At 73.5% G+C, this 88,798-nt stretch carries 84 protein-coding genes; 66 read left to right on the top strand and 18 right to left on the bottom strand.

The window, feature by feature from the left end:
- Positions 1-248: 248 nt before the first annotated feature.
- Positions 249-863 (top strand): hypothetical protein, encoded by a 615-nt coding sequence (locus VKV23_09120; GenBank protein ID HLI16195.1) that lies wholly within the window; start codon positions 249-251, stop codon positions 861-863.
- Positions 864-1,567: 704 nt separating this feature from the next.
- On the opposite strand, the gene VKV23_09115 is transcribed toward VKV23_09120, so the two are convergent.
- Complete coding sequence (locus VKV23_09115) at positions 1,568-2,623, bottom strand: YhfZ family protein (GenBank protein HLI16194.1); 1,056 nt, start codon at positions 2,621-2,623, stop codon at positions 1,568-1,570.
- A 659-nt stretch (positions 2,624-3,282) separates the two neighbouring features.
- On the opposite strand from VKV23_09115, the gene VKV23_09110 reads away from it, so the two are divergent.
- From VKV23_09110 to VKV23_09065, 10 genes are all read left to right on the top strand, one after another.
- On the top strand, positions 3,283-4,167 hold the full coding sequence (locus VKV23_09110) for an SMP-30/gluconolactonase/LRE family protein (GenBank protein ID HLI16193.1): 885 nt from the start codon (positions 3,283-3,285) through the stop codon (positions 4,165-4,167).
- Positions 4,168-4,399: 232 nt separating this feature from the next.
- Positions 4,400-5,512, top strand: a complete 1,113-nt coding sequence (locus VKV23_09105) for a substrate-binding domain-containing protein (GenBank protein HLI16192.1) — start codon at positions 4,400-4,402, stop codon at positions 5,510-5,512.
- A 143-nt stretch (positions 5,513-5,655) separates the two neighbouring features.
- Positions 5,656-7,287, top strand: coding sequence for a sugar ABC transporter ATP-binding protein (locus tag VKV23_09100; GenBank protein HLI16191.1), 1,632 nt, complete (start codon positions 5,656-5,658; stop codon positions 7,285-7,287).
- Positions 7,281-8,303 (top strand): ABC transporter permease, encoded by a 1,023-nt coding sequence (locus VKV23_09095; GenBank protein ID HLI16190.1) that lies wholly within the window; start codon positions 7,281-7,283, stop codon positions 8,301-8,303. Before VKV23_09100 ends, VKV23_09095 begins: the two co-directional genes overlap by 7 nt.
- A 12-nt stretch (positions 8,304-8,315) precedes the next feature.
- Positions 8,316-9,326 carry an ABC transporter permease gene (locus VKV23_09090; GenBank protein HLI16189.1) on the top strand — a complete coding sequence of 337 codons (1,011 nt, stop codon included), beginning with the start codon at positions 8,316-8,318 and terminating at the stop codon, positions 9,324-9,326.
- A gap of 30 nt (positions 9,327-9,356) precedes the next feature.
- The gene (locus tag VKV23_09085) at positions 9,357-10,574 is read left to right on the top strand and encodes a four-carbon acid sugar kinase family protein (protein ID HLI16188.1); all 1,218 of its coding nucleotides are present in this window, start codon (positions 9,357-9,359) and stop codon (positions 10,572-10,574) included.
- Positions 10,571-11,587 carry a 4-hydroxythreonine-4-phosphate dehydrogenase PdxA gene (gene pdxA, locus VKV23_09080; protein ID HLI16187.1) on the top strand — a complete coding sequence of 339 codons (1,017 nt, stop codon included), beginning with the start codon at positions 10,571-10,573 and terminating at the stop codon, positions 11,585-11,587. The genes VKV23_09085 and pdxA overlap by 4 nt, the downstream gene beginning before the upstream one ends.
- Positions 11,584-13,008, top strand: a complete 1,425-nt coding sequence (locus VKV23_09075) for an FAD-binding oxidoreductase (GenBank protein HLI16186.1) — start codon at positions 11,584-11,586, stop codon at positions 13,006-13,008. Before pdxA ends, VKV23_09075 begins: the two co-directional genes overlap by 4 nt.
- Before the next feature lie 14 nt (positions 13,009-13,022).
- Positions 13,023-13,478 (top strand): MaoC/PaaZ C-terminal domain-containing protein, encoded by a 456-nt coding sequence (locus tag VKV23_09070; GenBank protein HLI16185.1) that lies wholly within the window; start codon positions 13,023-13,025, stop codon positions 13,476-13,478.
- A gap of 50 nt (positions 13,479-13,528) precedes the next feature.
- On the top strand, positions 13,529-14,725 hold the full coding sequence (locus VKV23_09065) for a CaiB/BaiF CoA-transferase family protein (protein ID HLI16184.1): 1,197 nt from the start codon (positions 13,529-13,531) through the stop codon (positions 14,723-14,725).
- Between the two features lie 364 nt (positions 14,726-15,089).
- Here VKV23_09065 and VKV23_09060 read toward each other — a convergent pair whose 3' ends face one another.
- A complete protein-coding gene (locus tag VKV23_09060) occupies positions 15,090-15,278 on the bottom strand; it encodes a hypothetical protein (GenBank protein HLI16183.1) in 189 nt (62 codons plus the stop codon).
- 244 nt (positions 15,279-15,522) lie between these two features.
- Between VKV23_09060 and VKV23_09055 the strand changes: the two genes are divergently transcribed.
- The 9 genes from VKV23_09055 to VKV23_09015 all read left to right on the top strand — a co-directional run bounded on the left by VKV23_09055 (position 15,523) and on the right by VKV23_09015 (position 24,438).
- Positions 15,523-15,690: a hypothetical protein gene (locus tag VKV23_09055; GenBank protein ID HLI16182.1), complete on the top strand. Its 168-nt coding sequence runs from the start codon at positions 15,523-15,525 to the stop codon at positions 15,688-15,690.
- Positions 15,691-16,644 carry a hypothetical protein gene (locus VKV23_09050; GenBank protein HLI16181.1) on the top strand — a complete coding sequence of 318 codons (954 nt, stop codon included), beginning with the start codon at positions 15,691-15,693 and terminating at the stop codon, positions 16,642-16,644.
- Positions 16,645-16,972: 328 nt separating this feature from the next.
- Positions 16,973-17,824 (top strand): SMP-30/gluconolactonase/LRE family protein, encoded by an 852-nt coding sequence (locus tag VKV23_09045; protein HLI16180.1) that lies wholly within the window; start codon positions 16,973-16,975, stop codon positions 17,822-17,824.
- A gap of 127 nt (positions 17,825-17,951) precedes the next feature.
- On the top strand, positions 17,952-18,596 hold the full coding sequence (locus VKV23_09040; protein HLI16179.1) for an enoyl-CoA hydratase-related protein: 645 nt from the start codon (positions 17,952-17,954) through the stop codon (positions 18,594-18,596).
- A 2-nt stretch (positions 18,597-18,598) separates the two neighbouring features.
- Positions 18,599-19,360, top strand: coding sequence for an SDR family NAD(P)-dependent oxidoreductase (locus VKV23_09035; protein ID HLI16178.1), 762 nt, complete (start codon positions 18,599-18,601; stop codon positions 19,358-19,360).
- Positions 19,360-20,415 (top strand): alcohol dehydrogenase catalytic domain-containing protein, encoded by a 1,056-nt coding sequence (locus VKV23_09030; GenBank protein HLI16177.1) that lies wholly within the window; start codon positions 19,360-19,362, stop codon positions 20,413-20,415. Before VKV23_09035 ends, VKV23_09030 begins: the two co-directional genes overlap by 1 nt.
- A 141-nt stretch (positions 20,416-20,556) precedes the next feature.
- On the top strand, positions 20,557-21,648 hold the full coding sequence (locus VKV23_09025; protein HLI16176.1) for a CaiB/BaiF CoA-transferase family protein: 1,092 nt from the start codon (positions 20,557-20,559) through the stop codon (positions 21,646-21,648).
- An 11-nt stretch (positions 21,649-21,659) separates the two neighbouring features.
- Positions 21,660-22,865, top strand: coding sequence for an ABC transporter substrate-binding protein (locus VKV23_09020; GenBank protein HLI16175.1), 1,206 nt, complete (start codon positions 21,660-21,662; stop codon positions 22,863-22,865).
- Between the two features lie 13 nt (positions 22,866-22,878).
- Positions 22,879-24,438 carry an AMP-binding protein gene (locus VKV23_09015; protein ID HLI16174.1) on the top strand — a complete coding sequence of 520 codons (1,560 nt, stop codon included), beginning with the start codon at positions 22,879-22,881 and terminating at the stop codon, positions 24,436-24,438.
- Positions 24,439-24,451: 13 nt separating this feature from the next.
- Here VKV23_09015 and VKV23_09010 read toward each other — a convergent pair whose 3' ends face one another.
- Positions 24,452-25,177, bottom strand: coding sequence for a DUF169 domain-containing protein (locus VKV23_09010; protein HLI16173.1), 726 nt, complete (start codon positions 25,175-25,177; stop codon positions 24,452-24,454).
- A 62-nt stretch (positions 25,178-25,239) separates the two neighbouring features.
- On the opposite strand from VKV23_09010, the gene tyrS reads away from it, so the two are divergent.
- The 4 genes from tyrS to VKV23_08990 are packed head-to-tail and all read left to right on the top strand — an operon-like array spanning position 25,240 to position 28,754.
- Entirely contained in the window at positions 25,240-26,523 is a 1,284-nt protein-coding gene (gene tyrS / locus VKV23_09005) for a tyrosine--tRNA ligase (protein ID HLI16172.1), read from the top strand.
- Complete coding sequence (locus VKV23_09000) at positions 26,520-26,981, top strand: hypothetical protein (protein HLI16171.1); 462 nt, start codon at positions 26,520-26,522, stop codon at positions 26,979-26,981. The genes tyrS and VKV23_09000 overlap by 4 nt, the downstream gene beginning before the upstream one ends.
- Positions 26,982-26,991: 10 nt before the next feature.
- Positions 26,992-27,543 (top strand): flavin reductase family protein, encoded by a 552-nt coding sequence (locus VKV23_08995; GenBank protein HLI16170.1) that lies wholly within the window; start codon positions 26,992-26,994, stop codon positions 27,541-27,543.
- On the top strand, positions 27,540-28,754 hold the full coding sequence (locus VKV23_08990) for an HRDC domain-containing protein (GenBank protein HLI16169.1): 1,215 nt from the start codon (positions 27,540-27,542) through the stop codon (positions 28,752-28,754). The genes VKV23_08995 and VKV23_08990 overlap by 4 nt, the downstream gene beginning before the upstream one ends.
- A gap of 89 nt (positions 28,755-28,843) precedes the next feature.
- Here VKV23_08990 and VKV23_08985 read toward each other — a convergent pair whose 3' ends face one another.
- Entirely contained in the window at positions 28,844-29,083 is a 240-nt protein-coding gene (locus VKV23_08985; protein ID HLI16168.1) for a hypothetical protein, read from the bottom strand.
- Positions 29,084-29,248: 165 nt separating this feature from the next.
- Between VKV23_08985 and VKV23_08980 the strand changes: the two genes are divergently transcribed.
- Positions 29,249-29,440 carry a hypothetical protein gene (locus tag VKV23_08980; GenBank protein HLI16167.1) on the top strand — a complete coding sequence of 64 codons (192 nt, stop codon included), beginning with the start codon at positions 29,249-29,251 and terminating at the stop codon, positions 29,438-29,440.
- On the opposite strand, the gene VKV23_08975 is transcribed toward VKV23_08980, so the two are convergent.
- Entirely contained in the window at positions 29,437-30,189 is a 753-nt protein-coding gene (locus tag VKV23_08975) for a hypothetical protein (GenBank protein HLI16166.1), read from the bottom strand. The two genes, VKV23_08980 and VKV23_08975, sit on opposite strands and share 4 nt — an antisense overlap.
- Complete coding sequence (locus VKV23_08970; protein ID HLI16165.1) at positions 30,189-31,616, bottom strand: radical SAM protein; 1,428 nt, start codon at positions 31,614-31,616, stop codon at positions 30,189-30,191. Before VKV23_08970 ends, VKV23_08975 begins: the two co-directional genes overlap by 1 nt.
- Positions 31,617-31,673: 57 nt before the next feature.
- On the opposite strand from VKV23_08970, the gene VKV23_08965 reads away from it, so the two are divergent.
- A complete protein-coding gene (locus tag VKV23_08965; protein ID HLI16164.1) occupies positions 31,674-32,240 on the top strand; it encodes a shikimate kinase in 567 nt (188 codons plus the stop codon).
- Between the two features lie 20 nt (positions 32,241-32,260).
- Here the strand turns inward: VKV23_08965 and VKV23_08960 are convergent, their stop codons facing one another.
- Positions 32,261-33,556, bottom strand: a complete 1,296-nt coding sequence (locus tag VKV23_08960; GenBank protein HLI16163.1) for an ATP-grasp domain-containing protein — start codon at positions 33,554-33,556, stop codon at positions 32,261-32,263.
- Positions 33,557-33,620: 64 nt separating this feature from the next.
- On the opposite strand from VKV23_08960, the gene VKV23_08955 reads away from it, so the two are divergent.
- From VKV23_08955 to VKV23_08920, 8 genes are all read left to right on the top strand, one after another.
- Positions 33,621-34,268, top strand: coding sequence for a NifU family protein (locus VKV23_08955; GenBank protein HLI16162.1), 648 nt, complete (start codon positions 33,621-33,623; stop codon positions 34,266-34,268).
- Between the two features lie 107 nt (positions 34,269-34,375).
- Positions 34,376-35,566 carry a chorismate synthase gene (aroC, locus tag VKV23_08950; protein ID HLI16161.1) on the top strand — a complete coding sequence of 397 codons (1,191 nt, stop codon included), beginning with the start codon at positions 34,376-34,378 and terminating at the stop codon, positions 35,564-35,566.
- Positions 35,563-37,020 (top strand): 3-dehydroquinate synthase family protein, encoded by a 1,458-nt coding sequence (locus VKV23_08945; protein ID HLI16160.1) that lies wholly within the window; start codon positions 35,563-35,565, stop codon positions 37,018-37,020. Before aroC ends, VKV23_08945 begins: the two co-directional genes overlap by 4 nt.
- Positions 37,017-37,469: a type II 3-dehydroquinate dehydratase gene (locus VKV23_08940; GenBank protein ID HLI16159.1), complete on the top strand. Its 453-nt coding sequence runs from the start codon at positions 37,017-37,019 to the stop codon at positions 37,467-37,469. The genes VKV23_08945 and VKV23_08940 overlap by 4 nt, the downstream gene beginning before the upstream one ends.
- Positions 37,470-37,500: 31 nt before the next feature.
- Positions 37,501-38,607, top strand: a complete 1,107-nt coding sequence (locus tag VKV23_08935) for a Xaa-Pro peptidase family protein (GenBank protein HLI16158.1) — start codon at positions 37,501-37,503, stop codon at positions 38,605-38,607.
- A complete protein-coding gene (gene efp, locus VKV23_08930) occupies positions 38,607-39,167 on the top strand; it encodes an elongation factor P (GenBank protein HLI16157.1) in 561 nt (186 codons plus the stop codon). Before VKV23_08935 ends, efp begins: the two co-directional genes overlap by 1 nt.
- On the top strand, positions 39,145-39,594 hold the full coding sequence (gene nusB / locus VKV23_08925) for a transcription antitermination factor NusB (GenBank protein HLI16156.1): 450 nt from the start codon (positions 39,145-39,147) through the stop codon (positions 39,592-39,594). Before efp ends, nusB begins: the two co-directional genes overlap by 23 nt.
- The gene (locus tag VKV23_08920; protein ID HLI16155.1) at positions 39,591-40,703 is read left to right on the top strand and encodes an AIR synthase-related protein; all 1,113 of its coding nucleotides are present in this window, start codon (positions 39,591-39,593) and stop codon (positions 40,701-40,703) included. The genes nusB and VKV23_08920 overlap by 4 nt, the downstream gene beginning before the upstream one ends.
- A 30-nt stretch (positions 40,704-40,733) precedes the next feature.
- On the opposite strand, the gene VKV23_08915 is transcribed toward VKV23_08920, so the two are convergent.
- On the bottom strand, positions 40,734-41,138 hold the full coding sequence (locus VKV23_08915; protein HLI16154.1) for an SHOCT domain-containing protein: 405 nt from the start codon (positions 41,136-41,138) through the stop codon (positions 40,734-40,736).
- 146 nt (positions 41,139-41,284) lie between these two features.
- On the opposite strand from VKV23_08915, the gene pyrR reads away from it, so the two are divergent.
- The 7 genes from pyrR to pyrF are packed head-to-tail and all read left to right on the top strand — an operon-like array spanning position 41,285 to position 50,213.
- Positions 41,285-41,851: a bifunctional pyr operon transcriptional regulator/uracil phosphoribosyltransferase PyrR gene (gene pyrR, locus VKV23_08910; GenBank protein HLI16153.1), complete on the top strand. Its 567-nt coding sequence runs from the start codon at positions 41,285-41,287 to the stop codon at positions 41,849-41,851.
- Complete coding sequence (locus VKV23_08905) at positions 41,848-42,852, top strand: aspartate carbamoyltransferase catalytic subunit (protein ID HLI16152.1); 1,005 nt, start codon at positions 41,848-41,850, stop codon at positions 42,850-42,852. Before pyrR ends, VKV23_08905 begins: the two co-directional genes overlap by 4 nt.
- Positions 42,845-44,155, top strand: coding sequence for a dihydroorotase (locus tag VKV23_08900; GenBank protein ID HLI16151.1), 1,311 nt, complete (start codon positions 42,845-42,847; stop codon positions 44,153-44,155). Before VKV23_08905 ends, VKV23_08900 begins: the two co-directional genes overlap by 8 nt.
- Positions 44,152-45,276: a glutamine-hydrolyzing carbamoyl-phosphate synthase small subunit gene (gene carA / locus VKV23_08895; protein ID HLI16150.1), complete on the top strand. Its 1,125-nt coding sequence runs from the start codon at positions 44,152-44,154 to the stop codon at positions 45,274-45,276. Before VKV23_08900 ends, carA begins: the two co-directional genes overlap by 4 nt.
- A complete protein-coding gene (carB, locus tag VKV23_08890) occupies positions 45,276-48,608 on the top strand; it encodes a carbamoyl-phosphate synthase large subunit (GenBank protein HLI16149.1) in 3,333 nt (1,110 codons plus the stop codon). Before carA ends, carB begins: the two co-directional genes overlap by 1 nt.
- Positions 48,605-49,531, top strand: coding sequence for a dihydroorotate dehydrogenase (locus VKV23_08885; protein ID HLI16148.1), 927 nt, complete (start codon positions 48,605-48,607; stop codon positions 49,529-49,531). Before carB ends, VKV23_08885 begins: the two co-directional genes overlap by 4 nt.
- Positions 49,524-50,213 carry an orotidine-5'-phosphate decarboxylase gene (gene pyrF / locus VKV23_08880; GenBank protein ID HLI16147.1) on the top strand — a complete coding sequence of 230 codons (690 nt, stop codon included), beginning with the start codon at positions 49,524-49,526 and terminating at the stop codon, positions 50,211-50,213. The genes VKV23_08885 and pyrF overlap by 8 nt, the downstream gene beginning before the upstream one ends.
- Positions 50,214-50,231: 18 nt before the next feature.
- On the opposite strand, the gene VKV23_08875 is transcribed toward pyrF, so the two are convergent.
- Positions 50,232-51,230, bottom strand: coding sequence for a hypothetical protein (locus VKV23_08875; GenBank protein HLI16146.1), 999 nt, complete (start codon positions 51,228-51,230; stop codon positions 50,232-50,234).
- 103 nt (positions 51,231-51,333) lie between these two features.
- Here VKV23_08875 and mihF point away from each other — a divergent pair, with 103 nt between their 5' ends.
- The 16 genes from mihF (at position 51,334) to VKV23_08795 (ending at position 70,177) form a co-directional block, all read left to right on the top strand.
- Positions 51,334-51,654 carry an integration host factor, actinobacterial type gene (mihF, locus tag VKV23_08870; GenBank protein HLI16145.1) on the top strand — a complete coding sequence of 107 codons (321 nt, stop codon included), beginning with the start codon at positions 51,334-51,336 and terminating at the stop codon, positions 51,652-51,654.
- Positions 51,651-52,190, top strand: coding sequence for a guanylate kinase (gene gmk / locus VKV23_08865; GenBank protein HLI16144.1), 540 nt, complete (start codon positions 51,651-51,653; stop codon positions 52,188-52,190). Before mihF ends, gmk begins: the two co-directional genes overlap by 4 nt.
- Before the next feature lie 43 nt (positions 52,191-52,233).
- Positions 52,234-52,551, top strand: a complete 318-nt coding sequence (gene rpoZ, locus VKV23_08860) for a DNA-directed RNA polymerase subunit omega (protein ID HLI16143.1) — start codon at positions 52,234-52,236, stop codon at positions 52,549-52,551.
- Positions 52,552-52,577: 26 nt separating this feature from the next.
- Positions 52,578-53,864, top strand: coding sequence for a bifunctional phosphopantothenoylcysteine decarboxylase/phosphopantothenate--cysteine ligase CoaBC (gene coaBC, locus VKV23_08855; GenBank protein ID HLI16142.1), 1,287 nt, complete (start codon positions 52,578-52,580; stop codon positions 53,862-53,864).
- The gene (metK, locus tag VKV23_08850; protein HLI16141.1) at positions 53,861-55,054 is read left to right on the top strand and encodes a methionine adenosyltransferase; all 1,194 of its coding nucleotides are present in this window, start codon (positions 53,861-53,863) and stop codon (positions 55,052-55,054) included. Before coaBC ends, metK begins: the two co-directional genes overlap by 4 nt.
- Positions 55,003-56,874 (top strand): hypothetical protein, encoded by a 1,872-nt coding sequence (locus VKV23_08845; protein ID HLI16140.1) that lies wholly within the window; start codon positions 55,003-55,005, stop codon positions 56,872-56,874. Before metK ends, VKV23_08845 begins: the two co-directional genes overlap by 52 nt.
- A 132-nt stretch (positions 56,875-57,006) precedes the next feature.
- Positions 57,007-57,264, top strand: a complete 258-nt coding sequence (rpsO, locus tag VKV23_08840) for a 30S ribosomal protein S15 (GenBank protein ID HLI16139.1) — start codon at positions 57,007-57,009, stop codon at positions 57,262-57,264.
- 156 nt (positions 57,265-57,420) lie between these two features.
- Entirely contained in the window at positions 57,421-59,757 is a 2,337-nt protein-coding gene (locus tag VKV23_08835; GenBank protein ID HLI16138.1) for a polyribonucleotide nucleotidyltransferase, read from the top strand.
- A gap of 20 nt (positions 59,758-59,777) precedes the next feature.
- Complete coding sequence (locus tag VKV23_08830; GenBank protein ID HLI16137.1) at positions 59,778-61,034, top strand: pitrilysin family protein; 1,257 nt, start codon at positions 59,778-59,780, stop codon at positions 61,032-61,034.
- Positions 61,035-61,844 (top strand): 4-hydroxy-tetrahydrodipicolinate reductase, encoded by an 810-nt coding sequence (gene dapB / locus VKV23_08825; GenBank protein HLI16136.1) that lies wholly within the window; start codon positions 61,035-61,037, stop codon positions 61,842-61,844. It abuts the gene before it with no gap.
- Between the two features lie 313 nt (positions 61,845-62,157).
- Positions 62,158-62,391: a hypothetical protein gene (locus tag VKV23_08820; GenBank protein HLI16135.1), complete on the top strand. Its 234-nt coding sequence runs from the start codon at positions 62,158-62,160 to the stop codon at positions 62,389-62,391.
- A gap of 10 nt (positions 62,392-62,401) precedes the next feature.
- A complete protein-coding gene (dapA, locus tag VKV23_08815; GenBank protein ID HLI16134.1) occupies positions 62,402-63,319 on the top strand; it encodes a 4-hydroxy-tetrahydrodipicolinate synthase in 918 nt (305 codons plus the stop codon).
- Positions 63,312-64,973 (top strand): ribonuclease J, encoded by a 1,662-nt coding sequence (locus tag VKV23_08810; GenBank protein ID HLI16133.1) that lies wholly within the window; start codon positions 63,312-63,314, stop codon positions 64,971-64,973. Before dapA ends, VKV23_08810 begins: the two co-directional genes overlap by 8 nt.
- A gap of 636 nt (positions 64,974-65,609) precedes the next feature.
- On the top strand, positions 65,610-68,009 hold the full coding sequence (locus VKV23_08805; protein HLI16132.1) for a DNA translocase FtsK: 2,400 nt from the start codon (positions 65,610-65,612) through the stop codon (positions 68,007-68,009).
- A complete protein-coding gene (locus VKV23_08800) occupies positions 68,010-69,320 on the top strand; it encodes a hypothetical protein (protein ID HLI16131.1) in 1,311 nt (436 codons plus the stop codon).
- A gap of 2 nt (positions 69,321-69,322) precedes the next feature.
- On the top strand, positions 69,323-70,177 hold the full coding sequence (locus VKV23_08795; protein HLI16130.1) for a hypothetical protein: 855 nt from the start codon (positions 69,323-69,325) through the stop codon (positions 70,175-70,177).
- A gap of 60 nt (positions 70,178-70,237) precedes the next feature.
- Here the strand turns inward: VKV23_08795 and VKV23_08790 are convergent, their stop codons facing one another.
- Genes VKV23_08790 through VKV23_08775 form a run of 4 tightly spaced genes read right to left on the bottom strand, consistent with a single transcriptional unit; the run spans position 70,238 to position 73,482 of the window.
- Positions 70,238-70,744 (bottom strand): SUF system NifU family Fe-S cluster assembly protein, encoded by a 507-nt coding sequence (locus tag VKV23_08790; GenBank protein ID HLI16129.1) that lies wholly within the window; start codon positions 70,742-70,744, stop codon positions 70,238-70,240.
- A gap of 41 nt (positions 70,745-70,785) precedes the next feature.
- Positions 70,786-72,039 (bottom strand): SufS family cysteine desulfurase, encoded by a 1,254-nt coding sequence (locus VKV23_08785; protein HLI16128.1) that lies wholly within the window; start codon positions 72,037-72,039, stop codon positions 70,786-70,788.
- Entirely contained in the window at positions 72,039-72,821 is a 783-nt protein-coding gene (sufC, locus tag VKV23_08780; GenBank protein ID HLI16127.1) for a Fe-S cluster assembly ATPase SufC, read from the bottom strand. Before sufC ends, VKV23_08785 begins: the two co-directional genes overlap by 1 nt.
- Positions 72,822-72,873: 52 nt before the next feature.
- Entirely contained in the window at positions 72,874-73,482 is a 609-nt protein-coding gene (locus tag VKV23_08775; protein HLI16126.1) for an MBL fold metallo-hydrolase, read from the bottom strand.
- Positions 73,483-73,668: 186 nt separating this feature from the next.
- Between VKV23_08775 and VKV23_08770 the strand changes: the two genes are divergently transcribed.
- Positions 73,669-75,894: a fibronectin type III domain-containing protein gene (locus VKV23_08770; GenBank protein HLI16125.1), complete on the top strand. Its 2,226-nt coding sequence runs from the start codon at positions 73,669-73,671 to the stop codon at positions 75,892-75,894.
- 206 nt (positions 75,895-76,100) lie between these two features.
- Here the strand turns inward: VKV23_08770 and VKV23_08765 are convergent, their stop codons facing one another.
- The gene (locus VKV23_08765; GenBank protein HLI16124.1) at positions 76,101-76,514 is read right to left on the bottom strand and encodes a Fur family transcriptional regulator; all 414 of its coding nucleotides are present in this window, start codon (positions 76,512-76,514) and stop codon (positions 76,101-76,103) included.
- A 154-nt stretch (positions 76,515-76,668) separates the two neighbouring features.
- On the opposite strand from VKV23_08765, the gene VKV23_08760 reads away from it, so the two are divergent.
- Genes VKV23_08760 through VKV23_08745 form a run of 4 tightly spaced genes read left to right on the top strand, consistent with a single transcriptional unit; the run spans position 76,669 to position 80,227 of the window.
- On the top strand, positions 76,669-77,604 hold the full coding sequence (locus VKV23_08760) for a zinc ABC transporter substrate-binding protein (protein HLI16123.1): 936 nt from the start codon (positions 76,669-76,671) through the stop codon (positions 77,602-77,604).
- The gene (locus VKV23_08755) at positions 77,601-78,470 is read left to right on the top strand and encodes a metal ABC transporter ATP-binding protein (GenBank protein HLI16122.1); all 870 of its coding nucleotides are present in this window, start codon (positions 77,601-77,603) and stop codon (positions 78,468-78,470) included. Before VKV23_08760 ends, VKV23_08755 begins: the two co-directional genes overlap by 4 nt.
- On the top strand, positions 78,467-79,360 hold the full coding sequence (locus tag VKV23_08750) for an iron chelate uptake ABC transporter family permease subunit (protein HLI16121.1): 894 nt from the start codon (positions 78,467-78,469) through the stop codon (positions 79,358-79,360). Before VKV23_08755 ends, VKV23_08750 begins: the two co-directional genes overlap by 4 nt.
- A gap of 3 nt (positions 79,361-79,363) precedes the next feature.
- Positions 79,364-80,227 (top strand): metal ABC transporter permease, encoded by an 864-nt coding sequence (locus VKV23_08745; protein HLI16120.1) that lies wholly within the window; start codon positions 79,364-79,366, stop codon positions 80,225-80,227.
- On the opposite strand, the gene VKV23_08740 is transcribed toward VKV23_08745, so the two are convergent.
- The 4 genes from VKV23_08740 to aceE are packed head-to-tail and all read right to left on the bottom strand — an operon-like array spanning position 80,211 to position 84,906.
- Positions 80,211-80,918 carry a hypothetical protein gene (locus VKV23_08740; GenBank protein ID HLI16119.1) on the bottom strand — a complete coding sequence of 236 codons (708 nt, stop codon included), beginning with the start codon at positions 80,916-80,918 and terminating at the stop codon, positions 80,211-80,213. The two genes, VKV23_08745 and VKV23_08740, sit on opposite strands and share 17 nt — an antisense overlap.
- A complete protein-coding gene (gene thiE, locus VKV23_08735; GenBank protein ID HLI16118.1) occupies positions 80,915-81,571 on the bottom strand; it encodes a thiamine phosphate synthase in 657 nt (218 codons plus the stop codon). The genes VKV23_08740 and thiE overlap by 4 nt, the downstream gene beginning before the upstream one ends.
- Positions 81,568-82,158 carry an HhH-GPD-type base excision DNA repair protein gene (locus VKV23_08730; protein HLI16117.1) on the bottom strand — a complete coding sequence of 197 codons (591 nt, stop codon included), beginning with the start codon at positions 82,156-82,158 and terminating at the stop codon, positions 81,568-81,570. Before VKV23_08730 ends, thiE begins: the two co-directional genes overlap by 4 nt.
- A 24-nt stretch (positions 82,159-82,182) precedes the next feature.
- Positions 82,183-84,906, bottom strand: coding sequence for a pyruvate dehydrogenase (acetyl-transferring), homodimeric type (aceE, locus tag VKV23_08725; GenBank protein HLI16116.1), 2,724 nt, complete (start codon positions 84,904-84,906; stop codon positions 82,183-82,185).
- A 79-nt stretch (positions 84,907-84,985) separates the two neighbouring features.
- On the opposite strand from aceE, the gene VKV23_08720 reads away from it, so the two are divergent.
- Genes VKV23_08720 through cysC form a run of 4 tightly spaced genes read left to right on the top strand, consistent with a single transcriptional unit; the run spans position 84,986 to position 88,275 of the window.
- The gene (locus tag VKV23_08720) at positions 84,986-85,492 is read left to right on the top strand and encodes a ribonuclease H (protein HLI16115.1); all 507 of its coding nucleotides are present in this window, start codon (positions 84,986-84,988) and stop codon (positions 85,490-85,492) included.
- Positions 85,493-85,544: 52 nt separating this feature from the next.
- A complete protein-coding gene (cysD, locus tag VKV23_08715) occupies positions 85,545-86,459 on the top strand; it encodes a sulfate adenylyltransferase subunit CysD (protein ID HLI16114.1) in 915 nt (304 codons plus the stop codon).
- A complete protein-coding gene (locus VKV23_08710) occupies positions 86,459-87,712 on the top strand; it encodes a GTP-binding protein (GenBank protein HLI16113.1) in 1,254 nt (417 codons plus the stop codon). The genes cysD and VKV23_08710 overlap by 1 nt, the downstream gene beginning before the upstream one ends.
- Positions 87,712-88,275 (top strand): adenylyl-sulfate kinase, encoded by a 564-nt coding sequence (cysC, locus tag VKV23_08705; GenBank protein HLI16112.1) that lies wholly within the window; start codon positions 87,712-87,714, stop codon positions 88,273-88,275. Before VKV23_08710 ends, cysC begins: the two co-directional genes overlap by 1 nt.
- The last annotated feature ends 523 nt before the right edge of the window (positions 88,276-88,798 follow it).

Genomic DNA, 88,798 nt, shown 5'->3' with positions numbered 1-88,798 from the left:
CGTGAGGCGCACCGACAGGCGTGCGACCTGCTCGATCGCGGAGAGCAGGTCACCCTCACCGTCGAAGGCGGCGTGGATCTCGGCGCGGATGGTCTCGGTGGGCGATACTCGTGGTGCCACGGGCGTGGGTCCTCCTTCGTGTTTTCGAACGGCTCGAAGGAACCTACGCCCGTTGCGCATTTACACCAAGGACCTGACGCCACCGGTCCATCTTCACCGCGTCGCTTCGCCTGTGCGCCGAGGCGGGGATGACGACTGTCGGTCTGGTCGCGCTCGACGGAACCAAGATGGCCGCCAACGCCTCGAAGTCGGCCAACCGCGCGAAGGACACCATCGACGAAGAAGTCGACAAGACGTTCGCCGATGCCGAAGCGACCGACGCGGCCGAGGACGCGCAGTTCGGAGACGCCAGAGGTGACGAGCCGCCGGCCACCCTCAGAGGGCGAGCGGATCGTCGCCGTCGCTTCAAGGCCGCGAAGGAGCTCCTCGACAAGGAACGAACAGCCGAGCGCAAGGCGCATGAGAGGCACCGAAGGACAAGGCCGGGGCGCAGGAGAAGAAGGTCAACACGACCGATCCCGACTCCAAGGTGCTGTCGACCGCCAAGGGCTTCCTCCAAGGGCTACGCCGCCCAGGCGGTCGCGCACGAAGACCAGGTGATCGTCGCGGCCTCGGTGACCGACGAGCACAACGACATGGGCCAGCTCCACCCGATGATCGAGGCGACGAGGACCTCGCTCGCTGAGGCTGGTATCGACGACCAACCCGGCACGCTCCTGGCCGACGCCGGGTACTGCTCCGAGGAGAACCTCGCCGCCTTGGACGAGAGGGCCCCGACGCCTCCGTCGCCACGCGCAACATGAAGGAGCACGAGACCCCGCGCACCGGACGGCGCGGGCGGCTCCGGAAGGACGCCGCGCTCGTCGAGCAGATGGACCCCAAGGTGACCGACGAGGCCGGCCGCGCCCTCTACCGGAAGCGCCAGAGATCATCCAACCCGTCTTCGGACAGATCAAGGACGGACGCCACGTCCGCCGCTTCATGCGACGAGGCAAGGACGCTGCCGCCTCCGAGTGGAAGCTCGTCCGCGGGACCCACAACCTCGTGAAGCTCTACCGGCGCGCTTCGTGACGCAGAGGCAGCGCCCGACAGCCAGATGGCCACCGCAGCGAACTGCTGACCGGAGGGCCCGAACTCCCTGCCGGCCGCAGTTCACCCGTCGGCAGCCCCTGTCAGGCGGCGCCGGTCGAGAGCGCTGCCAGCGCCCGTCTCACCGCGGCGTCCGGTTGCCGTTCACGCAACAGGCTCTCCAGGGGACGCCAATACTTCAACACGCGCCCACGAAAGTGTCACAAGACTCGCGAGAGGAAGCGTGGGCCAGGGCTGAAGCCCATTTCGTGGAGGCTGGCGCCCTGCAGCGACCACCGGCGCCGAGGGTCGTTACGATAGCCCTTCGGGCGCTCGTGGACCCACTTCAGCGGCGCGAGAGCTGGAGGAACCCGAGTAGTCTCTCCTTTCGGCCCGTACGCGTATTCACATGCTGCAGAATTCCAATCCTGAAGTCCGGTCAGTAGCGCGGGATCCGGACACCGCGAATGACCTCGCTCTCTACTGCTTCAACACGGTCGGCGTCGACGAGCCGGCGAAAAACGGCATGAACAGCTAGATCATCGCTCCGGGCAATGAGGGCCAGTGAGGATACGTCCTTCCACGTGTCCTCAGCGATGACCGACTCCGGGCGGATCAACTCGACCTCTTCGAGCGACCCCTGGAGCCGACGATTGGTCTGGTGCCAGACCGCAATGTCGATTGCCCCGCGCATTACGAGGTCAGGAATAAGGTGGTAGGAGATGTCGCAGAGCTCAGTTCGTCGAGACGTCCGGTCCGTCGACAGCCAAGCCTGAGTGAGCAGCACATGGTCGTAGGAGCTACGGTCGATGCCCACTCGCAGCGCGCGGCGTGCGGGTAGCGGACGTTTGCTCAGCAGCCGGAGGGAGTCGGCCGCGTAGTAGGTCCCAGGCGATCCCCGGTAGACGATCTCAAACTTTGCATCATTGCTGGAGGCCGTTCTCGCTGCCGCGAGCGAGCACGCGGCGAAGTCGACACTCCCGCCGAGAAGTTCATCGAGCCGCCGCGCGGAGCCCGGTAGGAAGCTGAGGTGCAATCTGAGGCCGACGCTCTCGAAGCACTCGACGACGCCGGTGGCAAACCCTTCGAGTTCGGGCGAGTCTGGCAGGGGGCAGAGCCCTCGCACGTAACTCCTGCCAGTCGCTCGCCAGAGCTCCGCGATGTTGCTCTCGATGAGGAAGGCCCCGAGGTGCCCGCGCGGCTGCACCCGTATTGCGCCGATCTGTTCGAGTGTTCGGAGCGCCTTTTGCACCGTGCCCTGACCCGCCTTGGTTTCACGAGCGTAATCCGCGACGGTGTTGAGCCTGCCTCCCGGCTCGATCGCGATCAGCCGAGCGGCAAGCTGTTGCAGCACGAGCCCGTTCTTCAGCAGCAGAAGGTGCGACATGGCCTCCTGCGACGTCCCATCAGCCATGAGTTCCCCGTTTCCTCCGAACGCGTGATCGCCGATCCTCAGAAGGGCCTCGGCATAACACCCGGCACCTGGGATCGCCACCCCTGGCTGGAGTCAACTGCGATGCTGTTCCCTCTCCTCGTGGGCGCTCTTGACACAATACACAGCGGACTGTAGAATTGCTACCGGGCTGCTCGGGAAGGGGGGGTTCCGCGTTGGGCAAGGGCAATGCCACCTGCGTGAACGAGGCGAGCACCACCGGCAACGCAAGAGGTGCGGGCAGGGAGCGCGCTCGGCCGAGTGTCACGCCGGGTGGCTGCATCAGATCGGGGGGACGGCGGTTTCAGGGACTCACCAACGGGGCGCGATGAGCAAGCGCGCGGCGGCCGCCTGCGGGCCACGCCGGATCCTGCTGCCAACCACTGGCTGGCTGGCCGACCACCGCCCGTTGTTCCGCCCAGACAGTCGGTCACGGCATCGGCGACGTGGCAGCAGTTCCAGAGCGAGCTGATCACCCTCTGTCAGGCCGGTGTGACGCGGCTGTTGCGGCATGTCGGGTACTCGCCGAGCGCGCCGATCTAGTCGACAAGGATCTCGAACTTGGCTGAGTTGTGTGCAGACTGCCGTAGCCCTCTCCGCAATGGAACGCGTCGTCATTCGCGGCGCGCACGACGTGTCTGCGAGCCTGCCGCCTCACCTGCGAGGGAAGCACCAATCCGCACAGCCGCATTCCGGACGAGGTGGGGCGAACGGGGGTGAACATGGACATCGAAATACTGGTTGAAGGGATCGGGCACGCCGAGGGACCGGTCGTATTGCCCGATGGCAGGTGCACCTTCTGTGAGGGATATGAAGGTCGACTGGGCGTCTGGAGCCCATCAGGCGGTCGTGGCGTCTACGCCAAGCTTGGCGGTGCACCGAACGGTGCCGTGCTTGGCGCCGATGGCTGCGTGTACGTCGCCAACAATGGTGGCGCGATCGGGCCGTATCGATCGTCGGATTTTGGACCAGGCTCAATCCAGAAGGTGTGGCCCAACGGTACTGTCGAGACCGTTGTCTCATCGGTAGCCGGTCATCCATTGAACATGCCGAACGACCTGGTATTCGCAGCCGATGGGAGACTCTATTTCACGGATCCGGGTATCTGGGATGCGGAAGCGCGTCCTGACGATGGCTACGTCTATGCCGTATCTCCGGATGGCGCAGTCGAAGTGATTGCCAGCGTTGGAAAAGCATACCCGAACGGGATAGCGGCCGAACCGGACGGGAGCATGGTGTGGGTGGAGTCCTACACGCGTCGGGTGCGGCGCTGGCACCCGAACGGCGATATTGAGGAGGTGCACCAATTTGCCGACGAGCGCCATGTGCCCGACGGCTTGGCCATCGCCGAAAATGGTGACCTCTACATTGCGACACTGTCATCGGGTGGATTTCACATACTAAGCCCCGACGGCTCACGGGTCGAACTTGTCGATCTCGGCGGTACGACGTTGTCGAACTGCGTCTTCGAAGGTGGCGATCTGTTCCTCACGGACTTAGGGTCCCAGGCTGGAGTAACTCAGGAGGCAGTATTTTTCGGGCGGCTGCTGCGTTGTCGTCCGGGAGTCACCGGCATGGCTATGTTCCGGGGGGTGATCGGCGCTTGAACCGGCGAGGACGCCAGAACACGGAGACGCAAGGCCTCTCGGCATCCGACTCGGTGCCGGCGGGAAAACCATGAGGGGGAAGGAGCAAAGAATGAATTGCCTTCGCAGAAGGGCACAGTTGACGCTCTCCGGAGCGGCGTCAGCGACGTTACTGTTCGTGGGGCTCATTGCTGCGGGAGCTGCACCGCACGCCGCTGCCAGCGGCAGGCAGGGTCAGTTGCCGACTTCGCCGGTGAAAAACTATACGAAAGGCCTTCCGGCGCCCATCGCCCAGCTGTACCCGCATGCAGTCGACCTGCTTGGCCCGAGCGCGTATCGTGACTGGAAGCCAACGAAGCCGCCCTGGACGGTCTGTTTCCAGAACTCCTATCTCGGCAACTCGTGGCGCGCCAACACGCTCGCCGCGTGGAACCAGATGGTTGCTGAGTATAAGAAGGCGGGGCTTGTCGCCAGATCGTTCGTGACGAACTCCAATCTCGTGACAGCCACTGCCATATCGCAGTTTAACGACATGATCACCGCCGACCACTGCAGCGCGATCCTTACGATTCCGAACGGCACATCGGCACTTGACAGCGTGATTAAGCGTGCGTACGACGCGGGTATCCCAGTCGTTGTCGACCAGGGTCCGCAGACGACGCCCTACGGAGAGAACTACGACGAGAACTTCTACGAAATTGGGATGCAGTATTTGAACTTCTATGCACAGAAGCTGCACGGCCAGGTGAACCTGCTCGACGTCATCGGGATTCCCGGCGAAACGCTGTCGGTCGACTACCAGACGGCACTCGCTGCATTCTTGAAGACGCACAAGAACTTCCACGTTGTCGGAACCGTAACCGGTCAGGTGACCGACAGCATCGCGAAGCAGCAGGTTCTTCAGTTCCTCTCGACCCACCCGGGGAGGATTGATGCCGTCTACCAGGAGGGTGGCATGGCTTCGGGAATCCTGCAGGCGTTCCTGCAGGAGCACCGGCCGATCCCAGCCATGGGCGACGTCGGTGCGGGTGGCTTCCTCGCCGTGTGGCACGAACTCCTGCAGAAGGGCCAGCATCCCAACTTCATCGGCCTCGCCGAGCCGCCTCGGGCGTCAATGCGGGAGGCCTTCCGTGTGATGATCATGATCCTCGAGGGCAAGCACCCGAAGAACATCACGATCTACTTCACGCCTCCGCGGATCACGAGCGCCAACCTCAACAAGTGGTGGAACCGATCACTGACAGTGAGCTCCACGAATTACCCTGAGCCGCCGGGTATCCTCCCGATGAAGGACCTGTACCCGTACTTCACCAATCCCGGTCCGACGGTCCCGTACGACGGAAAGGGGAGGGGAATCTCCGGGTGACGCACCAGCCCCGACTCCGGTAAGTAGCTGGTGATGAGGTATTGAAGTCGGTCATGGCCGGGCACGTCGTGCCCGGCCATGACCGAGCTGTGACGTAACGCCGCGAAAGGATCACCTATGCGGCGAGGAAGATCACAAAGTAGATGACCGGACAGGCAGGAAAGACCGAGGATTATGAGCTCGAGTTCCGAGGCGTGTCAAAGCGCTTCGGGGCGAATGTAGCGCTTAACGGACTATCCTGCACTTTGCACGCGGGCCGTATCTACGCACTCGTTGGCGAGAACGGGTCTGGCAAGAGCACCCTCACGAAAACGCTCGGCGGCGTCGTGGTTCCGGACCGAGGCGAAATTGTACTCGGCGGCAGGAGCTTGCGTCCCTTCCGACCGCAGACTGCCCTCGACAGTGGCATTAGCGTTGTCTATCAGGAGCTCCTGCTGGCGCCGGACTTGAGCGTGCTCGATAACGTATACCTCTGGGAACGGCGCTGGCTTCGACCATCTCGATATTCTCGTCTCGAGCGGGATAGGGCCGAAGAAGCGATCGCAGCCCTCGCTTCCGACCCGCCCGATCTCGATCAGCCAGTTGGAACGCTCGACCTCGGCCTTCAGCAGGTCGTTGCAGTCGCGCGGGCGCTCCTTCGGCGAGAACGGGACCGTTGCTTCGTTTTCGACGAGTCGACTTCCGCACTCGATCGGGACGAGGCGGCCAGGTTGCTTTCCATCTGCCGGGAGCTCGCCGATCGTGGGCGGATCGTCATCTTCGTCTCGCACCGGATGAGCGAGGTGACTGGCGTAAGTGATGCGGCGATCGTGCTTCGCAACGGCGAGCTGGTGGGAGAGGTAGAGGGTGACGACCTCTCGACCGACGTGTTGCTCGAGCTGATGAGCAGCGGTCGTCGGGAGAGGGGGCCGGGGCGGGAAGACGCGGTTGGCGCGGCTGACCGGTCCTCTCAAGCGATGGTGGGCCGAATTGCTTCGGTCAGGAGGCGCCAGGCGGATGAATTTAGGCTCGTCGTGTCCGGAGTTGTGCTTGCTGCAGAGGCTGTCCCAGTGGAGCTTGAATTTGAAAGCGGCACGATTGTTGGTCTTGCTGGACTGGATGGCCACGGGCAGTCTCGCTTGCTGAAGGTGCTTGCCGGGATGGAGAACCATAGTGGCACCGTTCAGCTGGCGTTCGAGCCGTCCAGCACCTTGGTGAGAATCGCCGGTGTGAGCGAGGCGGTGCGCCATGGGGTTGTCTATGTTCCCCGGGATCGCAAGAGGGAAGGGATCCTTCCGGGCCAGTCTGTTCTGGACAACTTCGCTCTGCCAATGTGGAGCAAGAAGTTCTCGAAGTATGGCGTCATCCGACCCGGGAAGGCTCGGCGCGCCTTTGCGCGCTTCAGAGACGAACTGCAGATCCGAGCAAGCTCAAGTGGTGCCTCGATTGACTCGCTCAGCGGCGGGAACCAGCAAAAGGTCATTCTGGCGCGCTGGCTTGCGGCTGAGCCGAGGGTCGTTATCCTCGACGACCCGACCCGCGGCGTCGACCACGCCACGAAGCTCGACTTCTACCAATCCTTGCGGGACCTGGCGACTGCCGGTGTCCTGGTCTTGCTCGTGTCCACTGAGCTCGCCGAACTGGTCGCCTTGTGCGACCGCGTCGTCGTAATGCGCAATGGCGCTGTGGCGGCAGACCTGCCAGCAGGAGAACAGGCGATTAACGAGGCGAGCATCCTCGCTGCGATGTTCGGCGAGCTGCACATTGATAGGGGGACCGAGGTGACGACGTGGTAGCGCTCGGTTACCTGGGGAATCTGCTCCGCCGCACCAGTTACGCGGGGTTTGGCACGGTCGTGTTCGTCGGCATGCTCATCGCGAACGTGGCACTCGATCCCGCGCTCGTGAAGCCAGGCAATCTCGCCAGTACCGTCCAGGCCCTCGCTCCACTCGTGCTCGTGGCGATGGGAATGACGCCAGCCGTACTTTCGGGGCGCGGCGGGATCGACCTCTCGCTCGGCCCGCTCGCAGGCTTCGTCACCGTCCTGCTCGCCGGTTACCTAAACCACGGTTGGTTCGGCACGCTCTGGGTGATCGTGCCGACTGCGCTCGCTGCGGGCTTCGTCGTCGGCGTGGTCAACGGTTGGATTATCGCGGGCGTGCGGATCCAGCCGATTGTCGCCACGCTCGGTACCTATCTTGTGCTCACGGGGCTCGGACAGCAGTACGTGCCGAACAACGGGGGCACGCTGCCACCGGGACTGAACCTCGGCGGCAGCTGGGCTGGCATTCCGAGCTCCGCTGTGGTCCTTGTGCTCGCCTGGCTGGCCTGGTTCGGAGTCACGCGTCTCCGCTACCATCGCCTGCTTCTCGCCGTCGGACAAGACGACCGCGGCGCCTACTCCGCTGGTACCTCCGTCGCTCGGGTTCGCATTGTCGCCTACGGAATCGGCGGCGTGTTCGCCGGTCTGGCGGGCCTGGTACTGACGTCGCTGATCAGCGGAGGCGACGCCTCGATCGGACCCTCGTACACGTTGGTGGCGATCGCTGCCGTCGCGCTCGGGGGGACGAGTCTCGCAGGCGGGCGAGGTGGCATGTTCGGCAGTGTAATCGGCGCCCTGGACATTTACCTGATTCAGAATGTCCTGTCCCTCCTGAACCTGCAGGTGTTCTACGTGAACCTGGTCTACGGGTTGATCCTCATCGCTGTCGTGACGTTGAACCGCGTCGTTACGGTACGCATCGGTACAGCTCGACGACCCCTGGAGCGCAGTCAGGCCACCACCAGCACGCTTGCCTCCGCGCGGTCCTGACGGAGAACAATTATGTCAATCACGGCGCACCCTGCGAGTCGTGGGCTTCCAAAGACGAAGGTCGCACAAGAATTTCCCCGATGGGCGACGCGCTTTGGCCCGTGGATCGCGATCATCGCGCTCTATCTGATCGGGCTCGCTACGATATCCGGGTTCGCCTCGCCAAACAGTATTGGGTCTCAGCTTGCTCTGAGTGCGTTTCTCGGCGTGGCGGCCGCTGGACAAACGACGGTGATCCTGCTTGGCGGGATCGACCTATCGATGGCAAGCACCATCGGCCTCGGTGAGGTGGTCACCTCTATCCTCTACGCCAGCCACGACTCGATGGCGACGATCTTGCTGCTACTGCTTGGATTCGGTGTCGCGATCGGCCTCATCAACGGTGGGATTAGCGCCGTTGCCCGCGTGCACCCGCTCGTCGTCAGCTTAGGTACTGCGTTCGCAGTGCAAGGCGCCGTCCTGATCTGGACTCACGGCGGGATGGGGGCTGGGGCGTCACCTCCGTGGCTCGCCACCCTTACGAGCCCGCAAATGAATCTCGGTGTCGTCCAGCTGGCGCCGGTCGTGTTTGTCTGGCTGGGTTGGGTGGTCCTGGAGTGGGCCATCGAGCGGCGAGGGGTCATCGGACGCCACATCTTCGCCCTCGGCAGCTCCGAGGCGGCCGCGGTGCTCGGAATGGCGCGGCGACGTACGACGTGGATCGTGGCGTTCATCTTCAGTGCACTCTCCGGCGAGGCGGCGGGTGTGCTCCTGACCGGGTTCTCTGGCGGAGCGAACTTCGGCGTGGGCAGCCCCTATTTGTTCACGACGATCACTGCGGTTGTGATCGGGGGCACGTCGCTGCTCGGCGGGGCGGGAGGCGCGCTCCGCACGGTCGCTGGGACGTTGCTCGTGATCGAGATCTCGACGCTTCTCATCGGCATCGGCATCGGTCCGAACCTCCAGGAGTCACTCCTCGGTGCGTTCATCCTCGTCGTGGCAGCGCTGAGCGGTCGGGAGGGTCACGTGAGGACGCAGATCTAAGCGAGCAGCACCGGCCGGGGAACTCCCACGATGACGCCAACACTGGCATGGACGAGGTTCGTCGCCCTGAGCGACGACATGACCGGCGCGGCAGCCTGCGCCGGCGAGATTTCGCGCGCACTGCCGCAGACCCGTGTCGAGCTGCTCTCGTGGCGCGCCGTTGTTGAGGGGAGCCGCGGTGCGACGGCGGTGGTCGTCGACACCGCGTCTCGCATGGAGAGCGTCGACGAGGCTCGCAGGAGGATCTCCTCGGTCATCGCCGCCTTGGGTGCCGACAACGTCCACGGTGAGTGTTTCTGGTACAAGCGGATCGACAGCCGGCTCCGGGGCCACATTGCCGCTGAGATCGACGTGGTGCGCCGGGACCTGCAGCTGCCGGCCGTGATCGTGCCAGCCGCCCCGGCACTTGGGATCGAGACGGTCGCGGGTACGCAACTGCGGCGGATTGGCGAACGTCAGGATTCGTTCGGGTCGGCGGCCCGCAGCTGGTTGAACGACTGCGAGCTGCTCAGGCCTACTGACAGCGATGCCGCAGCGCTCTCGAAGCTGCTCGATGCCGGCAATTCCGTGTTGTTCGACGCGTCTTCCGTCGGCGATCTTCGCCGCATCGCACGGCTTCTCACCGCCGTGGCGATCACGCAGTCGTTCTTCGTTGTCGGATCGTACGGAATGGCAGCTGCGCTGTGCGAGGCGAGGATCATTCGTTTAAACGAATCGGAGGGACGCGAACCGAGGCCGGCGCCCACGCTCGTCGTCGTTGGAAGCACCGAGGCAGCTTCATGCGCTCAGGCCGACCTGCTCGAGAGCACTGGGATTTTCACGGTCAAGCCGTGGGAGCAATTCGTCACGGTCGACGGGCGTCGGCAGGTGATCGACAAACTCACCGCGGGACGCGATGCTCTCGTCCGCCTGGCCGATCAGCCAACGATGACGGAGCCCGAGCCGGCACGTGCCGCCGCCGAGGCACTTAAGGTCGTTCTCTGCGAAGCGAATCCGGGTGCTATTGTCCTTGTTGGTGGAGATCTCGCCTCCTCGGTCGCCGCGCGTCTGGGGAGCGTATCGGCGTCGGTCATCGCCGAGCCGTGGCCGACGATCCCTATTCTTTGTGTCTCCCGTCCCGGTCGCCAATCTCTGCTCGTAGTCGTCAAGTCCGGTGGAGTGGGGCGCCCGGAGTGGCTGCTGCACGCGCTGAGCATGCTTCGGGCGCTCGACGCGGCTCGCCAACGAGGAGGGAGTGTTGTGCCGTGATCAAGCGCCTCGTCCTGACCTTGGGCGACCCCGCCGGTATCGGTCCCGAGATCACGGCGAAGACACTCGCGAACTGGCCGCATGAGCTTGGGGTCCGACCCGTGGTTGTCGGTTCTTATGAGCGACTGCGGCGCGCTGCGTCCATCTGCAAGCTCGAACTCAATGTTTGGCGGGTCCAGGAGACCGAGTTGGTCGCCGTTGGGGTCGATTCGGATCGCCGGATCCCAGTTATCGACGATGATACGTGGCCTGATGTCAGTACGATTCCATTCGGCCGTCTCGACGCGAGCGCCGGTGAGGCTGCCTGGCAGTATCTGTTACGCGCTGTCGAGATCTGTCGTCGTCGCGAAGCGGAAGCGCTGGTCACCGCACCGATCAACAAGCAGGCGTTCTTTCTCGCAGGACACGGTGATGCTGGCCATACGGAGATGCTGCGAGACCTTCTCGGCGCTCCGTGGTCGACCACACTGTTCGCGACGCGCAATCTGCGTGCTCTCTTTCTAACCCGTCACACATCGCTTCGCGAGGTCATCGAGGCCTTGAATAAGGATGCGATCGTCACCGCCATCGAGCGGTTTGCGAGTGTGAGTGCGGCGATTGGACTGCCAGACCCGCGCATCGCCGTTGCTGCCCTCAACCCGCACGCCGGCGAGGGGGGACACTTCGGGACCGAGGAACGCGACGTGCTCGAGCCGGCTGTCGAGTCGGCTCGCCGGCTCGGACTCAACGTGACGGGGCCCGTTCCTGCAGACTCGGTCTTCTATTTGAACGCGCAAGGGCAATTCGATGTGGTGCTCTGCCTCTACCACGATCAAGCGTCTGCACCGCTCAAGGCGGTCGACTTCCACGGCACAGTGAGCGTCACGCTCGGGCTGCCGTTCCTCCGCTTCTCCGTCGACCATGGGACCGCGTTCGACATCGCCGGCCGGGGTGTGGCCGAGGCGGCGAATCTTCAGGCTGTCGTGCGATACGCGAGCGAAATCGTGGCACTGAAAGACGGGGGGCGCCGGTGAGCCTGCAGCTGCGCAAAGAACTCGAGCGTGCAGGCGTGAACCTTAGCCTCGAGGACGCTGAGCGCGAGGCCCGCTCCAGCGACATGTTCCCTGGCTTCGCGAAGTGGCCGCGTGAGCTGCGGCATCGGGCGCGTCCTGAGCTCGTTGTCTATCCGCGCAACGACCGTGAAGTAGCGACGGTCCTGGCGGCAGCAAGTCGGGCCGGGATTGCGGTCGTCACGTTTGGTCGCGGATCCGGTGTCACGGGGGGCGTCATCTCGACCGTGCCGCACCTCGCACTCGACACGTCGCTCCTCGCGGGCGAACCGGAGCTGAACGAACGCGACCTCACTGTTGTCGTCGGTGCTGGCGCGGCCGCCGGAGAAGTCGAGCGCTGGTTGAACGAGCGCGGCTACACGCTTGGCCACTACCCGCAGTCCCTCCACCTCGCATCGCTCGGGGGTCTCGTGGCCACGCGCTCGACAGGCACCTACAGCGGCTGGTACGGGGGAATCGAGTGCTTGGTGAGTGGGCTCGACATCGTGCTCAGCGACGGCACCCCGATCCAACTGAGGTCGTCGCCTCGCTCGGCGACAGGACCGAACCTCATCGAGCTGTTCATTGGCAGCGAAGGCACGCTCGGGATCATCACGCGCGTGCAGCTTCGCGTCAGCCGCACCCCCGAAGCGCAGCTACTCCGCAGCTTCGGCTTTCCCGACCTTGAGCGGGGCCTCGAATCGATCAGGGAGATCGTCGCTCGAGGGCTTCGCCCAGCCGTGGTTCGCCTCTACGACGAGGTGGAGACTCGGATGGTCGCCGAGGACTACGGACTGCCGATCGAACATCCAGTCCTAGCGATTATCGGCTTCATTGGGACGGAGATGGTTGTGTCGGCGATGGACGCCGAAGCGATATCGACGTCGCGATACATCGGGAGCGCGGTGGACCTCGGACTGGACATTGGTCAAGTTTGGCTCAAGAAGCGCTTCGACGCCTCATGGCTCTATGAGGGCAACCGTGACGAGCTGCACCTGGCTGACTCGATCGAAGTCGGCCTGCCGTGGTCGAAGGCGCACGCGACCTACCGGAGGATAATGTCCCGTCTCGATCGCGTCGCTGATCGCGCCTGGGCGCACTTCTCCCATGCGTATCCGGATGGCGTTGGCACGTACTTCGTCTTCAGCCTCGAGCGGCCGACGCGTGTGGAGGTGTCAACGGCGCACGAGGAGGTTTGGCGAATCGTGATGGATGAGACCGCGGCCGTGGGCGGCACGCTCTCGCACCATCACGGTGTCGGCCTGGCGCGAAGTAGCTACGTGTCGGACTACGCCTCGGATGCCACCAGGCTGCTGGTGCTGGTGAGCCAGGCGCTCGATCCCAAGCGAATCCTGAACCCCGGCAAGTTCGGTGGCGGCGCCAGTGCTTGGCTTCGGACGAAGTGAAACGAGGGGGTGCTATGCAGGGCTACTGGGACGATTTTGTCGTCGGTGATCAATTCCTATCGACCGGGCGAACGATAGTCGACGCGGATATTCGCCTTTTCATCGGAGCAACGGACGCCACCCATCCGGCCCACGTAGATGCCGTGTACGCCTCCAAGCACCCGTTCGGTCGGATCGCCGCGCCGGGGGCGCTCGTGGTTGGTGTGGTGGACGGCTTCGTCGTGAAGTCACTGGTCCCTGCCCACCTGAAGATTGCACACTATGGCTACGATCGAGTCCGCTTTCTCGCACCCGTGCTGGTCGGCGACACCATCAAGATCAAGGCGACCGTCATGGCAAAGAAGGAACGCAACGAGCAGTTCGGCCTCGTCTACTTCCACTACGACGTGTTCAACCAGGACGAGAAGACGGTCGCCGTCATCGAGGACATCCAGATGATCGAGCGTCGTCCCCCCGACCCCGCCGTGTGAGGCGGCGCATCGACCTACAGGAGAAGTTCGCTGCCGGGGGAGGAAGCGTAATGGAAGGAATACTCAACGGCTATCGAGTGCTGGACTTCACTATTGCAATGTCGGGCTCATTCGCTTCGATGCGCCTCGGCGATTTGGGTGCCGACGTCATTAAGGTGGAGCCGGTTGGAGGCGAGTGGCAGCGTCGCGCTTCAGCGGGTGGCGCTCGCGGCAAGCGCATCAATGCTTCGTTCCTGTCACTCAACCGGAACAAGCGCAGCCTCGCGGTTGACTTGAAGGACGTTCGCGGTCTTGAGATCGTGAAGCGCCTCGCCGCGAGCTCGGACGTCTTCATCCAGAACTACCGCCTCGGCGTCGCCGAGCGGCTTGGGCTCGGTGTCGATGCCGTCAGGACGATCAACCCGAGCATCGTTTACGTTTCGATCTCCGGTTATGGGGAATCAGGGCCTTACGCCCAGCGGCCTGGACAGGATCTTCTCCTGCAGGGACTCGCCGGGTTTATGTTCTCGGCTGGTCGGGCGGAGGACCCACCTCAGCCCGCGCCGCTGTACGTCGTTGACGCGATCACGGCCTACTCTGCCTTTGAGGGGGCGCTCGCCGCCTTGCTACACCGCGAACGGACCGGGACTGGTCAGGTTGTCAAGGTCAACATGCTTGATGCCATCATCGCGATGCAGGCCCAGGAGCTCACGGTGTTTACGGTGGGCGGGATTGCCCAGCAGCGGTCCGCGACGCCGCATGCACACTGCTATATCCGAGCCCCCTACGGCATCTTTCGTGCGAAGGACGGCGACGTGATCATCGCCTTCTCACCGCTAGCTCTGCTTGGACAAGTGCTCGGCATCCCCCAGTTCGAGGACTTCGACGATGAGCTCGACGGTCATCGACGACGTGACGAGATCAATGAGCTCGTCGCCGAGGCGGTGAAGAACCGGACGGTCAAGGAGCTGTTGGAGCTTTTCACCGTCAATGATATTTGGGGCGGCCCGGTGAATTCGTACGCGGATCTTATTGTTGATCCGCAGGTGCGCGCGAACGGTAGCTTCGTGACCTACGAGCACGAGACCGAAGGGACAGTGACGACTCCGGGATTTCCGATAGCCTTCGAAACGACGCCGACTTCCGTGCGGCGTGGTGCTCCATTGCCTGGTCAGCATTCGCGTGAGGTGCTTCGCGAGATCGGCCTAGCCGAAGACGAGATCGAAGATCTGATCGCTGCGGGCGTTATCGGTGAAGAGCTCCCGTGAAGTCTAAGATTACTTCAGGCTCTTTACGCCCCCATTGGGCGGTTGCCTGATTCGGTCAAGGCGAAGGCGTCAGCGACAAAACTAGCGATTTCGCTAGGTCGGAGGTAGCAACGCCGACGATTGCACGAGTTGTCGGGATCGAATGTGGCCGACTGTTTGCGGCGGCATGCGCGTCGTCACGCTGGTACCGACTGGCGGGATGCTGGGTACGCTCAAATGATGAGTGCAATACGTCGGTAGTCGTCGAGCAGCACCGCGGTCGTGGGCCAGCGTTCGACGATAGGCACCATGCGCTGTCGTGCCCGATGCCTGAGACGCCCGGGGCGTGGAAGATGCCCCAGGGGAGGGCGGCGAGCAGGGCCTCTCACCAGTGTCCGGCGAGACGGAGCATCTGGAGCCACCGCACGAGGTCGGTGGCGATTCTCATGGTCATGAGCCAGGTTGCGTTGCCCTTGAAGCGCGAGAAGGGGAACCGTGTGCGCCCCGAGACCTCCAGGCGAGCGATGTCCTGTGCGACATGGGCGTGGGCCGCCATGGTGACGTCGACGTCCACGGGGTCACCCTGTTGGCGGGTGTAGCAGTCCCAGTTGCGGTACTGGAGTGAGGGGAAGAGGCCGCGCTGGGGTCCGGCCACAACGGCTCGCGCCGGACGATGTGGCGAGTCCCGTTGGGTCGCTTGGTGGTGTCGATCAGGCTGGTGAGGTCGGCCACGACCTCCCGTCCTTCTCCTGCCCGTCCTGGCCGAGGGCGGCCAGCCATGCCTTGTCGAGCCCGACGGAGTTGAGGATGTGGCCGCGTTGACCTGGGCGTTGGAGCGGGCCGAGACGAAGAAGCGGACGTGGCGGTCCCGGCAGGCCGAAAGGAAGTCCTCGGGGCACCTGGCCGAGTCAGCTCGCCCGAACATCCGGGACAGCGGGGTCCGGGTTCTCGCCTGGGCGGTGTCCTCGGGCGATCTGTTCTGGTAGTTGGGCGATGGCCTGGTCCAGCACGAGCAGGTGATCGGCAACGGTATTCGCGCCGGCGTTACCCCGGCGAAGCGGCGCCGAGAGCGCGACAGCAGTTCGATCGGCGAAGCAGAACATCGGGTGGAACCGGTAACCACCCTGAAGGTGGGCGTAGCCCCCTCCTGGCGCCCGGAATGGATCTCGACGAGCGAGACGTCGATGTCCAAGAGTACCGAAGCCGATCCCGTCGTGCCCGGCGTCCGACTCCAGACCCGGGCGCGCACTTCGGCCAGCGCCTGCAAGACCCCGGCTCTGGTGGAGGCGGTCATGTCGTGGAATGTCCGGGCGGGCATCGTGTCGAAGAGCACCGGAGCCGACCCGGTCGTGACCGATCCGCACGTGCTCGATCCGCACGTGCTCGATGTCGAGCAGCTCTCGCCGCCACCGGCCCGTGAGGCTCGGGGTCAGCCGTCTCGCCAGATGATCCGCCCCTTGAAGGCCCCGGTCCTGAGCCACCAAGTCACCTCGATTTCGAACGGTTGGACTAATCACCGAGAAGCATCGCGGGTTCGCTCACGGCTTTCGGCCGTTCACCGCGTGGGTGCGGGTGTGTTCGTAGAAGGCCTCGAGCCTGGCCGTGGCCTGCGGGGCCGACCGCTCCGCAAGTTTCGCGCAGCAGCTCCTGGCCGAGGATCGTGGCGCCGACCTCGCCGCCGCGGTCGCGGGGGCGAAGAGCTTGTCGCGCGCTCGAAGGCCCTCGTCATGAGCGGGCGGGCCGGGCGGCATCGAGCGGGTCGTCACGATGGCCGCGGCGGCCGAAGATCTTCTCTGGACGCGCCCGCGCACGTCGTTCATGGCCTCGCTGGCGAGCTTCACGGCCTGGCAGCGATCGATTCCGACGGTGACGCCGGCCAGCTTCGCGAGCAGGCCCTTGGTGCAGTGAGCTCTTCGCGTTCCGGCGTGGAGCGGGGCTGACTGCCGGATGCGCGATGCATCCGCTACCTGACGTCCATGACCTTGGGATCCTGCAGGTGGCAAAGCCAGCGAGATTGGCGGTCACTCCGTTTGAGTGAAAAGCGCCACATTGCCAACACTTGACAGAGCGTCGAGCAAGCGCGAGGGTGGCGGAGAAACGATTACCCAAATCGAGACCTCTGTCCTCCAGGAGCTACGCGGAGGGCTGTACCGAGGGGGGAGTGTGGCTGGTCGCGGACACGCTCATCGCCTGCTCTTACCGGAGCTGGAATGTGTGCCGGCGCCCTCGCCGTCGGGACCAGGAGGAGCGCTGAGCACCACGATACTCGTGACCGACTTGGCCTGGCCCGAGGGTCCCACCGTCCTCGACGACGGCCGGGTCGTTTTCGTCGAGACCTACCGCAGCCACCTCTCCGTCTACACCCCCGGGGTGGGGGTCGAACGGTTCGCCTTTACCGGTGGCGGGCCGAACGCCACGGCGCTCGGCGCGGCTGGCGAGCTGTACGTGGCCCAGAACGGCGGTGTGGTCGGCCCGTGGCGTGCGGAGGAGACGCGCCCGCCCTCGATTCAGCGAGTCGACGACTCCGGTAAGGTCGAGATCCTCATCACCGAGGTCGAAGGCCTTGCCCTCCAGGCCCCGAACGACCTCGCGTTCGGGCCTGACGGTCGTCTGTACTTCACCGATCCAGGGCGCTACGACCCGGTCGCGAGACCTGATCCGGGCCGGGTCTTCGCCGTCGGACCCGACGGCCGTGGCGAGGTGCTCGAGGACGGTCCTCCGACCTACCCGAACGGCATCGTCGTCGAGGCCGACGGAAGCGTCGTATGGGTGGAGAGTTACACCGGGGCCGTGAAGCGCTGGCGCAGCGGGAAGGTGGAGACGCTCGCCTCGGTGAACGAGCGCAACACCGTGCTCTACGGCCTCGCGGTTGACAGCGACGGGAACCTCTACGTCGCGGGGGCTGCCTCTGGCGGCCTGCACATCCTCGACCCAGCAGGATCGCTCGTTGGCTTCCTCGAGGTCGGCGCGAACCCGACGAACTGCGCCTTTGCTGGCGATCGCCTATACGTCACTGACGGCGGACACAGCGGCGAGTCAGCAACTCCGCATTTAATTGGCGCTCTCTGGCAGGTCGAGGTCGGGTCTCCCGGGGTGCCGCCGTTCCGAGGATCGCTGTGATGCATGCCAACAGGGTGGGCCCTGCCTGGCGGACCGAGAGGTGGGGACACGCGGAGAGGAAGTGGGGTATACGACGGGTTACCGAGGAAATGAGCAAACATGATCACCAGCGCTCAGCCGGTCAGGTATTGCGGATTGGGAGGTTCGTGTCCTCGTACTCACCCGGGCGGGGGAGCGCTCGTTCTGCCTCGGGTCGAACATCGTCGGGCTCGACGCCTACCCCGATCCGTGGGCGTTCTGTGTTCGGCCCGACCACGGCGACTCGGTGCGATCGATCCGCACGCCGGTGATGGCTGCGATCAATGGCTACGCCTACGGCGGAGGGCTGGAGCTTGCCATGTCCTGCGATGTGCGCATCGCGTCGCGCAACGCCACCTTCGCGGCACCCGAGATCAAGCTCGGCTGGGTTGGCGGGGGCGGCCAGGCCGCCTTCCTCGCGCACAGCGCGGGTCCCTCGAACGCGAGCTTGATGCTGCTGACCGGCGACCCCATCGACGCTCAGCGCGCGCTCGCCTGGGGCATCGTGAGCGAGGTCGTCGACCTGGAGGCGCTGCGCGCCCGGGCGCGCGAGCTCGCGACGACGATCGCGGCACGTCCGCCGATCGCCGCGGAGACGGCCAAGCTCAACGTACGGAACGCCTACTCGCTCCCCCTCGAGCACTGCATCCTCTACGAGCGCGACCTCCAGACCATCTGCTTTACCAGCGAGGACGCCGCCGAGGGTCGAGCTGCGTTCAAGGAGAAGCGGGTGCCCAAGTTCAGGGGGCGCTGACGGTGCCGCTCGAGGTCGACTTGAAGGGGAAGGTGGCGCTCGTGACCGGTGGTGGCCGCGGGATCGGTGCCGGGATCGCGGCCGCGCTCGCCGAGGCGGGCGCACTGACCGTGTGCTCGAGCCGCACCGAATCCGAGCTCTCCGCGGTCGCCCACCGGATCCGTTCTGCGGGAGGGAGCGCCGACGTCATCGTCTTCTCCCTCACCGGCGAGAGCGCGCCGACGCTCGTGCGCGAGGTAGTCGCTCGGCACGGGGCGATCGACGTGCTCGTCCATGCGGCTGGCAACCAGGTGCGCAAGCCGACGCTCGATTTCAGCCTCGAGGACTTCGACGCCGTCCTCGACGTTCATCTTCGCGCTGCGTTCACGTTGTGTCGGGAGGCGGTCGCGCACATGGTCAAGGGCGGCTCCGGTGGTTCGATCATCCTCATCGGGTCGATGACGAGCGTGCACCTCGGCCATCCGTCGACGATCGCGTACAACGCGGCAAAGTCCGGCCTCCTCGGGCTCGTGCGCACCCTTGCCGTCGAGTTCGCCCACGCTGGCGTACGGGCGAACATCATCGAGCCGGGCTTCATCACGAGCGCCATGGCCTCCCAGGTATCCGAGTCGGCCGAGCGGCGCAAGATCACCGAGCGGACACCGATGGGGCGCTACGGAACGCCCGAGGAGGTAGGTCCGATCGCCGCTCTCCTCGCCTCGGACCAGGCGCGCTACATCACTGGACAGGCCGTCCGGGTGGACGGCGGATGGAGCGTCGCGTGATGGGCGAGACGATGACCGCCTTCATCAAGCGCAGCGCGATCCCCGGTGATGCGGCTGTGGGCAGAACTGCGATGCCCACGCCTGGCCCGCGCGAGGCCCTCGTCAGGGTTGCGGCCTGCGGCATCTGCGGCAGCGACCTGCACACGGTGCGCAGCGACCCAGGCTACGAGTGGATTCGCACCCCCATGGTCATCGGGCACGAGTGCGCCGGAACGGTCGTCGCGGTCGGCGACGGAACTAGCCTCGTCGCAGCGGGAGCACGGGTGGTGCCCATCTCGATCCAGGGCTGCCTGCGCTGCACCACCTGCCGCACCGGGGCGACTCAGCTCTGCCCGGATCGCCGGATCCTCGGCCTCCACTACGGCGGGGGACTCGGGGAGTACACGGTGATCCCCGAGGAACAGCTCGTCCCCGTGCCAGAGGGTGTCGATCTCCGACGCGCCGCGCTGACCGAGCCACTCACCGTCGCGGTGCACGCCGTCCTCGGGCGCAGCGACGTGCGACCGACGAGTCGCGTCGTTGTGAGCGGCCCTGGTCCGATCGGCCAACTGTGCGCTCAGGTGGCGAGGGCAAGTGGCGGCGAGGTGCTCGTTGTCGGTGCTCGACGAGACGTCGAGCGCCGCCTCGAGATCGCCGCGCGCCTGGGCTTCAGGACGGGAGACATCGAGACCGAGTCGAGTACGCAGGTCATCCGACGACACTTCGGCCGGCGGGCGCCCGACGTGTGGATCGAGGCTTCGGGGGCCATCCCGGCGCTGGGTGCGGCGGTCGATGCGATGGCGCCAGGAGGCAGCATCACGGTCGTGGCGATGTTCACGCAGCCCTACCAGCTGATGATCCCGGATATCCTCCGTCGGGAGATCACCATGGCCACGACGTATGCGGCGAGCGCGTCGGACTACAACACGGCGCTCCAGCTCATCGCGGACGACGTTGTCGATGTCGAGCCGCTGATCGACGAGTTCACGCTCTCCGAGGCGGGCGAGGCGTTCGAGGCAGCCGCGTCGGCGCGTGCGATGAAACCGCTCGTCGTTCCGGACGCAGGTCTTTCGTAGCAGTGGCGGTCCAGGCGAGGAGCAGAACGTGGGCGTGCTAGATGGCTACCGGGTCAGCGACCTGTCGATCGCGATGTCGGGGCCGTTCGCGGCGATGCGCCTCGGCGACCTGGGAGCAGATGTGATCAATGTTGGATCAAGGTGGAGCCGTTCACCGGGGAGTGGCAACGCCACGTCGCGGCGGGTGGTGCTCGCGGGATCCGGGTCAACGTCTCGTTCCCCGCGCTCAACCGCAACAAGCGGAGCATCGCCTTCGATCTCAAGGATCCCGAGGGCTACAAGATCGCGCTCGAGCTCGTGCGCAGCGGGGGCGTGTTCCTCCAGAACTACCGCCCAGGAGTCGCGAATCGGCTCGGGCTCGACTACGAGACGGTGCGCACAGTGAACCCTCGCATCGTCTACGTCTCGATCTCGGGGTGCGGCGAGTCAGGTCCCTACGTCGACCGACCCGGGCAGGACCTGCTCGTCCAGGGGCTGTCCGGGGCCATGCGGTCCGCCGGGCGCGACACGGACCCGCCGCTGCCGGCGCCGATGTACATCGCTGACGCGATCACCGCCTACTCCGCGTTCGAGGCCGCCCTCGCCGGGCTTATGCATCGCGAGCGGACGGGTGAGGGTCAGCTCATAACGGTGAACATGCTCGATGCGATCATTGCCATGCAAATGCAGGAGATGAGCATCTTCACGGTTGGCGGGAAGCCGCAGCGACGGACCGCTGAGCCGCACGCGCACTGCTACATCCGTGCTCCCTACAGCGCGTTCCGGACAGCCGACGGCTACGTGATCCTCGCCTTCCGCCCGCTGAAGAAGCTCGGCGACCTGCTCGCCATCGCCGAGCTCGAGACGATGGACGACGAGACCGACGGGCACGAGCGCCGGGATGAGATCTACCGGCTCGTCGCGAGCCGCCTGCGGGAACGATCGACGAACGAGTGGCTCGAGCTCTTTCGCGCCAACGACGTGTGGGCGGGACCCGTGCACTCCTACGCGGACGTCGTCGCCGATCCCCAGGTGGCGGAGAACGGCTCACTCGTCACCTACACGCACCCGACGGAGGGCGAGGTGACCACGCCGGGGTTCCCGATGCGCTTCACGCGTACGCCGGCGCAGGTCCGCCTCGGCGCACCCGTCGCGGGCCAGCACACCGAGGAGATCCTCGCCGAGCTCAACGTGCCGAAGGAGCGCGTCGCAGAGCTGCTCGCTCGCGGCGTCGTGGCCGTGAGCTCGGTCTGAGGCCTGCGGCCGTGCGCACGAAGACGGTCGCGCTGCGCGGCCTGACCTGGAACCACCCGAGGGGGTTCGACGCGCTCGTGCAGGCCAGCAGAGAGTTCCACGAGCGCCACCCCGACGTCGAGGTGGCGTGGTCCGCGCGTTCCCTCGCCGAGTTCGAGGACGTCCCGCTGCGCGAGCTCGCGCCGCACTACGACCTCGTCGCCATTGACCACCCCTTCGTCGGCGAGGCGGAGGCCGAGAGTTCCCTCGTGCCCCTCGACGAGCTGATCGGGCCGGAGGTCCTCGCCGAGCAGGCCGCCTCGAGCGTGGGCCCGAGCTTCGCCAGCTACACCTGGAACGGTCGGCAGTGGGCGCTCGCGATGGACGTCGCCGCCCAGGTGAGTGCCTGGCGATCCGATCTGCTCGACGCGCGTGGGCTCGATCCGCCCGTCCGTCTCGGGGACATCGCCGACCTCGCAGCGTCGCTCACGGACGTGGCTGTCGCGATCCCGGCTAAGCCGACGCACCTGTACTCGAGCTTGCTCAGCCTCTGCCAGCTGCACGCGGGGCCGACAGTCCGTCAGGCGGACCTCTCGCCGTCGTGGTGGTCGGCCAAGGGGCTCGACCCGGACGTGGCCGTGCCGGCGCTCGAGCGCCTGCGCGAGATCCTCGCGCTCGCCCTGCCCGAGTCCCTGGAGCTCGATCCGATCGACGTGCTCGACCGGATGAGCGGCACCGACACGATCGCCTACGTGCCGCTCACCTTCGGCTACGCGAACTACTCGCGAGACGGCTGCGTGGCGCGCGCCATCTCGTTCGGGAACGTCCCGGTTGGCGACGACGGCCCGGCCGGCCTCCTGGGAGGCGTCGGCATTGCAGTCTCTGCGTCCTGTCGCGAGCCAGAGGCAGCCGCTCGCTTCGTGGTCCACGTGACGAGCGAAGCGTGCCAGCGCGGCGCCTACTTCGAAGGCGGTGGCCAGCCAGGGCATCGCCGGGCGTGGCTGGACGAGGACCTCAACCGTGCCACACGCGGCTTCTTCGCTGCCACGCTCCCGACCCTCGACAACGCCTGCGTCCGCCCGCGGCTTCGCACCTACCCGCGCTTCCAGAAGCGCGCCGCGCTGCTCGTCCACGAGGGCGTACGGCGTTCGGAGCCGTCGGGCCGGATCGTCGAGGCGCTGAACGAGCTGTGGCGCGCGGTCACGGCCGAGGACCCGTCGCTCGAACGCTCGCCGTGAGGCGGGCGGTCCGGTGACGTCGCTCGCCGAGCTCGTGCGGCGCTGCCACGAGCGCTACGGCACCGAACGAGCGCTGCTCACCCCGACAGGCTGGCGCCGCTACAGCGACGTGGAGAAGATGGCGTCGAGCTGCGCGGGAGCGCTCGCCGAGCTCGGGGCCGGCCCGGGCGACCGCGTCGTGGTGGCCGTCGAGAACCGCCCCGAGCTCGTGGCGCTCGACCACGCGCTGTTCGGCTCCGGGCGCGTCCGCGTCGCGCTCGGCGCGCGCCTTCGGGCGCCGGAGGTGGCCGCGATCGTGCAGGACTGTCAAGCTCGTGTCCTCGTGTGCGAGCCAGCGCTCGCCGAGGTCCTCCGCGCGGAGCACGGGTCGGCGGTGGGTGGCGTGGCGGTCGTGACGACGACGAGCACCCCCGGCGCTGCCGCCTCGCTCGAGGAGCTCTTTGCTCGTGGCGGCGGTGGGCTCGACGCCGCGCCCGACCCCGACGACGCGGTGGCGATCATGTACACCTCGGGGTCGACCGGCGATCCGAAGGGAGCGATCGTCACCGACCGTGCCTGGGTGGCGATGGTGGCAGGGCTGTGGGCCGAGCTGCCGCCGATCGGGCCGGGCGACATCGTGCTGCACGTCGCGCCGATGAGCCACTTCAGTGGATCGGTCGGATCCGCCTACACGCTTCGCGGTGCCGGGGTCGTGACGCTCGCGCGCTACTCGCCCGAGGAGGTCCTCGCGCTCGTGGAGCGCCACCGGGTCAGCGCGCTGCCCCTCGTGCCGACCATGCTGAAGGAGGTCGCCGCCGTGGCGCTGCGCCGGCGCCACGACCTGAGCTCGATCCGGGCGATCCCCTACGGTGGCGCCGCGATCGCGCCGGCGGCTCTGGCGAGCGCGTACCGAGCGTTCGGCGACGTTCTCTACCAGTTCTACGGACTGAGCGAAGCGCTCGTCCCGCTCAGCGCGCTCTCGGCTCGCGAGCACGCGACTCGGGAGGGCGCGCCGCCCCCCGCCCGCCTCGGCTCGGCGGGTCGTCCAACGCCGTGGGTGGCCGTGCGCATCGCCGGGGAGGACGGGCGCGCACTGGCACCCGGCGAGCCGGGTGAGATCCAGGTGCGCGGCGATGTCGTCACCCCCGGGTACTGGGGCCGGCCGGCTGCGTCCGTCGAGGCCTTCGCAGGCGGTTGGTTCCGGACCGGCGATCTCGGCCGGCTCGATCCCGAGGGGTACCTCCACATCCTCGATCGCTGCCGGGATGTCATCGTCACGGGTGGCTACACCGTCTACGCCGCGGAGGTAGAGCGGGCCATCGAGTCGCTCGACGCGGTCGCCGAGGTGGCGGTCGTCGGGGCACCCCACGAGCGCTGGGGCGAGGCGATCGTCGCGCTGGTCGTGCGCCGACCGGGCCACGACCTCGAGGCAGCCGAGGTGATCGAGGCCTGCCGCGCCAAGCTCGCGGCCTACAAGCAGCCCGTGTCGGTCGAGTTCGTGCCCGAGCTGCCGAGGACGAGCACCGGCAAGGTCAGCCGCAGGGTGCTGCGCGAGCGGTTCTGGCGCGATCGGGCTCGAAAGGTCGGCGAGTAGGCCCGGCGCCCCCTCAGGCGCGCCGGCGGCCGTCCTCGGCCGCGTAGCGCGCGACGGCGGTCGCGGTCTCGGCGGCGGTCGCGATGCGTCCGACCGCGTCCTCGAGGCCCGCGGCGGGCAGGGCGCAGGTCATCTCCTCGGGTGCCATCCCGGTTCGCACGCGCGACAGGGCGCAGCCGACGCTCGCCGCGGGGGTGGCGCGCTCCTTGGCGAGCGCGACGATGTGGCACTGCGGCTTGCCCTCGACGGAGAGCTCCGGAAGGGCGTCGGAGAGCACCATCAGCTGGCGGGCGTTCACGCGCAGGAGGACCACGTCAGGCTCCACGCCCTCGGGCAGGTTGCCGAGCGGGCCGTAGGTGATCGCGCCGGGTCGCACCGAGACCGCCGGGAGGCTGCTCACGGCGCAGGGGTCGAGCCAGCCCGCCCGCTCGAGCGCCGCCACGTCGTCGGCACCCGCCGCCTCCTCGGGCCCGGCGAGACCGTGGGTGACGCGGCCGATGCTGCAGCCGTGGTCGTCAGGCACGGTGGCGAAGGCCCGGCCCTCGCCCTGGACCCAGAAGACGCAGCTCGCGACGGCGGCCTCGTGCCCGGCGCCGTCGTCCCCGGCGCGGCCGAACGCCGAGAAGGCGGGCAGGCCGTCCGGGCGCCGCTGCGAGAAGGCGATCGCGACCGGCTCCCTCCGCAGGTGCAGCGCCTCGCTGAGGCGACGCGACAGCGCCTGCCAGCGTCGTGGATCCACGAGCCCTCCTCGCCTGGCGCCCGCCTCGCTGAGGCGACGCCTTCCTGTGGCAGGCTAGCGCCGTGGCGAGCCTCACCGAAGACCTCGACTTTCGCGGCCTCATCTACCAGGTGAGCGACCCGGCGCTGCGCCACGAGCTCGACCACGGGCACCTGTGCGCGTACATCGGCTTCGATCCGACGGCCGACAGCCTGCACATCGGCAACCTGCTCCAGCTGTGCAACCTGCGCCGCCTCCAGCTCGCCGGCCACCGGCCGATCGCGCTGGCGGGCGGGGGGACCGGGCTCATCGGCGATCCCGGCGGCCGCAGCGAGGAGCGCCGCCTCCTCGACGCGGACGAGCTCGCGGCGAACCTCGAGGGGATCCGCCCCCAGCTCGAGAGGTTCCTCGACTTCTCGCCCTCGGCCGGCGCTGCTCGGGCGCGCCTGCTCGACAACGCCGCCTGGCTCGCGCCGCTGCGCCTCCTCGAGTTCCTCCGCGAGGTCGGCAAGCACTTCACGGTCGGCCAGATGGTGGCGAAGGAGGCGGTGCGCAGCCGGCTCGAGCGGCCCGAGGGCGGCATCTCCTTCACGGAGTTCTCCTACATGCTCCTCCAGGCCTACGACTTCCTCCACCTCTACGACACCGAGGGCTGCCGCCTGCAGATGGGGGCGAGCGACCAGTGGGGGAACATCACCGCCGGCATCGACCTCGTCCGCAAGGTGCGCGGCGCCACCGTCTACGGTCTCACCTCCCCGCTCGTCACGAAGGCCGACGGGACGAAGTTCGGCAAGTCGGAGACGGGGACGGTGTGGCTCGATCCCCGGCGCACGAGCCCGTTCGCGCTCTACCAGCACTTCGTGCGCGTCGAGGACGCCGTCGTCGGCACCTACCTGCGCTACTTCACGTTCCTCGGTCGCGAGGCGATCCTCGAGCTCGACGAGGCCACGGCGCGCGCCCCGGCGCAGCGCCGGGCCCAGCGAGCCCTCGCCGCGGAGGTGTGCCGGCTCGTGCACGGCGACGAGGAGGCGGCCCGCGCCGAGCGGGCGAGCGATGCGCTGTACTCGCCGGAGGTCGCCCGCCTCGGCGAGGAGGACCTCCTCGTCGCGCTCGAGGGCGCACCCTCGAGCACGCTCTCGTGGTCGACGCTCGACGCGGGCGCCGACCTCGTCGAGCTCCTCGTGGCGAGCGGGCTCGCCCCCTCCAAGAGCGGCGCTCGCCGGCTCATCGCCGAGGGCGCGGTCTACGTGAACAACGAGCGCGTCCGTGGGGGCGACGGCTTCGTGCTGCGGCGCGACCACGTCATCGCCGGCCGCTACGTGCTCCTGCGGCGCGGCCGCGACCTCCACCTCCTCGCGCTGCAGTGAGCGGCGCCGGCACCTGCGGGTGGCGCCGGCTCCTCCCCGTCTGCCTCACGAGCGCCGGCCTCCTCCTCGGCGCCTGCGCGCCGACCGGGACGCCGTCGCAGCGAGCTGCGGCCTGGGCGAGCGCGAGCGGCGTCGCCGCGCTCGACGCCCAGCTGCGCGCCGACCTCGCCGCCATCGCCCGGGGCCGCCGCCTCGGGCTGCTCGTGGCGACGCGCACCGAGTGCGACGGCCTGGCGACGGACGCAGCGGATGCCGAGGGCGAGCTGCCCGCGCCCGACGCCGCGGTGACGAGCGATCTCAACGCCGCCTACCTCGGCTACGTGCGCGCCGCCCAGGCCTGCTCGCAGGCACCCTCGCTGCGCTCGCCGGCCTTCGCTCGCTACGACGCCCTCGTGCGCGCGGCCTCGGCGCACCTCGAGGCCGGCGAGCGGCGCCTCGCCGACCTCGGCGTCGGTTAGCTTGCCCACGATGCCAGCGCGCGCTCCTGTCGTCGGTCCGGTGCCTGCCGGGGCCGATCCCGAGGCCTACGACCGTCTCCGCCGGCGCGTCCTGTGGCTCATGCCGGCCGGCATCTACCTGCTCGGGAGCCGGGACGGGGAGCGGCGCAACCTCATGACGCTGACGTGGGCGATGCAGGTCGCGACCGAGCCGAAGCTCGTCGCCCTCGCCGTGGAGTCCGGCGCCGTCACCCTCGAGCTGGTGCGCGCCTCGAAGGCGATGGCGCTGTCGCTGCTCCCGCCCGAGGCGCGCCCGCTCGTCCGGCGCTTCGCCAAGCCGGCGGTCCACGACGCCTCGGCGCGCACCTTGAGCGGCCTGCCCTACGAGGACGCCGCCGTGTCCGGCGCGCCGGTGCTCGTGGGTGCCCTCGCCCACCTCGATCTCGCCCTGCGCCACGAGCTGCCGCTCGGGTCGCACTCCCTCCTCGTCGCCGAGGTGCTCGACGCCCAGGCGTCCGAGGCCGCCGGGCCCGGGGCCCGGGCGCTCCGCCTCGACGACACGCGCATGAACTACGGGGGATGACGGTGGCGCGCCCGTCGTCCCGCGCGGCCTCCGCCGTCGCCTACGAGCTCGTCACCACCCCCGGGGCCCTCGCCGACCTCGTCGAGCGGCTGCGCTCGGAGGACGTCTACGCCGTCGACACCGAGTTCCACCGCGAGCGGACCTACTTCCCCCGCCTCGGGCTCGTGCAGCTCGCCTGGCGTGCCGGCGTCGCGCTCGTCGACCCGCTCGCCGTCGACCCCGCTCCGCTCGCCGAGGTCCTCGCCGGGCCGGGACTCGCCGTCGTGCACGCCGGGGACCAGGACCTCGAGGTGCTCGAACGCGCCTGCGGCGCCCGCCCGCGCCACCTCTTCGACACGCAGCTCGCGGCGGGGTTCCTCGGCCTCTCCTCGCCGTCGCTCAGCTCGCTCGCCGCCCGCCTCCTCGGGATCCGCCTCGAGAAGGGCGACCGGCTGGCGGACTGGACCCGCCGCCCCCTCACCGAGGCGCAGCTGCGCTACGCGGCCGGGGACGTCGCCCACCTCCTCGAGCTCTGGCAGGTCCTCACCGAGCGGCTCCGGGCGGCCGGTCGCCTCGCCTGGGCCGAGGCCGAGTGCGCCGCGCTCCTCGAGCGCCCCCGCCTGCCGCCCGTGCCCGAGGAGGCCTGGTGGCGTCTGCGCCACGCCCGCCAGCTGCACGGGCGCGAGCGGGCCGTCGCCCAGGCGGTGGCGGCGTGGCGCGAGCGGCGTGCCGCCGAGCTCGACGTACCACCTCGCTACGTGCTCTCCGACCTCGCCCTCGGCGCCATCTGCCACCGCCCCCCGACGACGCCGGCCGAGCTCGCGCGCGTGCGCGGGCTGGACGGCCGGCAGGCGACCTCGATCGCGGACGACCTCCTCGCGGCCGTCGCGGCCGGGCTCGCCGCACCGCTCGAGGACGTCCGCCTCCCGCCGCCCGCGCCCGAGGAGGCCGCCCCGAAGGCCGCCCTGGCCCTCGTCGCCGCCTGGACGGCGGAGCGCGCCCGTACGCTCGGGATCGACCCCGCGCTCCTCGCGACCCGCGCCGACCTCGCCGACTTCCTGCGTCGGCCGCCGACCGGCCGGCTCACCCGGTCGTGGCGCAACGCGATCGTCGGCGAGCCGATCGCCCGTCTCCTCGCCGGCGAGGCCGCGCTCGCCTTGGAGGACGGGACGATCGTGCTCGAGCGGCGCTCGAGGGTCTGCATCCCCGAGCCCGCCGTGCCGACGGCCTGAGCCCGCGCGGCGCCGGCTGGCGAGGGCGGTGGGCGGGACGGCCCGGCTCCGGAGACACGGCGCCGTGGGGCGCCCAGTGCCTCGGGCCCTCAGTGCCTCGAGCCCTCGTCCGCCTTCGGCCGCAGGTCGACGCGCAAGGTGAGCACCCCGTCGTCGAGGCTGCCCTCGGCGTCGCCGAGGATGGCGAAGTCGAGGTAGTCGAGCTCCATCTGGCGCAGGATCGCCTGGCGCTCGGGCCCCTCGACCGGCGGCAGGCCCCGGCGGCGGACGGCCGCGGCCCGTTCCCGGAAGCGGGCGATCATCGCGTCGACGTCGAAGCCGTCGGCCACGGCACCACGCTAGCGGCCCGGCTCGGCCCGGCGAGGCGCCAGGAGACGGCGGCACCGAGGGGTATGCTGGCGCGAGTTCTCGACGCGAGGGCCGGCGGCGGGTGCAAGCGGTGGATGGCCTCGCAAGCCCGCGGCGCCTCTCGTGCGCACACTGGGGAGCGGCTCGTGAAGAAGGGACGGCACCGACGCTTCGAGGAGGCGCGCAGCCTGAAGCGGGCGGTCGAGGTCACGCCCGAGCCGTGCCCCGAGTGCGGCGCCGAGCCGGAGGAGCGCCACGCGAGCTGGTGCCTCTACGAGCAGCTGGGCGACGAGGCCGAGGAGCTCGAGGAGCTCGAGCGCGACGACCGCATCGGCTAGGCGCGCCGGCGGGCGCGTCGCCGAAGTACCGGGTGGGGCAGCGGCACCGAGCCCGCGGAGCGGCGCGCGTCGAGGTAGGCGGCGATGAGGCGGTAGACGGGGGCGCCGACGAGGGCCGTGAGCTCGGGGGCGAGGCGCTGGTAGACGGGGCTCGAGGCGCTGTAGGCGGCGGGATCCTCCGAGCACCACCAGTGGAAGCCGGCGCCCGCAGGACCCCAGTGGCGCCGCTCCCACTGGCCGAGGCGGGAGACGACGTGGCCCGAGGCTTCGACGGCGTCCTCCCGTCGCAGCGGCAGCTGCCAGCACACGTCCGGCTTGTACTCGAGGGGGTGCCGGCCCGCCTCGATCGCCCCACGGTGCAGGGCGCAGCCCGGTCCGCCCGGAAAGCCGGGCCGGTTCAAGAAGATGCAGGCGCCGCCGACGAGGCGCGTCGCCACGTTCGCCCCGCGGCGCCTCGCGACGCCACGGCGCCGGCCGACGCTGCGCAGCTGCCACTGCTGGGCCGTGAGGCGCTGGGCGGCCGCCTCCACCCGGGCGAGGTCCTCGGCACCGGAGAAGTGCGCGCCGTAGCTGCAGCAGCCCTCGGCGCGCTCGGACGCGGGGGCGCCGAGCACTCCCTGGCAGCCCTCGCCGTAGATGCAGCGCCAGGGGCTCGCGAGGAAGGTGACGTCGACGAGCCAGGTGCGGTCCTCCTCGGGGTCCTCGAAGCTCGCCCACTCGCGGACCTCGGCCGGCACGGCGCGGGGCACTACCGGGGTGCCTCGAGCGGGGCGAGCTGGGCGCTCGTCGGCTCGGCGCAGCAGAACCACGCCTCGGTGAGCCGCGGCCGGCGCTCGGCGGGGGGCCCCGGCGCCACCGCGAGCGGCGGCGGCCCCGGGTCCTTCCGCCCGAGCGTCTCGAAGGCGAGGCACCGCAGCGCCGCGTAGGCGTCCTCTGCAGCCTCGCCACGCGCCCCCGCCTCCTCGGCTCGCGCCGACAGCGCCGCCTGGAGCTCGTCGAGCAGCGGGTCCGCCGAGCGCCAGCGCACCCCGAGGGCGTCGGGCTCGAACCCCTGCAGGCAGGCGGCGAGCTCGGGGTCGGGGTCCTCGAGCAGGAGCGAGCCCGGCGGGAGCAGGAGGCGGATCGCGAGCTGGACCGGGTCGACGTTCGGCACGAGGTCGTGGGCGGCGACGAAGTCGAACAGGTCGACGACGTCGTCGCGCGTCGTCCACGGCGTGAAGGGGAGGAGCGACGGACGGATCTCGACGCCGAGCGAGCGCGCCAGGGCGACGGCCGTGCCGAGGTCGGCCGGCCGGTGCCCCTTGTGCAGGCGCGCGAGCACGCGCTCGCTCGTCGACTCGAAGGCCGAGATCACGAAGCGCAGCCCGAGGGAGACGAGCTCGGCGAGCGCCTCGGGCTGCTCGAGGAGGTGGCTCACCTTCGCCGTGATGTCGAAGCCGAGGTCGGGCCAGCGCTCGTGGACGGCGCGAGCGACGGCGAGGGCGTGCGCCGGCCGGTTGAGGAAGTCGGGGTCGGCGAAGCGCAGGTGCCCGGCGCCCGCGGCGACCACGGCCTCGACGTCGGCGAGGACCCGGTCGAGCGCGAGGGCACGCGAGCGGCCGCCGTAGACGACGGGGACGGGGCAGTGCCGGCAGCGGTGGTTGCAGCCGCGGCTCGCCTCGACGCTCGCGGCCAGGCGGCGTTCGCCGCCGTCGACGAGCACGGCGTAGGAGGCGAGACCGGGCAGGCCGGCGCGCGCCGGGGGCGGCCCGGCGAGCGGCGGGCGAGGGCGCCCGAGCTCGAGCACGAGGCCACCGGGCGGCTTCGTGCCGCGCGCCAGCGCGTCGAGCCAGGCGACGAGACCCCCGTCCACCTCGCCGCCGAGCGCGACGTCGCCGTCCTCGAGCAGGCCGGCGTGCACGGCTGCCGGCGCGTACAGACCGTGGAAGGCGACGGGCAGGCGAGGGCGCTCGCGCCGCAGGCGCTCGATCGCGGCCCGGCCGAGCCGCAGCGCCGTGTGCATCGGCACCGAGCAGGCGACCGCCTCGGCCCAGGCGACGTGCTCGGTCGGCCAGGGCTCGACGGCGAGGTCGCAGGTGCGCACCTCGTGGCCCGCCGCGGCGAGCGCCGCCGCCGGGCCGGCGATCCCGAGCGGCTGGGCGCCGAGCTCGTAGGTGGAGAGGAGGAGGACGCGCACCCGAGCGCAGGGTAGCGGAGCCGAGGGCCGCCGCCGTGCGCCGGTAGCATCGCCCGGGTGGCGAGCCAGCCCCTCGGGCTCGAGGACGTGCCGATCGCCCTCGTCGGCTTCATGGGCAGCGGGAAGACGACCGTCGGTCGGCTCCTCGCGGGTCGTCTCGGGCGCGGCTTCGTCGACACCGACGCCGAGGTCGCCCGCCGCCTCGGCCGCACGATCCCGAGCCTGTTCGCGGCCGGGGAGGAGCGCCGCTTCCGCGCCGAGGAGGCGGCGGTCGTCGCCGAGGTCGTCGAGCGCCGTCCCCCGGTCGTCGTCGCCCTGGGCGGCGGGGCGTTCGAGGACCCGGGGAGCCGGGCGCTCCTGCTCGAGCGCGCCCTCGTCGTGCACCTCGACGTCGCCTTCGAGGACCTCGCCGGCGCCCTCGCCGGCCTCGCTGCCGGCCGGCCGCTCCTCGCGGGGCGGAGCGAGGCCGAGGTCCGCGCCCTCTACCGGCGCCGCAGCGCCACCTACGCGCTCGCCCACGTGCGCGTCGAGGTCTGCTACCCGGGTGTCGCGCAGACGCTCGAGCGCGTCCTCGCGGCGCTCGCCACCCGACCCACCGCTCGCGGACCGGCGGGGCCGGCCTGACGAGGGCGTCGGGCGCCCGCTCAGGTGCCCGCCCCGGCGCGCCGGCACGGGGCGCGCCCTGCCGGCGCCAGCCGGCGGGCCGCCCGCTCGGGGTCGATCTCGATCCCGAGACGGGCGTAGCCGGCTCGCGCCGCGGCCTCGGCCGCGGCGGGCGTGGCGCCCTCGGCGAAGAGGAAGCCGAGGTACCGGTCGGCCTCGGGCAGCGCCCGGACGCGCTGGCCGATCGGCACGGTGATCTCGCAGCCGGTTACCCCCTCGAGCGCGAGCGCGTCGTCGACTCCGTGCACCGCCCGGAGGACGCCGGTGCGCGCGACCGGGAGCATGAGGACCGCGGCGGGGCGGAGCGCGCCCCGCTGGCGGACGAGGTCCTGACGAGACAGGGCGGCCAGGAGGACGAGCTCCTCGAGGCTCGTGCCGCCGAAGTCGAGGGCGCCCGAGCAGCGTCCGCCGATCGTGCGGGCCGCGACCTCGAGCACGACGGGGTGGTCGCGCTCCTCGCCGGCGAGGCGGAGCTCGGCGTGCACCGGCCCGTCGCTGAGGCCGAGGGCCGCGCAGGCGCGCCCGGCGAGGGCGCCGAGCGCGCCCACGAGCTCGGGCGCGAGGCGCGACGGCGTGACGTAGAGCGTCTCGGCGAAGTAGGGGCCCTCGAGCGGGTCGGGCTTGTCGAAGACGGCGAGCACCTCGAGCCTGCCGTCGAGGAGGAGCCCCTCGAGGGCCACCTCGCCGCCGGGGACGTAGGACTCGACGAGGACGGGCTCGTCGGGTGCGCCGGCCTCGGCGAGGATGGCGCGAAGGCGCGCCCCCGCGGCTCGCAGCGCTCGCTCGTCGTCGGCGCGGATCACGCCGCGACTGCCGGCGAGGGAGACCGGTTTGACGACGACCGGGTAGCCGAGCGCCTCGCCGGCCGCCGCGAGGGCCGCGTCGTCGCGACCGGCGACCCGGAAGCGAGGCTGCGCGACGCCGGCTCGCTCGAAGGCGCGGCGCATCGCCGCCTTGTCGCGCGTGCGCGCCACCGCCTCGGCGGGGCTCGCCCGCAGGCCGAGGCGCGCTGCGGCGAGCGCCGCCGGGACGGCGCCCTGGTCGTCGACCGCGACGACGGCGTCGAGGGGGCGGCGCCGGGCGAGCTCGCAGATCGCCGCCGCGGCGGCCTCGGGCCGCGCGAGGTCGACCTCGAGGAAGCGGTCGCTCATCGCCTCGGCGAGCGCCTGCGGCTGGTCGGAGGCGATCACGACCTCGGTCCCGAGGCGGGCCGCGGCGGCGAGGAAGGCCGCGGCGCGGTAGGTGGCGCTCGGGACGACGAGGAGGACGCGCGCCATGCCTCCATCTTCACGCGCCGGACCCGTGCCCGGCGCGCCCCGCGGGCGCCTCTAACATGGCGCGGTGGCCAACGACACGACGGGCGAGCGGGCGCCGACCCCGGTACTGCACGTCACGCCGGCGGCGCGCGCCCTCGTCGCCGAGGCGCGCGCCGGGGAGGCGGACCCCGAGCGCCTCGCCCTGTTCGTCGAGGTGAGCGGGGTTTCCTCCGGCTCGTACACCTACGAGATGTGGTTCGAGGCGCTCGCCGACGCGACCTCGGCCGACGTCGTCCAGCACCACGACGACGTCCCGGTCGTCATCGCCGCCGGCTCGGTCGACAAGCTGCGGGGGGCCACGCTCGACGTGGGCGAGGGCGGCCTCGTCATGGTCAACCCGAACACGCCGCCGCCGGCTCCGGGCAGCGTCGAGGTGCCCGAGAGCGACCTGTCGAGCCCCCTCGAGCGCGCCGTGCTCGCGGTGCTCGACGAGGAGGTCAACCCCCGCATCGCGATGCACGGCGGGCGCGCCGATCTCGTCGCCGTCGACGAGGGTGGCGTCGCCTACCTGCGCCTGTCCGGCGGGTGCCAGGGCTGCGGCCTCGCGCAGGTGACGCTCAGCCAGGGCATCGCCGTCGCGATCCGCGAGGCCGTCCCCGAGATCACCGACGTCGTCGACGTGACGGCGCACGCGCAGGGGACGAACCCCTACTTCCAGCCGGCCAAGAAGTAGCCGCCGGACCCCTCGGGCCCCTTGAGTACGATCGCCGTCGTGCGCGCGCTGCCGGCACCTGCCATCCGCCTCGCCTCGCGCCCGCGCGCCGCCGGCTAGGCGGCCCCGTGCTCCGCTTCCTCACCGCCGGCGAGTCGCACGGGAAGGCGCTCGCCGTCATCGTCGAGGGCCTGCCCGCCGGCCTGCCGGTGCGCGTCGAGGAGCTCGCGGCCGAGCTCGCCCGTCGCCGCCTCGGCTTCGGGCGGGGGCCGAGGATGCGCTTCGAGGCCGACGAGGTCGAGATCCTCGGCGGGGTGCGCCACGGGCGCAGCCTCGGCTCGCCGGTCGCCGTCGTCATCGCCAACAGCGAGTGGCCGAAGTGGCAGGAGGAGATGTCCGTCGCGCCGGGCACGCCGGCGCGCCCGCTCACCCGTCCGCGCCCGGGCCACGCCGACCTCGCCGGCATGCAGAAGTACGGGTTCGCCGACGCGCGCGACGTCCTGGAGCGGGCCTCCGCGCGCGAGACGGCGGCGCGCGTCGCGGCCGGCTACTTCGCGAAGTCGCTGCTGAGCCACCTCGGCGTGGCGGTCGTGAGCCACACGCTCGCCATCGGTTCCGCCGAGGCCCCCCCGGGGCGCCGCCCCGGGCCGAACGACGCCGCCCGCGTCGACGAGAGCGAGGTGCGCTGCCTCGATGCTGCTGCCGCCGAGGCGATGGTCGCCGCGATCAAGGCGGCCGCCAAGGTGGGCGACTCCCTCGGCGGCGTGAGCGAGGTCCTCGCCTACGGCGTCCCGGTCGGCCTCGGCAGCCACGTCCACTACGACCGCCGGCTCGACGGGCTGCTCGCCCAGGCGCTCATGTCCATCCAGGCCGTGAAGGCGGTCGAGCTCGGGGAGGGGGTCGAGGTCGCGCGGCTGCCCGGCTCGGCGGCCCACGACCCGATCGCCTACGACCCGGCCGCGCGCGCCTACGTGCGCGAGGGCGCGCGCGCCGGGGGGATCGAGGGGGGGATCTCGACCGGCTCCCTCCTCGTCGCGCGCGCCTACATGAAGCCGCTCGCCACGCTGAACCGACCGGTGCTCAGGACCGTCGACGTCGTGACGAAGGAGGAGACGGTCTCCTTCAAGGAGCGCACCGACGTCACCTCGGTGCCCGCCCTCGGGGTCGTCGCCGAGGCAATGGTCGCCCTCGTGCTGGCGGCCGAGGCGCAGCGCAAGTTCGGCGGCGACTCCCTCGACGAGCTCGTCACGAACCACGCCGCCTACCTCGAGCGCGTCGCGGCCGAGCGCACCCCCTCGGCCGCCCGCCCGGCGCCGTGAGGAGCAGGCCGGAGCACGTCGTCCTCGTCGGGGCGGCCGCGTCCGGCGAGGCGGGCGTCGGGCGCCTCCTCGCCACGGCGCTGCGCCGGCCGTTCCTCGAGATCGGCGCGGCCCCGCGCCTCCCGGCGGGCTCGGGGGACGGGCGCGAAGCGTCCGGCGCCGCCGAGCTGGCGGCGCTTCGCGCCGCGGCGGCGCGCGCCGAGCCGGCGGTGATCGCCGCGCCGCGCAGCCTCGTCGAAGGCGCGGCCGGCCAGGACGCGCTCGCCGAGGCCGGGGCGGTCGTCCACCTCGGCTCGCCGCCCGAGCCCTCCGGCGGCCGGGAGGGCGCCGGCACACCGGCGCTCGCCGTCGACGTCGGCCGTCGCCCGCCGTCCGAGGTCGTCGCCGAGATCGTGAGCGCCCTGCGGCGGCGGATCGTCCTCCCGCTTCGCGAGCGCGGCTACGAGGTGGTCGTCGGGCCCGGGGCGCGGGCCCTGCTCCCCGAGGTGCTCCCCGCCGGCGCCCGGCACGTCGCGCTCGTCACGCAGGCCGGGGTCCCCCGCGACGTCGAGACCGGGCGGCAGACCGCGGTCGTCGAGATCGGCACCGGCGAGCGTGCGAAGTCGCTCCGCACGATCGAGGAGCTGTGCCGCGCCTTCGCTCGCGCCGGCCTGCGGCGCAGCGACGCCGTCGTCGCCCTCGGCGGGGGAGTGGTCTGCGACACGGCGGGCTTCGCCGCCGCCTGCTACCTGCGCGGCGTCGCGCTCGTCAACGTCGCGACGACCCTCCTCGCCCAGGTCGACGCCGCGATCGGGGGCAAGACCGGGGTGAACCTACCGGAGGGCAAGAACCTCGTCGGCGCCTTCTGGCAGCCTTCGGCCGTGCTGTGCGACACGGACCTGCTGGCGAGCCTCCCCGAGCGCGAGTGGCGCAGCGGCCTCGGCGAGGTGGCGAAGTACGCCTTCCTCGGCGCGGAGGGGCTCGAGCGGCTGCCCCTCGTCGACCAGGTGGCGCGCTGCGTCGAGCTGAAGGCGTCGGTCGTCGCCGCCGACGAGCGGGAGGCAGGACCCCGCATGGCGCTCAACTACGGCCACACCCTCGCGCACGCCCTCGAGGCGGCCGGCCTGGCCGGCGAGGGGCCCGACGCCCCCCTGCGCCACGGGGAGGCGGTCGCGCTCGGCGTCGCGTTCGCCGCCCGCCTCGCCGAGCGCCTCGGTCGGATCCCGCCCGAGCGGGTCGCCCGCCACCTCGAGGTCCTCGCCGCCTACGGGCTGCCGAGCGAGCTGCCCGCCGGCCTGGACGCGGGTGCGCTCGTCGAGTTCATGGCCCGGGACAAGAAGGCGCGTGGCGAGGGCCTCACCTTCGTCCTCGACGGGCCCGACGGCGTCGAGCCGGTCCACGGCGTGCCGGCCGAGCTCGTCGTCGAGCTGCTGGAGCGCAGCGCCGCGTCGGGCGCGAGGAGGACGGGGCCGTGACCGGCTCGCCGGTGGTGCTGCTGCTGTCGGGGCCGAACCTCGCGCTGCTCGGGGAGCGCCAGCCCCACATCTACGGTGCAGCGACGCTCGCCGAGCACGTCGAGCGCGCCGCGCGCGCCGCCGAGCGCTGCGGGCTCGTCCTCGAGCACGTGCAGCGCGACGCGGAGGCGGACCTCGTCGCCGCGGTGCACGCGGCGCGCGCCCGGGTCGCGGCGATCGTCGTCAACGCGGGCGCCCTCACCCACTACGGCTGGTCCCTCGCCGACGCCCTCGCCTCGTTCCCCGGGCCGGTCGTCGAGCTGCACCTGTCGAACCCCGACGCGCGCGAGCCCTGGCGCCGGCGCTCCGTCCTCGCGCCGGTGGCGAGCGGGACGGTGGCGGGCTTCGGCGGCCTCGGCTACGAGCTCGCCGTCGAGGCCGCCGCGCGCCTCCTCGAGGCGGGGAGCTGAGGGCGGCGTGACGCGCGTAGATTCGCTCCCCGTGACCGGGGTCGGCTCGCTCGCACCGATGGAGGTGGCGTCGCGCCTGCCGGCGCTGCGCGCCCGGCTCGGCGAGGCGGGCTGCGACGCCCTGCTCGTGACGAAGCTCGAGAACGTCGCCTACCTCACCGGCTTCCGCGGCTCGGCGGGGATGCTGCTCGTCACCGGGTCCTCCGCCCTGCTCACGACCGACGGCCGCTACCGCGACCAGGCCCGCGCCCAGCTCGACGAGGCCGGCGTCGACGCCGAGCTCGTCGTCGGCCGCCTCGGCGAGCAGCTGGAGGCGCTCGAGCGGGCGACGGGCGGCCTGCGTCGCCTCGGTCTCGAGGCGGCGAGCTGCACCTGGTCGTTCGAGCGGGGCCTCGCCGAGCGCCTCGGCGCGATCGAGCTCGTGCCGACGCGCGGGGTCGTGGAGGCCCTGCGCGTCGTGAAGGACGCCGGCGAGCTCGCCCGCATCGAGGCCGCCTGCGACATCGCGGACGTCGCCCTCGCCCAGGTGAAGGGTCGGCTCGCCGAGGGGGTCACCGAGGCGGAGTTCGCCGCCGAGCTGGAGTTCGAGATGCGCCGGCGGGGCGCGGACGGGGCCGCCTTCGAGACGATCGTTGCGAGCGGCCCGAACGCGGCGATGCCGCACGCCCGCCCGAGCGCCCGCCCGATCGGCGAGGGCGAGCTCGTCGTCGTCGACTTCGGCGCCGTCGTCGACGGCTACCGCTCGGACATGACCCGGACGCTGTGCGTCGGGGAGCCGGCGCCGGGCCTCGCCGAGCTCGTCGACGCCGTCTTCGCGGCCCAGCGGGCCGGCGTGCGGGCCGTGCGCGCCGGCGTGCGCGCCGAGGAGGTCGACGCGGCCTGCCGGCGCTCGCTCGAGGAGGCCGGCTACGGCGAGGCGTTCCTGCACTCGACGGGGCACGGCGTCGGCCTCGAGATCCACGAGGCGCCGGCGATCGCCCCGGGCTCGGCTGATATCCTCCTCGAGCACGGCGTCGTCACGGTGGAGCCGGGTGCCTACCTGCCCGGGCGCGGGGGCGTGCGCATCGAGGACACCCTCGTCGTCACCTCGAACGGCGCGCGTGCGCTCACGAAGACGACGAAGGACCACACGCTCTGATGGCCATCTCGACGAACGACCTGCGCAACGGCATGGCGCTCGACCTGCCCGACGGGCTCTTCTCGGTCGTCGAGTTCCAGCACGTCAAGCCGGGCAAGGGCGGCGCCTTCGTGCGGACGAAGCTGCGCAACCTGCGCACGAAGGCGGTGGTGGACCGGACCTTCCGGGCGGACGAGCGCGTCGAGCAGGCGGTCATCGACAAGCGCGAGATGCAGTACCTCTACCGGGACGGCGGGGACTTCGTCTTCATGGACCGCGTCTCCTACGAGCAGCTGACCGTGCCGGCGGCCGCGCTCGGCGACGCCTCGTCCTACCTGAAGGAGGGCGACGTCGTGGTCCTCGAGCTCTACGGCGGGGAGATCGTGGACGTGGACCTGCCCGCCGCGGTGGAGCTCGCCGTCACCGAGACCGAGCCGGGCGTGCAGGGAGACCGGGTCTCGGGCGCCCGCAAGCCCGCGACGACCGAGACCGGGCTCGTCGTCCAGGTCCCGCTCTTCGTCGACGTGGGCGACCGGATCAAGGTCGACACCCGGACGGGTGAGTACCTCACGAGGGCCTAGCGCGCCAGGCGGCCGGCCCCCCGGCGAGCGCCGTCTCGGACGCGAGCGGGCGCTCGGGCTCCTCTACGAGGCCGAGGCGAAGGGGGTCGCGCCGAGCGAGGTCCTCGCCAGCCTGCCCGTGCCCCCCGAGGAGTACGCGCGCCAGCTCGTCGAGGGGGTGTCGGGCCGCCTCGGCGAGCTCGACGCGCTCATCGGGTCGGCCGCCGAGTCCTGGGCGGTCGAGCGCATGCCGGTGGTCGACCGCCAGCTGCTGCGCCTGGGGGCCTACGAGCTCGTGGCGCGCCCGGACGTGCCCGTCGCGGTCGTGATCGACGAGGCCGTCGAGCTCGCCAAGCAGTACTCGACCGAGGACTCCGGCCGGTTCGTGAACGGGGTCCTCGGGGCGATCGCGCGCCGGGTGCGCGCCGGCGAGGCCCGGCCGGCGTGAGGCCGGGAGCGGGCTCGCCGGGCCGCTACGAGGCCGCCGGGGTCGACTACGCGACCTTGGATCGGGCCAAGCGGGACGCGCTCGCCGCGGCGGCGGCGACCTCGGGGCTCGCGCGCCGGCGCGGCGCGCTCGTCGAGGAGGCGTCGCGCGGCGAGCCGGCGGTCGTCGTGCGCGCCGGCGCGGCGCGCCTCGGGTTCGTCCTCGAGTGCCTCGGGACGAAGTCGATGATCGCCCGAGCCTACGAGGAGGAGACGGGGGTCGACCGCTTCGCGGCCGTCGGCTTCGACACCGTGGCCGCCGCGGCGAACGACTGCGCGTGCGTCGGGGCCCTCCCCGTCGTCGTCAACGCCTACTTCGCCACCGGGTCGGCGGCCTGGTACGCGGGGGGGCGGCACGCCTCCCTCGTCGAGGGCTTCCGGCGCGGCTGCGAGGCGGCGGGCGCCGCGTGGGGCGGCGGGGAGTCCCCGGCGCTGCCGGGGCTCGTGGCGGCCGACCAGATCGACCTCGCGGCGAGCGTCGTCGGCCTCGTGCCCGAGGGCCACGAGCCGATCCTCGGTGTCGAGCTCGCGCCCGGCGACGAGATCGTCCTCGTCGCGTCGAGCGGGCTGCACGCGAACGGCGCCTCCCTCGCCCGGGACGTCGCCGCGGCGCTCGAGGACGGCTGGCGCACCCGGCTGCCGAGCGGGCGCTCGCTCGGCGAGGCCGTGCTCGACGAGAGCGTCGTCTACGTCCCCCTCGTCGAGGCGCTGCTCGAGGCGAGGCTGCCCGTCCACTACCTCTCGCACATCACCGGCCACGGGCTGCGCAAGTTGATGCGCGCGCCGCGCGACCTCACCTACGTCGTCTCGCGTCTGCCGGCGGTGCCCGAGGTCCTCGCCTTCCTCGCCGAGGCGGCGGGCCTGTCGCCGGCCGAGGCCTACGGGACGCTCAACATGGGGGCGGGCTTCGCCTGCTACGTGGCACCCGGGGCCGGCGGGGAGGTCGTCGACCTGGCGAGCACCCTCGGTCTCGCCGCCCTCGTCGCCGGGACGGTGCGCGAGGGCCCCCGGCGAGTCGTCCTCGAGGAGGCCGGCGTCGCCTTCGAGGCCGAGGCGCTCGAGCTGCGCTGAGCGGCGCGCGCCGCGCCGGCCGAGGGGTCCTCAGATGCCGTGGTCGCCGAGGAGGTGCTCCTTCAGGCGCCGGTACTCGTCGGCCGAGATGTCGCCGCGGTCGCGCAGCTCGGCGAGGCGGTGGAGGTCCTCGACGACGCTGCGCTGGTAGCCGGGACCGCTGGTCGGCGCCCCGGGTACGCCCTCGCGCCACGGGGAGGCGTGCAGCTGGTGGGCGCGCATCTTGTCCCCGCGCACGATGAGGTAGGCGAGGATGCCGAGGAGCGGGACGGCGAGGACGAAGATGATCCAGGCCGCCTTCGCCCAGCCCCGCAGGTCGTGGCTGCGGAAGACGTCGATGAAGACGCTCAGCATCAGCCAGATCTCGACGAAGAAGAGGAAGAACCACAGGATCGAGTACGCGACCTGCCCCGCCCCGAACTGCGCCGCGACCATGGCACCTCCTCTCGGCGCCACCACGCTACCGGGCGCCCGGCCATCGTCGGGCGGGCGGGACCGGCGAGCCCCCGTTTCCCGGCGCTAGGATCGCCGGCGGTACGTGAAACGGGTCCGGCGAGGCCCGTACGGACGCGGAGGGATCGGTGGCCGAGCGAGAGCGGCGCCTGGCGCGCCGAGGCGGGCGCGCCTTCGTCCCCCGTGCCGTGATCATGGGGCCCGAGGACGTCGGCCGGGCCCTCGTGCGCATCGCCCACGAGGTCGTCGAGCGCAACCACGGGGCGGCGGACCTCGTCCTGCTCGGCCTGCAGACCGGCGGCGTGCCGATCGCGGCCCGTCTCGCGCGCCACCTCGAGGAGATCACCGGCGCGCCCGTGCCCCTCGGCTCGCTCGACGTCTCCTTCTACCGCGACGACATCGGACTGCGCCCCCTCGTGCCCGAGGAGGCGACGCAGGTGCCGGGCGACCTCACCGGGCGGACCGTCGTCCTCGTCGACGACGTCCTGTTCACCGGCCGGACCGTGCGCGCCGCGCTCGACGCGCTCGGCGACCACGGCAGGGCGCGCGCGGTGCAGCTCGCGGTGCTCGTCGACCGCGGGCATCGCGAGCTGCCGATCCGGCCCGACTACGTCGGCAAGAACCTGCCGACGAGGCGCGACGAGCTCGTCGAGGCGACGCTCGCGGGCGTCCGCCTCGGCGAGGCGGCGAGGTGACGGGCGCGGCGCCGGCCCGGCGCCACCTGCTCACGATCGGCGACCTCGGACGGGAGGGGATCCTCGAGGTGCTCGACCTCGCCGAGGCCTTCTCCGAGGTCGCCGACCGCCCGATCCCGAAGGTCCCCTCCCTGCGGGGCAGGACCGTCGCCACGGTCTTCTTCGAGCCCTCGACGCGCACGCGCCTGTCCTTCGAGGCGGCGGCGAAGCGGCTCTCCGCGGACACGATGACCTTCGCCCCGGCGACGTCGTCGCTCGCCAAGGGCGAGTCGCTGCGCGACACGGTGGAGACGCTCGACGCCATGGGGGCGGACGCGCTCGTCGTGCGCCACCCGTCGGCCGGGGTGCCCCAGCGCGTCGCCTCCTGGGTCGCCGCCGCGGTGGTCAACGCCGGCGACGGCCAGCACGAGCACCCCACCCAGGCGCTCCTCGACTGCTTCACGATCCGCGAGGCGCTCGCCCGGCGCCGCGGCACGGCGCCGGGCGACCTGTCGGGGCTGCGCGTCGGCATCGTCGGCGACGTGCGCCACTCGCGCGTCGCCCGCTCGGACGTCGCCGCCTTCTCCCTGCTCGGCGCAGAGGTCGTCCTCGTCGGGCCCTCGACGCTGCTCCCGCCCTCCCTCGAGGGCTGGCCGGTGTCGACGAGCCACGACCTCGACGCCGTGCTCGAGGACCTCGACGTCGTCTACCTCCTGCGCCTGCAGCTCGAGCGCATGCGCGGCGACCTCCTGCCCTCGCTGCGGGAGTACGCGCAGCGCTTCGGCCTGAGCACGCGCCGCGCCGCGCGCCTGCGCCCCGGCGCGCTCGTGCTGCACCCCGGGCCGCTGAACCGGGGCGTCGAGATCGACGCCGAGGTCGCCGCGTCCCCGATGTCCCTCGTCACCCGCCAGGTGCGGAACGGCGTGGCGGTGCGCATGGCCGTCCTCTTCCTCCTCCTCGCCCAGCCGGCCGTCGGCGAGGCGCGCGCCGGCGCGCGCGCCGCGCGCTCCGGCCGTGGCTAGGGGCGCGGCGACGCTCGTCGTGCGCGGCGGGACCGTCGTGGACGAGCGGGGGGAGCGGCGGGCCGACGTGCTCGTCGAGGGCGGGCTCGTGCGCGAGGTCGCCCCGGCGATCGAGGCGCCGCGCGGGGCGCGCACGTTGGACGCGTCGGGCTGCTACGTCGCGCCCGGCCTCGTCGACCTCCACGCGCACCTGCGCGAGCCGGGCGGCGAGGTCGCCGAGACGGTCGAGACCGGCGCCCGGGCCGCCGCCCTCGGCGGCTACAGCGCGGTCGTCGCGATGCCGAACACCGAGCCGGCGATCGACTCCGCCTCGGTGGCGCGCGACGTCCTGGCGCTCGGCCGCGGCGCCTGCGTGGAGGTGGCCGTGGCCGGGGCGATCACCGTCGGCCGGCGCGGCGAGCGCCTCGCCCCGCTCGCGGAGATGGCGGCGCTCGGCGTGCGTCTGTTCACCGACGACGGCCGCGGCGTCCAGGACGCCGGGCTGATGCGGCGCGCCCTCGAGTACGCCTCCGACCTCGGCGTCGTGCTCGCCCAGCACTGCGAGGACGAGGCGCTCGCGGCGGGCGGACTCATGCACGAGGGAGCCTGGTCGAGCCGCCTCGGGGTCCCGGGCCAGCCGGCGCTCGCCGAGTCCGCGATGGTGGCGCGAGACCTCGCCCTCGTCCGGCTCACCGGCGCCCGGCTGCACCTCCTGCACCTGTCGACGCGCGCCGCGGTCGCGCTCGTCGCCGCGGCGAAGGCCGAGGGCCTCCCGGTCACCGCCGAGGCGACGCCGCACCACCTCGTCCTCACCGACGCCGCCCTCGCGAGCTTCGACCCCGTCTTCAAGGTGAACCCGCCCCTGCGGGAGGACGCGGACGTCGCGGCGCTGCGCGAGGCGCTCGCGAGCGGCGTCGTCGACGCGGTGGCGACGGACCACGCCCCGCACCCGCCCGAGGCGAAGGACGAGCCGCTCGAGACCGCCCCGCCGGGCATGCTCGGCCTCGAGACGGCGCTCGCGCTCTGCCACAGCGAGCTGTGCGCCTCCGAGGCGCCGCTGCTCACGCCCGGCGCCCTCTTCGCCCGCCTGAGCGCGCACCCGGCGCGCATCGCCGGCCTACCGGGCCACGGCGGCCCGGTGGCCGCCGGGCGTCCGGCGCACCTGTGCGTCTTCGACCCGTCGGCGACCTGGGTCGTCGACCCGCGGGCGCTCGCCAGCCGGTCGCGCAACACGCCCTTCGCCGGCCGCCGGCTCACCGGGCGGGTCCGCCACACCGTCGTGGCGGGGGAGGCCGTGGTCGTCGACGGGGAGGCGCAGCGGTGAGCGGCGCGCGCCGGGAGCGACCGGCCGCCCTCCTCGTGCTCGCGGACGGGACCACCTTCGAGGGCGAGGCGATCGGCGCGCTCGCCACGGGAGCGCTCGCCGTCGCCACGGGGGAGCTCGTCTTCAACACCGCGATGTGCGGCTACCAGGAGATCATCACCGATCCCTCCTACGCCGGGCAGGTGATCGCCTTCACCTACCCCCACATCGGCAACTACGGCGTGAACCGCCACGACGACGAGGCGCGCCGGCCCGCGGCGCGCGGCGTCGTCGTGCGCGAGCTGGCGGCGCGCCCGAGCAGCTGGCGCGCCGAGGAGGACCTCGAGTCCTTCCTCGCCCGCAACGGCCTCGGGGGGCTGACCGGCGTGGACACCCGGCGGCTCACCCGCCACGTGCGCGAGGCGGGCGCGATGGGCTGCGCCTTCGGCACGCTCGGCGAGGCCGAGCTCGCCGCGGCGGCGCGTGCCGAGCCGGGCACGACCGGCGCCGACCTCGTCGGTGCCGTCACCACCCCCGCCCCCTACGTCGTCCCCGGCGGGCCGTGGCGCGTCGTCGCGTACGACTTCGGGGTCAAGGCGACGATGCTGCGCTGCCTGTCGGCCTTCGCCGCCGTCGAGGTCGTCCCGGCGCGCACCCCCGCCGGCGAGGTGCTCGAGCGGCGGCCCGACGGCGTCTTCCTCTCGAACGGTCCGGGCGACCCCGCCGCGCTCGGCGACATCGTCGCCGAGGTCCGCAAGCTCCTCGGCGCGGTGCCCCTCTTCGGCATCTGCCTCGGCCACCAGCTGCTCGCCGGCGCGCTCGGCGGGACGACCTACAAGCTGCGCTTCGGCCACCACGGGGCGAACCACCCGGTCCGCCGCCTCGAGACCGGGACCGTCGAGATCACGAGCCAGAACCACGGCTTCGCGGTCGCCGAGGGCAGCGTCGAGGGGGCGCGCGTGACGCACGTCAACCTGAACGACGGCGTCATCGAGGGGCTCGCCTGCGAGGACGTGCCCGCCTTCTCCGTGCAGTACCACCCGGAGGCCGGTCCCGGCCCCCACGACGCGCGCTACCTGTTCGACGAGTTCAGGCGGCTCATGGCAACCCACCGCCGCGGGCGACGGGACGCGGCGAGCTGATGCCCCGGCGCGACGACCTGTCGTCGATCCTCGTCATCGGCTCCGGCCCGATCGTCATCGGCCAGGCCTGCGAGTTCGACTACTCGGGGGCGCAGGCCTGCCGGGCGCTTCGCGCCGAGGGGTACCGCGTCGTCCTCGTCAACTCGAACCCGGCGACGATCATGACCGACCCGGAGCTCGCCGACGCGACCTACGTCGAGCCGCTCAGCGCCGAGGTCGTCGCCGCTGTCATCGAGCGCGAGCGGCCCGACGCCGTCCTGCCGACGATGGGCGGCCAGACGGCGCTCAACCTGGCGATGGCGCTGGCGCGCTCGGGCGTGCTCGCGGGCCTCGGCGTCGAGCTCATCGGGGCGAACACGGAGGCGATCGCGACCGCTGAGGACCGCGAGCGGTTCAAGGCCGCGATGACCGAGATCGGCCTCAAGGTGCCGGCCTCGGGCTTCGCGCACAGCCTCGAGGAGGCCCTCGCGGTCGGCGAGTCGATCGGCTACCCGGTGATGGTCCGCCCGTCGTACATCCTCGGCGGGCGCGGGACGGGGATCGCCGCCGACCGGGACGCCCTCGCGTCCTTGGCGGCCGACGGGCTCGCCGCGAGCCCGGTCGGCGAGATCCTCGTCGAGCGCTCCATCGCCGGCTGGAAGGAGTTCGAGCTCGAGGTGATGCGCGACCGCGCCGACAACTGCGTCGTCGTCTGCTCGATCGAGAACTTCGACCCGATGGGGGTGCACACCGGCGACTCGATCACGGTCGCGCCGGCCCAGACGCTCTCGGACGTCGAGTACCAGGCGATGCGCGACGCCGCGTTCGCGTGCATCCGGCGGGTCGGCGTCGAGACCGGCGGCTCGAACATCCAGTTCGCCCTCGATCCGCGAAGCGGCGAGCAGCTCGTCATCGAGATGAACCCGCGGGTGTCGCGCTCGTCCGCGCTCGCCTCGAAGGCGACCGGGTTCCCGATCGCGAAGATCGCCGCGCGCCTCGCGGTCGGCTACACGCTCGACGAGATCGCGAACGACATCACCGGGGCGACCCCGGCGAGCTTCGAGCCGACGATCGACTACGTCGTGACGAAGGTCCCCCGCTGGGCCTTCGAGAAGCTGCCGGGGACCCCGGACCGCCTGGGGACGCGCATGCAGTCCGTCGGCGAGGCGATGGCGATCGGGCGGACCTTCCCCGAGTCGCTGCAGAAGGCGCTGCGCGCCCTCGAGCGGGGCCGGCTCGGCCTGAACGCCGACCCCGCCGAGGCCGCCTACGAGGCGTTCGCCACCGACGAGCTCCTCGAGCTCGCCGCCGTCGCCACCCCCGAGCGGCCGTTCCAGCTCGAGGCGGCGCTGCGCCGCGGCGTGAGCGTGGCGCGCCTCGCCGAGGTGACGGGGATCGACCCGTGGTTCCTCGAGCGCCTCGAGGAGATCGTGCTCGAGCGGCGCCGCCTCGAGGCGCTCGCGGCCGAGCAGGGCGACGCCGCCCTCGCCGCGATCGGGCGCGGCGACTGGCGCCGCCTGAAGCGCCTCGGCTTCGCCGACGCCCAGGTCGCCCACCTCCTCGGGCGCCCGGAGGCGGAGGTGCGCGCCGCGCGCAGGGCCGCGGGCGTTGAGGCGACCTTCAAGACCGTGGACACCTGCGGCGCCGAGTTCGCCGCCGACACCCCCTACTACTACTCGACCTTCGAGGACGAGTCCGAGGTCCGTCCGGCCCGACGGCCACGCGTCGTCATCCTCGGCGCCGGCCCGAACCGCATCGGCCAGGGGATCGAGTTCGACTACTGCTGCGTGCACGCCTCGCTCGCGCTGCGCGAGGCAGGGTTCGAGACGGTGATGGTGAACTGCAACCCCGAGACGGTGTCGACCGACTACGACACCTCCGACCGCCTCTACTTCGAGCCGATCACCGAGGAGGACGTGGCGGCCGTCCTCGAGGCGGAGGCGGCGGCGGGCGCAGGCGGCGTCGTGGGCGTCATCGTCTCGCTCGGCGGCCAGACGCCGCTCAAGCTCGCCGGGCGGCTCCCCGAGGGCGTCGTGCTCGGCACCTCGCCGGCCTCGATCGACCTCGCCGAGGACCGCGAGCGCTGGGCGGCGCTGTGCGCCCGCCTCGGCATCCCCCAGCCACCCGGGGGCACGGCGCGCACCCTCGAGCAGGCCCGCGCCGTCGTGGCGCGCATCGGCTACCCGGCGCTCGTCCGGCCGAGCTACGTGCTCGGCGGGCGCGCCATGGAGATCGTCTACGACGACGAGGACCTCGCGCGCGCGATGGCCGAGCTGGCCGCCTTCTCGGGCGGCGCGCCGGCCGGCTCGCTCGGGCGCGAGGGCGGGCTGTCGGCGGAGCGGCCGGTGCTCATCGACCGCTTCCTCGAGGACGCCATCGAGGTGGACGTCGACGCGGTGCGCGACGGCGCGGGGGAGGTCCTGATCGGCGGCGTGCTCGAGCACGTCGAGGAGGCCGGCGTGCACTCGGGCGACTCGGCATGCGCCATCCCGCCGCCGACGCTCGATCGCGAGACCGTCGCCGCGCTCGAGCGCCACACGGCCGAGATCGCCGCCGCGCTCGACGTGCGGGGTCCGATCAACGTCCAGTACGCGGTGAAGCAGGGGCAGGTGTTCGTGCTCGAGGCGAACCCTCGCGCCTCGCGCACGGTGCCGTTCGTCGCCAAGGCGACCGGGGTGCCCCTCGCCAAGGTCGCCGCCCGGGTGATCCTCGGCGCCACCTTGGACGAGCTGCGCAGGGAGGGCCTGCTGCGGCGGCCGGCGCGTGGCGCCCACGTGAGCGTGAAGGAGGCCGTGCTCCCCTTCGACCGCTTCCCGGGCGTGGACGCGCTCTTGGGCCCGGAGATGCGCTCGACGGGGGAGGTGATGGGCGTGGCCTCGACCTTCGGCCTCGCCTTCGCCAAGAGCCAGATCGCGGCGGGCAACGCGCTGCCGAGCGAAGGCGCCGTCTTCCTCTCGCTCGCGGACCGCGACAAGCCGGCGGGCATCGAGGCGGCGCGCTCGTTCGTCGAGCTCGGCTTCAGCCTGGCGGCGACGAGCGGCACCGCGGCGGCGCTCGAGGCCGCCGGCCTCCCCGTCGCGACGCGCGTCGCCAAGCTCGGGGAGCCCCGGCGCGACGGGGAGGGGGTCGACGCGCTCGAGCTCATCTCGAGCGGTGCCGTCCACCTCGTCGTGAACACCCCGCGAGGGCGCGGCCCGCGCGCCGACGGCGCCTACATCCGGCGCGCGGCCTCGGCGCACGGGGTCCCGATCCTCACGACCGTCGCCGCCGCCCGGGCGGCCGCCGCGGGCATCGCCGACTGGGCCCGCCTCGGCCTCGAGGTGCGCAGCCTCCAGGAGCTGCACGGCACGTGAGCAGTCGGCCGGTCGACCTGTCGACGAGGGTCGGCGCCCTCCTGCTCCCCAACCCGGTGATGACGGCGTCGGGCACCGCCGGGCTCGGGGCGGAGCTCGCCGCCTACTTCGACCTCGCCGCGCTCGGCGCCCACGTCGTGAAGTCCCTCGCTGCCTACCCCTGGCCGGGCAACGGCCCGCCGAGGGTCGCCGGCCGACCGGGCTACATGCTGAACAGCGTCGGGCTCGCCGGTCCGGGGATCGCGGCGTGGCTCGACGAGGAGCTGCCGGCGCTCGAGCGCTGCGGGGCACGCGTCGTGGCGAGCGTGTGGGGACGGTCGGTCGACGACTACGCGCGCGCCGGCGAGCTGCTCTCGGGCGCGCCGGCGTGCGTCGTCGCCGTCGAGGTCAACGTCTCGTGCCCGAACGTCGAGGAGCGCCACGCGCTCTTCGGCGCGTCGCCGGGCGCGACGGCCCGCGCCGTCGAGGCGGTGGCGGCCTGCGGGCGTCCGGTGTGGGCCAAGCTCTCGCCGAACGTCGCCGACCTCGTCGCCGTGGCCGAGGCCGCCGCGCAGGCGGGCGCGCAGGCGGTCACCCTCGTCAACACGGCGTTCGGCATGGCGATCGATCCCCAGACGCGGCGCTTCGCCCTCGGCGCCGGCGGGGGCGGCGTGTCGGGGCGCGCGCTGCACCCGATCGCCGTGCGCGCCGTCCACGACGTGCACGGCGCGCTCCCCGAGCTCGCCATCGTCGGCGTCGGCGGCGTCTTCACGGCCGAGGACGCCGTGGAGCTGCTCCTCGCGGGCGCCTCGGCGGTCCAGGTCGGCACGGCGACCTTCGTCGACCCGCGGGCGGCCTTCCGGCTCGTCGGCGAGCTCGAGCGGTGGTGCGCCGCTCGCGCCGTGCGGCGCGTCGCCGAGCTCGTCGGGGCTGGCGGTGGCTGAGCCCGGCCCGGCGCTGCGCCGGCGCCTCGTCCTCGCCCTCGACTGCGCGGCCCTCGAGGCGGCGCTCGCCCTCGCGCGCCCCCTCGTCGCCTACTTCGGCGTGGCCAAGGTCGGCCTCGAGCTGTTCGGCGCCGTGGGCCCCGCCGCCCTGGCGCCGCTCGCCAGCCTCGGCTACGAGGTCTTCCTCGACCTCAAGCTGCACGACATCCCGACGACGGTGGGGCGAGCCGCGCGCGTGGCGGGACGGCTGGGCGCGAGCTACCTCACGCTGCACGCCGCGGGGGGCGCGGCGATGCTCGAGGCGGGCGTGGCGGGCCTGGCGGAGGGCGCGGCGGCGTCGGGCGTGCCGGGCGCGGCGCTGGCGGTCACGGTGCTCACGAGCGAGGGGCCGGCCCCGGGCCTCGCCGCCGAGCGCGCCGCCCTCGCGGCGCGCGCCGGCTGCCGCGGCGTCGTCTGCGCGGCCGGGGACCTCCCGGGGGTGCGGGCGGCCGCCCCCGGCCTCCTCGCCTGCGTCCCGGGGATCCGCCTACCCGGCGGCGAGCGCCACGACCAGGCGCGCTCGGCGGCGCCCGCCGAGGCGCTCGCCGCCGGCGCCGACCTCCTCGTCGTCGGACGCGCCGTGACGCAGGCCCCCGACCCGCTCGCCGCGGCCGAGGCGCTCGTCGCCGCGCTCGCCTCGTGAGGCGGTGCCCGCCTCGCCCTACGGGCGCCTGCTCGGCCGCACCCGCGCCCAGGGGTAGGCGCGCAGGGCGGCGAGCTGGACGGGGCCGCCGGACTCGAGGTCGTAGAGGCTGACGCCGATCGCGCCGGCGCGGCGGGCGGCGTCGACGAAGCGCCAGACCTCGGCGCCCGAGGGGAGGCCGGGCGGCCCGCCCTCGCTCCCCATGTCGTAGTCCTGGCCGATCGGAACGACCGGTCGCAGGCGCGAGAGCGCGGCGACCGCGATCGACGCGGCGAGCCCCGGCTCGGTGCACGACCAGTAGACCATCGGGGCGAAGGCGTCGACGTACGGCGCCTCGGCGCGGTAGGGGTAGGGGCTGGCGGCGAGCGACGGGCTCGTCGGGCGCGGGACGGTGGCGACGACGGGGCGGCTGCCGGCGTCGCGGCGCACGAGCGAGAGGTAGGAGGCGACGCGCCGGGCCGTGAGGTAGGTGCCCTCCGGTGCCTCCTCGATGTCGGGGCTGAAGGCGTCCGCGCCGGCGCGCAGCGCGTCGGCGGCGCGCGCCGCGTCCGCCGCGGGGTTCGACAGCGTCGGGAAGTCCCACGCGATCACGCGCAGATGCGCCCGGTGGGCGAGGGGGACGAGAGCCGCGAGGAGGCGGCCGCCGTAGAAGCCGTCGTGCGTGCTGCCGGTGCGCACGTAGAGGGCGTTGAGGCGGGCCCGGCGGGCCAGCGCGACGAGACGGGCCGCGTCGACGCGGTCCCCGGGGAAGTCCGTCACCCAGATCCCCTTGCCCGCGACGGCGTCGAGGGAGACGCGGCGCGGGCCCGGCCGGGCCGGCACCGGCACGGAGGCCTCGGGGACCGCCGGCGGCGGCAGCGGCCGCGGCGGCGGCCCCGGCGGGGGCGTCGTGCACGGGGGCGGGTCGACCGGCGGTGCCGGCAGGGGGTAGGGGGTCGGCGCGCGCTCGAGCAGCGGCGCGCCGGTCGCGGCGAGGCCGAGCGCTGCGCAGGCGAGGGCGCGAGCGAGGCCGGCCACGGGGCCCAGTATGCAACGCCGTCCGCCGGCGTCGGCTCCGACCAGGGGCGCGGCGTCGCGCGCCGTGGTGGCGGCGGGCGCGGGCGCGCTATGGTACCGACTCATGCCCCAACCTCCCACGCTCACACCCGAACAGCGCAAGGCCGCCCTCGACAAGGCGGCGCAGGCCCGCAAGGCGCGCGCCGAGCTGAAGGACCACCTGAAGACCGGCAGGGTCCACCTGAAGGACCTGCTCGCGAAGGCGGGCACCGACGAGACCGTCGGGAAGATGAAGGTCCTCTCCGTCCTCGAGTCCCTCCCGGGGACCGGGAAGGTGAAGGCGCGCCGGCTGATGGAGCAGGTCGGCATCAGCGAGACGCGCCGGCTGCAGGGCCTCGGCGCGAAGCAGCGCGACCAGCTGCTCGAGGCCGTCGAGCGGCCCTGATCTTCGTCCTGTCCGGCCCCGGCGGGGCCGGCAAGGGGACGCTCGTCGAGCGCCTCGTCGCTAGCGACGAGCGCCTGTGGCTGTCACGCTCGTGGACGACGCGTCCGAGGCGCCCGGGCGAGCCCGAGGACGCCTACGTCTTCGTCGACCGGGAGCGCTTCCTCGCCAAGGCGAAGGCGGGGGGCTTCCTCGAGTGGGCGACCGTCCTCGACCACTACTACGGGACGCCGACGCCCGAGCCGCCCGCGGGCTGCGACGTCGTGCTCGAGATCGACGTCCAGGGCGCGGCCCAGGTCGTCGAGCGCTGCAAGGACGTCGTCTGCATCCTCGTGCTGCCGCCGTCCCCCGAGGAGCAGGCCCGGCGGCTGCGGGCCCGCGGCGACGACGAGGCCCACGTGCGGCGCCGCCTCGAGCTCGCCGGGCGGGAGGTCGAGGCGGGGGAGCGGCTCGCCGACTACGTCGTCGTGAACGACGACGTCGACCGGGCGCTCGCCGAGCTCAGGGCTATAGTGGCGAGGGCGCGAGCCGGCGCGTGAGGGCGCGCGCTGCTCGACCTGCCGCCGTGCCACGAGGAGCGAGATGCCGGAGCTGCGCAGCACCCTGACCGAGCCGCCGATCGAGGAGCTGCTCGACAAGGTCGACTCGAAGTTCACCCTCGTGAGCCTCGCCGCCAAGCGCGGCCGTCAGATCAACTCCTACTTCAACCAGCTCGGCGAGGGCCTCGGCGCCATCGTCCCGCCGCAGGTGGCGTCGATCGCCCGCAAGCCCCTGTCCATCGCGCTCGAGGAGATCGCCGCCTCGAAGGTGCGCGCCCGGTTCCCCGAGCCCGAGGCGGACCCGGCGGGCGACGGGCTGTCCTCGTCCGAGGACGGGGCCGGCGCCGAGCCGGCCTCCTAGGCGCCGAGCCCGCCGAGGCGGCGCCGGTGGACCCCGAGGCGCGCTCGCGCCCGGTCGGGCTGTCGGGCGCCTTCGTCGTCCTCGGGGTGAGCGGCGGCATCGCCGCCTACAAGGCCGTCGAGCTGTGCCGTCGCCTCGTCGACGCCGGCGCCCACGTCGCGCCCGTCCTCACCCGCGCGGCGACCCGCTTCGTCGGCGCCGCCACCTTCTCGGCGCTCGCCTCCGAGCCGGCGCGCACCGAGCTGTTCGGCGGCGACGAGGCGATCCCGCACACCCGCCTCGGCAGAGCCGCCGACCTCGTCGTCGTCGCGCCGGCGACCGCCCGGCTGCTCGGCTCGTACGCCGCGGGGATCTCCTCGGACCTGCTCACGGCGACGCTGCTCGCGACACCCGCCCCCGTCCTCGTCTGCCCCGCGATGCACGCCGAGATGTGGCGGCACCCCGCCGTCCAGGAGAACCTCGCCACGCTCCAGCGGCGGGGGGTGACGGTCGTCGGCCCCGAGCACGGCCGGCTGGCCGGCGGCGACGTCGGCGAGGGCCGGCTGGCCCGCCTCGAGGCGATCCTCGAGGCCGCCGAGCGCCTGCTGGCGGCCCGGCGCGACCTCTCGGGGCTGCGCGTCCTCGTCACGGCCGGCGGGACCCGCGAGCCGATCGACCCGGTCCGCTACCTCGCCAACCGCTCCTCCGGCCGCCAGGGCCACGCCCTCGCCGAGGTCGCCGCGGCGCGCGGCGCGCGCGTCACCCTCGTCACGGCGAGCGAGCTCGAACCGCCGAGCGGCGTCGAGGTCGTGCGCGTCGAGACGGCGGCCGAGCTCGCCGAGGCCGTGGCGCAGGCGGCGCCGCTCGCCGACGTCGTCGTGATGGCGGCCGCGGTCGCCGACTTCCGGCCGGCGAGCCCCGCCCCGCGCAAGCTGAAGCGGCGCGACGGGCCGCCGGTGCTCGAGCTCGAGGCGACGCCCGACGTCCTCGGCCTCCTCGCCTCGCGCCGGCGCCCCCGTCAGGTGCTCGTCGGGTTCGCCGCCGAGACCGGCGGTGGCCTCGAGGAGGCCGAGGCGAAGCTCGCTGCCAAGGGCATCGACGTCATCGTGTGGAACGACGTCTCGCGCCCAGGCGTCGGCTTCGCCCACGAGACGAACGAGGTGACCATCCTCACCGCCTGGGGGGAGCGAACCGAGGTCCCCCTCGCGCCGAAGCGTACGATCGCGGGCGCGGTGCTCGACGCCGCCCTCGCCGCCCGCGCGCGCGCCGCGGCGCGTGGGGCGCCGAGCGGCGCGGCGAGGCGAACCGACGAAGCGCAAGGAGCAGGCGAGTGAGCAGCTACACCTTCACGTCCGAGTCGGTCACCGAGGGCCACCCGGACAAGATGGCGGACCAGATCTCCGACGCGGTCCTCGACGCCATCCTGGCGGAGGACCCGCGGGGCCGGGTCGCCTGCGAGACGCTGCTCACGACCGGCCTCGTGTGCGTGGCGGGCGAGATCACCACCTCGAGCTACGTCGAGATCCCGCGCATCGTGCGGGACACCATCTGCGACATCGGCTACGACCGGGAGGAGTACGGCTTCGACGGCAGGACCTGCGGCGTCATCGTCGCGATCGGCGAGCAGTCCCCGGACATCGACTGCGGCGTGTCGCGCGCCCTCGAGGCGCGAAGCGGCGCCGCCGGCGAGGACGCCCTGTCCTCCCAGGGGGCGGGCGACCAGGGGATGATGTTCGGCTACGCCTGCGACGAGACCCCCGACCTCATGCCGCTGCCGATCTGGCTGGCGCACCGCCTCGCCCAGCGCCTGTCGGAGGTCCGCCGGGCGGGCATCCTCCCCTACCTGCGGCCCGACGGCAAGACGCAGGTCTCGGTGCGCTACGAGGACGGCCGTCCCGTCGCCCTCGACACGGTGCTCATCTCCACCCAGCACAAGCCGGGCATCGACCACGAGACCCTGCTCATGCCCGACCTCACCGACCACGTCATCCGGCCGCTGCTCCCGCCGGAGCTCGACACGAGCCACCTGCGCATCCTCACGAACCCGACCGGCCGCTTCGAGCTCGGCGGCCCGCGCGCGGACGCCGGGCTCACCGGCCGCAAGATCATCGTCGACACCTACGGCGGCGCGGCGCGCCACGGCGGGGGGGCGTTCTCCGGCAAGGACCCCTCGAAGGTCGACCGCTCCGGCGCGTACGCGGCGCGCTGGGTGGCGAAGAACGTCGTCGCCTCGGGCGCCGCGCGCCGCTGCGAGGTCCAGGTGGCCTACGCCATCGGCGTGGCGCGGCCGATCTCGGTGATGGTGGAGACCTTCGGCACGGCGGTCGTCGACCCCGAGGCGATCGCCCGGGCGGTCGACGAGGTCTTCGACCTGCGCCCCGCGGCGATCATCCGCGACCTCGACCTGCTCCGCCCCATCTACCGGCGCACCGCCGCCTACGGGCACTTCGGCCGCCCCGAGAAGGAGTTCACCTGGGAGGAGACCAGCCGCGTCGAGGGGCTGCGGCGCGTCCTCGGCCTGTAGGCGGCGCGCCCGCGCCCCGGCGCGTCGCCGTCCTCGTCGACCTCACCGGCGTCGAGCGCATCCTGCACTACGCGCTCGCGAGCGAGCACGCCGAGGCGGTGCGGATCGGGACCATCGTGCGCGTCCCGCTGCGCTCGGGCAGGGCGCGCGGCTGGGTCGTCGACCTCGACCCGCCGGCCGGCGAGGACGTCGCGCTGCGGGAGGTCCTCGAGGTCGTCTCGCTCGGGCCGCCCCCCGCCGTCGTCGAGCTCGCCCGCTTCGCCGCCTGGCGCTACGCCGGCCGGCTGCGGCCCCTCCTCGTGGCAGCGTCGCCGGAGCGGGTCGTGCGCGCCCTGCCGGCGCAGGCGTCGGCGCGCCCGTCCTCCTCGTCCGCGCCGGAGGCCGAGCTCGCCGACGCCTTCGCTCGCGCCCTGCGGGCCGGCCGGGCCGTGCTCCGCCTCCCGCCCGCCGCGCCGCGCGTCGGACTCGTCACCGCCGCCCACGCGGCGTGGCGCGAGCGCGGCGACCTCGTCGTGCTGTGCCCGGAGCGGCGCGACGTCGCGGCGCTCGGGCAGGCGCTCCGCCGCCGGGGGATCGAGGTCGCCGCCCTCCCGGAGGACTGGGCGCTCGCCGCGGCCGGGGGACGCGTCGTCGTCGGCACCCGCCAGGCGGTGCTCGCGCCGGTCGAGCGGCTCGGCGGCATCCTCGTGCTCGACGCCCACGCCCAGGCCTACGCCGAGCAGCGCGCGCCGACCTGGAACGCGACCGTCCTCGCGGCGCGCCGCGCCGAGGCGGCCGGCGCCGGCCTCCTCCTCGTCTCGCCCACCCCCCCGCTCGAGCAGCTCGCCGAGCACCCCCTCGTCACCGTCTCGCGCCGCGCCGAGCGGGCGGGCTGGCCGCCGGTCGAGGTGCTCGACCGCCGCCAGGACGACCCGCGCTCGGGCCTGTACGCGCCGCGCCTCGCCTCGATCGTGCGCTTCGCCCGCCGCGCCGAGCCGGCGCTGCCGGTCGTGTGCGTCCTCAACCGCACCGGCCGGGCCCGGCTGCTCGCGTGCGCCGCCTGCGGCGCCCTCGCCACCTGCGAGGCCTGCTCCGGCGCGCTCGAGGAGGCGCGCGCCCGCCCGGCGCCGCTCGAGGCGGCCCTCTCGTGCCCGCGCTGCGGCCGCGCGCGCCCCGCGGTGTGCGCCGCCTGCGGCGCCGGCCGTCTGCGCACCCTGCGGCAGGGGGTCGCGCGCGCCGCCGAGGAGCTCGCCGCGCTCGTGGGCGAGCCGGCCGTCGAGGTCTCCTCGGCCGCGCAGCCGCTCGAGCGCGCGGCGCCCGCCGGCCTGCTCGTCGGCACCGAGGCCGTCTTGCACCGGGTGCGAGCCGCGTCGCTCGTCGTCTACCTCGACTTCGACCAGGAGCTGCTCGCCCCGCGCCTTCGCGCCAGCGAGCAGGCGCTCGCCCTCCTCGCCCTCGGGGCTCGCCTCGTCGGCGCGCGCCGGGCGCCGGCAGCCGGCGGGCGGGCGCCGGGCCGCCTCGTCGTCCAGACGCGCCTCGCCGCCCACGAGGTCGTGCGGGCAGCCGTCCACGCGGATCCCGGCCTGCTCGCCGGGCCGGAGCTGGCCCGGCGCGAGCTGCTCGAGCTGCCGCCGGCGCGCGCCCTCGCCGTCGTCGGCGGCGAGGGCGCGTCCGAGGTGCTCCCCAGGCTGTCGGCCGACGGCGACGTCGAGGTGGCCCCGCTGGCCGGCGGCCGCCACCTCGTGCGTGCCCGCGACGCGCGCCGCCTCGCCGACGCGCTCGCGGCCGCCGGGCTGCCCGCGCCGAAGGTCCGCGTCGAGGTCGACCCCGTGCGCATCTGAGGGGCGCCGGCCTCCGAGCTGCTAACCTCGTCTCGCCGGCCGAGCCGGCCCGGCCCGGCACCCGCCGGACCGGACCCGCCAGCCCGGCGCGTGCGAAGCGCCGGCGGAGAGCAGCGAAGGTTCGCGCCACGCATGCCCGACAAGACGGCGACGATCGCCGAGCACCGGCTCCACGAGACCGACACGGGCTCGCCCGAGGTCCAGGTGGCCCTGCTGACCGATCGCATCAACCACCTGACCGAGCACCTCAAGGTCCACCGCGGCGACCACCACACGCGCCGCGGCCTCATGAAGCTCATCGGGCGTCGGCGCCGCCTGCTCGACTACGTGCGGGCGAACGACGTCGAGCGCTACCGGGCGCTCATCGCCCGGCTCGGCATCCGCCGCTAGGCGGGGTCGGCCGCCGGAGAGCCCGGCGGCCTGCCGGGCGCTGCCCGGCGGACATACGGCGCCCGCGGGCGCCAGCTGCCAGTCGCCGCGTCCTCGCTCGCGGGAGCGCGACGACTGGGAACTGGCCGGGCCGGGCGCCTCGAACCGAGGAGTGACATGGCCGACGCCATCACCGTATCCCGCCCCATCACGGGGACCGACCGCAGCCTGTCCCTCGAGACGGGACGCCTCGCCCAGCAGGCCGACGGCGCCGTGCTCGCCCGCATCGGCGACACGGTCGTCCTCGTCACCGCCACCGCGGCGCGCAAGGTGCGGGAGGGGATCGACTTCTTCCCCCTCACCGTCGACGTCGAGGAGCGCATGTACGCGGCGGGCAAGGTGCCCGGCTCGTTCTTCCGGCGCGAGGGCCGGGCGAGCGACCAGGCGATCCTCATCGCCCGGCTCATCGACCGGCCGCTGCGCCCGTCGTTCCCCGACGGCTTCCGCAACGAGGTCCACGTCGTCGCCACCGTCTTCGGCGCCGACCAGCAGAATCCGCACGACGTCGTGGCGATCAACGGCGCCTCGGCCGCCCTCATGGTCTCGGGGATCCCCTTCGACGGGCCGATCGGGGCCGTGCGCCTCGCCTACACGACGGAGGGGACCTGGATCCCCCACCCCACCTACCAGGAGGGCGACGCCTCGACCTTCGAGCTCGTCGTCGCCGGCCGGGCGCTCGGCACCTCCGAGGACGCCGAGATCGCGATCATGATGGTCGAGGCCGGCGGGACGGAGCGCTCCTTCGAGTACTACGACGCCGGGGCGCCGAAGGTGACCGAGGAGGTCATCGCGTCCGGCCTCGAGGCCGCGAAGGCGTGGATCCGCGAGGCGATCGAGCTGCAGCGCGAGCTCGTGCGCGTCGCGGGCGCCAAGCCGCCGATCCCCTACACCCTCTTCGTCGACTACCGGCCCGAGGTCCTCGAGGCCGTCGTCGCCGTCGGCGGCGCGAAGCTCGAGGAGGCGAACGCCCACACGACGAAGGCGGAACGCGCCGCCGCGCTCGACGCGGCAGCCGAGGAGATCGTGGCGGCGCTCGTGCCGAGCCACGACGAGCGCGAGGTGCGGGCCGCCATCCGCGCCCACACGAAGGCCCTCGTGCGGCGGCGCATCGTCGAGGAGGCGGTGCGCATCGACGGCCGCGGCCCGCGAGACATCCGGCCGCTCACCGCGGCGGTCGGGCTCATCCCGACCGCCCACGGCTCGGCGCTCTTCCAGCGGGGCGAGACACAGGTGCTCAACTTCGCCACGCTCGGCATGCCGCGCATGAACCAGCTGCTCGACACGATCGGCGTCGACGAGACGAAGCGCTACCTGCACCACTACAACTTCCCACCCTTCTCGACGGGCGAGGTGGGCTTCATGCGCGGCCCGAAGCGCCGCGAGATCGGCCACGGCCTGCTCGCCGAGCGGGCCGTGCTCCCGGTCGTGCCGCCCGCCGAGGAGTTCCCCTACACGCTCCGGCTCGTCTCCGAGGTGCTCTCCTCGAACGGCTCGACGTCGATGGCCTCCGTGTGCGCCTCCAGCCTCTCGCTCATGGACGCCGGCGTGCCGATTCGCGAGCCCGTCGGCGGCATCGCGATGGGCCTCGTCCACGCCGAGGGCCGCTACGTCACCCTGACCGACATCCTCGGCGCCGAGGACGCCTTCGGTGACATGGACTTCAAGGTCGCCGGGACGCGCGACGTCGTGACGGCGCTCCAGCTCGACACGAAGATCGATGGCCTGCCCTCGCAGGTGCTCGCCGAGGCGCTCACCCAGGCCCGCGAGGCCCGCCTCGTCGTCCTCGACGCGATGGCGCAGGCGATCGCCGAGCCGAGGCCCTCCGTGCGCCCGAACGCGCCGAAGATCCTCACCTTCGAGATCCCCCTCGACAAGATCGGGGAGGTCATCGGCCCGAAGGGCAAGGTCATCAACGCCCTCCAGCAGGAGACCGGCACCGACATCGCCGTCGACGAGGACGGCGGCGTCGGGCGCGTCACGATCGGGGCGAAGGACGCCGCGGCGGTGGACGAGGCCCGCCGGCGCATCGAGCTCATCCTCGAGCCCCCGACCCCGGAGGTCGGCAAGACCTACGAGGGCCGGGTCGTGAACATCACGAAGTTCGGCGCCTTCGTCTCCATCCTGCCGGGCCGCGACGGGCTCCTCCACATCTCCCGTCTCGGCGCCGGCCGACGCGTCGAGCGCGTCGAGGACGTGCTCGAGCTCGGCCAGACCGTGCAGGTGGTCGTGAACGACATCGACCCGCAGGGGAAGGTCTCGCTCTCGCTCGTCGGCGGCCCGCCGCCCTCGCCGGGCGCCGAGGCACCGACCCCCGAGGGGGTGCGCCGGGTCTCCTTCGAGGACGCCTTCGCCGCCGAGATCGCCGAGGACTTCGGGGACCTCGGCCCCGGCGCAGCGCCCGAGCCCGCGCCACGCGCCGGGCGCGGCCCGCGCCGGCGCGGCCCGCGGCGCTGACCGCCGCGCAGCGCGTCGGCGTGATCGAGACCTCCGTCCTCGACTGCGGCATCCGGCTCGTCACCGAGCAGATGCCCGGCGTCGCCTCGGCCTGCGTCGGCTTCTGGGTCGGCACCGGCTCGCGCGACGAGAGCGACGCCGAGGCCGGCATCTCGCACTTCCTCGAGCACCTGCTCTTCAAGGGGACGCCGCGCCGCTCGGCGCGCGAGATCGCCGAGGCGATCGACGCCGTGGGCGGGGACATGAACGCCTACACGACGAAGGAGTACACGACCTTCTACGTCCGCACGCTGGCGCGCGACCTCGAGGTCGGCCTCGACGTGCTCTGCGACATCGTGTGGGACCCGGCCCTGCGCCCGGAGGAGGTGGACGCCGAGCGGCAGGTGATCCTCGAGGAGGTGCTCATGCACCTCGACGAGCCCGCGGACGTGGTCCAGGAGCGCTTCGCCGAGGCCGTCTTCCCCGGCCACCCGCTCGGGCGCGAGGTGCTCGGCCTGCCCGAGGTGATCCGCTCCGTCACCGTCGAGGAGATCCGCGCCTTCCTGCGCACCCACTACCGGCCGGGCAACATCGTCGTCGCCGCGGCGGGCGGCGTGGACCACGCCGCGCTCGCCGAGGGGATCGAGCGGCGCTTCGCCGGGCCGCCGGGCGGCGAGCCTCCCAAGCGCGAGGCGCCGGGCGCCGAGGTGCGGCGCCTCGTCGTCACGGCGCGCGACACCGAGCAGGCGCACGTCGTCCTCGGCGTGCGCGCGCCGGGGCGGCGTGCGCCGGAGCGCTACGCGCTGGCGCTGCTCAACCACACCCTGGGCGGGGGGGTCTCCTCTCGGCTGTTCCAGCGGATCCGGGAGGAGCGCGGCCTCGCCTACTCGGTATCCTCCGAGCGGGCCGCCTTCGCGGACGCCGGCGCGCTCGCCGTCTCGGTCGGGACCTCGCCCGAGCACGCGCACGAGGTCGTCGAGCTCGTCCTTCGCGAGCTCGACGACCTGGCGCGCGACGGCGTCGAGGCGGCCGAGCTCGAGCTCGCCAAGGGGCACCTCAAGGCCGACACCCTGCTCTCGCTCGAGGACTCCGGGGCGCGCATGTCGCGCATCGGCGGCAGCCTCCTCCTGCACGACGAGGTCCCCGAGCTCGACGAGGTCCTCGCGCGCATCGACGCCGTGCGCCTCGACGAGGTCCGCGAGCTCGCCGCGGCCGTGCTCGGCGGGACCCGCTGCCTCGCGGTCGTCGGGCCCTTCGCCGAGGAGGACTTCGCCGGGCTCGTGGGGGAGGGCGCCTAGGTGGCGACGCGCGTCGGCGTCGTCGGGGCGGCGGGGCGGATGGGGCTCACCGCCTGCTGGGCCGTCGCCGAGGCAGCCGACCTCGAGCTCGTCGCGGCCGTCGCCCCCTCCAAGGCGGGCCAGCCGCTGCGCGCGCTCGGTGGCCCCGACGTCGACCTCGAGGCCGCCGCGAACCTCGACGCCCTCGCCGCCGCCGGGGCGCAGGTCGCCGTCGAGTTCACGGTCGCGTCGGCCGCGCCCGCGAACCTCCTGTGGTGCGCGCAGGCCGGCATCCACGCCGTGTCGGGGACGACGGGGCTCGCCGAGGCCGAGGTCGCCCGCCTCGGCGAGGCCTTCCGCGCCAGCCGGGCGAACTGCGTGCTCGCCCCGAACTTCGCGATCTCCGCCGCCCTCCTCCTGCGCTTCGCCGAGCTCGCCGCGCCCTACTTCGAGGGCGTCGAGGTGGTCGAGCTCCACCACGAGCGGAAGCGCGACGCTCCCTCGGGAACGGCGATCGAGACGGCGCGCCGCATCGCGGCCGCCCGGGAGGCCTCGCCGGCCGGGCCGCTCCCGGTGCCGCCGGCGGGCGAGGAGGTGCTCGCCTCGGCGCGCGGCGCCCTCGGACCGGGCGGGGTGCGCATCCACGCCCTGCGCCTGCCCGGGGCGGTCGCGCACGAGGAGGTCCGCTTCGGCGGCCCGGGCGAGGCGCTCACGATCCGCCAGGACTCCTTCGACCGGCGCTCGTTCGTGCCCGGGATCCTGCTCGCCGTGCGGCGAGTGGCGTCGACGCCCGGCCTCACCCTCGGCATCGGCCCCCTCCTCGGCTGGTGAGGCGCCCCTCGTGCCGTGGGCACGAGGGCGCCGGCGCGAACCGAGGACGCCGTCGGCGCGCCGAGGGCGAGGGCGGCGAGCGAGCCGGGCCCGAGCACGACCTCGCCGGGAGGCGAGGCCGACCACCGCCGCGACGCGGCGCAGCCGCTGGCGGACCGACCGCAGGAGGACCGATATCGCGACCGGCCTCGCCTCCGGGCGCTCGAGGGGGCGCGTCGCGCGTCCGGTCCCCGCGCCGCCGTTCTCGCGTCCGCGTGGCACGGCGGCGAGCGCGCCGCCGAGCGCCGCGGGGAGGAGCAGGAGGAGAACGATCGTGCGATCGATCGACGAGGCGCGCGAGCACGGCTCCGACGAGCAGCCCGGTCTCGCCGGCGAGGCCGCCGTGCGCTCGCGCACGGGCGCGAAGGGCGCGCGCCACCACCCCCGTCCGGGGCGCGCGGCCGGCCGCCGCCGCCGCTCGCCGTGCGCGCCCCCGGGGCGCCGGCCGGGCGCGACCGGCTCTCGCCTCCCGGCGGGCGGCGAGCCGGCTCGCGCCGGCCGCTGGTAGCGTTCGGGCGATGTCGCCCGCCGCACCCCGCTTCGGCGCCGTCGTCACCGCGATGGCGACGCCGTTTCGCGAGGACGGCTCCCTCGACCTCGAGGGGGCGGTGCGCCTGGCCCGCCACCTCGTCGAGCACGGCAGCGACGCGCTCGTCGTCACCGGCTCGACCGGCGAGGTCTCCACCCTCGCGGACGGCGAGCGCATCGAGCTGTGGCGCGCGGTGGCGGCCGCGGTGCCCGTCCCGGTGCTCGCCGGGTCGACCTCGAACGACACAGCGCACTCGATCGAGCTCACCCGGGAGGCGCAGGCCGCCGGCGCGGCCGGCATCCTCGCCGTCTGCCCCTACTACAACCGGCCGTCCCAGGCCGGCCTCGAGGTGCACTTCCGCGCCGTCGCCGAGGCGACGAGCCTGCCCGTCGTCCTCTACGACATCCCCGTGCGCACGGGGCGCAAGATCGCGGGCGCGACCATCCTCCGGCTGGCGCGCGAGGTCCCGAACGTCGTCGCTCTCAAGGACGCGGCCGGGGACCCTGCGGCGACCGCCCGCGTGCTCGCCGGCGCCCCGGCCGGCTTCGAGTGCTACTCGGGCGACGACGCGATGACGCTGCCGCTCCTCGCCATCGGCGCGGTCGGCCTGATCGGCGTGGCCACGCACTGGTGCGGGCGGGAGTGCGGCGAGGCGATCGCGCGCTTTCGCGCCGGCGACCTCGACGGCGCGCTCGAGGTGTGGCGCGCCCTGCTCGACAGCTTCGCCTTCGAGTCGAGCGAGGACGCACCGAACCCGGTGCCGCTCAAGGCGATGCTGCGCGTCCTCGGGCTCCCCGCCGGTCCCTGCCGCGCCCCGCTCGGCCCCACGCCGAGCGGCCTCGAGGACGAGGCGAAGGACGTGCTCGCCCGCCTCGACGCCTGGCGCAGGGAGCGGGGCGTTGGCTGAGCCGGTCCGCATCGCCTTCCTCGGCGGCCTCGGCGAGATCGGCCGGAACTGCGCGGTCTTCGAGCAGGGGGGCCGCCTCCTCGTCCTCGACTGCGGTGTCCTCTTCCCCGACCCCGAGACCCTCGGCGTGGACCTCGTCCTCCCCGACTTCTCCTACCTGCGCGAGCACGCCGCGCGCCTCGAGGGGGTCGTCCTCACCCACGGCCACGAGGACCACATCGGGGGGCTGAGCTTCCTGCTGCGCGACGTCGACGTCCCCGTCTTCGGCTCGGCGCTCAGCCTCGGCCTCGCCCGCCTGCGCCTCGAGGAGGCCCGGCTCGCCGGCGACGCCCGCCTCGTCGAGGTGCGCGACGGCGAGCGGCGCCGCATCGGGCCGTTCGACCTCGAGTTCATCCCCGTCACCCACTCGGTGCCGCACGGCTTCGCCGTCGCGCTGCGCACGCCCCAGGGCGTGATCCTGCACTCGGGGGACTTCAAGCTCGACCTCACCCCGGTCGACGGCCGGCGCACGGACCTCGCCCGCATCGGCGCGCTCGCCGACGGGGAGGGGATCCGCCTGCTCCTGTCGGACTCGACGAACGCCGAGGAGCCCGGCTTCACCCGGAGCGAGCGCAGCGTCGGCGAGAGCCTGCGGGAGATCTTCGCCGCGCACCGCGGCGCTCGGATCGTCGTCGCCTGCTTCGCCTCGCACCTGCACCGCATCCAGCAGCTCGTCGACGCCGCCGTGGCGACCGGGCGCCGGGTCGCCCCGCTCGGCCGGTCGATGGTGCGCAACCTCGCCCTCGGCCGCGAGCTCGGCCTGCTCTCGCTCCCCGAGGCCGCCGTCGTCGACGTCGCCGAGGTGGAGGCGCTCGCGCCCGGCGAGGTCTGCGTGCTCTCGACGGGGTCCCAGGGCGAGCCGATGTCGGCGCTCGCCCTGCTCGCGGCCGGCGAGAGCCGGCACCTGGCCATCCGCGAGGGCGACGTCGTCGTCCTGTCGAGCCACGCCATCCCGGGCAACGAGTGGGCGGTCGCGAAGGTGATGGACGGCCTCGCGCGCCGGGGCGCCGAGGTCGTGCACTCGGGGATCGCCCACGTGCACGAGAGCGGCCACGCCCGGCGCGGCGAGCTCGCCACCCTGCTCGCGATCGCCCGGCCGCAGGCGTTCATCCCCGTCCACGGCGAGTACCGCCACCTCCTCGCGCACGCCCGCCTCGCCGTCGAGATGGGCGTCGACGCGACCGAGGTGCTCGTCTGCGAGGACGGCGACGCCGTCGTGCTGCGCGACGGCGCGCTCGAGCGCGACGGGCGGGTGCCGGCCGGCCACGTCTACGTCGACGGGATCCTCGGGGACGTGAGCCAGGGCGTGCTCCTCGACCGGCGGGTGCTCGCCGAGGAGGGCGTCGTCGTCGCCGTGCTCGTCGTCGACCCCCGCTCCGGGGAGCTCGTGAGCGGGCCCGAGGTCATCACCCGCGGCTGGGTGCACCCCGAGGAGGCCGAGGCCCTCCTCGACGAGGCACGCGCCGCCGTGCACAAGGCGATCGCCGAGGTGGTGGCCGGCGGCGCCTGGGACCTCGAGAGCCTCCGGCGGGTCACCCGCCGCGCCGTCGGACGGCTCGTCAACGAGCGGACGCGGCGCCGGCCGATGATCGTCCCGGTCGTGCTCGAGGCCTGACGCGCCGGCGGGTGCGGCGCGGGTCGCGCAGCGGGGCCGCACGATCCAGCACGGTCCAGCAGTCCTCCTCGGCGCGGTCCTGGCCGCGCCGCGAGCTCGCGCTGCGGTCGCAGCTCGACCGGCTGGCCCACCGGCGAGGCGCGTGCGCACGTCGGCGGTGCAGGTCGCCTGCTTCGCCGGCTGGTCGGCCGCGCGTCGACGGCGAGCCCGCAGGCGGGCGCGCCGCTCGGGAACGGCGCGACGCTGCGGCCGCTTCGGGGCCGGCGCAGGAACGGGCGGTGCAGCGTGGCCCGATCGTCGAGGCGGCCTGGCCCTTCGGCGCCGCGACCGCCCGCTCGCTGGCGTCGCCATTCGGCCGATGCGGACCGCCGGCAGCGCCCCGACGGCGCCGATCCCTCGGGGCGGTCGCCGCGGGAGCGCGAGGGTCACGGCGCGACGCACCGAACGACCACCCGGCGCGCGCCCGATGGTCCGGGGCTGCGGCGCACGAGCGCCGAGGGGCACGCGCCGGCACGTCCCGCTCCCGGGCGGCGCGCCCTCGGCGAGGCGCGGCGGCTCGCTGCCCGAGCGACGAGGCGGGCGCGTCGGCCACCGTCCAGGGCGCGGCCGGTTGCGGGTGTTAGCGTTGTTCACGCTGTGGCTGGTGCGAAAGCAGCGTCCGCAACGAGGAGCCGGGCACCGGCCCGCACGCGCCCGGCGCGGCCGGCGGGGCCGTCGAGCCACCGGGCGCGCCGGCGGCGGAGCGACCGCGCCGCCGCCCTCCGCCGCCTCGGCGCCTTCGTCGCCCGCCAGCCCGACGAGGTCTGGGGCTGGTCGTTCCTCGTCCTCGGGGTCCTCGGCGTCCTCGGCCTCTACCTCGACCTGCTCGGGCCGGCCGGACGGGCGCTTCGTGCCGGCGGCGCGGCCGCGCTCGGCTGGGGGGCCGACGTCGTGCCGCCGGGCCTCGCGGCCGGCGGCGTCTCCCTCGTCACCGGGCGTGCCCGGCGAGGCGCTCCCGGCGTCCTCGCGTCCCTCGCCGTGCTCGCCGGCGCGGCCTGCGGCCTCGCCGACCTCGGCGGCGGCCTGCCTCGCGCCTCGGCGCCGGCGCGCGTGCTCGGCGGCGCCGGGGGCGTCCTGGGGAGCGGGATCGGCGGCGGGCTGCACGCGCTCGTGGGCAGCGCGGGCGCCGCGGTCGTCCTCGCGGCGCTCGCCGTCGCGGCCGCCTGCGCGCTGTGCTCGGTCCGGCTGCGCAGCGTGCTCGGGGCGCTCGGGCGGGCCGCCGTCGCGGCGATCCGGTCGGCGCGGCGCGCGTGGGGCGCGTCGCCCGGCGCGGCGCCCCGTCCCCCGGCCGATCCGGCCGGCGAGGCGCCGGTCCCGCTCGTCGACTGGGCGCTCGAGGAGGCGGCCGGCACCCAGGCTGCGCCGGACGGCGACGGCGCCGGCGCGAGCGACCGACCCGAGGCCCTCGAGGAGGCGGGCACCACCTCCGAGCCGGCGGCTGCGCACCCGGCGCCTGCCGCGGACGGCGCGCCGGCGGCAACCGAGCAGCTCGGCCTCGGCGTCGTGCCGCCCCCGAGCCCGTGGCGGCTGCCGCCGGCGAGGCTGCTGCGCCGCAGCAGAGAGCAGGGAACCGACGCGCGCGAGGTCGAGGAGCGCGGCCGGGTGCTCGAGCGCGCCCTCGCCGCCCACGGCGTGGAGACCCGGCTCACCGGGTTCACCGTCGGGCCGACGGTGACGCGCTTCGAGCTCGAGCTCGGCGCGGGCGTCAAGGTGGCGCGCGTCACGAGTCTGGCGAAGGACATCGCCTACGCGATGGCGTCGCCCGACGTCCGGATCCTCGCTCCCATCCCCGGGCGCTCGGCGATCGGCGTCGAGGTGCCGAACCGGACGCGCCAGCTCGTCACGCTCGGCGACGTGCTCGCCTCGAGCGAGGCGCGCCACGCCCGGCACCCGCTCGAGGTCGCCCTCGGGCGCGACATTTCCGGACGCGCCGTGTTCGTGAACCTCGCCGAGATGCCCCACCTCCTCATCGCCGGCGCCACGGGCGCGGGCAAGTCCTCCTGCATCAACTCGCTCGTCACCTCGATCCTCATGCGCGCGACGCCCGAGCAGGTCCGCCTCATCCTCGTCGACCCCAAGCGCGTCGAGCTCGGCCAGTACAACGGGCTGCCGCACCTGCTCACGCCGGTCGTCGTGAACCCCAAGCGCGCGGCGAACGCGCTGGCGTGGGCCGTCGCCGAGATGGAGCGCCGCTACGACCTGCTCGCCGAGGCGGGCATGCGCGACATCACCGGCTACAACGCCGCGCTGGCGCGAGGCGACTTCGCCGAGGGCCCCTTCGACGCGCCCACGGACGCGAGCGCCGAGCGCGGCGCCTCGCGCCTCGCGCCCCTGCCGTACGTGCTCGTCGTCGTCGACGAGCTGAACGACCTCATGATGGTGGCAGCCCGCGACGTCGAGGAGTCGATCTGCCGCATCGCCCAGATGGCGCGCGCCGTCGGCATCCACCTCGTCATCGCCACCCAGCGGCCCTCGGTCGACGTCATCACCGGCGTGATCAAGGCGAACGTGCCCTCCCGCCTGGCCTTCTCGGTCTCCTCGCTCGCCGACTCGCGCGTCATCCTCGACCAGCCGGGCGCGGAGCGCCTCGTGGGCCGCGGCGACCTGCTCCTGCTGACCGCCTCCTCGAGCGTGCCCCGGCGGATCCAGGGTCCGTGGGTGTCCGAGGAGGAGGTGCGGGCCGTCGTCGGGCACTGGCGCCGACAGGCCGCCCCCTGCTACGTGGACGGCGTCGTCGGCGACGACGCGGAGGGCGCGCCGGGGGCGGTGGGCGCGGGCGAGGACGACGACGAGCTGCTGGCGCAGGCCATGGAGCTCGTGGTCCGCTCGCAGCTAGGCTCCACCTCCATGCTGCAGCGCAAGCTCCGGGTGGGCTTCGCACGGGCGGGACGGCTGATGGACCTCCTCGAGCGCCGCGGCGTCGTCGGTCCCTCGGAGGGCTCGAAGGCTCGTGCCGTCCTCATGACGCCCGAAGAGCTCGACCAGCTCCCGCGCTGAGTGGCCGCACCCGCCGCCGAGCACGGACGGCCCGCTGGGCCCAGCCTCGACCTCGCGCGACGCCGCGCGCTCGCGCGGCGGCGCCGCAAGGCTCGCATCCGGCGCAACCGCCTCGTCGCCTCGCTCGGCTGCGCCGGCCTCGGCGCGGCCGTGTTCGCCGTCGTCGGAGGCGGGGCCTCGTCGGGTGGCAGGGCCGCGGCGCCGTTCGCCTCGCTCACGGCCGAGGTGCCTGCCTTCGTGCGGGTTCCGGGCCGTCCAGCGCGCCTGCCCTGGCCGGCCAGGGGAGAGGGCGCCGTCGCCGTGCTCGGCACCGGCCTCGTCGCCGCCTCGCCGCGCTCGTCCCCGGTCCCGATCGCGTCGATGACGAAGATGATGACCGCCTACGTCGTCCTCGCCGACCACCCCCTCGCGCCCGGCGAGCAGGGCCCCCGGCTGCGGATGACGGGCGCGGACGTCGCCGCGTACGTGCGGGCCTCGCAGAGCGGCGAGAGCAACGTCCCCGTGCGCGCCGGCGAGGTGCTGAGCGAGTACCAGCTGCTCGAGGCGCTGCTCGTCCCCTCGGCCGACAACGTCGCCGACCTGCTCGCCCGCTGGGACGCGGGCTCGCTCGGCGCCTTCGTCCGGCGCATGAACGCGACCGCCCACGCCCTCGGACTTCGCCACACCCGCTACGCCGACGCGAGCGGCGTCGACCCGCGCTCGCAGTCCACCGCCGCGGACCAGGCCCTCCTCGCGGCGCGCCTCATGGAGAGCCCGGTCGTGCGCTCGATCGTCTCGCGTCCCTCGGCCCGCTTCCCGGTCGCGGGGACCATCTGGAACTACAACCCCGCGCTCGGCACCGACGGGATCGTCGGGGTGAAGTCGGGCTACACCTCGGCGGCCCAGGCGTGCCTCGCGGTGGCCGCCTGGCGCCGCGTCGGCACGCGTACCGCTCTCGTCGTCGCGGTGACGACCGGCCAGCCCGACGGGCTCGCCGGCGCGGCGCGCGTCGATCGTCAGCTCCTCGACGCGACGGTGCCGAGGCTCAGGCTGTTCGACCCGCTGCGCACGACGTCGGTCGTCGGGAGCGTCAGCCTGCCGGGGAGCAGCGCCGCCGCGCCGCTGCGGCCCACCCGTCCGATCGTGCTCGTGGCCTGGCCGGGGCTCGTGCTGCGCGAGCGCCTCGTCCCCGCGTCGGGGACGTCCGCCGAGCGGTCCGGGCCGCTCGGCTACCTCGAGGTGCTCGCCGGCGGCAGCGTCGTCGGGCGTGCGCCGCTCCGGGCGGTCGCGCCGGCAGGCGGGAGCCTGCCGGGCTCGAGCACGCCGGGCTAGCCGTGCGCGCCCGCTGCCCGGCGTCGAGCGCCAACCTCGGCCCGGGCTTCGACGCCCTCGCCCTCGCCCTCGCCCTGTACGTCGAGGTCGAGGTGCGTCCGGCCGCGTCGTTCGCGATCAGCTGCGAGGGCGAGGGGGCCGAGCTGGCCTCCGACGCCTCCCACCTCGCCGCGCAGGTCGCCACCGCGGTCGCCGGCCACGACCGCCTGGAGATCCTCGTGCGCTCGCAGATCCCGGTCGCCCGGGGCCTCGGCTCCTCGGCGGCCGTCGCGGCCGCCGCCGCAGCCGCCGCCGGGGCGGCGGACCCTCTGGCGCTCGCCGCCGCCCGGGACGGCCACGCCGAGAACGCCGCGGCGTCGGTGCTCGGCGGGCTCGTCGCGGCCGCCCTCGTCGACGGCCGCGCCCTCGCGCGCCGCCTCCCGCTCGATCCCGGCCTCGCCTTCACCGTCCTCGTCCCGGACCGGACCCTCGCCACCGCCGCGGCGCGCGCCGTGCTGCCCGAGACCGTCCGCCTCGCCGACGCCGCCTTCAACCTCGGGCGTGCCGGCCTCCTCCTCGCCGGGTTCGCGGACCGCAGCGCGCTCGTCCCGGAGGCGGGCGAGGATCGCCTCCACCAGGCAGCGCGCGCCGCGCTCTTCCCCGAGGCCGACGAGCTGCTCGCCAGGTTGCGCGAGGGCGGAGCCGTCCTCGCCTGCTGGTCGGGGGCCGGCCCGAGCCTGCTCGGCGTGTGCACGTCGCGCGCTGCGGCCGAGCGGGCCCGGGAGGCCGGCGCCGCGGCGCTCGAGGCCTCGGGGGTGGCCGGTCGCGCCCTCGTCCTCGAGCCCGACCTCGCCGGGCTCGTCGTCGAGGCGACCTAGCTCCGAGGCGACCGAGCTCCGAGGCGACCGATCCCCGAGGCGACCGATCCCCGAGGCAACCTAGCGACGTCCGCTCGCCTCGGACCGCTCCTCGGCCTCGGCCTCGTCGAGGCCCTGCGCGAGCGTGTTCCACGACAGCGTGGCGCACTTGATGCGCACCGGGAACTTGACGACGCCCTGGAGCGCGGCGAGCTCGCCGAGCTCGTCGGGGTCGATCGCCGCCGGCTCCTCGGCGCCCTCCTGCTCGCCGCCGATCGCCGCCTCGTGGATCGACATCATCGCCTTGAACGACCGCACGAGCCGGCGCGCCTCCTCGACGCGCTTTCCCTTCACGGCCACCGACATCATCGAGGCAGACGACTGGCTGATGGAGCAGCCCTGGCCGGCGATGCGCAGGTCCCGGACGGTGCCGTCGGCGACGTCGAGGAAGACGACGACCTCGTCGCCGCAGAGGGGGTTGAATCCCTCGACCCGGCGTGCCGGCGGGCTGGGCAGCTCGCCCCGGTTCCGTGGGGAGCGGTAGTGGTCGAGGATGATCTCGCGGTAGAGGTCTTCGAGGCCTGTCATCGCGGTCCGTGTCGCCTCCGGTCCTGGGTCGTCTCGCGCCGCTAGGCGAACAGCGCCCGCACCGAGGCGAGCGCCTCGACGAGCGCGTCGACGTCGTCGGTGTCGTTGTAGAGGTAGAGGGAGGCGCGCGTCGTCGCCGCGACGCCGAGGTGTCGCATGAGCGGCTTCGCGCAGTGGTGCCCGGCGCGCACGCACACGCCGTGCTCGTCGAGGACCTGGGCGACGTCGTGGGGGTGGACGTCGCCGAAGGCGAACGAGACGACGCCGAGGCGCCGGGACGGGTCGGGCCCGGGGCCGAAGATCCGCACCTCGGGGTGCTCGCCGAGCCGCTCGAGGAGGTAGGCGGTGAGGGCGGCCTCGTGGGCGTCGACGCGCTCGAGACCGACGGCCGAGAGGTAGTCGATCGCCGCCTCGAGCCCGATCGCCTCGGCGATCGGGGGGGTGCCCGCCTCGAACTTCCAGGGCAGCTCGTTCGGCGAGAAGCCGTCGAGGCGCACGTCCCGGATCATCTCGCCGCCGCCGAGGAAGGGGGGCATCGCCTCGAGCAGCTCCTCGCGCCCCCACAGGACGCCGATGCCGGTCGGACCGAGCATCTTGTGGGCCGTGAAGCCGAAGAAGTCGACCCCGAGCGCCTGCACGTCGACGTGCCGGTGCGGGGCGAGCTGCGCCCCGTCGGCGAGGACGAGGGCGCCCGCGGCGCGAGCCGCGGCGACGACGGGGGCGAGGTCGGTGAGCGTCCCGAGCACGTTCGAGGCGGCCGTGAGCGCCACGAGGCGGGCGCCGTCGACGAGGCGCTCGAGGTCGGCGTAGTCGAGGCGGTAGTCGGGGCCGAGGCGCAGGAAGCGGAGCTCGACGCCGCGCTCCTCGGCGACCATGAGCCAGGGGACGAAGTTGGCGTGGTGCTCGATCTCGCTCAGCACGATGGCGTCGCCGCGCCGGAGGTTGCGCCGGCCCCAGGCGTAGGCGACGAGGTTGATCGCCTCCGTGACGTTCTTCGTGAAGACGACCTCGCGCTCTGGGTGCGGCGCGTTGATGAAGCGGCCCGCCTTCACCCGCGCCGCCTCGTAGCGGCGCGTCGCCTCCTCGGCGATGCCGTAGACGCCACGGTGGACGTTGGCGTGCGTCGTCTGGTAGTAGGCGTCCATCGCCTCGAGCACGCAGCGGGGCCGCTGCGAGGAGGCGGCCGAGTCGAGGTAGACGAGGCGGCGGGCGCGCTCGCGGCTCAGGAGGGGGAAGTCCCGCCGCAGGCTCGCGACGTCGAGCGGCGCCGGCTTCGTGGCCGGGCTCGCGCCCATCAGCGGAACGCCTCGTAGCCCTCGGCCTCGAGGCGCGCCGCGAGCTCGCGCCCGCCGCTCGCCACGATGCGGCCGCCCGCGAGCACGTGCACGGCGTCCGGCTCGAGCTCGTCGAGGATGCGCCGGTAGTGGGTGACGACGAGGACGCCGAGGTGGGGCCGGGCCCGGCGCACCTCCTCGACGCCGCGCGCGACGGCCCGCAGTCCGTCGACGTCGAGGCCCGAGTCGGTCTCGTCGAGGATGGCGAGCTCCGGTTCGAGCAGCGCCATCTGGAGGATCTCGTTGCGCTTCTTCTCCCCGCCGGAGAAGCCGGCGTTCAGCTGGCGCTCGGCGAAGGCGGGGTCCATCCCGAGGCGCTCGAGCCACTCGCGCAGGTGCACCCGGATCTCGAGGACGGAGACCTCGCTCGCGCGCCGGGCCGCGACCGCCTGGCGGAGGAACTGGGGGATCGGCACCCCCGGGATCTCCTCGGGGTACTGGAAGGCGAGGAACATCCCGAGCTTGGCCCGCGCGTCGGGGGCGAGGTAGGTGACGTCGTCGCCGTTGAAGCGCACCCGCCCGGCGGTGACGGTGTACGCGGGGTTGCCGAGGAGGACGTTGGCGAGCGTCGACTTGCCCGAGCCGTTCGGCCCCATGATGGCGTGCAGCTCGCCGCGCCCGACGGCGAGGTCGACGCCGCGCAGGATCTCGACGCCCTCCGCGCTCGCGTGGAGCCCCTCCACCGAGAGCAGTGGCGCCGCGTCGCCTCGGTCCGCGCCGGTCACGTCGGCTCTGCCGCCCACGGCCCCATGCTAGTGCCGCCCGGACATTTCCACTACCGCAGTAGTGGAAATGTCACCAGCCGCGGGCAACCCACTCCTCGAGGTGCGGCCGCTCGCGGCCGATCGTCGTGTCCTCGCCGTGCCCGGGCATGACGATCGTCTCGGGCCCGAAGCGAGCGAACAGGCGGCGGTCGATCGACTCGATGATCTGGCCGAAGTCCGCCTCGGGGCCCGCGGTGGCGCCCGGACCCCCGGGGAAGAGCGTGTCGCCCGTGAGCAGGACCGGCGAGCCCTCGAGCGCGAAGCACATCGAGCCGGGCGTGTGGCCGGGCGTGGCGATCGTGCGCAGGCGGAGGCGGCCGACGGCGAGCACCGCGTCGTCCTCGAGCACGAGGTCGTAGGAGGGGAGCCGGGCAGCGTCCGCGGCGGCCACCGCGACCTCGTAGCCCGCGTCGCGAAGCTGCGGCACGGCCTGGATGTGGTCCCAGTGGCCGTGGGTCTCGACGACGGCGCGCACCCCGAGCGCGCGGCACACCTCGAGGAGGCGGCCGTGCTCGTTCGCCGCGTCGACGAGGAGCGCCTCGCCCGTCGCCTTGCACCGCACGACGAGCACGTTGTTGTCGAGCGGCCCGACGACGAAGCGGTGGATGGCGACCTGGGCGTCCTCGTAGTGGAGGGACACGCCGCAGCCTACCCGGGCGGGCCCGCCACGCCGTCGGGCGCGCCGCCGTCCGCGCCGCTGAACACGATTTGTAGCCTCAGGCTGCGTAGTGCATCTACATTTCGTAGAGACGTCGGGGCGCGACGCCGGCGCCCCGACGTCCAGTCGCACGGCGCCAGGGCGTGGCGGACCCCGGCGGAGGCACCGGTGGGGGGTCGCATGGCGCGAGGCCGCAGCCGCAGGGGGCTCCTGCTCGTCCTGGCGTCCTGGATCGCCGGGACGGGCCTCGCCTGCGTCGCGCCCGGCGCAGGCGCCTCGGGCGGGGACTACCTCGTCGTCGCGGGCAACGGCGCCACGACGCCGCTCGCGAGCGCGACCGGCTCGGGCGCGCTCGGCACCGGCCTCAGCCAGCCGGGCGCGGTGACAGCCGACCCGTCGGGGAACCTCGTCGTCGCCGACACCGGGAACTCGCTCGTCGAGGTCGTCGCCGAGAGCCCGACGAACCCTGGCTACCTGCTGCCCGCCGGGACGACCTGGACGCCCGGCGACGTCTACCTCCTCGCCGGGGGCGGCTCACAGGCGCCCTCGGCGGCCGGCACCGTGGCGAGCGCCACCCGCCTCGCCGCGCCGGGCGCGCTCGCCGTCGACGCGGCCGGCGACGTGCTCGTCGCCGACACCGGCGACCACGAGGTCGAGGTGCTCGCCGAGAGCGCCACGAACCCCGGCTACCTCGTGCCGGGGGGCGCCTGGGTGCGCGGCGAGCTGTACGTCGTGGCGGGCGGCGGCTCGACGGCGCTCGGCGCGACGCCGGTCGTCGCCACCGCGGCGCGCCTCGTGGCGCCCGCCGGCCTGGCGATCGACGCGTCCGGCGACGTCGTCATCAGCGACGGCGGGACGAACCTCGTCTCGGTGCTCGCCCTCGGCGCGAGCGACCCGGGCTACCCCGTTGCCGGCGGGAGCTGGACGCCCGGCGACCTCTACCTCCTCGCCGGCTCCGGTGCCGCGACGCCGACGCTGGCGGGCGCCCCGGCGCGCTCGGTCGCCCTCAGCCATCCCGAGGGGGTGGCGGTCGACCCGGCCGGCGACGTCCTCGTCGCCGACACCGACGACGGCGCGATCGAGGTCCTCGCCGTCTCGGCGGCGGACCCCGGCTACGTCCTCGGGTCCGGCGCGACCTGGACGCCGGGCGACCTCTACGTCCTCGCCGGGGCGGGGTCGAGCGCGCCGAGCCCGGGCGGCTCGCCGGCGGCCGCCACGCTCCTCAACCTCCCCCAGGGCGTCGGCGTCGACCCCGAGGGCGACGTCCTCGTCGCCGACACCGACGACGGCGAGATCGAGGTGCTCGCCGTCTCGGCGGCGAACCCCGGCTACGTCCTCGGGCCCGGCGCGACCTGGACGCCGGGCGAGTGCTACGTCGTGGTGGGCGGCGGCTCGGCGGCGCCGAGCCCCGCCGGCAGCCCGGCCGGCGCCGTCGCTCTGCGCCAGCCGGACTCGCTCGCCGGCCTCGCCTCCGGGGCGGTGGCCGTCGCCGACACCGGTCGCTATCTCGTCGAGCTGCTCCTCCTGCCGCCCTCGGCGCCGCCGCTCACCTCGTCGTCGGCGGGGGACGCCTCGGCGGCCCTCGCCTGGGACGCGCCGGCGCGCGACGGCGGGAGCGCGCCGACCGGCTACCTCGTGCGCGCGACGCCGGCCGGCTCGGGCACGCCCGCCGTGACCGAGGACCTCCCCGCGACGGCGCGGGCGGCCACGATCGGCGGCCTCGTCGACGGCGTGAGCTACCTCGTCTCGGTGGCGGCGACGAACGCGGCGGGGACCGGCCCGCCGGCGGGCGCGCGCGTCGTGCCCGAGGCCCCGCCGACCCCGGGCTCGGCTGGCCCCCCGGGAGCGGGGGCGTCTTCGGGCGCCGCGGGGCCCCCGGGCGCGGGCGGACCGCCCTCGGCGGGCTCGGCGCCGGCGCCGGGCGTCGCTCGCTCCGGCGCGCCCGGCGAGCGGCGCCCGAGGCCCACGGTGCGCGTCGGCGCCCCCGTGCTCGAGGCGGCGGGCCGCCTCCTCGGACCGCAGCTGCGCTGCGAGGGCGCGACGTGCCGAGGCGCCGTCGAGGTGACCTTCGAGCGGCGCGTCCGGGTGCGCCTCGGCGCGGCGACGACCGAGGCGCTCGAGACGACGGTCGTCGCCGAGGCGCGCTTCGCGCTGGCCCCCGGCGCCACGCGCCGCGTCGGCCTGCGCCTCACCGCTGCCGGCCGGCGCCTCCTGCGGGGCCGACGGCGGGTCGTCGCGACCGAGACGGTCGTCGTGCGCGGCGGTCGACGCGCCGTCCGGCGCGTCCTGCTCGTGGCGCGCCCGCGCCGGGCTCCCCGGGGTTCCGCCCGCCGGCGGCACGATCTCGGTATCCTGGGCGCACCAGAGAAAGGAGGTGGTCCAACTGAGCGGTGAACGATCGGGGACCCTGGAGGTGGCTGGCCGCTAGGCGGCTCGCTGGACCACCTGGTGAGGCCAAACCAGACACCCCCGGCGCGCTCGACCGGGAGCTCGTCCCCCCCGGTGCAGCTCGGGCCGCCGGGCCTTTCAGCGAAGAACGGTGCGAGGCACCGGGTCGAGGGGCGCCGCGGGCGCCCCTCGACCGCGTCCGGCCCTCGGGCTCAGGCGCTCGCGCACGCCGGGCAGGTGCCGACGACCTCGACGGTGTGGTGGATGTCCACGAAGCCGTGCGCTCCGGCGACGCGCGCCGCCCAGCGCTCCACCTCCGGCCCCTCGACCTCGACGGTCCGCCCGCACGAGCGGCACAGCAGGTGGTGGTGGTGCGCACCCGTGCGGCAGCGACGGTAGAGGGTCTCGCCCTCGCTGGCGCGCAGCACGTCGACCTCGCCGGCCTCGGCGAGGATGCGCAGCTGGTTGTAGACGGTGGTGAGGCCGACGCGCTCGCCGCGGGCCCGCAGCTCGGCGAAGAGGTCCTGGGCCGAGCGGAACGAGTCGGAGGAGGCGAGGACCGCGGCGAGGGCGCGCTTCTGGCGCGTCGAGCGCTCCGCGGCCGGCGCCCTCGTGGCTGCGCTCACCGGTCCCTGCCCTCCGTCATGTCCGAGCTCCTACTTGCAACCGATGCCGTTATCGTTTAGCGTCGTTACCTGCAACGACTGCAGGAAAGCCTAGGCGATCGGGTCGCCGCGCGCCGCCCGGCGCCCCGCGGCCCTCGGCGGGAGGTGGTGGCCGGTGGGAGGCGGGACGGCCCGGGTCGCGGGCCTCGCCGGCCTCGCCGCGGTCGTCGTCGCCGCCCCGCTCGCCCTCGTCGCCGCCTCGGCGCCGGCGCCGGCGCCGCCTCGGGGGGTCGTCGAGGTCGTCGCGGCCGAGAACTTCTGGGGGAGCATCGCCGCCCAGGTGGGCGGTCGCCGGGTGCGCGTGGCGAGCATCGTCGCGAGGCCGGGCGCGGACCCGCACGACTACGAGCCGACCGCTGCCGACGCCCGCGCCGTGGCCGAGGCCCGGCTCGTCATCGTGAACGGCCTCGGCTACGACGTCTGGGCGTCGCAGCTCGTGGCGGCGAGCGGGACGCACCCGGTCGTGCTCGACGTAGGCTCGCTCCTCGGCCTGCGCCCGGGCGCCAACCCCCACCGCTGGTACGACCCGGGGGACGTCCGGCGGGTCGCGGCGGCGATCGCCACCGACCTGTCGAGGGTCGACCCGGGAGCCGCCGGCGCCTTCCAGGAAGGCGCGCGCCGCTTCGAGTCGGTCGATCTGCGCGGCGTCGACGCCCTGCTCGCCGAGATCCGCGCCCGCTTCGCCGGGACGCCCGTCGGCGCCTCGGAGTCGATCTTCTCCCTGCTCGCCCCGGCCCTCGGCCTGCGCGTCCTCACGCCGGCGAGCTTCCTTCGAGCGGTGAGCGAGGGAGCCGAGCCGAGCCCGGCCGACCAGGCGACGATCGCCGCGCAGATCGCGCGCCGGGAGATCGCCGTCTACGTCTACAACACCCAGAACGAGATCCCCGTCGTCCAGCGCCAGCTTGACGCCTGTCGGCGCGCCGGCATCCCGACCGTGCCGATCACCGAGACGCTCGTGCCGCCCTCGGCCACCTACCAGGCCTGGCAGGCTCGCCAGCTCCGGGCGCTGCTCGCGGCGCTCGAGGCGGCACGGGCGAGGTCCACCCGGTGAGCGCCGGGGCGCCGGGCGGCGCGGCACGGGACGCGCCGGTCGTCTCGCTTCGCGCCGTCGAGGCGCGCGTCGGCGGCGCTCGGGTCTGGAGCGGCGTCGACCTCGCGGTCGCGCCCGGCGAGCTCGTCGCGGTGCTCGGGCCGAACGGTGCCGGCAAGTCGACCCTCCTCAAGGTCATCCTCGGCCTCGTCGCGCCGGCCGCCGGGACCGTCGAGGTGCTCGGCGGCCCGCCGGCAGCGGCCCGCCGGTCGATCGGCTACCTGCCGCAGCGGCGCACCTTCGAAGCCGGCCTGCCGGTGCGCGGCGTCGACCTCGTGCGCCTCGGGCTCGACGGCGACCGCTACGGCGTGCCCCTCCCCGGCCTGGCGCGCCTCTCGGCGCGCGCCCGGCGTGCCGCGGCGCGCGTCGCGGCGGCGGTCGAGCGCGTCGGGGCGAGCGCCTACGCCGGGCGACCGATCGGGCAGCTCTCGGGCGGCGAGCAGCAGCGCCTCCTCATCGCCCAGGCACTCGTGCGCGAGCCGCGGCTCCTCCTGCTCGACGAGCCGCTCGACGGCCTCGACCTGCCGAACCAGTCGGCGATCGCCGCCCTCCTCGGCTCGATCTGCGAGGCCGGGGACGTGACGGTGCTCATCGTGGCGCACGACATCAACCCGATCCTGCCCTTCCTCGACCGCGTCGTCTACCTGGCCCGGGGCGCCGCGGCCTCGGGCCGCCCCGAGGAGGTGGTCACGAGCGCCACGCTGAGCCGCCTGTTCGGCGCGCCGATCGAGGTGCTCCGGGCGAGCGACGGCCGCCTCGTCGTCGTCGGCGAGCCCGAGCCCCCCGCGCTCCACGTCGATCGCCACGCGCACGGCCCGAGGCCATGAGCGCGCCCGCCGCCGTGCCGGCGGCCCGCCTCTCGCTCGACGTCCTCGTCGACGTGCGCGAGCTCGTCGCCTACCCGTTCATGGTGCACGCCCTCGAGGCGGGGACGATCGTGGCGGTCACGGCGGGCGTCGTCGGCTGGTTCATGGTGCTGCGGCGCCAGGCCTTCGCCGGCCACACCCTCGCCGTCGTGGGCTTCCCGGGCGCCGCAGGCGCCGCCTACCTCGGCCTCCCCCTCGGCGTCGGCTACTTCGGCGCGTGCGTCGCCGCCGCGCTCGCGATCGCGCCGGCGCGCCAGCGCGCCCGGTGGCGCGGCGACGAGCCCGCGCTCATCGGCACCCTCCAGGCCTTCGCGCTCGCCGCGGGGGTCGTCTTCGTCGGCCTCTACCACGGCTTCCTCGGCGGGGTCACGGCGCTCCTGTTCGGGAGCTTCCTCGGCGTGACGAGCGCCGAGGTCCTCGCCCTCGGCGCGGTGGGCGCGGCCAGCCTCGCGCTCCTGGCCGCGATCGGCCGGCCGCTGTGGTTCGCCAGCCTCGACGAGGCGGTCGCGGCCGCTCGCGGCGTCTCGGTCCGCCTCCTCGGCGCCGCCTACCTCGTCGTCCTCGGGGCCACCGTCGCCGAGGTGAGCCAGGTCACCGGCTCCCTCCTCGTCTTCGCCCTCCTCGTCATGCCGGCGGCCGCCGCCCAGCGCCTGAGCGCCCGCCCAGCGGTGGGGCTCGCGCTGAGCGTCGGGATCGGCCTCGCCGTCACCTGGCTCGGCCTCGCCGCGGCGTTCTTCTCCGCCTACCCGGCCGGCTTCTTCCTCACGAGCTTCGGCTTCGGCGCCTACCTCGCCGCCCTCGCCGCCGCGCACGCGCGCTCGCGCCGAGCGGGCGCCGAGGCCCGGGCCTAGCCGATGGCCGCGGCGCGCGTCCCCGGGCTCGTCGCGAGCCTCGTGCTCGAGCCCGCCGTCCTCCACGCCCTCCTCGCCGGCACCCTCGTCGCCGTGGCGAGCGGCTTCGTCGGCTACCTGCTCGTGCTGCGGGCCCAGGTCTTCACCGGCGACGCCCTCGGCCACGTCGGCTTCACCGGCGCGCTCGCGGCCGCCGCGACGGGCGTCGACCTGCGCCTCGGGCTGTTCGCCGCCTGCGCGGCGGTCGCCGTCGTCCTCGGCCTCCTCGAGCGCTACGGCCGGCCCGACGACGTCGTCATCGGGACCGTGCTCTCCTACGTCCTCGGCCTCGGGACGCTCTTCCTCGCGCTCTACACGAGCGCGCGCTCCGCCTCGGGCGGCGCGACCGGCGTGAGCGTGCTCTTCGGCTCCCTCCTCGGCCTCTCGCTCGCCCAGGCCGCGCTGGCGGCGGGCGTCGGCGCGGCGGTGTGCGTCCTCCTGCTCGCGATCGCCCGCCCGCTCGTGTTCGCGAGCCTCGACGAGGCGGTGGCGCTCAGCCGCGGGGTGCCGGTGCGCACGCTCGGGCTCGTCTTCCTCCTCCTCGTCGGGGTGACGGCCGCGGAGGCGACCCAGGCGGTCGGCGCGCTGCTCCTCCTCGGCCTGCTCGCCGCGCCCGCCGGCGCGGCGAGCAGGCTGTGCGTGCGGCCCTTCGCCGCGCTGTGGTGCTCGGCCGCCCTGGCGCTCGGCGCGACCTGGGGGGGGCTCGCGCTCGCCGAGGCGGTGCCGGTCCTGCCGCCGAGCTTCGCCATCCTGGCCGTCGCCACCGCCTCCTACCTCGCCGCCCGGCTCCGGGCGCGCCGGCGAGCGGCGCTCAGCTCAAGATGTTGACCGCGCGCGACACGACGAGCGCGACGGTGAGGAGCGAGGCGAGGGCCTGGCCCATCATGAGCGCCTTCGCCCAGGCGCTGAGCGGCATCGTGTCGGTCGGGCTGAAGGCCGTCGCGTTCGTGAACGAGGTGTACAGGTAGTCGAGGAAGCCCGGCGACCAGCCCGGGCGCGTCGCACCCGGCGTCGACATCTGGGGGAAGAGGAAGTCCGGCGGGCCGTGGCGCTGGCGCAGGCGCGCCGCGGGGCCGCCGCGGTCGAGCTCCCAGAACCACAGGGCGAAGACGATGACGTTCGTGAGCCAGATCGGCACGGAGGCGAGGACGAGGGCACGTCCCGACGCCCTCGGGTCGTAGAGGAGGGCGTTGACGAGCTCGCCGAGGCTGACGAGGTTCGCCGCGTTCACGAGGGCGATGAGGACGATCGCGACCGCCCGGAAGCGCGCCACCTCGCGCGTCTCGTGGCGCGGGTTGGCGACGAGGAGGACCACCTCGAGGGCGCCCGCCAGCGCCGGGATGAGCCAGCGCGGCCCGAGCCCGGCGGTCAGCCGGTTCGGCAGCACGAGGTAGAGGGCGATGGCGACGGCGATGGCGAGCGACGCGGGCCAGCGCGGCTCGGCGCGCGAGGCGAAGCCCCAGGCCGCGTCGGCGCGCTCGGCCGACGGCGAGCGGTCCGCGGCCATCGGCGCCGTCATCGGCCCTGCGTCGCCGCCGCGATCGCCTCGGCGAGGCGCGCCGCCGCGGCGCGGGGGTCGCTCGCCTCGGTGAGGTAGCGGACGACGACGAAGGCGCGCGCCCCGGCGCGCGCGAGCTCGGGGATGGTCTCGGGGGTCACGCCGCCGGTCACGAAGCAGGCGAGGCCCGCCTCGGCGGCGACGCTCGTCGCCGCGGTGACGTAGCCGACGCCGGTCCCCGGCCGCCCCGGCTTCGTCGGCGTCGGCACGACGGGGCCGGCGGAGAGGTAGTCGATCGGCTCGTCGAGCGCGACGGCGAGCTCCTCGGGCGCGTGCGTGGACAGGCCGACGAGGCGGTCCGGACCGAGGATCCGCCGCGCGAGGCTCGGCGGCGCGTCGTCCTGGCCGAGGTGCACGCCGTCGGCCTCGGCCTCGAGGGCGAGGTCCGGTCGGTCGTTGAGGAGGAAGGGCACGCCCGCCTCGCCGCAGATCTCGCGCGCGAGGCGCGCCCGCTCGAGGAGCGGGCGCGCCTCGAGGTCCTTCTCGCGCAGCTGGACCACGTCGACGCCCCCGGCGATGCACGCCTTGAGGAACGGGCCGAGGTCGGGACGATCGGGGGTGCACAGGTAGAGGGAGCGCCCGCTGAGCGCGCCCGCCCGGCTTGCGGCGCTCACCGCGCCGGCGCGCGCGTGCCCGGCCGCCGGGCCGCCGCCTTCAGCTCGCGCTTTCGCGCCCGGACGCGCGCGAGGGCCTCGGGCGAGTCGACGTCCGCGACCGAGGCGAAGGCGTCGGGCTCGCCGTAGGGGGCGGCGGCTGCTCGCCAGCCGGGCGGGCGGACGTCGAAGCGCTTGGCGAGGAGCGCGACGAGGATGCGGGCCTTCTGCTCGCCGAAGCCGGGGAGCGACGCGAGGCGCGTCGCGAGCTCGTCGCCGCTCCGGGCGCTGCGCCAGATCGCCGAGGCGTCGCCGCCCCAGTCGCGCACCACGAGGCGGGCGAGCTCCTGGACGCGTGCCGCCATCGCCGCCGGGAAGCGGTGGAGCGCCGGGCGCGCCTGGAAGGCCGCCGCGAGCGCGGCGGGGTCCATCGCCGCCACCGCCGCCGGGTCGAGCTCGCCGCCGAGTCGCGCCCGCAGCGCCGCGGGTGCGGAGAAGGCCCGCTCCATCGGGACCTGCTGGTCGAGCACCATCGCCACGAGGAGGGCGAAGGGGTCCGTGTTGACGAGGCCGTCCACCTCCTCGTCCCCGGTGACGTAGAGGGGCATGGCCCGAAGCGTAACCCCGGCCGGCTAGCAGGTCCGCGGGTCGGGCGCGTCCGGGTCGATCCCGTAGGCGGCGATGGCCCTCGCGACGTCGGCGGCCTTCGCCTGGCCGAGGCCGGCGAGGGCGTCGAGGACCGCCACCACGAGGTGCTCGGCATCCACCTCGAAGTGGCGGCGCAGCGCCTCGCGGGTGTCGGAGCGGCCGAAGCCGTCGGTGCCGAGCGAGGTGTAGTAGGCGGGCACGAAGCGGGCGATCTGGTCGGGGACGGCCTTCATGAAGTCCGTGACCGCGACGATGGGCCCGTGCGCCTGGGCGAGCGCCCGCGTGACGTAGGGGACGCGGGGGCTGTCGCCCGGGTGGAGGCGGTTCCAGCGCTCGACCTCGAGGGCGTCCTCGCGCAGCGCCTTGTAGCTCGTGACCGACCACAGCTCGGCCGAGACGTTCCAGTCCTCGGCGAGCAGCTCGCGCGCCCGAGCCGCCGCCTGCCACGCGGTGCCGGAGAAGAGGATCGTGGCCGACGCCGCGTCGGCGGACCTCGTCGGCGCCGGGCCGGCGAAGCGGTAGAGGCCGCGGATGGCGCCGTCTCGCACCCGCTCGCCGTCGGCGCCCTCGGGTAGCGCGGGCATCGGGTAGTTCTCGTTGTACAAGGTGAGGTAGTAGACGACGTCGGCGGGGTTCGGGCCGTACATCTCGGCGATGCCGTGCTCGACGATGGCCGCCACCTCGTAGGCGAAGGCCGGGTCGTAGGCGCGCACGGTCGGCACCGCCGAGGCGAGCAGGAGCGACTGGCCGTCCTCGTGCTGGAGGCCCTCGCCGCTCATCGTCGTGCGGCCGGCGGTGCACCCGAGGAGGAAGCCGCGCCCGCGCGCGTCGGCGCACTGCCAGATCTGGTCGCCGATGCGCTGGAAGCCGAACATGGAGTAGAAGAGGAAGAAGGGGAGCATCGGCTGCGACCAGGTGGCGTAGGAGGTGGCGCCGGCGAGGAAGCTCGCCATCGCGCCCGCCTCGGTGATCCCCTCCTCGAGGATCTGGCCGTCCTCGGCCTCGGCGTAGGACAGGAGGAGGCCGGCGTCCACCGACGTGTAGCGCTGGCCGCCGTGCGCGTAGATCTTCACCTCCGAGAAGAGGGCGTCGAGGCCGAAGGTGCGCCCCTCGTCGGGGACGATCGGGACGACGAAGCGGCCGACGTTCGGGTCGCGCAGCAGGTTGCGCAGCAGGCGGGCGAACGCCATGGTCGTCGAGACGGCCTGGCCGCGCGAGCCGCCCGAGAACTCGGCGAAGGCGGCCGGGTCCGGCGCCGGGAGCCCCTCGCGCCCCTTCGCGCGCACGACGCGCTTCGGCAACGACCCGCCGAGGACGCGCTGGCGCGACGTGAGGTACTCGTGGGCCGGCGAGCCGGCCGGCGGTCGGTAGTAGGGGGGGTCGTCCGCCTCGAGCGCCTCGTCGGGGATCTCCTCGCGCAGGTTGAGCCGGTCCCTGAGCGCCCGCAGCTGCTCGTGGGTCATCTTCTTGATCTGGTGGGTGGCGTTGCGGCTCTCGATCTCGGGGCCGAGCTTCCACCCCTTCACGGTCTTGGCGAGGATCGCTGTCGGCGTGCCGACGTGCTCGGTCGCCGCCTTGTAGGCGGCGTAGAGCTTGCGGTAGTCGTGGCCGCCGCGCGGCAGCGCCTGGAGCTCCTCGTCCGAGAGGTGCTCGACGAGGGCGCGCAGGCGCGGGTCGGGCCCGAAGAAGTGCTCGCGGATGTAGGCGCCCGACTCCGTCGCGTACTTCTGGAAGTCCCCGTCGGGCGTGGTGTTCATCTTGTTGACGAGCACCCCGTCGACGTCGCGCGCGAGGAGCTCGTCCCAGCGCGACCCCCAGATCACCTTGATGACGTTCCAGCCGCTGCCGCGCAGCTCGGCCTCGAGCTCCTGGATGATCTTGCCGCTCCCGCGCACCGGCCCGTCGAGGCGCTGGAGGTTGCAGTTCACGACGAAGATGAGGTTGTCGAGCTGCTCGCGCGCCGCGAGGGCGAGGCCGGCGCGCGTCTCGGGCTCGTCGAACTCGCCGTCGCCGACGAAGCACCACACCCGGGACCCGCTCGTGTCGACGATGCGCCGGTGCAGGAGGTAGCGGTTGAAGCGTGCCTGGTAGATCGCGGCGAGCGGCCCGAGCCCCATCGAGACGGTGGGGAACTCCCAGAAGTCGGGCATGAGGCGCGGGTGGGGGTAGCTCGAGAGCCCCCCGCCGCCGACCTCGAAGCGGAAGCGGTCGAGGTCCTCCTCGTCGAGGCGGCCCTCGACGAAGGCCCGGGCGTAGATGCCCGGCGAGGCGTGCCCCTGGAAGAAGACCTGGTCGCCTGCCGCCCCGTGGTCCTTGCCGCGGAAGAAGTGGTTGAAGCCGACCTCGTAGAGCGCGGCGCTGCTCGCGTAGGTCGAGAGGTGCCCGCCGATCCCCGGGTAGCGGGCGTTCGCCCGCGTCACCATGACGGCCGCGTTCCAGCGGATGTAGGCGCGGATGCGGCGCTCCATCTGCTCGTCGCCGGGGAACCACGGCTCGGCGCTCGCGGGGATCGAGTTGATGTAGGGCGTCGAGACCGTCGCGGGGAAGTTCACCTGCGCCTCGCGGGCCGCTTCGAGCAGCTTCATGAGGAGGAACTGGGCGCGGGCCTTGCCTCGGGTCTCCACGACCGACCGGAACGAGTCGAGCCACTCGGCGGTCTCGCCCGGGTCGATGTCGGGGAGCTGGTGGGAGAAGCCGTCGAAGATCACGCCCACAGTCTTACGTGCGCGGCGGGCTCTGGGTCGTCCGGGGCGGGCGCGCCGGGCCCGCGTCCGCCAGACTGGTCGCGTGCCCGAGCCCCTGGTCGTGTTCACCGACGGGGCGTGCCTCGGCAACCCCGGCCCGGGCGGCTGGGCCTGGGCGCTGTCGCCGGCGGACTGGGCGAGCGGGTGCGAGCGGTCGACGACGAACCAGCGCATGGAGCTCACGGCGGTCCTCGAGGCGCTGGCGGCGAACCCGGGCCCGCTCGAGGTCGTGAGCGACTCCGCCTACGTCGTCAACTGCTTTCGCGACGGCTGGTGGGTCGCCTGGCGCGCCCGGGGCTGGCGCAACGCGCGGCGCGAGCCCGTGGCGAACCAGGACCTGTGGGTCCCGCTCGTGGAGGAGGTGGTGGACCGCCGGGGCGGACAGGTCGGCTTCCGCTGGGTGAGGGGCCACGCGGGCGACGAGCTCAACGAGCTCGTCGACCGCCTGGCCAACGAGGCGGCGCGCCGTCAGCGCGCGGCCGCGGCCGGCCGGGGGCTCGCCGGCACCGCCACGAGCCGCAGGCCGAACCCTGAGGATGCCGAATCCTGACCGACTCCTCACCGAATCCTGACGAAATCCTGACTAGCATTGTCGGAGTTTTATGCCGTACCAGCTCACGCACCTCGACGCGCTCGAGTCCGAGGCGCTCCACATCATCCGGGAGGTCGTCGCGGAGTTCGAGCGGCCCGCGCTCCTCTTCTCGGGCGGCAAGGACTCCGCCGTGCTCGCGCACCTCGCGGCGAAGGCGTGCTGGCCCCAGCCGATCCCGTTCCCGGTCCTCCACGTCGACACGGGCCACAACTTCGAGGAGGTGCTCGCCTTTCGCGACCGGCGCGTCGCCGAGCTCGGGGTGCGCCTCGTCGTCGCGTCCGTCCAGGAGGCGATCGACGCGGGCGAGGTGGCGGAAGAGGGCGGCCCGGGCACCTCGCGCAACCGGCTGCAGACCCACGTCCTGCTCGGCGCGATCGAGCGCAACGGCTTCGACGCCGTCTTCGGCGGCGGCCGGCGGGACGAGGAGAAGGCGCGGGCCAAGGAGCGGGTCTTCTCGCTGCGCGACGAGTTCGGCCAGTGGGATCCCCGGGCCCAGCGCCCGGAGCTGTGGAACCTCTACAACGGACGGCACCGGCCGGGGGAGCACCTGCGCGTCTTCCCCCTCTCGAACTGGACCGAGCTCGACGTCTGGCAGTACATCGCGCGCGAGGGGATCGAGGTCCCCTCGATCTACTTCGCGCACCGGCGCGAGGTGTTCCGGCGCGACGGGATGCTGCTCGCCGTCGGCCCGTACCTCGCGCCGCGCGACGGCGTCGAGGACGAGCGGCCCTTCGTCGCCACCGTGCGCTACCGCACGGTCGGCGACATGACCTGCACGGCCGCGGTCGAGTCGGGCGCGACGACGCCCGAGGAGGTGATCGCCGAGATCGCGACGACCCGCATCTCCGAGCGCGGCGCCACGCGCGCGGACGACCGCTTCTCGGAGGCGGCGATGGAGGACCGCAAGCGGGAGGGCTACTTCTAGTGGAGCTCCTGCGCCTGGCGACGGCCGGCTCGGTGGACGACGGCAAGTCGACGCTCATCGGGCGGCTGCTCTACGACTCCAAGCAGGTCTTCGAGGACCAGCTCGAGGCGGTCGAACGCACGAGCCTGGCTCGCGGCGACGACTACGTCGACCTCGCGCTGCTGACCGACGGGCTGCGCGCCGAGCGGGAGCAGGGCATCACGATCGACGTCGCCTACCGCTACTTCGCCACGCCGCGGCGCAAGTTCATCCTCGCCGACACCCCCGGCCACGTGCAGCACACGCGCAACATGGTCACCGGGGCCTCGACGGCCGACCTCGTCGTCGTCCTCGTCGACGCCCGCAACGGCATCACCGAGCAGACCCGCCGCCACGCCTTCATCGCCTCGCTGCTTCGCGTCCCGCACCTCGTCATCTGCGTCAACAAGATGGATCTCGTCGGCTACGAGCAGCGCCGCTTCGAGGAGATCCGGCGCGAGTTCGAGGACTTCGCGACGCGCCTCGAGGTCGCCGACCTCGCGTTCATCCCCATCTCCGCGCTCCACGGCGACAACGTCGTCGAGCGGTCCGCCGAGATGGCGTGGTTCCGTGGCCCGCCGCTGCTCACCCACCTCGAGGAGGTGCACATCGCCTCGGACCGCAACCTGATCGACGTGCGCTTCCCCGTCCAGTGGGTGGTGCGCCCGCGCTCGCACGAGCTGCACGACTACCGCGGCTACGCCGGGCAGGTCGCTGGCGGCGTCCTCGAGGTCGGCGACGAGGTGCTCGTCCTGCCCTCGGGGTTCACGACGACGATCGAGGCGATCGAGACCGCGGACGGCCCCGTCGCGCAGGCCTTCCCGCCCATGTCGGTCGTCGTCCGCCTCGCCGACGAGCTCGACGTCACCCGCGGCGACCTGCTGTGCCGGCCGCACAACCGGCCGACGGTCGGCCAGGACCTCTCTGCGATGGTGTGCTGGATGAGCGAGGCGCCGCTGCGGCCGGGGACGAAGCTCGCGCTGAAGCACACGACGCGCTGGGCGCGCGCCCTCGTCCGGGAGCTGCACTACCGTCTCGACGTGAACACGCTGCACCGAGACCGCGCCGCCGGAGCGCTCGGCCTCAACGACATCGGCCGCGTCGACCTGCGCACGACGGTGCCGATCTTCTACGACGAGTACCGGCGCAACCGTGCGACGGGCAGCTTCATCCTGGTCGACGAGGCCACGAACGCCACCGTCGGAGCTGGGATGCTGCTCCGGCCGCCAGCCTGATGCGCGCCGCCTCCCCTCGCCGTCCCGGCGCCACCGTGTGGCTCACCGGGCTGTCGGGGTCGGGCAAGTCGAGCATCGCGGCCGCGCTCGCCGACCTCCTCGCGCTGGCGGGGGTGCCCCACTACCTCCTCGACGGCGACGAGCTGCGGGAGGGCCTCAACTCGGACCTCGGCTTCGGGGCGAGGGACCGGGAGGAGAACGTCCGGCGCGCCGGCGAGGTGGCGCTCCTGTTCGCTCGCGCCGGTCAGCTCGCGATCGTCAGCCTCATCAGCCCCTACGCGGCGGGACGCAAGGCCGTGCGCGCCCGCCACGACGAGGCCGGGGTCGCCTTCCTCGAGGTCTACGTCGCCACGCCGCTCTCCGTCTGCGAGGCGCGTGACCCCAAGGGCCTGTACGCGCGGGCCCGGGCCGGGGAGATCCCCGCCTTCACCGGCGTCTCCGACCCCTACGAGCCACCGGAGGCGCCCGAGCTCGTGCTCCGCACCGAGGGGCGGACCGCGGCCGACTCGGCCCGCGACGTCCTCGCCCTGCTCTCCTCGCGGCGCCTCCTCGCCATCTCGTAAGGTCCTGCCCGAGCTGGTGGCAGCCGTGCCCGTCGGGCGCGCGCCGCGCCCGTCGTCTCCTCGGGGCGCACGACCGTGCAGGCCGTCACCGTCGGCACGTCGACGGCGAAGACGACGTGCGTGGCTCCCCTCGTGTGGCCGTGGGCGAACACGAGGCCGAGCGGGGCGGCGACGACGACGTAGGGCGAGGAGGGCCGAGCGCACCACGCGCCGCGAGGGCCCGAGGCTGCGCACGCTCGCGAGCAGGCCGATGACAGGGGGACTGCACGCCGCCCCGGCCGCGAGCGGGGCGCCGCCCCGCATGGTGGCGCGCCGCGCCGGTGCAGGGCGAGGTTGCACCGGCGGCAGGCCTCGCAACGGCACGAACTCGCAGGCTCGGGAGGAGGCCTCCAGCTTCGACTGGGCCGGTGGTGCCAGGACGTCGGTCGGTCACACCTCCCCGCCGATGTCGGTCGTCGGGTCCCCAGCTCCTGGCTCTCGCACCGTGCTCCTCGCCCGAGAGCTGCGCGGGACGGGCTCGCCA

The organism is Acidimicrobiales bacterium (assembly GCA_035294085.1).
GTDB lineage: Bacteria > Actinomycetota > Acidimicrobiia > Acidimicrobiales > Bog-793 > DATGLP01.
This window is presented reverse-complemented; position numbering and strand designations above follow the sequence as displayed.

What these genes read in the sequence shown, in the direction of transcription:
- VKV23_09120 (HLI16195.1), top strand. Translation starts at nt 249, where the DNA reads ATGACGACTGTCGGTCTGGTCGCGCTCGACGGAACCAAGATGGCCGCC.
- cysC (HLI16112.1), top strand. Translation starts at nt 87,712, where the DNA reads ATGCGCGCCGCCTCCCCTCGCCGTCCCGGCGCCACCGTGTGGCTCACC.
- VKV23_08990 (HLI16169.1), top strand. Translation starts at nt 27,540, where the DNA reads ATGACGGTGGCGCGCCCGTCGTCCCGCGCGGCCTCCGCCGTCGCCTAC.
- VKV23_09100 (HLI16191.1), top strand. Translation starts at nt 5,656, where the DNA reads ATGACCGGACAGGCAGGAAAGACCGAGGATTATGAGCTCGAGTTCCGA.
- VKV23_09030 (HLI16177.1), top strand. Translation starts at nt 19,360, where the DNA reads ATGGGCGAGACGATGACCGCCTTCATCAAGCGCAGCGCGATCCCCGGT.
- VKV23_08740 (HLI16119.1), bottom strand. Translation starts at nt 80,918, where the DNA reads ATGACGGCGCCGATGGCCGCGGACCGCTCGCCGTCGGCCGAGCGCGCC.
- VKV23_08790 (HLI16129.1), bottom strand. Translation starts at nt 70,744, where the DNA reads ATGACAGGCCTCGAAGACCTCTACCGCGAGATCATCCTCGACCACTAC.
- VKV23_08785 (HLI16128.1), bottom strand. Translation starts at nt 72,039, where the DNA reads ATGGGCGCGAGCCCGGCCACGAAGCCGGCGCCGCTCGACGTCGCGAGC.
- mihF (HLI16145.1), top strand. Translation starts at nt 51,334, where the DNA reads ATGCCCCAACCTCCCACGCTCACACCCGAACAGCGCAAGGCCGCCCTC.
- carB (HLI16149.1), top strand. Translation starts at nt 45,276, where the DNA reads ATGCCCCGGCGCGACGACCTGTCGTCGATCCTCGTCATCGGCTCCGGC.
- efp (HLI16157.1), top strand. Translation starts at nt 38,607, where the DNA reads ATGGCCATCTCGACGAACGACCTGCGCAACGGCATGGCGCTCGACCTG.
- cysD (HLI16114.1), top strand. Translation starts at nt 85,545, where the DNA reads ATGCCGTACCAGCTCACGCACCTCGACGCGCTCGAGTCCGAGGCGCTC.
- VKV23_08835 (HLI16138.1), top strand. Translation starts at nt 57,421, where the DNA reads ATGGCCGACGCCATCACCGTATCCCGCCCCATCACGGGGACCGACCGC.
- VKV23_09110 (HLI16193.1), top strand. Translation starts at nt 3,283, where the DNA reads ATGGACATCGAAATACTGGTTGAAGGGATCGGGCACGCCGAGGGACCG.
- VKV23_08730 (HLI16117.1), bottom strand. Translation starts at nt 82,158, where the DNA reads ATGCCCCTCTACGTCACCGGGGACGAGGAGGTGGACGGCCTCGTCAAC.
- VKV23_09065 (HLI16184.1), top strand. Translation starts at nt 13,529, where the DNA reads ATGGAAGGAATACTCAACGGCTATCGAGTGCTGGACTTCACTATTGCA.
- VKV23_08750 (HLI16121.1), top strand. Translation starts at nt 78,467, where the DNA reads ATGAGCGCGCCCGCCGCCGTGCCGGCGGCCCGCCTCTCGCTCGACGTC.
- dapA (HLI16134.1), top strand. Translation starts at nt 62,402, where the DNA reads ATGTCGCCCGCCGCACCCCGCTTCGGCGCCGTCGTCACCGCGATGGCG.
- VKV23_09090 (HLI16189.1), top strand. Translation starts at nt 8,316, where the DNA reads ATGTCAATCACGGCGCACCCTGCGAGTCGTGGGCTTCCAAAGACGAAG.
- rpsO (HLI16139.1), top strand. Translation starts at nt 57,007, where the DNA reads ATGCCCGACAAGACGGCGACGATCGCCGAGCACCGGCTCCACGAGACC.
- VKV23_08745 (HLI16120.1), top strand. Translation starts at nt 79,364, where the DNA reads ATGGCCGCGGCGCGCGTCCCCGGGCTCGTCGCGAGCCTCGTGCTCGAG.
- VKV23_08960 (HLI16163.1), bottom strand. Translation starts at nt 33,556, where the DNA reads ATGGCGCGCGTCCTCCTCGTCGTCCCGAGCGCCACCTACCGCGCCGCG.
- VKV23_09070 (HLI16185.1), top strand. Translation starts at nt 13,023, where the DNA reads ATGCAGGGCTACTGGGACGATTTTGTCGTCGGTGATCAATTCCTATCG.
- rpoZ (HLI16143.1), top strand. Translation starts at nt 52,234, where the DNA reads ATGCCGGAGCTGCGCAGCACCCTGACCGAGCCGCCGATCGAGGAGCTG.
- VKV23_08995 (HLI16170.1), top strand. Translation starts at nt 26,992, where the DNA reads ATGCCAGCGCGCGCTCCTGTCGTCGGTCCGGTGCCTGCCGGGGCCGAT.
- VKV23_08915 (HLI16154.1), bottom strand. Translation starts at nt 41,138, where the DNA reads ATGGTCGCGGCGCAGTTCGGGGCGGGGCAGGTCGCGTACTCGATCCTG.
- VKV23_09085 (HLI16188.1), top strand. Translation starts at nt 9,357, where the DNA reads ATGACGCCAACACTGGCATGGACGAGGTTCGTCGCCCTGAGCGACGAC.